This is a genomic window from Shewanella sp. 10N.261.52.F9 (assembly GCF_041471165.1).
Lineage (GTDB): Bacteria > Pseudomonadota > Gammaproteobacteria > Enterobacterales > Shewanellaceae > Shewanella > Shewanella marinintestina.
In genome coordinates this window covers 1-115,343 of record NZ_JBFRNX010000008.1, presented here as the reverse complement: position 1 = coordinate 115,343, position 115,343 = coordinate 1, and the positions used below count along the sequence as shown (strand labels likewise).

Annotated in this window: 103 protein-coding genes and 1 pseudogene (1 of these 104 running past the window's edge); 49 read left to right on the top strand and 55 right to left on the bottom strand. The window is 44.0% G+C overall.

The features are described 5' to 3' along the window. From AB4298_RS06320 to AB4298_RS06310, 3 genes are all read right to left on the bottom strand, one after another. Positions 1-1,201: the 5' portion of a 4Fe-4S binding protein gene (locus tag AB4298_RS06320; protein ID WP_371986080.1), read on the bottom strand. The gene continues 14 nt to the left of window position 1, outside the view; the window shows 1,201 of its 1,215 coding nt (coding positions 1-1,201); its start codon is at positions 1,199-1,201; its stop codon lies off the left edge, out of view. A gap of 182 nt (positions 1,202-1,383) precedes the next feature. Next, positions 1,384-2,031 (bottom strand): DUF2959 domain-containing protein, encoded by a 648-nt coding sequence (locus AB4298_RS06315; RefSeq protein WP_371986079.1) that lies wholly within the window; start codon positions 2,029-2,031, stop codon positions 1,384-1,386. Between the two features lie 28 nt (positions 2,032-2,059). Further along, positions 2,060-2,281: a hypothetical protein gene (locus AB4298_RS06310; protein WP_371986078.1), complete on the bottom strand. Its 222-nt coding sequence runs from the start codon at positions 2,279-2,281 to the stop codon at positions 2,060-2,062. A 133-nt stretch (positions 2,282-2,414) separates the two neighbouring features. Here AB4298_RS06310 and AB4298_RS06305 point away from each other — a divergent pair, with 133 nt between their 5' ends. The 5 genes from AB4298_RS06305 to AB4298_RS06285 all read left to right on the top strand — a co-directional run bounded on the left by AB4298_RS06305 (position 2,415) and on the right by AB4298_RS06285 (position 6,154). Continuing rightward, on the top strand, positions 2,415-3,428 hold the full coding sequence (locus tag AB4298_RS06305; protein ID WP_371986153.1) for a virulence factor BrkB family protein: 1,014 nt from the start codon (positions 2,415-2,417) through the stop codon (positions 3,426-3,428). After that, positions 3,428-4,363: an alpha/beta fold hydrolase gene (locus AB4298_RS06300; RefSeq protein WP_248999966.1), complete on the top strand. Its 936-nt coding sequence runs from the start codon at positions 3,428-3,430 to the stop codon at positions 4,361-4,363. The genes AB4298_RS06305 and AB4298_RS06300 overlap by 1 nt, the downstream gene beginning before the upstream one ends. Positions 4,364-4,381: 18 nt before the next feature. After that, positions 4,382-4,951, top strand: a complete 570-nt coding sequence (locus AB4298_RS06295) for a M14 family metallopeptidase (protein WP_371986076.1) — start codon at positions 4,382-4,384, stop codon at positions 4,949-4,951. A 261-nt stretch (positions 4,952-5,212) separates the two neighbouring features. Continuing rightward, positions 5,213-5,650 (top strand): D-aminoacyl-tRNA deacylase, encoded by a 438-nt coding sequence (dtd, locus tag AB4298_RS06290; RefSeq protein WP_248999964.1) that lies wholly within the window; start codon positions 5,213-5,215, stop codon positions 5,648-5,650. Between the two features lie 51 nt (positions 5,651-5,701). Further along, positions 5,702-6,154 carry a thioesterase domain-containing protein gene (locus tag AB4298_RS06285; RefSeq protein WP_371986075.1) on the top strand — a complete coding sequence of 151 codons (453 nt, stop codon included), beginning with the start codon at positions 5,702-5,704 and terminating at the stop codon, positions 6,152-6,154. 66 nt (positions 6,155-6,220) lie between these two features. On the opposite strand, the gene AB4298_RS06280 is transcribed toward AB4298_RS06285, so the two are convergent. The 32 genes from AB4298_RS06280 to gmk form a co-directional block, all read right to left on the bottom strand. Beyond that, a complete protein-coding gene (locus AB4298_RS06280; protein ID WP_371986074.1) occupies positions 6,221-7,468 on the bottom strand; it encodes a beta-ketoacyl-ACP synthase in 1,248 nt (415 codons plus the stop codon). Further along, positions 7,465-8,190: a 3-ketoacyl-ACP reductase FabG2 gene (locus AB4298_RS06275; RefSeq protein WP_371986073.1), complete on the bottom strand. Its 726-nt coding sequence runs from the start codon at positions 8,188-8,190 to the stop codon at positions 7,465-7,467. Before AB4298_RS06275 ends, AB4298_RS06280 begins: the two co-directional genes overlap by 4 nt. A 95-nt stretch (positions 8,191-8,285) precedes the next feature. After that, complete coding sequence (locus AB4298_RS06270; RefSeq protein ID WP_371986072.1) at positions 8,286-8,762, bottom strand: hotdog family protein; 477 nt, start codon at positions 8,760-8,762, stop codon at positions 8,286-8,288. Further along, a complete protein-coding gene (locus AB4298_RS06265; RefSeq protein WP_371986071.1) occupies positions 8,755-10,011 on the bottom strand; it encodes a beta-ketoacyl-[acyl-carrier-protein] synthase family protein in 1,257 nt (418 codons plus the stop codon). Before AB4298_RS06265 ends, AB4298_RS06270 begins: the two co-directional genes overlap by 8 nt. 22 nt (positions 10,012-10,033) lie before the next feature. After that, positions 10,034-10,681 carry an ApeN family LolB-like membrane protein gene (gene apeN, locus AB4298_RS06260; RefSeq protein WP_371986069.1) on the bottom strand — a complete coding sequence of 216 codons (648 nt, stop codon included), beginning with the start codon at positions 10,679-10,681 and terminating at the stop codon, positions 10,034-10,036. Then, positions 10,669-11,946, bottom strand: a complete 1,278-nt coding sequence (locus AB4298_RS06255; protein ID WP_371986068.1) for an NAD(P)/FAD-dependent oxidoreductase — start codon at positions 11,944-11,946, stop codon at positions 10,669-10,671. Before AB4298_RS06255 ends, apeN begins: the two co-directional genes overlap by 13 nt. Beyond that, positions 11,946-14,354 (bottom strand): ApeM family transporter, encoded by a 2,409-nt coding sequence (gene apeM, locus AB4298_RS06250; protein ID WP_371986067.1) that lies wholly within the window; start codon positions 14,352-14,354, stop codon positions 11,946-11,948. Before apeM ends, AB4298_RS06255 begins: the two co-directional genes overlap by 1 nt. After that, the gene (locus AB4298_RS06245) at positions 14,354-15,103 is read right to left on the bottom strand and encodes an outer membrane lipoprotein carrier protein LolA (RefSeq protein WP_371986065.1); all 750 of its coding nucleotides are present in this window, start codon (positions 15,101-15,103) and stop codon (positions 14,354-14,356) included. The genes apeM and AB4298_RS06245 overlap by 1 nt, the downstream gene beginning before the upstream one ends. Beyond that, a complete protein-coding gene (locus AB4298_RS06240; protein ID WP_248999954.1) occupies positions 15,103-15,549 on the bottom strand; it encodes an acyl-CoA thioesterase in 447 nt (148 codons plus the stop codon). The genes AB4298_RS06245 and AB4298_RS06240 overlap by 1 nt, the downstream gene beginning before the upstream one ends. Beyond that, complete coding sequence (locus tag AB4298_RS06235) at positions 15,549-15,683, bottom strand: hypothetical protein (protein ID WP_371986063.1); 135 nt, start codon at positions 15,681-15,683, stop codon at positions 15,549-15,551. Before AB4298_RS06235 ends, AB4298_RS06240 begins: the two co-directional genes overlap by 1 nt. A 133-nt stretch (positions 15,684-15,816) precedes the next feature. Beyond that, positions 15,817-15,951, bottom strand: a complete 135-nt coding sequence (locus AB4298_RS06230) for a hypothetical protein (RefSeq protein ID WP_371986062.1) — start codon at positions 15,949-15,951, stop codon at positions 15,817-15,819. Between the two features lie 43 nt (positions 15,952-15,994). Continuing rightward, positions 15,995-17,560: an HAL/PAL/TAL family ammonia-lyase gene (locus AB4298_RS06225; protein WP_248999953.1), complete on the bottom strand. Its 1,566-nt coding sequence runs from the start codon at positions 17,558-17,560 to the stop codon at positions 15,995-15,997. Continuing rightward, a complete protein-coding gene (locus AB4298_RS06220) occupies positions 17,557-19,314 on the bottom strand; it encodes a glycosyltransferase family 2 protein (protein ID WP_371986061.1) in 1,758 nt (585 codons plus the stop codon). The genes AB4298_RS06225 and AB4298_RS06220 overlap by 4 nt, the downstream gene beginning before the upstream one ends. Beyond that, on the bottom strand, positions 19,314-19,706 hold the full coding sequence (locus AB4298_RS06215; protein WP_371986060.1) for an ApeI family dehydratase: 393 nt from the start codon (positions 19,704-19,706) through the stop codon (positions 19,314-19,316). Before AB4298_RS06215 ends, AB4298_RS06220 begins: the two co-directional genes overlap by 1 nt. Then, positions 19,703-21,082 (bottom strand): AMP-binding protein, encoded by a 1,380-nt coding sequence (locus AB4298_RS06210; protein ID WP_371986059.1) that lies wholly within the window; start codon positions 21,080-21,082, stop codon positions 19,703-19,705. The genes AB4298_RS06215 and AB4298_RS06210 overlap by 4 nt, the downstream gene beginning before the upstream one ends. Beyond that, positions 21,079-21,627 (bottom strand): COG4648 family protein, encoded by a 549-nt coding sequence (locus AB4298_RS06205; RefSeq protein WP_248999949.1) that lies wholly within the window; start codon positions 21,625-21,627, stop codon positions 21,079-21,081. The genes AB4298_RS06210 and AB4298_RS06205 overlap by 4 nt, the downstream gene beginning before the upstream one ends. Beyond that, a complete protein-coding gene (locus tag AB4298_RS06200; RefSeq protein WP_371986057.1) occupies positions 21,627-21,875 on the bottom strand; it encodes an acyl carrier protein in 249 nt (82 codons plus the stop codon). Before AB4298_RS06200 ends, AB4298_RS06205 begins: the two co-directional genes overlap by 1 nt. An 8-nt stretch (positions 21,876-21,883) precedes the next feature. Further along, the gene (gene apeE / locus AB4298_RS06195) at positions 21,884-22,138 is read right to left on the bottom strand and encodes an ApeE family acyl carrier protein (protein ID WP_248999947.1); all 255 of its coding nucleotides are present in this window, start codon (positions 22,136-22,138) and stop codon (positions 21,884-21,886) included. Beyond that, positions 22,135-22,953 carry a lysophospholipid acyltransferase family protein gene (locus tag AB4298_RS06190; protein WP_248999946.1) on the bottom strand — a complete coding sequence of 273 codons (819 nt, stop codon included), beginning with the start codon at positions 22,951-22,953 and terminating at the stop codon, positions 22,135-22,137. Before AB4298_RS06190 ends, apeE begins: the two co-directional genes overlap by 4 nt. Continuing rightward, complete coding sequence (locus AB4298_RS06185) at positions 22,946-23,668, bottom strand: beta-ketoacyl synthase chain length factor (protein ID WP_248999945.1); 723 nt, start codon at positions 23,666-23,668, stop codon at positions 22,946-22,948. Before AB4298_RS06185 ends, AB4298_RS06190 begins: the two co-directional genes overlap by 8 nt. Before the next feature lie 331 nt (positions 23,669-23,999). Then, positions 24,000-24,863, bottom strand: coding sequence for a DUF3014 domain-containing protein (locus tag AB4298_RS06180; RefSeq protein ID WP_248999944.1), 864 nt, complete (start codon positions 24,861-24,863; stop codon positions 24,000-24,002). Positions 24,864-25,004: 141 nt separating this feature from the next. Beyond that, on the bottom strand, positions 25,005-27,080 hold the full coding sequence (gene recG / locus AB4298_RS06175) for an ATP-dependent DNA helicase RecG (RefSeq protein ID WP_371986056.1): 2,076 nt from the start codon (positions 27,078-27,080) through the stop codon (positions 25,005-25,007). Positions 27,081-27,161: 81 nt separating this feature from the next. Next, positions 27,162-27,758, bottom strand: coding sequence for a response regulator transcription factor (locus AB4298_RS06170; protein WP_371986055.1), 597 nt, complete (start codon positions 27,756-27,758; stop codon positions 27,162-27,164). A 2-nt stretch (positions 27,759-27,760) separates the two neighbouring features. Continuing rightward, positions 27,761-28,849 carry a sensor histidine kinase gene (locus tag AB4298_RS06165; protein ID WP_371986054.1) on the bottom strand — a complete coding sequence of 363 codons (1,089 nt, stop codon included), beginning with the start codon at positions 28,847-28,849 and terminating at the stop codon, positions 27,761-27,763. Between the two features lie 86 nt (positions 28,850-28,935). Next, on the bottom strand, positions 28,936-29,640 hold the full coding sequence (locus AB4298_RS06160; RefSeq protein ID WP_371986053.1) for a tetratricopeptide repeat protein: 705 nt from the start codon (positions 29,638-29,640) through the stop codon (positions 28,936-28,938). 239 nt (positions 29,641-29,879) lie between these two features. Further along, on the bottom strand, positions 29,880-30,803 hold the full coding sequence (locus AB4298_RS06155; protein WP_371986052.1) for a calcium/sodium antiporter: 924 nt from the start codon (positions 30,801-30,803) through the stop codon (positions 29,880-29,882). 182 nt (positions 30,804-30,985) lie between these two features. Further along, complete coding sequence (locus AB4298_RS06150; RefSeq protein ID WP_371986051.1) at positions 30,986-32,641, bottom strand: AMP-binding protein; 1,656 nt, start codon at positions 32,639-32,641, stop codon at positions 30,986-30,988. A gap of 288 nt (positions 32,642-32,929) precedes the next feature. After that, positions 32,930-33,616, bottom strand: coding sequence for a tRNA (guanosine(18)-2'-O)-methyltransferase TrmH (gene trmH / locus AB4298_RS06145; RefSeq protein WP_248999937.1), 687 nt, complete (start codon positions 33,614-33,616; stop codon positions 32,930-32,932). Between the two features lie 118 nt (positions 33,617-33,734). Beyond that, entirely contained in the window at positions 33,735-34,118 is a 384-nt protein-coding gene (gene ridA, locus AB4298_RS06140) for a deaminase RidA (RefSeq protein WP_248999936.1), read from the bottom strand. A 39-nt stretch (positions 34,119-34,157) separates the two neighbouring features. Continuing rightward, positions 34,158-36,263 carry a bifunctional GTP diphosphokinase/guanosine-3',5'-bis pyrophosphate 3'-pyrophosphohydrolase gene (gene spoT, locus AB4298_RS06135; protein ID WP_248999935.1) on the bottom strand — a complete coding sequence of 702 codons (2,106 nt, stop codon included), beginning with the start codon at positions 36,261-36,263 and terminating at the stop codon, positions 34,158-34,160. Positions 36,264-36,276: 13 nt separating this feature from the next. Further along, positions 36,277-36,558: a DNA-directed RNA polymerase subunit omega gene (rpoZ, locus tag AB4298_RS06130; RefSeq protein WP_012275521.1), complete on the bottom strand. Its 282-nt coding sequence runs from the start codon at positions 36,556-36,558 to the stop codon at positions 36,277-36,279. Between the two features lie 61 nt (positions 36,559-36,619). After that, positions 36,620-37,243, bottom strand: a complete 624-nt coding sequence (gene gmk, locus AB4298_RS06125; protein WP_248999934.1) for a guanylate kinase — start codon at positions 37,241-37,243, stop codon at positions 36,620-36,622. Between the two features lie 334 nt (positions 37,244-37,577). Between gmk and AB4298_RS06120 the strand changes: the two genes are divergently transcribed. The 3 genes from AB4298_RS06120 to AB4298_RS06110 all read left to right on the top strand — a co-directional run bounded on the left by AB4298_RS06120 (position 37,578) and on the right by AB4298_RS06110 (position 40,893). Further along, the gene (locus tag AB4298_RS06120; RefSeq protein WP_371986048.1) at positions 37,578-38,681 is read left to right on the top strand and encodes a DUF805 domain-containing protein; all 1,104 of its coding nucleotides are present in this window, start codon (positions 37,578-37,580) and stop codon (positions 38,679-38,681) included. A gap of 123 nt (positions 38,682-38,804) precedes the next feature. Next, a complete protein-coding gene (locus tag AB4298_RS06115) occupies positions 38,805-39,710 on the top strand; it encodes an NTP transferase domain-containing protein (RefSeq protein ID WP_371986047.1) in 906 nt (301 codons plus the stop codon). Positions 39,711-39,825: 115 nt separating this feature from the next. After that, positions 39,826-40,893, top strand: coding sequence for a phosphotransferase enzyme family protein (locus AB4298_RS06110; protein WP_248999931.1), 1,068 nt, complete (start codon positions 39,826-39,828; stop codon positions 40,891-40,893). A 134-nt stretch (positions 40,894-41,027) separates the two neighbouring features. Here AB4298_RS06110 and AB4298_RS06105 read toward each other — a convergent pair whose 3' ends face one another. Next, the gene (locus AB4298_RS06105) at positions 41,028-41,651 is read right to left on the bottom strand and encodes an SOS response-associated peptidase family protein (protein ID WP_371986046.1); all 624 of its coding nucleotides are present in this window, start codon (positions 41,649-41,651) and stop codon (positions 41,028-41,030) included. Between the two features lie 442 nt (positions 41,652-42,093). Between AB4298_RS06105 and AB4298_RS06100 the strand changes: the two genes are divergently transcribed. From AB4298_RS06100 to AB4298_RS06080, 5 genes are all read left to right on the top strand, one after another. Continuing rightward, positions 42,094-42,975 carry a sensor domain-containing protein gene (locus AB4298_RS06100; RefSeq protein WP_371986045.1) on the top strand — a complete coding sequence of 294 codons (882 nt, stop codon included), beginning with the start codon at positions 42,094-42,096 and terminating at the stop codon, positions 42,973-42,975. Between the two features lie 10 nt (positions 42,976-42,985). Then, positions 42,986-43,918, top strand: a complete 933-nt coding sequence (locus AB4298_RS06095; protein ID WP_371986044.1) for a helix-turn-helix domain-containing protein — start codon at positions 42,986-42,988, stop codon at positions 43,916-43,918. 148 nt (positions 43,919-44,066) lie between these two features. After that, positions 44,067-45,335: a metal-dependent hydrolase family protein gene (locus AB4298_RS06090; protein ID WP_371986042.1), complete on the top strand. Its 1,269-nt coding sequence runs from the start codon at positions 44,067-44,069 to the stop codon at positions 45,333-45,335. 192 nt (positions 45,336-45,527) lie between these two features. Continuing rightward, positions 45,528-46,970, top strand: a complete 1,443-nt coding sequence (locus AB4298_RS06085; protein WP_371986041.1) for a pyridoxal phosphate-dependent decarboxylase family protein — start codon at positions 45,528-45,530, stop codon at positions 46,968-46,970. A 37-nt stretch (positions 46,971-47,007) separates the two neighbouring features. After that, entirely contained in the window at positions 47,008-47,445 is a 438-nt protein-coding gene (locus tag AB4298_RS06080) for a hypothetical protein (RefSeq protein WP_371986040.1), read from the top strand. Positions 47,446-47,555: 110 nt separating this feature from the next. Here the strand turns inward: AB4298_RS06080 and AB4298_RS06075 are convergent, their stop codons facing one another. Both AB4298_RS06075 and AB4298_RS06070 read right to left on the bottom strand, forming a co-directional pair. Beyond that, positions 47,556-48,824, bottom strand: coding sequence for a NupC/NupG family nucleoside CNT transporter (locus AB4298_RS06075; RefSeq protein WP_371986039.1), 1,269 nt, complete (start codon positions 48,822-48,824; stop codon positions 47,556-47,558). Positions 48,825-49,018: 194 nt separating this feature from the next. Further along, the gene (locus AB4298_RS06070) at positions 49,019-49,858 is read right to left on the bottom strand and encodes a 5'-methylthioadenosine/S-adenosylhomocysteine nucleosidase (protein WP_371986037.1); all 840 of its coding nucleotides are present in this window, start codon (positions 49,856-49,858) and stop codon (positions 49,019-49,021) included. Positions 49,859-50,389: 531 nt separating this feature from the next. Here AB4298_RS06070 and AB4298_RS06065 point away from each other — a divergent pair. Together AB4298_RS06065 and dcm are read left to right on the top strand one after the other, a co-directional pair. Beyond that, positions 50,390-51,619 carry a type II restriction endonuclease gene (locus AB4298_RS06065; protein WP_371986036.1) on the top strand — a complete coding sequence of 410 codons (1,230 nt, stop codon included), beginning with the start codon at positions 50,390-50,392 and terminating at the stop codon, positions 51,617-51,619. A 346-nt stretch (positions 51,620-51,965) separates the two neighbouring features. Continuing rightward, the gene (gene dcm, locus AB4298_RS06060; protein WP_371986034.1) at positions 51,966-53,672 is read left to right on the top strand and encodes a DNA (cytosine-5-)-methyltransferase; all 1,707 of its coding nucleotides are present in this window, start codon (positions 51,966-51,968) and stop codon (positions 53,670-53,672) included. A 424-nt stretch (positions 53,673-54,096) separates the two neighbouring features. On the opposite strand, the gene AB4298_RS06055 is transcribed toward dcm, so the two are convergent. From AB4298_RS06055 to AB4298_RS06030, 6 genes and pseudogenes are all read right to left on the bottom strand, one after another. Then, positions 54,097-55,887: an AIPR family protein gene (locus AB4298_RS06055; protein WP_371986033.1), complete on the bottom strand. Its 1,791-nt coding sequence runs from the start codon at positions 55,885-55,887 to the stop codon at positions 54,097-54,099. Continuing rightward, positions 55,887-56,855, bottom strand: a complete 969-nt coding sequence (locus AB4298_RS06050; RefSeq protein WP_371986032.1) for a PD-(D/E)XK motif protein — start codon at positions 56,853-56,855, stop codon at positions 55,887-55,889. The genes AB4298_RS06055 and AB4298_RS06050 overlap by 1 nt, the downstream gene beginning before the upstream one ends. Continuing rightward, on the bottom strand, positions 56,848-59,592 hold the full coding sequence (locus AB4298_RS06045) for a Z1 domain-containing protein (protein WP_371986031.1): 2,745 nt from the start codon (positions 59,590-59,592) through the stop codon (positions 56,848-56,850). The genes AB4298_RS06050 and AB4298_RS06045 overlap by 8 nt, the downstream gene beginning before the upstream one ends. Then, positions 59,592-61,061, bottom strand: a complete 1,470-nt coding sequence (locus tag AB4298_RS06040; RefSeq protein ID WP_371986030.1) for an ATP-binding protein — start codon at positions 61,059-61,061, stop codon at positions 59,592-59,594. Before AB4298_RS06040 ends, AB4298_RS06045 begins: the two co-directional genes overlap by 1 nt. Beyond that, entirely contained in the window at positions 61,048-62,817 is a 1,770-nt protein-coding gene (locus tag AB4298_RS06035) for a sigma-70 family RNA polymerase sigma factor (protein WP_371986029.1), read from the bottom strand. Before AB4298_RS06035 ends, AB4298_RS06040 begins: the two co-directional genes overlap by 14 nt. 766 nt (positions 62,818-63,583) lie before the next feature. After that, positions 63,584-63,786, bottom strand: a pseudogene (locus AB4298_RS06030) (endoribonuclease YicC domain-containing protein); the annotation flags it as partial. Between the two features lie 204 nt (positions 63,787-63,990). On the opposite strand from AB4298_RS06030, the gene relB reads away from it, so the two are divergent. Together relB and AB4298_RS06020 are read left to right on the top strand one after the other, a co-directional pair. After that, positions 63,991-64,272, top strand: coding sequence for a type II toxin-antitoxin system RelB family anti-toxin (relB, locus tag AB4298_RS06025; RefSeq protein WP_371986028.1), 282 nt, complete (start codon positions 63,991-63,993; stop codon positions 64,270-64,272). Continuing rightward, positions 64,272-65,585, top strand: a complete 1,314-nt coding sequence (locus AB4298_RS06020) for a type II toxin-antitoxin system HipA family toxin (RefSeq protein WP_371986027.1) — start codon at positions 64,272-64,274, stop codon at positions 65,583-65,585. Before relB ends, AB4298_RS06020 begins: the two co-directional genes overlap by 1 nt. Positions 65,586-65,690: 105 nt before the next feature. On the opposite strand, the gene AB4298_RS06015 is transcribed toward AB4298_RS06020, so the two are convergent. After that, positions 65,691-66,554: a YicC/YloC family endoribonuclease gene (locus tag AB4298_RS06015; RefSeq protein WP_220780429.1), complete on the bottom strand. Its 864-nt coding sequence runs from the start codon at positions 66,552-66,554 to the stop codon at positions 65,691-65,693. A 272-nt stretch (positions 66,555-66,826) separates the two neighbouring features. Here AB4298_RS06015 and rph point away from each other — a divergent pair, with 272 nt between their 5' ends. Continuing rightward, entirely contained in the window at positions 66,827-67,540 is a 714-nt protein-coding gene (gene rph / locus AB4298_RS06010; RefSeq protein WP_012157036.1) for a ribonuclease PH, read from the top strand. Between the two features lie 100 nt (positions 67,541-67,640). Beyond that, the gene (gene pyrE / locus AB4298_RS06005; RefSeq protein ID WP_220760937.1) at positions 67,641-68,282 is read left to right on the top strand and encodes an orotate phosphoribosyltransferase; all 642 of its coding nucleotides are present in this window, start codon (positions 67,641-67,643) and stop codon (positions 68,280-68,282) included. Between the two features lie 377 nt (positions 68,283-68,659). Here pyrE and folE read toward each other — a convergent pair whose 3' ends face one another. The 5 genes from folE to coaBC form a co-directional block, all read right to left on the bottom strand. After that, positions 68,660-69,319 carry a GTP cyclohydrolase I FolE gene (gene folE, locus AB4298_RS06000; protein ID WP_248999918.1) on the bottom strand — a complete coding sequence of 220 codons (660 nt, stop codon included), beginning with the start codon at positions 69,317-69,319 and terminating at the stop codon, positions 68,660-68,662. Between the two features lie 290 nt (positions 69,320-69,609). Further along, entirely contained in the window at positions 69,610-71,577 is a 1,968-nt protein-coding gene (locus AB4298_RS05995; RefSeq protein ID WP_371986026.1) for an alpha/beta hydrolase family protein, read from the bottom strand. A gap of 123 nt (positions 71,578-71,700) precedes the next feature. Further along, complete coding sequence (slmA, locus tag AB4298_RS05990; RefSeq protein ID WP_248999916.1) at positions 71,701-72,294, bottom strand: nucleoid occlusion factor SlmA; 594 nt, start codon at positions 72,292-72,294, stop codon at positions 71,701-71,703. Between the two features lie 98 nt (positions 72,295-72,392). Continuing rightward, positions 72,393-72,851 carry a dUTP diphosphatase gene (gene dut, locus AB4298_RS05985; protein WP_248999915.1) on the bottom strand — a complete coding sequence of 153 codons (459 nt, stop codon included), beginning with the start codon at positions 72,849-72,851 and terminating at the stop codon, positions 72,393-72,395. Further along, positions 72,851-74,044 (bottom strand): bifunctional phosphopantothenoylcysteine decarboxylase/phosphopantothenate--cysteine ligase CoaBC, encoded by a 1,194-nt coding sequence (coaBC, locus tag AB4298_RS05980; RefSeq protein WP_371986024.1) that lies wholly within the window; start codon positions 74,042-74,044, stop codon positions 72,851-72,853. Before coaBC ends, dut begins: the two co-directional genes overlap by 1 nt. A gap of 150 nt (positions 74,045-74,194) precedes the next feature. Here coaBC and radC point away from each other — a divergent pair, with 150 nt between their 5' ends. The 5 genes from radC to AB4298_RS05955 all read left to right on the top strand — a co-directional run bounded on the left by radC (position 74,195) and on the right by AB4298_RS05955 (position 77,805). Further along, entirely contained in the window at positions 74,195-74,872 is a 678-nt protein-coding gene (gene radC, locus AB4298_RS05975) for a RadC family protein (protein ID WP_371986023.1), read from the top strand. A gap of 125 nt (positions 74,873-74,997) precedes the next feature. After that, a complete protein-coding gene (gene rpmB, locus AB4298_RS05970; RefSeq protein WP_220781282.1) occupies positions 74,998-75,234 on the top strand; it encodes a 50S ribosomal protein L28 in 237 nt (78 codons plus the stop codon). A gap of 6 nt (positions 75,235-75,240) precedes the next feature. Continuing rightward, on the top strand, positions 75,241-75,414 hold the full coding sequence (gene rpmG / locus AB4298_RS05965; protein ID WP_012275560.1) for a 50S ribosomal protein L33: 174 nt from the start codon (positions 75,241-75,243) through the stop codon (positions 75,412-75,414). Positions 75,415-75,891: 477 nt separating this feature from the next. Further along, on the top strand, positions 75,892-77,211 hold the full coding sequence (gene argA, locus AB4298_RS05960; protein ID WP_248999912.1) for an amino-acid N-acetyltransferase: 1,320 nt from the start codon (positions 75,892-75,894) through the stop codon (positions 77,209-77,211). A gap of 81 nt (positions 77,212-77,292) precedes the next feature. Beyond that, positions 77,293-77,805 carry a PH domain-containing protein gene (locus AB4298_RS05955; protein ID WP_371986022.1) on the top strand — a complete coding sequence of 171 codons (513 nt, stop codon included), beginning with the start codon at positions 77,293-77,295 and terminating at the stop codon, positions 77,803-77,805. Positions 77,806-77,858: 53 nt separating this feature from the next. On the opposite strand, the gene rarD is transcribed toward AB4298_RS05955, so the two are convergent. Together rarD and AB4298_RS05945 are read right to left on the bottom strand one after the other, a co-directional pair. After that, positions 77,859-78,746, bottom strand: coding sequence for an EamA family transporter RarD (gene rarD / locus AB4298_RS05950; protein WP_248999910.1), 888 nt, complete (start codon positions 78,744-78,746; stop codon positions 77,859-77,861). A 217-nt stretch (positions 78,747-78,963) separates the two neighbouring features. After that, on the bottom strand, positions 78,964-79,428 hold the full coding sequence (locus AB4298_RS05945) for a thioesterase family protein (protein WP_248999909.1): 465 nt from the start codon (positions 79,426-79,428) through the stop codon (positions 78,964-78,966). A 172-nt stretch (positions 79,429-79,600) separates the two neighbouring features. On the opposite strand from AB4298_RS05945, the gene recQ reads away from it, so the two are divergent. Next, positions 79,601-81,424: a DNA helicase RecQ gene (recQ, locus tag AB4298_RS05940; protein ID WP_371986021.1), complete on the top strand. Its 1,824-nt coding sequence runs from the start codon at positions 79,601-79,603 to the stop codon at positions 81,422-81,424. Positions 81,425-81,431: 7 nt separating this feature from the next. Here recQ and AB4298_RS05935 read toward each other — a convergent pair whose 3' ends face one another. Then, positions 81,432-83,192, bottom strand: a complete 1,761-nt coding sequence (locus tag AB4298_RS05935; RefSeq protein ID WP_371986020.1) for a tetratricopeptide repeat protein — start codon at positions 83,190-83,192, stop codon at positions 81,432-81,434. 529 nt (positions 83,193-83,721) lie between these two features. Here AB4298_RS05935 and leuA point away from each other — a divergent pair. The 7 genes from leuA to glpK all read left to right on the top strand — a co-directional run bounded on the left by leuA (position 83,722) and on the right by glpK (position 92,587). Continuing rightward, the gene (gene leuA, locus AB4298_RS05930; protein WP_248999906.1) at positions 83,722-85,293 is read left to right on the top strand and encodes a 2-isopropylmalate synthase; all 1,572 of its coding nucleotides are present in this window, start codon (positions 83,722-83,724) and stop codon (positions 85,291-85,293) included. Between the two features lie 74 nt (positions 85,294-85,367). Next, positions 85,368-86,462, top strand: coding sequence for a 3-isopropylmalate dehydrogenase (leuB, locus tag AB4298_RS05925; RefSeq protein ID WP_248999905.1), 1,095 nt, complete (start codon positions 85,368-85,370; stop codon positions 86,460-86,462). Positions 86,463-86,464: 2 nt separating this feature from the next. Next, positions 86,465-87,865 (top strand): 3-isopropylmalate dehydratase large subunit, encoded by a 1,401-nt coding sequence (leuC, locus tag AB4298_RS05920; protein WP_371986019.1) that lies wholly within the window; start codon positions 86,465-86,467, stop codon positions 87,863-87,865. 9 nt (positions 87,866-87,874) lie between these two features. Next, a complete protein-coding gene (gene leuD / locus AB4298_RS05915; protein WP_371986018.1) occupies positions 87,875-88,480 on the top strand; it encodes a 3-isopropylmalate dehydratase small subunit in 606 nt (201 codons plus the stop codon). A gap of 514 nt (positions 88,481-88,994) precedes the next feature. Next, positions 88,995-90,281, top strand: a complete 1,287-nt coding sequence (locus AB4298_RS05910; protein WP_248999902.1) for an outer membrane protein transport protein — start codon at positions 88,995-88,997, stop codon at positions 90,279-90,281. A 291-nt stretch (positions 90,282-90,572) separates the two neighbouring features. Beyond that, on the top strand, positions 90,573-91,094 hold the full coding sequence (locus AB4298_RS05905; RefSeq protein WP_371986017.1) for a nuclear transport factor 2 family protein: 522 nt from the start codon (positions 90,573-90,575) through the stop codon (positions 91,092-91,094). Between the two features lie 11 nt (positions 91,095-91,105). Beyond that, positions 91,106-92,587 carry a glycerol kinase GlpK gene (gene glpK / locus AB4298_RS05900; RefSeq protein WP_371986016.1) on the top strand — a complete coding sequence of 494 codons (1,482 nt, stop codon included), beginning with the start codon at positions 91,106-91,108 and terminating at the stop codon, positions 92,585-92,587. A gap of 123 nt (positions 92,588-92,710) precedes the next feature. On the opposite strand, the gene AB4298_RS05895 is transcribed toward glpK, so the two are convergent. After that, entirely contained in the window at positions 92,711-93,049 is a 339-nt protein-coding gene (locus AB4298_RS05895; RefSeq protein WP_371986015.1) for a hypothetical protein, read from the bottom strand. Positions 93,050-93,543: 494 nt separating this feature from the next. Here AB4298_RS05895 and mraZ point away from each other — a divergent pair, with 494 nt between their 5' ends. The 15 genes from mraZ (at position 93,544) to lpxC (ending at position 110,538) form a co-directional block, all read left to right on the top strand. After that, complete coding sequence (mraZ, locus tag AB4298_RS05890; RefSeq protein ID WP_248999898.1) at positions 93,544-94,002, top strand: division/cell wall cluster transcriptional repressor MraZ; 459 nt, start codon at positions 93,544-93,546, stop codon at positions 94,000-94,002. Positions 94,003-94,031: 29 nt separating this feature from the next. Next, entirely contained in the window at positions 94,032-94,988 is a 957-nt protein-coding gene (rsmH, locus tag AB4298_RS05885) for a 16S rRNA (cytosine(1402)-N(4))-methyltransferase RsmH (RefSeq protein ID WP_248999897.1), read from the top strand. 8 nt (positions 94,989-94,996) lie between these two features. Then, positions 94,997-95,311, top strand: a complete 315-nt coding sequence (gene ftsL / locus AB4298_RS05880) for a cell division protein FtsL (protein WP_248999896.1) — start codon at positions 94,997-94,999, stop codon at positions 95,309-95,311. Then, positions 95,308-97,044, top strand: a complete 1,737-nt coding sequence (locus tag AB4298_RS05875) for a peptidoglycan D,D-transpeptidase FtsI family protein (RefSeq protein WP_248999895.1) — start codon at positions 95,308-95,310, stop codon at positions 97,042-97,044. The genes ftsL and AB4298_RS05875 overlap by 4 nt, the downstream gene beginning before the upstream one ends. Next, positions 97,041-98,510, top strand: a complete 1,470-nt coding sequence (gene murE / locus AB4298_RS05870; protein WP_248999894.1) for a UDP-N-acetylmuramoyl-L-alanyl-D-glutamate--2,6-diaminopimelate ligase — start codon at positions 97,041-97,043, stop codon at positions 98,508-98,510. Before AB4298_RS05875 ends, murE begins: the two co-directional genes overlap by 4 nt. Then, positions 98,507-99,886 carry a UDP-N-acetylmuramoyl-tripeptide--D-alanyl-D-alanine ligase gene (locus tag AB4298_RS05865; RefSeq protein WP_371986014.1) on the top strand — a complete coding sequence of 460 codons (1,380 nt, stop codon included), beginning with the start codon at positions 98,507-98,509 and terminating at the stop codon, positions 99,884-99,886. Before murE ends, AB4298_RS05865 begins: the two co-directional genes overlap by 4 nt. Continuing rightward, complete coding sequence (mraY, locus tag AB4298_RS05860) at positions 99,886-100,968, top strand: phospho-N-acetylmuramoyl-pentapeptide-transferase (protein WP_371986013.1); 1,083 nt, start codon at positions 99,886-99,888, stop codon at positions 100,966-100,968. Before AB4298_RS05865 ends, mraY begins: the two co-directional genes overlap by 1 nt. Before the next feature lie 40 nt (positions 100,969-101,008). Beyond that, complete coding sequence (gene murD, locus AB4298_RS05855; RefSeq protein WP_371986012.1) at positions 101,009-102,328, top strand: UDP-N-acetylmuramoyl-L-alanine--D-glutamate ligase; 1,320 nt, start codon at positions 101,009-101,011, stop codon at positions 102,326-102,328. Continuing rightward, entirely contained in the window at positions 102,318-103,538 is a 1,221-nt protein-coding gene (gene ftsW, locus AB4298_RS05850; protein ID WP_371986011.1) for a cell division protein FtsW, read from the top strand. Before murD ends, ftsW begins: the two co-directional genes overlap by 11 nt. An 8-nt stretch (positions 103,539-103,546) precedes the next feature. Beyond that, positions 103,547-104,644 (top strand): undecaprenyldiphospho-muramoylpentapeptide beta-N-acetylglucosaminyltransferase, encoded by a 1,098-nt coding sequence (gene murG / locus AB4298_RS05845; RefSeq protein ID WP_371986152.1) that lies wholly within the window; start codon positions 103,547-103,549, stop codon positions 104,642-104,644. A 1-nt stretch (position 104,645) separates the two neighbouring features. Beyond that, entirely contained in the window at positions 104,646-106,112 is a 1,467-nt protein-coding gene (gene murC, locus AB4298_RS05840) for a UDP-N-acetylmuramate--L-alanine ligase (RefSeq protein WP_248999890.1), read from the top strand. Between the two features lie 105 nt (positions 106,113-106,217). Beyond that, positions 106,218-106,985, top strand: coding sequence for a cell division protein FtsQ/DivIB (locus tag AB4298_RS05835; protein WP_248999889.1), 768 nt, complete (start codon positions 106,218-106,220; stop codon positions 106,983-106,985). Next, positions 106,985-108,220 (top strand): cell division protein FtsA, encoded by a 1,236-nt coding sequence (ftsA, locus tag AB4298_RS05830; RefSeq protein ID WP_248999888.1) that lies wholly within the window; start codon positions 106,985-106,987, stop codon positions 108,218-108,220. Before AB4298_RS05835 ends, ftsA begins: the two co-directional genes overlap by 1 nt. Before the next feature lie 31 nt (positions 108,221-108,251). Beyond that, the gene (gene ftsZ, locus AB4298_RS05825; protein ID WP_248999887.1) at positions 108,252-109,439 is read left to right on the top strand and encodes a cell division protein FtsZ; all 1,188 of its coding nucleotides are present in this window, start codon (positions 108,252-108,254) and stop codon (positions 109,437-109,439) included. Positions 109,440-109,617: 178 nt separating this feature from the next. Then, entirely contained in the window at positions 109,618-110,538 is a 921-nt protein-coding gene (gene lpxC / locus AB4298_RS05820; protein WP_248999886.1) for a UDP-3-O-acyl-N-acetylglucosamine deacetylase, read from the top strand. Between the two features lie 7 nt (positions 110,539-110,545). On the opposite strand, the gene AB4298_RS05815 is transcribed toward lpxC, so the two are convergent. Continuing rightward, complete coding sequence (locus AB4298_RS05815) at positions 110,546-110,998, bottom strand: DUF721 domain-containing protein (protein ID WP_248999885.1); 453 nt, start codon at positions 110,996-110,998, stop codon at positions 110,546-110,548. Between the two features lie 27 nt (positions 110,999-111,025). Between AB4298_RS05815 and AB4298_RS05810 the strand changes: the two genes are divergently transcribed. Beyond that, a complete protein-coding gene (locus AB4298_RS05810; protein WP_248999884.1) occupies positions 111,026-111,925 on the top strand; it encodes a M23 family metallopeptidase in 900 nt (299 codons plus the stop codon). Positions 111,926-111,985: 60 nt separating this feature from the next. After that, on the top strand, positions 111,986-114,709 hold the full coding sequence (gene secA / locus AB4298_RS05805; protein WP_248999883.1) for a preprotein translocase subunit SecA: 2,724 nt from the start codon (positions 111,986-111,988) through the stop codon (positions 114,707-114,709). Positions 114,710-115,343 lie beyond the last annotated feature (634 nt).

Here is a 115,343-nt window from a genome sequence, read left to right as displayed (position 1 = left end):
TATCCAAATGCTGGATCAGATACATTCTTGCCTCTACAGGCGTTTCGCTGTGCCAGAAGCCACCTAAATAGGCGACTAGCGGTAATAAGAACATTATCGTTAGTAGCATAATGGTGAGTCCACGAGCAGACAGTTTCCAGCCATTTCGAGTGCTAAAATGTAGTGCTTCTTTCTTTGGACAAGCCGACACGCAGCGCATGCAAGCCTGACATTCATCTGAGCGGATGTTTATCTGTTTATGTACCGAGATATTAGCCGGACAGGCACGGCTGCATTTATCACAGCTCATACCTTTGGCGTCAATTAAGCAGTGCTCGGTATTACGGCGGATCTTAAACGGACTTAAAAAGCTTATTATCCCTAGTAGCGCGCCATAAGGGCAGATATAACGGCAGAAGCCTTGTCTACGCCAAGCTGCTAGCCCGAGAATAATGCTAAAGCAGATGATAGTGACTAGCCCTGGGGTTACGAAAAACAGCGCCATTTTAAGATCGGCAATCTTATGATAGTTACTGTTTAAATAACCCGGAATGCTCATGGTTGGCATACCAATAATAATATACAGCAGCGCCAGCAATAACAGATACTTGAGCATGCGCAGTGGCCAGTCAATCCAGGCTGGTGGCAATAGTTCTTGCTTGATAAAACGGGTTCTGAGTTTATAGAGGTATTCACCTGCAAGCCCAAGTGGACAAGCCCAGCCACAAAAGGCACGCTTACAAAGTAGGCCAGTTAGTAAAACGACTGTTAGCATAACCGCTGCAGCAGGATGGTTCTGATCCCAAATTCCTAAAGTGATAATAGCCTTTAATTCAATACCCCCAGCAATCGGTAAAAAGGCATCACCAACGTCTGGACGCATTAACCAAGGGGTAATTCCTGCTTTTAAGAGAGCCGAATTAACAGCAAATTGCACACCAACAACGAGCATTGATAGTGCCAGCAGGTGTTGTACGCCTTCTCGCAAGTTGTTGGCTCGCATATCGCCCTGTGCGATAGCTGGCTGTAACTTATTCACTAAACCTATTGTGATAGTGGCAATTGCCAATGCAGCAATAAGCGGCCAATAGAGGCTGGACACGATTGCGCCAACAACGAGTCCTCCACTCGCTAATGCACCCCACTTTTTACCGCTCCAATAAAGTAGGCTGACACTGTAGGTCAATGCTATAGCAAGGGTTAATGATTCAATAAAGCTCATAGATGTATCAGTTCAATGATGATTGATACTATTGTGAAAGCTTTTTAAATCAGAAGTTCTTAAAGGGTTTTCAGCTTGTGGGGAAGATCGACAATTTGAAACTGGGATATGAAAAATAATGGGGCAGTTCACAAAGTTGATCCCTGAGCGGTTGTGCTCAGGAACCCAACTTTAGCTAAGACTTATTTGCTTTCTAACGAGGCAATAAACTTGTTCGACTCATCAATAGACTTATTCATCTCTTTGATTAAGCCCGATATATCAGTCTGTAGACTAGCGAACTCACCTTTAATTGCACCAATAGCCTGTGCATTAAGGTTATGTTTTAAATACAGCATATTGTCTTTCATTGCTGTTAGTACGGGCTCCATCTTACTTTCGGCGCGGCGCATGCTTTTAACCAACTGAGTATATGAGCGGCGAGTTTCTTTTAGCTTAGACTCACTGTTGCGGCGTAGGCTAGCTTTGCTAATTTCACCAATCTCAGTTTGCCACTCGTCAAATAGCGCTTCAGCTACATCTTCAACTTTGTCGATACGATTAGTCACATCATCAGCTGAATCTTGCGCAGATTCGTATTCATCTTTAGCCTTGTTATAGGCGCTTTCTAAGTCTCCGCCATCGTGGTTTAGTAACGCCTGCATCTCTTCAAGGGCAGAGCTGAACTGCTCTTGTGCTTCCTCTTGAGATTCTTTCGCATCTTCAACTCGGTCAACCATGATGTCGCGTTTGTGATAACCCACTTTTTCCATTGCGCCGTAATAAGCACTTTGACAACCTGTCAGTAAAAGGCTCGTTGTTATCACAGCTGTTGTAATTAGTTTTTTCATTTTCTTATATCCCTGAAAATTCGTTGAGTTACTCTGAGCGGTATTTAGCTGCGTCGATAATGCTCCATAGGTGAGCAATACCGCCGATAATAGCTGGCACAATCAACCACCATAGGGCGTAGCCGACAACGGCAACAATACAAAAAACTAAGGCGGCTAGAATTCGCCCTTGAACGAGCTGTCCAAGACCTGGGAAGAAAAAGCTAGCAATAGCGGCAATTACATTGCCGGCAGATCCTTGTTGAGACATCAATTCAATCCTTATGCTTGTAAAGAGAAGGTTATAAGCTTTATTGTACCAAGATAGTGATTGGCAAATCATTTATTGTCTTAGAACGTAAGACTAACTTTAACAGAATCAAGAGTAACAAGTGAAAAATAAGATGGTGATAAATCAGGTTCGTTCTTTTTTGTTGAGTATTTGGGCATTTTTTTTACACTTGCTTAGCCGTTTTAAAGAGGACCAAGTCAATATAAAGGCTGGACACTTAGCATACGTGACTTTGTTGTCTCTGGTGCCGATTGTCGCGGTTATGTTTTCTATGTTGTCGGCATTCCCAGTATTTTCCGGTATTCGTGAAAAGTTAGAAGCCTTTGTATATGACAACTTTTTACCTGCAGCTGGTGATACTGTACAGATTTACATTAATGAATTTGTCGCTAATGCCTCTAAAGGCACAAGCGTGGGTATTGCAGCATTAATGATCGTTGCCTTGATGTTGATCTCAGCTATCGATAAGGCACTAAATAGTATTTGGCGTACCGAAGAAAAGCGTCAAGCTGCCGTCTCTTTTTCGATGTATTGGATGGTACTAACCTTAGGGCCAGTGCTTGTTGGTGCAAGCTTAGTGGCGACGTCTTATATCGTGTCATTAAAGTTATTTAGCGATACAGAACTTTCCGGTGTCGTTCCTTTATTGATAGAACGCCTGCCTATGTTGTTTTCGGTCGCTGCTTTCTTATTGCTGTACATGGTTGTGCCGATTAAAAAGGTTAAGTTTTTACATGCGCTGTTAGGTGCATTAGTCGCTGCGATGTTATTTGAGCTGGGCAAAAAAGGCTTTGCTTATTACGTGACTCAGTTTCCGAGTTACGAGGCGATCTACGGTGCGCTAGCGACTATACCTATTTTGTTCGTTTGGGTTTATGTATCGTGGGTTATCGTGTTAGTGGGCGCCGAGATCACTGCAGGTTTGCCTGAGTATTTGCACGAGTGTCAGCAATTGAGAGATAAGCAATCAGCACTTGATGCAGCCGCTGCTGTAGATGCCGACTCTGCAGTGGATGCAAGCGCTGCTAACGAAAGCTATGCAAGTGCTAGCCAAACGGATACGCAAGCTGAACAGGAAAATTTAGCTGCAACTTCTCAACCTGCAGCTGATAAGCAAACAGATTAATGCAGGCTCAACAACCTAAACCATTTAAAAGTGGATGGTTGGAGGTCGGCCAAGGGCATGAGTTATATGTGGCTCAGTATGGTAACCCGAAGGGGATATCACTGTTGTATTTACATGGTGGGCCTGGCGCCGGCTGTTGTATTGAAGATTTAAGTTTATTCGACTTGTCAGTTTATCGGGTCATTTTGCTCGACCAGCGTGGGGCGGGACGCTCTCGTCCACGAGGAGAGTTACAGGGTAATAGTTTAATGCTATTGCTAGGTGATATTGAGCGAGTCAGATGCTGGCTTGATATCCCACAATGGATGTTAGCTGGGGGCTCATTTGGTGCCACTTTGGCGCTATTGTATTCGGCGTGTTATCCAAATCGAGTGGTTTCGCAAGTGCTCTGGGGATTGTTTATCCCTAATAAAGAAGGCATTAAGTGGCTTTATGGGGATAGTGGTGCGGCGCGATTATTTGCAGATGATTATGCGCAATTTCAAATTACTGCAGTTAGAGCTAACTCACTTGCTGAATTATTTACGCATTATCGCAACGGGATAGATAACCCTTGCCATGAAGTAAGGCAACACTTTGCTCAAAAATGGAATCGTTGGGAAATGGCGTTAGCTTATCCTAGCTATGGACACGAGTTGTTAAATGCACATTCCAGTCAGTCTCTAGCAAGCATTGAGCTTTATTATGTTGCTAATGATTACTTTGGTGCATTTGAAAAGTTGTCTCAAAAGTTGCCGTTAATTCAGTCGCAAACATACGTCTTGCAGGGCGAGTTAGATTGGGTTTGTCCCTTTAATGTTGTGAATAGCTTCTTTAAAGGGCGGGCAAGTCAGCTAATTAAAGTGACTGAGATTAAAGGCGCGTATCACGCTTTAGCTGACGTAAAGATGGCGAAAGCAGTAATAAACGCCATACGGGAAATGGCCAAACAATAAAAAGGAAATATAGACGCTATGAAAAAATTGATTATTGCAGGCCTAATTATGAGCCTGAGCGCATGTGCGGCAACAGAAAACACTACTGCTGTGGAAGCTGCTACAAAGGCACCTGACAGTGTTAATTTAGGTGGCCTTTCTAATGAAGAGGCAACGACTAAATTGCTGGAAGCTCTACTAAATAAAAGTTATTTAGCATCTCGTGCCGGCCCTAATGGTGTGGCCGTTGATTTTGACCAAACCCAGTTTATTCTACAGCCGAGTATGAATCCTGACGGTATCGACCGTATTATGATGAACCGTTTTTATGCGATTCACCCTAAGTATGTCGGCAGCAAAGAGATGCTGTTTATGATTGGTACGCTTAACCAAAAGCTCAACTTTGCTAAGTTTGTTATTCGTGACAAAGGTGCGGTGATCCAAGTGCAAGGTGCGGCAACCTTTGTTGATACCATTACTATGGAAGAGTTACGCCGATTTATTTTATGGACTGACGAAGGTTTACGTCAGGTTGCGGAGTCTCTGCCAGAAGGCTCACAAGATGTGATTAAGCCTATTCCGGTAATGCAGAATATTCAGTCGATTTAAAGAAGGTTCTAGGAAAAGCTGAGAAAGGTTCTAGGTCCTAGGAAAAGCTAAGACGATAACAGCCTGCGGCCGCTACGCTTACGGAAAAGCAGGTCTTAGGTAAAGCCGGAAAAACTGAAAAGCGAAAATTCAACAAAGGCTGCGGGTGGTGCTTTTGGTTTTTGCTGCTCCTAGCAGGGCAAAGCCCGTCCTCAAAGCGAAGCGCCCTAGGATCTAGGTCCTTCTTGTAAATATTTAATTTTTTATCGGAGATAAGAGTAAGTGATTGGCTTAATTCAACGTGTAAGTGAAGCAAAAGTGGTCGTTGATGGTGAGACTATTGGCGAAATCGGCAAAGGTTTGCTAGTCCTGCTAGGGGTAGAGCAAGGCGATGACATTGAAAAAATGCAAAAGCTGGCCACAAAAGTGATGAGCTATCGTGTTTTTGCCGATGAAAACGGTAAGACCAACTTAAATCTTGAGCAGGTTGGTGGCAGTCTGCTTGTCGTGTCTCAGTTTACCCTAGCTGCTGACACTAGCCGCGGACTACGTCCGAGCTTTTCTGGTGCAGGCACTCCTGATATGGCTCGCGAGCTATATGATGCGTTTGTTGATTTCTGTCAATCAAAAGGGGTCAACACTCAAACAGGTCAATTTGCTGCAGACATGAAAGTGTCATTAGTTAACGATGGCCCAGTGACATTTAACTTACAAGTTTAGTGTTTATAACGCAGGCATAGGGTTTGTATTTGCCAGTATTAGGATCAATAAATGACAGAGTTAAATCACCAAGACTTGCTTATTGAGCTGCAGCAGACTTGGCATCAAACCATACCTGTTAGTAAATTTATGCAGATTGTGCCTAAGGTGTTTAATGGTGCTGCTTTCAAAGTCTCAGCGCCACTAGAGCCCAATATCAATCTACATCAGACCATGTTTGCTGGCAGCATCTATACGGTAATGACGCTCACTGGCTGGGGTATGTTATGGCTGCAGCAAAAGTTAGCTGATGTAGATGGTGACATTGTATTGGCGGATGCTAATGTGCGCTATATCGCCCCAATTGATAGCCAGCCTGTCGCTAAGGTTTGCTGGCCTGATGTTGATTTAACTTCGTTAGCACAAGGACGTCGAGTGAAAGTACGTTTAGTGGTAGAGCTTTATTGTAACGACAAGCTGTGTGCGTGTTTTTCTGGGCTTTATGTCAGTGTACCTAAAAGCTAATATCTAGCCACAAATACTAAAAAAGCCTCCTAGATGGGGGCTTTTTGTTTGGGGACGTAATATTGATTAGTCGTGCCATTTTTTAAAGATAAGTGAAGTATTAATACCGCCAAAGGCAAAGTTATTACTCATCACATAGTCAGTTTCAAGCAAGCGAATATCATCTTTGATGTAGTCTAGCTCAGCGCATTCAGGGTCAATTTCAGTTAAATTCAGTGTTGGCGCAAACCAACCTGCATTCATCATCTCAATGCTCACCCAAGCTTCTAGTGCGCCGCAGGCTCCGAGTGTATGGCCGGTGTAGCTCTTAAGCGATGAGATAGGTTGCTTTGCGCCAAATACCGCATGAGTCGCCTGTGTTTCAGCAATATCGCCGCGGTCTGTTGCCGTGCCGTGAGCATTCACATAACCGACTTTATTGGCATCAATAGCAGCATCTTTTAACGCTAAGCGAATCGCGGTTTCCATGGTTGCGCTGTTGGGTTGCGTCACGTGCAGACCATCGGCATTAGTACCAAAGCCAACGATTTCTGCATAGATTTTTGCACCGCGAGCTTTTGCATGTTCTAGTTCTTCTAGCACTAAGGTGCAAGCGCCTTCGCCAATGACTAGACCGTCGCGTTCTTTATCAAACGGGCGTGGGTTTGCTGTTGGGGCATCGTTTTGAGTGCTGGTGGCGAATAAGGTATCAAACACCACAGCTTCGGTTGGGCACAGCTCTTCGCCGCCACCTGCCAGCATCAGATCTTGCTGACCATATTTGATCGCTTCATAGGCGTAGCCTATGCCTTGACTGCCTGAGGTACAGGCGCTGCTGGTGGTGTGCACGCGGCCTTTAAGGCCAAAGAAGACGCCCACGTTAACAGCTGTGGTATGGGCCATCATACGGATATAGCTAGTGGCAGTTACGCCAGACATATCACCGTCTTTGAGCATGTCACCAAAGGCGACAATCGGATCGGTACTGCCTGTGGATGAACCGTAAGCGATGCCCATCGCGCCGGATGTAACAACAGGATCATCAAGCAAATTGGCATCGATAAGTGCAAGTTCACTGGCGCGAGTCGCCATAATCGATACTCGTCCCATTGAGCGGATCTTCTTACGCTTGTAATGGCTGGGCACTTCAAAGTCGGTCACTGGTGCGGCTAAACGGGTATGCAAATCGGCAAATCTATCCCACTCGTCCATGCGTACTACGCAGTTCTTTTGTGCTTTTAAACTTGCAGCTATTGTTGGCCAGTCATGACCAAGTGCTGAAATACCACCTACTCCAGTGATGACTACGCGGCGCGGAAAAGCGGCTTGGCTCATATCATGCCTCCGTTTACCGAGATCACCTGACGCGTGACATAGGCGGCATCTTCAGACATTAAATAGTTAGCTAAGCCGGCAATTTCTGATGGCTTACCCATGCGGCGCATCGGCACTAGGGTGTTGACCATATCTTTAGGGATATCGCTGACCATATCCGTTTCGATTAAACCCGGTGCAATACAGTTTACGGTGATTTTGCGCTTAGCGAGCTCTAAAGACAGTGCCTTGGTTGCACCGATAATTCCGGCTTTAGAAGCGCTGTAGTTTACTTGACCGCGGTTACCAGCAATGCCAGATACTGACGCAAGCGTAATAATGCGTCCGCCTTGGCGACCTTGCACCATAGGCATTACGGTTGGATGAATCACGTTATAAAAGCCATCAAGGTTAGTGTGGACTACGCTGTCCCACTCACTTTCAGTCATCGCAGGGAATGCTGTGTCGGCATTAATACCCGCATTGAGAACGACGCCATAATAAGCACCGTGTTGCTCAATATCTTGTTCGATAGCCTGTTTGACGAGTGCGCGGTTGGCAATATCAAATTGTAGACATGTTACTTTAATACCATGCTGCTCTAATTCTGTCTTAGTCGTATCAGCTGCTTGCTGATTGCTATGAAAATGCATAGCAATATCAAAACCAGAAGCCGCTAATCTGAGGGCGATGGCTTTACCAATACCACGGCTCGAACCGGTTACTAATACTCTTTTTGACATCTTGTTGCTCCCTACGCAGCCTGATTATTATTCGTCATCCGTTAAGATGTATTAGCGGGCTACGTTTGTATATTCTATTGATATGTCGTTGCTAGCTATTGCGCTGCATCGGCGATATAGGCTTGGGTATCTTGTGGCTGAAACACATTGACGTTGGCTTCAGCAACCACCTCTTGATTGTGGAGGATTTGGCAATCAAACACAGCTAAACCAGACTCTTCTTGATATAAACGAGTCACTTTTGTTTGGTAACTCTGGCCCAGTTCAAATTGGCTGATATGCATCTTAAGTTTACGGCTACCAAGCAAAAATCCGACTCGAATTATATCATTGCGTAAATGTGCTTCAACGCCAGCTAGCGCGGCAATACTCTGTGCCATATATTCAATACCTACGTAGTTGGGGACACCATTTAAACGAGGATCAAAGTATGGGCTGGCTGTCGATACATCAGTTTGCGTGAGTAAGCTATCTTGGCTGTACTCAAGCAATTGGCTAATCAAAATCATTGGGTCGCGATGAGGGATAAACTCAGCAACATCACACTCAGAAAGTTTGGTTGGATCAAACATCTTGGTTTATCCCTTGTGGGTCATTAGCTAATTGAGATTCTGCGGCACAGAGCTTGCGACTTAAGATCAGGCTGGCATTGCTGCCACCAAAGGCAAACGAGTTACTCATTACATGCCGTATCTTGGTCTGCGTAGCTGAGCCGACTAAAGGTAAGTTAGGATCGTTAGTATCGCGTTGATTATCCCATACTTGGGGCGGTAAATATTGCTGGCGGTTGTAGTCGCTAAGTAGCAAATAGCAAAATGCCGCTTCTATTGCCCCTGCTGCGCCCAGTGTATGCCCGGTAAGCGGCTTGGTCGAGCTACAAGCTGGCAGATTTTTACCAAATACTTGCTGTACCGCGCGGCTCTCCATAGCGTCGTTTTTAGGCGTCGCAGTGCCATGCAGGTTGAGGTAATCAATCTGCGAAGGTGATAAGCCTGCCATCGTTAGTGCGGCTTGCATGGCTGCAATCGCGCCGCGCCCTTCAGGGTGTGGCGCCGAAATATGGTGCGCATCGCTCGACTCACCAAAGCCGCTGAGTACGATAGCTTCAGGAGCTGCAGCTACCTTTTCTAAAATAAACAGGGCACCGCCTTCACCTATGTTAATGCCGTCGCGGTTTTGGCTGAAAGGTTGGCAATGGCCGCTAGATATTGATTCCAGTGAGTGAAAGCCGTTCAGAGTGAGCTGACAAAGAGTATCAACGCCACCAACGATCACCATATCGCATACGTCCGCGTTAATTAAGCGAGTCGCACTGGCAAACACTTTTGCACTCGATGAGCACGCAGTTGATACGGTATAGCAAGGGCCAGTTAGATCTAAATAGGCCTGCAAGAATTGACTGGTATCGCCGAGCTCTTGTTTGGCATAGTCATAATCTTGGGGAAATTCACCTTGGCTCTGGTGCACACTAAGTGCCTGTTCTCCGGTGGAAATACCCGAGGTACTAGTACCAATAACAATACCTACTCGCTGGCTACCATAATCTTGCTTGGCTTGTTTAACGCTAGACTCAATCTGCTGCGCAATAAGCAAGGCTAACTGATTATTACGGGTGTCGAACTGCGCGAGTTGTTTAGGTATTTGAGGTAATTCAAAAGGAATTTGGCCGACTAATACAGAGCGTTCAAATAGCAAGTCATCACGCCATTGCATGCCATCGATATTACCGGCAACTAAGTTGTCGAGTACAGCTTGCGGAGTTTGCCCTATCGGCGTGCATAAGCCTAAATGGGTTATCGCAATTGGCGTTGTTGAGTTCACTTAAATGTCCACCACGTAAGAGTTATATCGGGCTGATATTGAGTTTAAAGTCGGCTGCATCAATCGTTAGCTCAACATTGGTTTGCCACTTATCTTGTTTACTATTGTCGCTAGCGTGATAGCGAATGGCAATAATCGGTAGGTTGTTATTGCTGTTCTTATCGGCATCTGGGCTATTTTTGCTATCACTTTGCTCTGTAAAAAGGCCACGGCATAAGTTTGCATCGCACTGATACGGACGTATAACCGCACCTTGTAAATGGCGATTGACGCTATCATCGGGCCAGTAAATTAATTGCATTATCGCGAGCAGATACTCAGCTTTAAATTGCTCGCCCATAAAAGTACTCTGCTCGCTTACCAGCGTATAATCATCATAGGTCAGCGTAAATAGCGCTTGCCCTAACGGAGCTAGACCCACCAATGTTAGGTTTTGCTGAGTTAACTCTAGCTGAGTGAGCAGTTCATGTTGCTGGTCCTGAGTGCGAATGGTCGCTTTTTGGGTTGCGCTGACTGTTTGCTGTTGAGGTAGTGAGTCTGCAACAGGCGCTAAGCAATATCTGACATCGCTTGCCAGCTCAACGCAGGTTTTACGCTCCAACGTGTGGCTGCAAGCACTGAGTAATAGTGCAAAAACTATGATGCCAAAATGGCGATTTAGCTGCGACATAGTTCAACAACCATATCTAAACGACGCTTAGACTCACTGACAAAAGGGTTTTGCTCATCCCAAGCATAACCCGCCAGAATAGAGCAGATCATCTGTTTGATCTTTGGATCTGGATCGTCAAAAAAGATCGTATCTTGAAAGCGGCAATCGTACCAAGCTTCAACGTAGGTTCTAAATGTGTCGACGCCCTTCATTAATGGTGTAGCGTAATCCTGTTGCCAATCCACTGTCTCGCCATTTAACTGCTTAAGCAGTGTTTTAGCCGCCATTGATGCTGACTGCATAGCGATGGTGACACCAGATGAAAACACCGGGTCAAGAAATTCGCCGGCATTACCCAGTAGGGCGAATTTGTCAGTCGCTAGGGTTTTGACGTTGGCTGAGTAGCCTTTTAATAAGCCAGATTGATTAATTAACTCTGCATTCGCTAGCAGTTTCTTTAAGCCTGGCTCCTGGTCAATCATGATTTTAAGTAGCTGATCTAAGTCGCCATCGAGGCCGTTTTCTACCACGGCTAATTGATGAGGCTCACCGACTACGCCAACCGAGCAACGACCATCGCTAAATGGGATCAGCCAGTACCAAATATCTTGGTTATCTGGGTGGACACTAATTAATATCTTATTACGATCAAAGTTTGGGTCGCTAATGTTGTCGCGAACATGATTAAACACAGCGCTACGGGTCGGCAGTGTCGATGGTTTTTCTAGGTCGAGTAGGCGTGGCAGTACTCGGCCAAAACCACTGGCATCGAGGATAAACTTAGCCTTAATAGTCTGTGTTTGGCCTTGTTCATTTCTGATTTCAAGACTCGATTCTCCGCTTAATGCGACCGAGTGAACTGTGTGGCCATAACGAATATCTACGCCTTGCTTACAGGCTTCATCGGCGAGCAATTTATCAAATGTGGCGCGCTCAACTTGAAACGTAGTGCCTGGGCCTGGGGTAAATTTATCGGTAAAGTCAAAGGTGGTGTATTTGTCTTGGTATCTAAATGCGGCGCCATTTTTAAATTGGAACCCTGCTTGATTGACCGCTTCAAGCATATTGGCCTCGGTAATGACCTGCATACAACAAGGCAGCAAGCTTTCACCAATCGAAAAGCGCGGGAAGTGCTGCTTCTCTAATACCAGAACCTTCTTGCCTTGGGCGTGTAGCAGACTAGCGACAATACTACCCGATGGTCCAGCCCCTATAATCGCAACATCTACCGTTTCGGTAGTGCATTGTTCGACGTCATTCTGAACTGAGGTTGCACTCGACATTAAAGGGGATTCCTTGTGAAATTTTGAATAAATGGCGCCAGTAAAAAGGTAAAGCTAATACCGAATAACAGTGTCAGCCCGAAGGCATTTATCGCCGGTGTTTGGCTAAAAGCCAGTAAGCCAAAGGCAAGTATTGTTGATATAGCCGACATAAAGACCGCCATCATTACGCCTTTAGATTGTTGGGTCGATTCGGCAAAAAATAAGCTGTAATCGACGCCAATACCAAACACCAAAATAAGTGCTAAAGCATGAAAAAGCGTGAGTGGGTTATTGAGTAAGCCTAAGCTTGCCAGCGTCAGTAATGCGGCTAATGCGGGCACAGCAACCACTACTGCTGCGAGCTTCAAGCCAAATCTAAAGCTAAATATAACACCTGCAACCACTAAGGCGATGGCGAGTAAGGCTAAAGTGAGTTGGCGGTAATGGCCCATCACTCTTGATATGTCACCAACTTTATCGACTAGCTGAACATTGGCATTATCTGTAAATAGTGCGGCGACACGATTAAGTTGTTTGATACCGCCAAGCAGCACGATTGCACCATAGCCTGAATCATCTTTTATATCAGCGGCAAGCCAAAGTGGTTTAAAGCTTACTCCTGCTTGATGGTTTAAGAAGCTGGCGGCGCTAATAAACTCTGAACCAGCCGCCTGATAGGCGTATATCAATTCTGGTTTTATGTTGTCATCTAAGCCTAACGTGGCAATGATTTCATCTAAATGTTGCAGATAAATCTGCCCTTGCAACTGATAGTTTAGCTGCTGCTGTTTCTGACTAGGCAAGAATCGACTTAAGCTTAAATGGTTACCAATAAGGTTATCTTGCTTAGCTTGTTCTAGTATCGGCTCAAGCTCTGCTAAATGCTGTTTTACTTGCTCTTCTGTTGCTGCCGTAACCAGTAGAAACTGATTATCAGTGCCACCACTGAGTAAGGTGCGAAGCTGATTTTCTTCTGCTTGAATATCAGTGGGCGTGTGTTGCAGCTGGCGAATATCATCATTGGCAGTGAGCCTTAGCAAGCCCGTTAAAATGAAGATAGTGACGCTAAGAGAGAGACCCATTTTTGCGATTAAGCTTCTAGGTGTAAAGCGGTTAAGCATAAAGCCTTGATAGCGACTCGCTAGATTTAATGCTTGATTAGCATTGTTTAACGGCTGACTAGCAAGTGTTGGGTAGGCCAATACTAAGGTTAAGTATGCGCCGAGTAGCCCAGCTGCGCAGAAGACGGCAACTTGTTGCATCCCAGGGAAAGGTGCGAACCCCATGGCACTATAGGCGATAGCGCTGGTAATTAGAGCCAGAGTTATTGCGGCAAAGATACGCTTAATCACCTGCTCACTAGTATCACTTGGGTGAGTTAAGCGTTCACAGTAATAGTGAAAACAGTAGTCGATAGAGATCCCGATAAGGCTAGTACCAAAGACCAAGGTCAGTAGGTGCAGCTCACCAAATATCAGGGCTGTGCTAACAACGGCAAATAGTAAGCTGGTACTGACGGTGACAACGGCTATCGTCAGTGGCATTAAAGAGCGAAATGCTAGCCACACTAAGCTAATGACCCCAACGAGTGATAATAGCCCTATGCTGGACACTTCTTTTTTCGCGTTATCGGTTGCGGCTATGGCATGAAACAGTGCGCCTGCTTTGATGATTTCAATTTCTTTAAATTGCGATTTAGTGGTATTGAAGGCCAACGTTAGTGCGCTTAACTGTTGTTGCTGAGCATTAGGATTAAACGCGCTGTCACTGCCCTTAGCCATAACAATTGCCGCATAACGTAGTGGTTGATTGTTGCTTGGCGCTATTGTTGCGATGAGCACGCCTTGCTTGACTGTCAGTTGTTGCGATGGGGCAAGGGCTAACAAAGAATCAGGGTATAATAGTAATGGATCGCGGCTCAGTAGTTCACTGTTGGCGTAACTAAAAGCGTTATAGAGCTTTTCTAGTGCGGCTTGAGTCAGTTGTTGCCATTGCCCCTGTTGCAATAGCTGTTGCTGAGAGAGAGTTAATAGCTGAAACCTGTGGTTAAAGTAATACTGGTTTAGCGCGTCAGCTTGCGCCATATCGGCGCTGCTGATATTGATAAATGCGGGATCTTTGCTATCAAGCTGTTTGAGGGTTTGAATTGTTAGCTTGGCTGCGTTAATGGCAGATTGTTCATTGTTACTGATGAGGCCTAAATAAACGCGGTTAGCTAATTGCTGCTCGACCTGATCCATTGCGCGCTGAGTGATGGGGCTTTCGCTAACCTTAGGCAGCATAGCTAAAATATCACTTTGTACCCGAGCACCGCTTTGCCATAGGCTAAAGCCAGTTGCGATCGAGGCGAGGATTAATGCAAGCCACAGTATAAATCTTAACTTGGCGGTCTTTTGGCTTAATAAGGCACTCAGGCTTAGATTCATTATGGCGCAGTGCCCACAGAATTAGGCTCATAACGCGCTTTGTCTTGAGAGCTTAATGGGCTTTCGTCCAGCGCTGAAAACTCGATCTGACTGCGATCACCGTTGGCACTATATAACACCAGAGTTTGAATTTGTTGTTTACCAGCTAGCACCATTTTAGGTAGAGCTTTTGCGAGCATTGGGTCGATAGGCTTTAGTCCAAGTTGCCATTGCGCAGTTGGCTCAACGGTCGTATTTAAGTCTATACCCGCTTCGGTTGCTAGAGGTTTGCCATCAAGATTAAGACTTAATTCAAAGTGTTGTTGCAGTTGATTAATGTCACCACTGAGTAATGCACTTAATAGCTTGGGCATGATATCACTCATCATATTCGCGCTACCGGCTTGTTCTGCATGGTTAACGTTAATGTTACCTTGGCTATCAATTTGAATAAGCTGCTTATCTTTCAAGATCAATGTGCTAGCAAAAGGACTGTTTTGCTGCCAAATAATTCCAAGATCTTTAGAGAAGATAAACTCGCCTTGGCTAACTAACGGCTTTTTGAGCACCTTTAAATAGCGGTATTGGCTAAAGCTACCTTTGGTTTGCGCGCTTGGCGATAATTGCTGACTCAAGTTAAGTAAATCAGCGTTATTAGCAGGCTTATTAAAAAGTTCGCTATAGCTAGCTTCTGCGCTATCTGCCGCAAAGCCGCTGCCACTTATTAATAGAGGCAGCAGGGCTAATATTAGGCTGAATATATACTTCATTAAGGCTGCTCTGATTGCTGACTTTTAGCGGCAATTAAATGGGCTATTTTTTGCTGGAATATATCAGGGGTAACAAAGCATAACTCTTGAGTTTGCATATCGACGGCGGCCTGTATGGTGTACCCCTTAGTAATACGTTTACCTGTTTTAACATCAAGTACTTGGTAGTTGATCTTAATGCGGTTCTCCCACTCAACTAAGGATGCCTTAACGGTGACAAGCTGCTCGAAGGTACTCGACTGCACGTACTTTATCTGCACGTCGACAATCGGCCAGCTATAACCCGAGTCTTGCATGGCGCGGTAACCATAGTCGATTTTATCCAGCAGTTTACAGCGTACTAATTCAAAATAGCGCAAGTAGTTACCATGCCAAGTGATCCCCATCGAATCGACATCGTGAAATGGTATTTCAACTTCCATCTCTGCATGTAAAATGCCTTTCATTAGCAGAGTCCTCGACTGATATCCTGATGATGTTCTATAAACAAAGCGTTACCATGCCAACCGTTATAGCCCATCAAATCGACATCGTGAAATGGTATTTCAACTTCCATCTCTGCATGTAAAATGCCTTTCATTAGCAGAGTCCTCGACTGATACCCTGATGATGTTCTATAAACAAAGCGTTACCATGCCAACCGATATAGCCCATCGAATCGACATCGTGAAATGGAATTTCGACTTCCATTTCTGCATGTAAGATACCTTTCATTAGCAGAGTCCTCGACTGATATCCTGATGATGTTCTACAAAAAAAGCGTTACCGTGCCAACCGTTATAGCCCATCGAATCGACATCGTGAAATGGTATTTCAACTTCCATCTCTGCATGTAAAATGCCTTTCATTTCTTTGCTCCCTGGTCATAGCTATGTAAGGGAAAGTTCTTAATTACTTTCCGCATACTTCCCAATAACCGCTTTGGATCTTGTCCACGGTTGAGCGCAGTGTTTGCTCTAGGGGTCTGTCTTCGGTCAGTAGTTCAAAATCGGCTTCAACTTGAGCCAACGTATTGGCCAAAGAAGGGGTGATAGAGCTCTCGACTAACTCCTGCTGGGCGATGCGTAAGCGAATACCTTGAGACATGGCCAGTAACGCTGCAGCAGCAACTTGCTCAGTAAGTTGTAATACGCGCATACAGTCGCGAGCAGAGATAGTCCCCATGCTGACCTTATCCTGGTTATGGCACTCGGTAGAACGTGAAAAAACACTGGCTGGCATAGTGTTTTTAAGCGCTTCAGCTGTCCATGCCGATACACCGATTTGTACCGCTTTAAAGCCATGGTTAATCGCTTTACGGCTGCCCGTTGCACCAGACAAGTTAGCGGGTAAGCCATTATTGAACTTTTGATCCATTACCAACGCCATTTGGCGGTCAATAAGATCGGCAATATTGGCAACGGCATTTTTCATCGCATCCATCGCGAAAGCAATATGACCACCGTAGAAGTGACCACCATGCAGAATATGTTCGCCTTCACCATCAACAATCGGATTGTCGTTGGCGCTGTTTAGCTCAGTTTCAATAAACTGGCGCATAAACGGCAGGGCATCTTGCAGTACACCAATGACGTGCGGGGCGCAGCGGATAGAGTATCTGTCTTGCAGTCTGTCAGAGTTACGCGGATGGATATGGTGATTTAAGTCTTCACGGATCCAAGCTGCTATCTGGTTTTGCCCTGGGTGAGGCTTCGCGGCAAACAAGATATCGTCAAAATGATTTGAGTTACCTTTTAGGGTAAGTGATGCCATGGCGGTAATACGGCTAGCAAGGCGTGTCATATATTGGGCACGATCATAAGCTAAGCAGGCAAGGGCCGTCATAACGGCTGTGCCGTTCATCAGTGCTAGACCTTCTTTAGGACGTAGCTTAAGCGGCACGATATTAAGTTGTTTATAAACGTCGCTAGTGGCACGTCGCTCACCTTGATAAATCACATCGCGCTCGCCGATTAATACTGCGGCTAGGTAGGACAGCGGCGTTAAATCACCGCTTGCGCCAACAGAACCCTCTTCAGGGATCACCGGAGTGATATTCAGGTTTAGTAAGGTTTCTATACGCTTAAGTAATTCATAAGTGACACCAGATTTACCGACTGCCAGTGAGCTCAGTCGGCAAGCCATTACCGCGCGCGCTTGCATTGGCGATAGGATTTCACCCATGCCGCAGCCATGAAAACGAGTCAAATGCAGCGGGAGCTCATGGACTAAATCTAAACCTACAGTAACGGTACAAGAGTCGCCATAACCTGTGGTAACGCCGTACACTACGCCTTCTTCTTTTAACAGGCTGTCGATAAACAGCGCACCCTTTTGAATGTAGGTTTGGTATTCGGCAGTTTGATTCAACTTGGCGGTAGCGCCTTTAGCAATTGCGACCACATCTTCAAGAGAGAGACTGTTGTAGCCAAATTCAACCGTTTTAAGATTAGCGTTATGGGTCGTTTGTTGGGTCATTTTCTTGCTTGTCCTTTGGGATCACCTGTATTACTACTGCAATCACTATTTTGTGCATTAGCGCGCTGGAACTCTTCGTCTTTGCGCCAAAAATCGTAAAAATTAAACCATTGCAGTGGCTCATTAAGCGCAAAACGCTCCAAGCGGCTGCTAAATTCTTTAACTGCGAGTTCGAGTCGTTCGCTTCGACCTGATCTTGGGCCTTTTAAGGTACTGGCAAAGTGTTCTAAATGTACGTGATAACGGCCATTTTGGCGCAAACAAAACATGGTATAAACCGGGCAATCTAATAGACCTGCAAGAATAAATGGCCCTTGCGGGAAAGGCGCTTGCTCACCTAAAAAGTCTTGATAAATCACTCTGCCAGCGGTTTGTGATGAGGTTCTGTCACCCGCAATCACCACTAACTCACCATTTTCAATTTTTTGCTGCAGTAGCATAGAAGTGCTTGGTCCAAGCTCTGTTACTTGAATCAAATTAAGCGAGCTATCTGGGTTGAGTTGCTTGAGGACTCTATTGAAATTCTCGGCATTTTGAGTCAGCACCATGACGTTAACTTTGACTTGGCGCTGGTGGATCGAAATCGCTCTGCACAGCTCTAAATTACCTAAGTGCGAGACCAGTAACACCGCGCCATGACCTGCTAACAATTGGTTAGCGAGCATCTCTCGATTAGGAAAGTCGACCTGTTCGAGTTTGATGCGATCGCACCATGCGTCGATTCTATCGAGGGCTGCATTACCGAAGGCAAAAAAGTGCTTAAGGCTATCGCGCCAGCTAAGTGATTCACCTAGCTGTGGATGATTAGGCTGCTTGGCTTTGACATGAGTTAAAAATTGCTTCGAAGCACTGCGAGCCGTTGTGCCGGTTAAATAGAAATACACGATCACTGGATACATAATGGCACGACATAACCAATGTCCGCCTAAGCGATAGCTTTCAGCGATTAGCTTTATGCCCCAATAACTGCCGCGCTCAGTCATGCTAGACCAATGTTTATTTTGGTTAGAGCCTGCGAACGATTGCTTTAATTTCTGAAACAAGTTTTTAGGTTGACGCAGTAACATGCCAAAGAACAGTTTGCTGTGCATGACAGAAATACGCACGTTATCCTTCAAACCTTGAAAGTGACTAACGCCATCTTCAGGGTAAATAACTCTAGTTGGGAGGTGGATAACTTTTACGCCTTGCCAGTAAAGGCGCACGAGCACTTCGATATCAAAGTCCATACGTTCGCCTAAGGCATGGCTTAGAAACAGCTTTTCAGTGGCGGCTAAGGGGTAAATGCGAAAGCCGCACATGGAGTCTTGAATGTCAAAACTTAGGGTTTCTATCCACACCCAAAAGTGGGTGATATAGCGGCCATATAAACGGCCTTTGGGTACAGACTCATCGTATTGTGGTAAACCTGAAATCAAGGCTTCTGGCGCCGATTCAGCTTGCTTAATCATTGCCGGAATATCATCTAAGTCGTGCTGGCCATCAGCGTCAACTTGCAAAGCATGAGTAAAGCCATCGGCATAAGCAGTGCGCAGACCAGTCATAACCGCCGCGCCTTTGCCACGATTGAACGGATGGTGCAGTAGAGTTACCCAATCGTACTTTTCAGCGAGTTCAATCAGTAAGAATCGAGTTTCATCATCGCTGCCATCGTTAACTAAATAGCAAGGCAGCTCAAAAATCGCTAAGCGCTCAAGGGTTTTCTCGATAGCGCCGCGATGATTATAGTTGGGGACCACTAGAGCAATACGCATTAGCTAATGCCTGTCATGGCTAGGTCTGCTCTAACTGCTTGCGCAGTATTTAACGCGATTCGGCCTGAGGCAAAGCGTTTGTCTCCATCGCTGTAGGCAAATACCAGTTTAGCTTTTGCGGCATTATGGCTAATGCTTAAATCAACTTGAGTGCCAGGCAGCATTAACTGCTGAAATTTAAGTACTTCTAACGTGGCGACATCTACGCTATAGCCAAAATGTGCACAGCCGAGCTTTATTGCCCAGTCGAGTTGGGTTACACCGGGCAATACTGGTTGCTCGGGAAAGTGGCCATTGAAGTAATTCAAGTCCGCAGCAATATCTAGGCGCCAAGTTGCGCTATCTGTATCGCTGCTCTGGCTAATAATGGTCGGCAGAGTTGATGTAATCATTTGCTTTTAAACTTATCAATGTCGAACAGGGCTAGCATGGTGGTGTGTACCCGTTTGCCTTGTTGATCTAACGGTAAGGCTTCTGTGTAACGCCAACGTCTTGGTAAAGTCACGCGTTCAAATTGGCTGAGTAAGTGATTTTTCAGTTGGTTATTAAGTGCTAGCTTGCCGTGTTGCTCTAATTGCAGAATACCCTCTTGAGACAGCTCAATGGCTGCGCCAAGCTGGACTCGTGGTTGCTCTAGCATTAGCAAAGCCGCTTTAGCCACAAAAGGATGGCTCTCAAGTAATGACTCCATCTGCACCAGTGACAAACGCTTTTCTTCGACTTTAATAATGCGATCTAAGCGACCTTGCAATGAGAAAGTGCCATCTGAATTCAAGCTAATTTTGTCATCACATTTTAACCAATCATTATCTGGCAGATACGGCGACTTGAGTAGCAGTGCGCCATCTACTAGGTCTTGCTCGATAGCGATAGATGCAAAAGTCTGCCAACTGGCATTTTTCTGATGTTGGCTACGGTAGGCTATGCCACCGGTTTCAGTACTGCCAAAGACTTCAATCGGTGGCTCACCATAACAGTTTGCTACCGCTTTAGACGCTTCAAAGCTCAATGGACCACCAGAGCTAAAGACTAGGCTTGGCGCGCGTAATTGGGGTTCATTGTCTAGTGCGTCGGGTAGACGAGAAAGTTGTGCAGGACTACTGATCAAACATAAGTTTGGAAACAGGTTTGCGTAGTAGCTTAGGGTTTCAGGGTACTCGACTAAATCGCTTAAAAATGGGCGGCTAGCCGCCAATGGCCAAAGTACTTTAAACAGTAAACCGTAGATATGCTGATGCGATACAGTCGATATTACGCTGCAATGGGGCAGGTGTTGAGCAAAAGTATGCTCAAGTACACTGACTTCGGCATCAAGCTGCTCTATTGATTTCGGGACACGTTTAGGTTTTCCGCTGCTACCAGAAGTAAATAAAACTAATTCGCCCCAAGTCTCGGTTTGCGGCCAAGTGCTAGCTGGTGGGTAGAGATCTTTATCTAGGCGTAAAAAAGCTTTGCCTTCACAGATGGGCATATTGGCAATGATGCCATCGAACTCATGGGTCAATTCACTTAAGGTGCCCGCTTGGGTATTGGCAGGTAGAATAATCTGTTTTCCAGCCAATAAGCCGGCGCAAAGGCCGACAGCAAATAGATCGCTGCTTTCGCTGTTGAGTAACCAGCGCTTGGCATCTGAATCTTTGAGTTGTTGATAGAGCTGAGCGACTTGCGCGGTAAAGACTCCACCCGTGACAATATCGTGATGATTAAAGCTGATTAACTGCTGCACCGCCGGGCCTTGGCGTAGCCAAGATTTAAGTAGATTCGTCATGACTTTTTTAACCAAATTGTTCGATATAACCATTCACCACCCAGTAACGATCCGATAAGCAGATACGCAATGAGCCCGTTATAAAGCGTCCATGTTTCGATACTGGTATAAAGCGCGGTATACAGCGCCATCAGGCCATTAAAAATAAATAGCCCACACCAAATTAGAGTGACCTTGTTGAGGTAACTAATTGCCTCATCTGGTAGATCTGGCTCTTTTAATCTGGCGAGCCTTTCAATCATACTGGGACCATGCTTTAACGAATAAGCAAATAAAGCCAGCATAGTGAGGTTTATCACTACGGGGTAAAACAATAGCCAATCGTTCTGTTTAGCAATAAAACTGCCAGCAGTAAGCCCAATCCCTACGATAATTGGTAGCATCAAAGCTTTTACTTTTTGCTGCTGCAGTAACAGCCTGATAATTAAAATGGCACACAACGCGAGAGCTATGCTGCCAGCTGGCAAATAGTGCAAACCAAAGTAAACTGCCAGTGGATAGGCGATAACCACCAAGCTTGTCACTATTTGCAGAAAAAGCCGCATTAGTCTTTAACTAAGCCTTCAATTGCTGAAACCACATCATCAACGGTTCTAACCGCTTTAAATTCTTCTGGCTTAATCTTTTTGCCAGTCATTTGCTGCAGTTTAATCACCAGATCAACAGCATCGATGCTGTCGAGATCGAGGTCTTCATACAGTGAAGCTTCTAAAGTGATATCATCTGCATCGATTTCAAACTCATCGACCAAGATTTGGGTCAGCATTTCTAGGATCTGTTCACGACTTTGCATAATGCCCCCTAGGCGCGCTGTGACTCAATAAAGCTTACAAGGCTGGCAACGCTGTAAAAGTGCTGCTTTGTCGCTTCAGAATTAGCTTCTATTTTTACATCAAACTGCTTTTTAATCGCCAAGCCCAACTCTAGTGCGTCAATTGAGTCAAGACCTAAGCCTTCGCCAAATAGCGCAGCTTCAGAATCGATATCATCAATACTAACGTCTTCAAGGTCGAGACAGTCGATGATCAGTTGTTTTATTTCGTTATCTAAGCTCATAAGTATCTATCTAATTGTTGTTTATAATAGTTTTCTAAATCACGAGTGAGTTTTCGTGCCATTTTAGCATCACCGCCGGCTTCAGCATCATAGCGCAAGTAGGCTTGTATTTCGCCTACTTCCACATGCATCCCAATTGTTCTTCTCGGCAATTGATACCACTTTTGTTGCTTGCTAAATCCGACAGTATTGGTTTTTAAAAATATGGGCAATAGATCGCTCTGAGTACGCAGAGTAATATTGGCTGCTCCGCGGGCAAAGTCATTAATTTTTTCGCCTATAACGGTGCGGGTACCTTCAGGGAAGATAATTAAATTGGTGCCGCGATCGAGAACATCTTTGCAGTCTTTTAGCAGCAACTCAGCGCCGCGATTAGGGATATAGCCTGCACACGAAACCACACCGCGCAAAAAAGGATTACGCCAAAGCCCTTGTTTTACAATGCAGCCGGCATTCGGCATTAAGCTGATTAATACCACCACGTCGATAAGGGTAGGGTGGTTGGCGGTGACTATCATACCTTTAGCATTGCTGAGACGACTCAAATCACTATGGGTGACATTGATAAGTCCTACCCAGGTCATCATGCGCACAAAGCCTTTAAACATAATATGCACGGCGCGCTGGACCCGCTGTATACGTTGTTGAGGCGTGCCTGGCCAAAACCTCAGAATAGGCAAAATCGTTAATGAACTTAGTAGACCACCTAAACCAAAGGCCATGTAACAAGCGGTACCGCCAATCCAGCGAGGAATATAGGCAAGACCAGTAAGTTTAGGCGCTACAGGCTGAGGGTGTGCTGGCGGATTAATCACAAGTTAGCTCCCAGTGCCAACCTGATAAGGTCCCGCTGATATTGCGCTTATTGGCAATACATGCCAGTAGTTCGCCATAATTTAGCTTGTACTGATTTTGTGAAGTAATTGGGGTTAGGGTCAAACTGGCAATCGACTGTGCTGAATCACTTGCTGGTGCAAGCATAAAAGCAATAGCAATAGGCCATTCTGGCTCAGAACTGAATTGACTATAGATTTGTGGCACGGGTTCGTCGGCATACACCAATAGTAAAGGTTCTGCATCAGCATGTAGCTGACCATAAGCTTCAATAAAGGCTTGGGAAAAGGTGTTTTTACCAGCAGCAATGGAAGTCGAAGAAGCCCGGTTATTACTGAAAATACTGAAGATGCCGCTAGCAGTGTTGTGGACCGATTGGCTAAAGCCCGTCGGAGATAGCGGAGACTCGTCAACAATATCGTTTAATAAGCCAATCGTGCGATTTATCTCGCCGTGTTGAGAGGCAAAAATGCTGCGACACTGCTCAGTAGGGTCACATTGGTGTACCGCTTCAAGCACAATTTTGGTCAGCTTACTTAGTCGGCGTCGCTGCATAGCAGGGACATGGGCCAGTTTAGGCGCAGTGCTCATTTGCTCTGGCGCAGTAGTATTTACAGGCCAATGGCGCCAATTATCGGCTTGTTGGTACTGCGGCGACCATGCGCCCCACGAAAGAATGCTGAACTTCAAATGCATTGCCTCTGATACGAATTTCCCTTCGTATTACCCGACTAGTGGAAAGCTAATACCGACGGTATGACTATTAAGCGTAGTCTCTGGTTAAATAAAAGCTTATTGATGGCATTATTCTACATCAAAAATCCCAGCCGCCATAAGCCCTTTTGGGATACAGGTGTTACTAATAGGGAACAAAATAGTGATGCGTTCTGTTTATGAGAGCTTGGTTGCTCAATATGAGGTTATTAATCGAGCGTAATTGTTATCAGAGGCTTACTGTGTAGAAGATATTAGATTGAAAAAGAGCCCTTGAAGGGCTCCTTTAAAAGAATAAGCATCGCTTTAGTGATCAGTTAAGCTGTTTTTGTAGCTTACGTAGTGCTGATTTCACCTTGCGAGAGTTCTCTGGACCCATACGAATCATTAGTTTCTGCGCATTTGGTAGGGCTTCAAGTTTTGGATCAACAAACTGATAGTTAACACTAACGCCATCTAACTCTATAGGCTGCTCAATGATTGGCGCATCTAGCATCACTTCAATGGCTTGTTGTAAACGCTCATCAAAAGATGTTTTGCTGTAGCCTAATTCGGTAAATGCTTCGCTCAGTAGCGGAGTCATTTCTTTATAGGTTTTTGCTAGTTCTTCATCGTTAAGGCTAGCTAAAAAGTCAGCGTATAAATCATATCTATGGTAACTATCAGGGTTGATATAAGTCTTGTTGGCAATATCTGACACCGTAAAGCTGTTGCTTGGTGCTTGTAGCGGACTAACTTTACGAGCTAGCTCACCTTGTGCAAGGTTATCAACAAAAACAACAAATTGGCGCACAACGTTATCTTCAATCAATAACGGTTCAATCGCCATACCGTCAGCTACAGCGGTGACTTTCTGATGAACATATTCATCGCTATCTGCGAGTGCAGGCAATGGTTCAACTTCTGGCACTGGGTCGACTTCAGGTAACTGTACCGGCTCAACTTCAACAACTTCAGGCTCAGGCACAGCTTCCGTTTCAAGCGGCTCTGCTGGCAGTGGATCGGGGATCACTACTGGTGCAATTATTTGAGGCTCTTCGGTTTTTTCATTACCGCTGAGGTAGTAGTAGCCGCCCGCTGATAGCGCAACAACGGCAATAATTGCCAAAATTGCTAGCCCATTGGTACCTGAACTCTTTTCCTGTGGGGAAATTCTATCTTCTTGACTGAGTTGCATTTTAACTCCTCTGCTACCGTGCAGTGATACGACTAATGATAAATTATAGCTCTAACCCATTCTGCAAAATTCCAACAGATTGTCTATAGGCTAAGGCTCTATTAAGGATATTTAATTTCAGCAGTAGGCTAAAGCAGTGGTTTACGCTTGTACAAACTGCTCACGATCGCCTAGCCAACGCTCAATAATAGCGTCGGCACATTCAGGCGCTTGCTGCATAACATGGGCTGCAAGTTTTTGTACATGAGGAATAAGTGCTTGATCGCGCATCAAGTCGGCTATCTTCATATCGGCAATACCAGTTTGTTTGGTGCCAAGCACTTCACCTGGTCCGCGGATCTCTAGATCTTGTTGGGCAATCACGAAGCCATCATTGCTTTGTCTTAATACGCCAAGACGCTTGGTTGCCGTTGCTGATAGTGGCGCCTTGTAGAGCAATACACAGTGGCTTGCTACCGCGCCACGGCCAACACGTCCGCGTAACTGATGCAGTTGCGCTAAGCCTAAACGTTCAGGGTTTTCGATAATCATTAAGCTGGCGTTAGGTACATCCACACCGACTTCAATTACAGTAGTGGCAACCAATAGGTTGAGTTCGCCTGCTTTAAAGTCAGCCATGATCTGTTGTTTTTCAGCAGGTTTCATTCGCCCATGAACTAAGCCAATTTTTAGCTCAGGTAGCGCACGCTTTAGCTCTTCTGCAGTATCTTCCGCTGCTTGGCATTCGAGTACTTCAGACTCTTCAATTAAGGTACATACCCAGTAGGTCTGGCGTTTATCGTTAATTGCTGATTGTCTAACGCGCTCAATTACATCGTTACGACGTTGATCGGCAATAGCGACGGTTGTAACAGGCGTTCTTCCCGGCGGCAGCTCATCGATAATTGAGGTATCTAAATCAGCATAGGCAGTCATCGCCAGCGTTCTTGGGATTGGCGTAGCTGTCATAATCAATTGATGTGGATGAAAGCCTTGGCTGATGCCTTTTTCGCGAAGCCCTAAGCGCTGATGTACGCCAAATCTGTGCTGCTCATCGATAATAATCAAAGCCAGCTTATTGAATACCACCTGCTCTTGAAATATAGCATGGGTACCAATCACAATATGTGCATCACCGGACTCAATATCAGCCAGTGATTGCGCTCTGGCTTTACCTTTTAGTTTACCCGCCAGCCAGCCCACTTTTAGCCCGAGTGGTTCAAACCACGCGGCAAAGTTAATAGCGTGCTGCTCGGCTAATAGTTCAGTCGGCGCCATCATGGCTACCTGATAGCCGCTTTCTATCGCTTGCAGTGCAGCTAATGCGGCGACTAAGGTTTTGCCTGAACCGACATCACCTTGGACTAGGCGCATCATAGGTTCGGCTTTTTCTAGGTCGCGGCCAATATCGGCAACCACTCTTTGCTGCGCGCCAGTAGGCTTAAATGGCAGCGATGCGAGAAACGGATTGAGCAATTGACCTGTGGCATTCATGCTCACAGCATGGTCGCGATTGCTGCGCTGACGTAGGCGCAGCATACTTAGGTTATGTGCTAACAGTTCTTCTTGAATTAATCGCTGCTGAGCAGGATGGGTGCCTTGCTCTAAATCAAATAGTGATACTTGATTATTTGGGCGATGCAAAATGTGCAGCGCCTGCTTCAAATCTAAATTGTTCGGTTGCAGATTGGGCGGTAATAGTTCTGGTAAGCCACCATCGTCTAGCATCGCCAATGCTTGCTCTGTGAGCTTTATCCAGCTGGCTTGCTTCAAGCCTTCAGTGGTAGGATAGACTGGCGTCAGTGTGTCGCTTAACTGCAGATCTTCATCCGCAGCAATCAATTTATATTCAGGGTGAATGATTTCAACGCCATGATTACTGCGACGGATCTCACCATAGGCACGAATAGTCATGCCTATTTCTAAGCCGTTACGCTGGGCAACAGAGAAATTAAAAAAACGTAAGGTAAGGCTGCCGGTATCATCGCGCACGGTGCAAGTGAGCATGCGCTTGCGGCCTTGAATTATTTGGCTCGATTGAATAACGGCTTCAATGGTGCCGTAACTGCCAGGGTAAAGCGAGGCAATAGGGTAGACTTGAGTGCGGTCCTCATAGCGCAGCGGAAGATGGAACAACAGATCTTGCACTGTTGTTATACTCAGCTTTGCTAATCTCTCGGCCATCTTTTTAGCGACGCCTTTGAGAGCTGTAATAGGGACAAGATCGAGTCTTTGCAAAAGGTTAGCACTCAAACACTGTAAATTTATACATATATTATCAGAGTTATTGGTTTACGCAAATTAGATGGCTAACGCTGATCATAACCAGCCTTTCTGTTTGGCGATTCTAGCGGCATCAATACGGTTAGTTGCATGTAACTTGCTCATCGCCTCACTAAGATAATTTCTTACTGTGCCGTCGGCAATAAAAAGTGTTGTAGCTATCTCTACTGTACTTTTGCCTTCTGCGGCCATTCTTAGAGCACGGCGCTCTTTATCATTCAGTGGATCTTGCTCGCCAATGGCCATCATCGCAAGCTCTGGGTCGATAATCCGCTTGCCAGCCATGACCTGATTAATGGCTTCAATTAAGGTATCTGATGGAGCATCTTTTAATAAAAAACCACCCACACCAGACTCTATCGCGCGCTTAATGTAACCTGCACGGCCAAAGGTGGTGACTATGACTATCTTTAATTCAGGTTTATGGTTTTGGCACCAAGTTGCGAGTTCTAATCCACTTAAGCCAGGCATTTCTATATCGCTAAGGAGTAAGTCAAACTCTTGCTGTTGCAGTAACTTTAAAGCTGCATCACCATCGGCAGCTTGCACCACATCAAACTCACCACTTAAACTCAGTAATGCGCTAAGCGCGCCTCGCACCATGGCTTGATCTTCGGCTAAGAGTATTTTCATTGTTACGACATTCCTTGTTGTGGCAGCGTAATGGTAAATTGGCATTGCTGGCTTAAGTCCCATGAAAGCGTCCCCTGAAACTGCTGTAAACGCTCACGGATCCCTTTGAGGCCATTGCCTTGCTCTACGCTATCAAGTTGGCCATTATCAGTGATTTGAATAATGATGTGCTGCTCATTTTGGCTAAAGCTTAAACTGCATTCTTGTGCGTTGCTATGGCGAATAACGTTATTACACAGCTCAGTTAAACTGAGAATTAAATGGGTTTCTAGATCGGCGTTGAGATTAGGGATATCTCCTTCTAGTTGCACACTTAAGCCTTTATCACGCAAGGTTTGACATAAGTTGGTCACGCTAGCGGTGAGGCCCTTATGCTTATAACCCGATACTGTTTGACGGATCTGGCTTAGACTGTCGCGGGCAATCGTGTTTAGCTCGCGAAGTTGTAGCTTTGCTTGCTCAATATCCTCTTTAGCCAATAGTTTTTCAGCTAGCTCAGCTTTGAGTGAGATAGACGATAGGCTATGGCCCATAATATCGTGCAGATCGCGGGCAATCCGCTCCCGCTCCAGCATAGTGGCTAGCTGATGGATCTCATCTTGGCTTTTTTGCTGCTTACATAGATTTTCAATACGTCTGCGCTCAATCACACCAAATAGGCCAACGCCGGCAATTAACCCTGCACCATAAATGACCCAATAATAGTGATCAAAGTTAAGGCTTAGATTGAGTAATGCCAGCATGCCTATGAGGCTAATTAAAGCCAGCGCTGCTTTTTGAAGTGGGTAGAAAAAACCGATAAAAAAGGCGGCAAAGGTAAAGAGGGACAACGAGCCAGTATTGATTGGCGTGACGGCGATTGCAATCGCTATCATTGCTAATATCGGCAGGTGTGCACGGCTGCTGTGACTGCGATAAGCCCAGAAGTAGCAATAAATAAATGGCACTAAGGCTGCCAAACTAAGCAGAATTTGCCACGGTGGCATATCGATAAAGAAATAGGGAATAAAATAGAAAACCAAATTGATCAGATAGACCCATGCATACTTGTCTTCTGTCTTGCTTGCTGGGTTTGATATGTCTTGTGTCATGGTTAATTCCTTTTAGCGGGAGAGCGCATCGAACATAGATAATAGCGCTCTCCATTTTTGGGCTGTTATTTGACTCAATTACACGGCTACCTTTTGGCGGTTTGTTGAGTGTTTTGTTGTAAAAGAAACTGTGCCCAAGCGTAGTCTGACTCTACCGTTAATGCTTGCTGCCAATCAGCAACAGCCCCCTCTAAATCCCCTAAGCTTTGCTTGGCTAGTCCTCGCCAAGTATAGGCTTCAGCGTATCCCCAACAGATGTTATCGCAAGGATTGGTGTAAAGTTCAATGGCTTGGCTGGCTAACTTTGCTGCGCGCTGCATGCTACCACCGTACATTGTGGGTGTATTAAAAGCGGTAATCGCCTGTACTAGCACAACTCTTGGATTGCCAGCATCAAGCTGCTTGGCTTGTTCCATCGCTTGCCCAGCTTTCGGGCCATAAGTAACGGCTTTGCTGTTATCAAACGCGATAAGCATGCCGTAGACAGCTGATAGCAGTGCAAGATTGTCTGCATTACTACTGGCACTGGTTAGGCTTTCAAGGGTGGTTTTGGCATCTTCTAGTGCGCTAACGGCAAGTTTTGGTTGGCCTAAGATGTTGGCACTGATTGCTAGACGATAATTAGCATAAGCTTGGCTATAGTCATTGCCTTGTTGGGCGTAATTTGTCAGTGCTTTTACGTCCATATGGTTAGCTGCGGCATCAATATTTTCAATACTTTCTGCATTAGCAATTTGGCTACCTAAAGCAGATGAGATACCAAGTGATGTAACGAATAATAGTGTTTTCATATCAATCTCCATTTGAGTGTTTTACCGACCTTGGTCATGGGCGGTATTCTTGGGTACGGTTCTAGTATTGAAGATTGCGACAGATAAATGCAGACACAAACGTCACCAGTGTAGGGTGACATTTGTCACTTTTTATAAAGAGGCAGTTTGTGCTGATGGGAATTAGGGACAAAAAAATGGCCTAAAGTGAAGTGCACTTTAGGCCATTTCTATTTAACTTGAAGCCGAAGGCTTATCGCTTAAACTTGAGCGACCAAGTAGCCGATGTAGCCTAGATAGCTTAATACCAGTATTGCAGCTTCACGACGACCAATACGCAGACCTGTGTAAGCAAACGGTAGTAAGATAACTGCAAAGGCAATCATCGCACTCCAGTCTAAAGTGGTAATTTCACAGCCGCTGATTGGGTGGATAAGTGCAGTCACACCTAAAATACCTAAAATATTGAATAGGTTTGAGCCAACAACGTTACCAATTGCGATGTCGCTTTGACCTTTAAGTGCTGCCACGATAGAAGTCACAAGCTCAGGCATACTGGTGCCGATAGCAACAATTGTTAAACCGATAATCACTTCGCTAATGCCAAACGACTGCGCCAGAGCAACAGCGCCATCAACGAATAAAATGCCGCCACCCACTAACATGCTGATACCGATAACGATAAATAGCACTGATAGCATTGGGTTTTGCTTAGTGTCTTCAACATCATCGTCAGTTTGCTTTTCAGCAGCGAAATAGCTGAAAGTTAAGTAAACCACTAGTAATGCGAATAAAATTGCGCCGTCCCAGAAGCTTAAACCACCATCAAGTAGTAAGCTCCAGAATAGTAGTGACGCAGCAATCATGATTGGAATGTCACGACGTACCATTTGCGATTCAATTTTGATCGGACGGATAAGCGCGGTAATACCTAAAATTAGGCCAATATTGGCAATGTTAGAGCCAATGACGTTACCTAAAGCGATGCCACTATTACCGGCAATCGCAGATTTTACGCTTACAGCAAGTTCTGGCGCACTGGTACCAAAGGCAACAATGGTTAAACCAATAATAAGTGGTGTAAGCCCTAATCTTAGGGCTATTTGGCTTGCTCCTCTTACTAAGGCTTCAGCACCAACAGTAAGAATTAAAAAGCCGCCGAGTATCGACAAAAAAATAAACATGGTTGACTCTATAATTTGGGTTTCTTTGAAAGGATGGCAAGAATAGTTTCTTTCAAAAATTGCGCAATAAAAAACTGCTTGTTACTCATTAAATTTAGTTAATTGCTGATTATTTGTCACAAAAACAAAACGGCACACTTTGAAGTGTGCCGCTATAAGGGTTCGGAAGCGCTAACTAATGCTTAAATTTCGTCTTCCCAGCAAACTTTGCCGCCGCGAGTACCATCAACCTTTTCGCTAAACTTCTTCTCAAGCACATGACGTTTAATTTTCAGTGTTGGGGTTAATACGTCGTTTTCAACGTCCCAAGGCTCACTGACAATGACAATAGCATCGACCGTTTCATGTGACTCAAGATGTGGGTTTACCGCATCGACAGTCCCTTTTAAAGAAGCTCGCACTTCTTCTCTAGGTTGCAGCGCAGCACCTTCTGACAGTTGTACTAATGCGATAGGATGCGGCAGACCTGAGCCAATCACACAGATCATCTCTACATGGGGATCTTGTGCAAGCTTACGCTCGATTGGCACTGGAGCCACATATTTACCCTTAGCCGTTTTAAAGTTGTCTTTAACGCGGCCAGTAATGCTGACGTTGCCTTCATCATCAATAGAGCAAAGATCGCCTGTATGGAAGAAGCCTTCTGCATCAAAGCACTTAGCGCTTTCTTCTTCCTGTTTGTAATAGCCTTGCATTAAGCCAGGGCTCTTAACCAGTAATTCACCTACGTCAGACTGCTTAGCCTCACAACCTTCAACGGCGCGACCAACTGAGCCAATTTTACGAGGATCAAACGGATGGTTAATAATCGAGTAAGCGCAGTTTTCTGTCATGCCCCAGGCTTCTGAGATGTTTAAACCAATCTTGTGATACCACTCAACCAATGATGGCGGGATTGGTGCAGAGCCAGAACCCAGTAGATGACAATGCTCTAAACCTAGCCCCTGATGGATTTTACGCTTAACGATACCACTAACAATGGGTACTTTAAGCAGGAAGTTAAGCTTGCTGTAGCCAATTTTGTCGATAATATTTTTCTGGAATAGGCTCCACAGGCGCGGTACAGAGAAGAATACTGTTGGTCTGGCGCGCTGCACGTCAGCAACAAAGCTATCTAAGCTTTCAACAAAAGCAACGCTACTGCCTGAATAGAATGATGAGCCTTGAATCGCCACACGTTCGGTAATATGTGCCAGTGGCAAGTAAGACAGTAGTCTGTCTTCAACATCCGTTTTTAGATCGCGCACTACCGCAGTACAGGTCCATGCGTAGCTAGCGAAATTTTGAATTGCACCTTTTGGCTTACCAGTCGATCCAGAGGTGTAGATAATGGTCATGATCTGCTCTGGTGTTGGCAGCGGTGCATCAATTAAAGGCTGGCCCATATTGAGCATTTTATCCCAGTGATACTGTGACGGCATGGTGTCGTATGGCATGGCAAGGCGCAAAATATCGCCGCCGACACCGGCTTCTTGGTCGGCCCAGTAATCGAGTTTACCGATAAAAATGGCTTTGGCTTCACTGTGCTCTAGGGTGTAGCGAATGGTGTCAGCGTTAGCCGTTGGGTAGATAGGGACGCTAATATAGCCGCCATGCATTAGCGCTAAGTCGGTAATAAACCATTCGGCACAGTTTTTAGAAAGAACAGCAACTTTGTCGCCAGGGTTGAGGCCAAGGTGTCTTAATGCGCCAGCAATCTGCTGCATTTTTGTTTGCACATCGCGCCAAGTAAAAGTCTTATACTGACCATCAATTGGCTGCTTTAGATAAACTTGATCGCCTTGTTTTTCAACCCAATGTTCAAGCATCTCAATTGGGGTTTTCATAGAATATTCCATCGCATTTCCATATTGATTATTGTTGATTCCAATTCAGCTTATTGCTTTATATTTGTTTTAATCGTTCGTTTAATAAGCTGATGCTGCAATATTGAGTATGGCGAAAAATGTGATCTAAGACAAACTTTTTCAAACGGGTGTTACAATTTTGTTGGATTCGACTTACGCAGGCCGAAAAATTAGCTTGAGGGGTCTGTAGAGGTATCAATATAAAAATACCAGCAGAAGCTGGTATTGATGTACCTTTGCGATTATTCAAAGGTTGGCACTTAGAAGAAAGCTAAAAAGCTACTCTGAAGGGGCGCGCATTTTCTGCCACCAGTCTTCATCGGCAACAATTTGTCCGCTTTCATCAACGGCTGGGTAAGGTAGCTTTTTACGGCGACAAGCTTTGGCATAAATCGGGTGGCCTTGCTCGAATAGCTTTATTTGGCAATAAGCTTCATCGAGCTTGCGGGTGCCATACATGCCTGCTTCAGTGCGTTGACGCTGAGCTTCATACATGATCAGTGCGGACGCTACTGATACGTTTAGCGACTGCACCATGCCTATCATAGGGATAATGATGTGCTGGTCTGCAGCGGCTATTCCTTCTGGGCTCACGCCATCGCGCTCGTTACCCATAATAATCACAGTGGGCTTGGTGTAATCGATCTCTCTGAAATCGACGGCCGTATCTGAAAACGTGGTCGCTAAAATTTGCATGTCTTTAGCGCGAAACTCTTCAACTGCTTGCGCCATACTCTGATGTACGCGAGTCTTTACCCATTGCTGGCTGCCTGAAGCGGTATTGCCTGATACGCGCATTTCTAGATCAGACCAAACAGCATGCACTTCATGAATGCCTGCAGCATCTGCGGTGCGTAGTACGGCGGCAATATTATTACCCTTGTGTACGGTATCTAAGCAGACGGTGAGATCGGGTTGGCGATTATCTAACATCTCATTGATGCGGGCGAAACGTTCAGGACTCATGATAGGCTTCTATTCTGTACTGTTAATTGGGAGCTGTATTTTGCCGCAAAGCCTTAGCCTGCGAACGCTAAAAAATAAAATGGGCGCCGTAGCGCCCAATCGATAAAGTGATGGGAGATTAAATCTCCATCACTCCGTCCATCTCAACTAGTGAGTCTTTTGGCAGTTGCTTAACGCCAATAGCAGCACGAGCTGGATAAGGTTGCTCAAAGTAGCGACCCATAATTTCATTTACCGTAGCGAAGTTGCTTAGATCAGTCATAAAGATATTTAGCTTTACAATATCGCCTAATGAGCCGCCAGCAGCTTCACAAACCGCTGTAAGGTTGTCAAATACCTGCACTACTTGTGCTTCAAACTCATCGCTAACAATCTGCATTGTTTCTGGAACGAGTGGGATCTGGCCTGATAAATAAACCGTGCTACCTACTTTTACTGCTTGAGAGTATGTGCCAATTGCTTGTGGCGCTTTAGCGGTCGCGATGATAATTTTCTCTGCCATGATCTTTCCTTGTTTTTACTGAGTGCAATATTGAGTTTGTTAACGATTCCTAGATGTACGTAATACTTCAGGTAATACCCTAATACGACGCATTACGTTAGCTAAATGAATACGGTCACGCACAGAAATACGCAGATTAATGAGGAATACTCGTCCATCGCGTTCTTCTGTGGTTAAGTTATGAATATTCGAACCTTCAGCCGCGACAATTGAAGTAATCTTCGCTAACGCACCTTGGTGGTTAACGATTTCAACTCGCAAGTTAGCTTGGTATTCAACACCGTCAGCGCTATCCCATTGAACAGGAATATACTTGTCTGGCTCACCTTGATAACCACGAATATTTGCGCAGCTTTCCATGTGAACCACAAGGCCTTTACCTGGGCTAACGTGGGCAATTACTGCGTCACCAGGAATTGGGCGACAGCAATTAGCAAAGGTGACCAACATGCCGTCGGCACCACGAATAGGCATGGTGTGATCTTCTTTATGCTCTTCGGCATCAACTTGATCGCCACGCAGACGCTGAGCAATAACAATACTCATCGCGTTGCCTAAGCCAATATCAGCAAGCAGTGCATCCAAGGTGTCGTGCTTGGTATCTTTAACGACTTTTTCAATCTGTTCTGGTGACATGCTATCGAGCTTAGTCTCACCTAGAGCGTGATTAAGTAGGCGCTTACCTAATAAAATGGCATCGTCTTCTTTCAAGCTCTTAAGCAACTGGCGGATTTTAGCGCGCGCTTTACCAGTAACCACAAAGTTAAGCCATGCTGCATTCGGGCGTGCGCCGTTAGCGGTAATAATCTCAACGGTTTGACCGGAGATAAGTGGCTGACTTAATGGATATGCTTGACGGTTAACTTTAGCGCCGACGCAGGTGTTACCCACGTCAGTGTGGACTTCGTAAGCAAAGTCGACAGGTGTTGCGCCCACTGGTAGCTCTAAAATTCGGCCTTCAGGGGTAAACACATAGATCTCTTCAGGGAAGAGTTCAGTCTTAAAGTTTTCAACAAATTCAAAAGAGGTGCTGGCGCTTTGCTGCAGTTCCAGCAAGCTTTGCATCCACTTACGGGCACGGACTTGGGTTGTCGTGCCTTGCTCTGCTGAGCTGCCTTTCTTGTACAGCCAGTGAGCCGCGACCCCTTTATCAGCCATTTGGTCCATATCTTCAGTACGAATTTGGATCTCCACCGGTACACCGTGAGGGCCAAAAAGTGAAGTATGCAGTGACTGATAGCCGTTAGCTTTAGGGATAGCAATATAATCTTTAAAGCGACCTGGATGCGGCTTATAAAGGCCATGCATGGCACCCATAACGCGGTAACAGGTATCGATAGAGTCAACGATGACTCGGAAGGCATAGATATCCATGACTTCTTGGAATTGCAGCTCTTTATTACACATCTTGTTATAGATGGAATAAAGGTTCTTCTCACGTCCTTTAACCGTGCCTTCTAGGCCAGTATCTTCAAGGCGTGTGGTAATAGCGGCTTCGATACTTTGGATAATTTCTTTACGATTGCCACGAGCGGATTTAACCACCTCTTTAAGTACGCGATGTCGCATCGGATAGTAGGCTTGGAAGCCTAGTTCTTCTAACTCGCTCTTAATATTGTGAATACCAAGACGGTTGGCGATTGGTGCGTAAATTTCGAGGGTTTCACGGGCAATACGGCGACGCTTATCAGGGCGCAGAGCACCTAAAGTGCGCATATTGTGGGTTCTATCGGCAAGCTTGATTAGGATGACACGAATATCTTGGGTCATCGCCATCATCATTTTGCGGAAGTTTTCAGCTTGGGCTTCTTTCTTGTCGCGGAATTTTAGCTTATCTAGCTTAGAAACGCCTTCAACCAATTCAGCAATTGACTCGCTGAATAGTTCAGCCAGTTCTTCTTTGGTTACAGGGGTGTCTTCGATAGTGTCGTGCAAGAGAGCGGCCATAAGCGTCTCATGATCGAGACGCATATCGGCCAGGATGCGGGCGACCGCAACCGGATGGGTAATATAAGGTTCGCCACTCGTGCGCATCTGACCTTCATGGGCATCGCGCGCCACCTGATAGGCCTGCTTGAGTAATTCTACCTGCTCAGGTTCTAAATAACCTGAAGCAGACTCCTTGAGACCTTCAAACAGATACAAGTGACTCTACTCCTTATATAGCGTTGCGGCCTTCAGCGATGGCAGCAACAGCAGCAATTTCAGCTGCTTCACGTTCACGAACTGTTTGGCGCTCATCAGCATCCAAAGTATCAGCTGTGACTAAACCTAGCTCGATTTCGCGCAGGGCGATAACCGTTGGCTTGTCGTTCTCTTCTTCAACCATAGGGTCTTTACCCTGAACAGCGATTTGGCGAGCACGACGCGCTGCAACCAGAATCATATCAAAACGGTTGCCGATTTGGTTTACGGCATCTTCTACAGTTACGCGAGCCATGTTTGGAAACTCCAGTGTTTTATCGATTGAAAAAATGACGCAAAATTGTACATGAAGACAGTTAGCCTGCCAACAGATCTTTAATCATACCATTCTGCGTATGAATTTGGCTAGCAGAGGTTAATCTTTGACTGCGAATGATCGCTAAAAGATCAGCCAATGCTTTATCGAAATCATCATTCACTATTACGAAGTCATATTCATTGTAGTGTGACATTTCTGAAACTGCTTGAGCCATGCGGCCTGCAATCACTTCTTCGCTGTCTTGTCCACGGCCTGTTAGGCGGCGTTCTAGTTCAGCTTTTGATGGCGGTAAGATAAAAACACCAATAGATTCAGGCATTAGTTCTTTAACTTGCTGCGCGCCTTGCCAGTCGATATCTAAAAATACATCGATACCTTTCTCTAGCGTTTGCTCAATCGTGACACGAGAAGTCCCATAATAGTTACCGAATACTTCAGCCCATTCAAAAAATGCGTTATCAGCGATTAAGCTTTTGAACTCATCTTGAGAAACGAAATGATAATGTTGACCATTCTCTTCACCTGGACGCGGTTGTCTGGTGGTGTGCGAAACTGAAACTTGCATATCTACAGGTTGATCCCTTAATAGGGCTGAAATAAGCGATGATTTACCTGCGCCACTTGGCGCCGAGACGATAAATAGGTTTCCGCGAGCGGTCATTAGCTGCTATATCCGATGTGTGCACTCAATTGGAGCGATAGCCCAAATTGTGCGGGTAAAAGATTAAGCGAGCCATTATACAGCCTAGGGTGATATTTGTGCTAGTCACAGATGCATTAATTAGTAGGCTAATTGCGTTGTTGTATTCGTTAAAGCAAGCGTTACCGCTAATATCAACTGCGATAAATAGCCCGAAAACACTGACAGATGCAGCTAAATTCGGTAGGCTACTTGTTTCGTTTTGTGCTTTCGCCTGAGCATGAAATTCGGGTGTGCAGTCACTCTAAAATTGAGGCTGCCGAGTTATCGGATGTTAATTAAGGTTGATAAATATATGCAGTTGAAATCGTTTTTATGCCTCGTAGGGTTAGACAATAGTAAGCGTTTCGCTTCAACTAGTGGTCTGACTTATTTAGCTTTATTGTTATCTGTAGCCTTGGTCGGCCCGACTGCTGCTTTGTATTTTGTCGCCCTTTTATTGGCGCCAGTATTAGCATTAACCACATTGCGTAGATTGCGAGATAGCGGCAAAGGGCCGCAACTATTGGCGCTAACATTACTGCCGTTTTTATTGGTGTTGGTTACTTTAGTGCATATCCATAGCGTGATGTTGTTATTAACATTTGTGCTAGCTGCGGCTCTCGCTGTTGGTTATTTGGCCATACTGCCCGCAGTAACCAGCGTTAACTACGTACAAGGTTACTCAGGCCCAGTGGATATGCGTAGTGTTCAGCCAGCAACGGCAAAAGCTAATCATCGAGTGCGTGTTGAGCCTACATTGGGCGGTGAAGATGTTGCTGCAAACCTTAGTGACAATCCAGAGCCAATTCATCGCAGCGAACAAAGCGAACAGACGAGAGATACCAGTATTGATCAGCGCCGAGTGCGAGATCGCAATGCATTTGATGCAAGCCAATTGCAAAAGGTTTTGCTGACCAATAAAAAGCCATTATTGATCACCGCAGCCAGTCTTGTGGTTGTTATGCTAGTTACAAGCATTTGGTCGCTCATCCCTGAAAGTACGCCTGACGATGAAAGCGCAGAACAAATACAAACTGAACCCGCAACCAAGCCGCAAGCGACTCGAGTGCTTACTGCTATGCCAGACGGCTTTAGCTTAGTATTAGAAGATGAAGTGCTAATTATGCGCTGGTTAGGAGAAACGGGGGCGGCAGAACAACTTTGGTCCCTCGCCACGGCCAAAGGTGATAAAACCTGTTCAGGCTTAAGGTTTAACAATGGCACTGAGTATCGTCCAATGGTGGTTGATTTATTGGCTGATAGTGCTACAGAAGCACGATTCTCACCATTAGATACCGAAGCGATTATTATTGATATGGCAAGACGCGGTAACGTTAGTGTCTGTGGCTACAACTTCAGCTTGAAAGGGAGTCAGGCTGCGCTTGGTAAAGTGGCAGAGTTTAGGCGTTATTTATAAGCAAATGCGCCCAAGCATTATTGTTATATGGCTATTATCGCTGGATATTGCTTTGTAGTATCTTTAAACTGCGTCGCCTTATTGTGATGCTAAATTGCATCTGTTTGAGAGATGAAAGACTTCATGAGTAACAACGCACAACAATTGACCTTAGTGATCCTTGCGGCAGGTTTAGGTAGCCGATTTGGCGGTGATAAACAGCTGGCAGAACTTGGACCTAATGGCGAAACGATGTTGGAACTCTCATTAAAGAGTGCGTACAAAGCTGGGTTTACCAAAGCGGTTTTGGTGATTAGGCCAGAATTAGCGCATATGCTAGACCAAGCGCTAGCAGGTAAGTTAAGCGATGATTTTAGCTGCGTATATTGCTTGCAGTCGATTGATGATCTGCCTTCAGAAGCACAAGCTTTTGCAGATATCGCACAACGCCAAAAGCCTTGGGGGACAGCGCATGCACTTTGGAGCGCTAGAGCCCATGTAGATGGGCCTATGGCAGTGATTAATGCCGATGATTTTTATGGCGACAGTGCGTTTAGCTTATTAGCCGAAGGATTATCAACAGCTGATGACAACTGGATGATGGTCGGATACCCAATTGGGTTGACCTTATCAGATAATGGCGGCGTTAACCGTGGTCTATGCCAGGTTGAAAACGGTAAGCTTATCGATGTCGCTGAATGGTTAGATATCCGCAAAGATGGCGCAGAGCTCACCGGTACGCTTAACGAGCAACAGTTTGCTCTGACCGATGATGCTGTGGTTTCTATGACTTGTTGGGGGTTTAAACCTGACATTTTTGCTGTGATAGAACAGCAGTTTAGTGAATTTTTAAAGCAGCATGGCAAGCAGCCAAAAACTGAATGCTATTTGCCTAACGTGGTGCAAGCACGGATCGATGCAGAGCTCCAAAGTACATCTGATTGGGGCGTTAACGTCAGTGTGGCGCAAGAGTCTTGGTATGGGGTGACTTATCCTGAAGATGTGCAGTGGGTGAGATCAAAGCTACAGGAAACTCTAACGGCAATTTAGCCCTAGAGGTAGCTTACACAATTAAAATAAAACCATTTTTAATAAAGCCTTTGCAGGGAAAGTCTGGAAAAAGCCCAGATAGCAGAAGTGATACAGAAAATAACTGGAGTGTTGGGTGATAGATTTTATAAGACAAAATGTTTTGTCGCATTTTGGTGTTGCAGCAGATGACGCCAAAATATCCCCTTTGGGAAATGGCCATATTAACTATACGTTTTTAGTGCGCGGCCCTGATAGCGATTTTGTGCTGCAGAAAATAAATACTGAGGTATTTAAAACACCAACAGCTTTAGTGTATAACGCTGACAAAATCAGCCAACATTTGCATGCTAAAGTGGCGTCAGGCCAATACGGTTTGCAAGTCGTGTCACCTGAAGTCACAACAAACAAAGATCTATTCGTTGATTTAGGCGAACACGGTTTTTGGCGCGGTATCAATTATTTACCACATAGCCACAGTATTGATGTTGTCGGCTGTGAAGCGGATGCCGAAATGGCAGCAAAAGCTTTTGGTCATTTCTCTGCCGCGTTAACAGAGCTTGATGCAGACACGATAGAAGATGTGATCCCTAACTTTCATCACCTTCCAGGGCGTATTGAGCTGCTTGAGCAAGCGGTTCAGACAGACAGTCATGGTCGAGTCAATCAGTGCCGTGACTGGGTTGATTTTGTATTATCGCAGCAAGATTTACTGCAAGAGTTAGCTGCGGTAGAAACTAAACTTCCGCATAGAATTTGTCATAACGACACCAAAATCAACAACATGCTTTTTGATAAGCGTGACATGTCGAGCTTAGCTATTATCGACTTAGATACCTGCATGAAAGGCTATTTAATGTATGACTTTGGTGACATGGTTCGTACTTTTTGCAGCCCAGAAGAAGAGGACTCTACAGCGCTTGATAAAGTGCAGGTACGCGAGTCTATATTTGGCGCTATCTGTAAAGGGTACTTAAGTGAGCTGGGTGATGTGCTTAATGATGATGAGCGCAAGAGCTTGTGGTTAGGTGCCAGAGTGATGTGTTTAATGATTGGCGTACGGTTCCTAACCGATCATCTAAATGGCGATGTGTATTTCCAAATTCACCATCAAGGCCATAACCTAGAGCGGGCTGCAAACCAGTTTACTATGTATCAAAGTTTACTAAATCAGCAAGACACATTAAGCGCTTACCTAAACTAAGTCTTTCAGCTAACGATTAGCTAGAGTAGTCGTTAGGAATAAGCCGAGCAGTTTGACCAATAGGTTGATACTGGCTCGGCTTGTTTATTTGCTGCACCGTAAAATCATGCCTAAGAGCAGGTTTAAGTAAGTCATCAAACATCTCTACTTGCTGGTTTGCTGGGTTTAAGTAAGTCATCAAACATCTCTACTTGCTGGTTTGCTGGGTTTAACCAGGCATCGAACACGTCATCATTTTGTGGCAAAATCATCGGACTCGCTTTACTGTGGTATGGCATTAAATCGGGATGCGGTGGGTTAGTGATAATGGAGCAAGATGTGGTGATTTCCCCCGTTTTAGGATGCAGCCAGTCTCGATATAACCCGCCAAATACCATTGCTGAATTTTCGGCAATAAAGTCATGATAGTAAGTGTCTTTTCCCTGCTTTTCTGTTTCACCAAAACCACTGGCTAGCACTAAGCAACGATTCTCTCTAAAGGCCGTAAAACCAGCGCTATTGGGTGTGTTTAGTTTATCGAACCGGGTGTTAAATGAGGTATAACGGCTAGGCTTAAAGCCTTCGTAAGCTGTTTCAAGTAGTAACCACCAGGTCGCCGTTTGTAACCTACGCTCGCCATCAATTTCGCGCACAATACTGATGTCATTAGTTGGCATTTTAAAGCGCCCAAACAGCATCTCTTGCTGGTTTTTAATCCGCAAATCTTCCATCAATGCTTGTACAAACATGTCATCAATGATGTTTAGCCGACCGCACATAAATTATCCCAAAATTAAACCACATTATTCAGTATATGAATGATTTTAAATTGAGTATAGCGACTAAAGAAATTCGCAAAGAGCGCTAAACGAATAAGACTTCATGATTGTGTTACGAATATAACAAGCTTTAGCAAGTTAGTTTGTTTTGTGAGCGCTTTATACGCTTTACGCAAATATTCGGCGGTTGGGTTTCAAAAGTTAACAGATATGGGTAACTTTGTTTTTATACACGTAGCTGCGTAAGGAACATTATTAAAAAGAGGATGTTAAATCTTAGGTTAGAATTTTAGATTAATTATTTTTGAGCAATGAAGCTTCAAATTGAGAGTGAGATATAGATATTACTTAAAAGTCTGGCAGCTTTTAAGTTCAAGGATTTCAATATTATCCATTGCTAGTCTTATGTTGTTGATTTTACAGGCTATGAAGGTAGTTTGATATGTTGGATACCTTAGTGAAACATTCCAATGACGCGATTTACATTATAGAGCCGGATAGCGGAACTATTTTAAGCTGTAATTATTCAGCGTACCGCCGATTGCAATATTCTTCAGGTGATTTTAATGGGATTAAAATCTTTGATATCGATATTAACATCCATGATTTAAATGAATGGAAAGACGTCGCATTAAGAATTAAAAATGAACACAACAGCGTGTATGAAACCTACCATAAAAAGCTAGATGGCAGTATTTTCCCTGTCGAGAACAGTGTCTCAATTTCGACTTACCAAGGTGTGGAATATTTTATCGCTATTGCGAGAGATATTACGGCACGTAAGGAGTATGAAAAGAGTGCTTGGAGGCGTGCCAATCTAGATCCTTTGACTGGTTTACCTAATCGACGGATTTTTTATAGTGACTTAAAAAATGCAGCCAAAAAAACCAAAGAGAAAGATGAGCACTTGGCCATGCTGTATATCGACCTTGATTGGTTTAAACGCATTAATGACAAGTATGGTCACGCCGTCGGCGATGAGGTGCTCTATATTGTCGGAAAGCGGCTGCAGGGCTGTTGCCGCAATCAAGATTGCTTATCTCGCCTTGGTGGTGATGAATTCTCGATAGTGTTTTCCAATATCGCCACAGAAGAGCTCGGCCGAAAAATGGTACACAAGGTTGAGCAAGTGCTCAGACAGCCATTTTGTGTAGGTGATCTTTTATTGGAGGTTGGCGCAAGCATAGGTGCAATCATTTTTAGGGTTAAGCAATTTGATTGCACCCAAGAGTTGAGCTTGGCCGATAAAGCCATGTATCGAGCAAAAGAGCATTTTGGTGTTTCGACGAGTTATCATTTTTCGAGTTACGCAACTGAGCCGTGAGAGCAAAGCTATGCTAGAGAGAGTAGTTATTGTTCATAACGAAATAGAAGAACTGGTTAAATCATTTACTCATCTAGATCAATTTGCACGTCAGCTTTCATCAGGGAAAATGCACTTCTCAAGTGAGATAGTTCATTTTCCTAACCTTTATATTTCCCGTCTAGGCTTCGAGCAGTCCATCATGTTCCACGGTCAGTGTGATGCCGATTTTATTAGTTTTACCGTGCCGAAGAACAAACAGCGGCTAAAAGTGAACGGCATCGAGCTACTCAACCAGAGTTTGTATGTGATCCCTCCATCAAAGGAGATTATCGCAGTATATCCTCCCTCTTTTGATGGCTATCACTTAGCCGTTGAGATCAGTTACTTGAAACGAGTGTTAGGCCATGAATTACTCGATGCCGTGATTGCGCAATCAGAGGGGATAAGAAGCGGTAACGTTAAGCTTTATTCTTTCGATAAATTCCAATCAGAACTGAGTTATATTATCGACTTGACCCTTGCCAATCATCACAGCATTTCGCCAATCTTGGCTTTTGATATTCAGGAATACATCGCCAATAACCTAAGAATATTGTTTGAACTTTCTAGTGGGATAAAAAACCATTCAATGCCCTTTAACAAACGCTTTGCAGTCGCTGCGAGAGCGTCTGATTACATCAATAATAGCGGTAGATTACGCATCTCAATATCCGAGCTAGCTCAACACTGTTTTTGTAGCGTAAGAACCTTGGAATATGCCTTTAATAAAGTCTATTCAATCACGCCAAAACAGTATTTAACCATTCGGCGTATGCATCTGATCCGTGAAGAATTGAAATCTGCATGTTATGCCAGTGTCGCTGAAGTTATGCGTAAATATGGCGTGATAAATGCGGGCCGTTTTAGTCAACATTATGCCCATCTTTTTGGCGAATATCCTAGCGCGACATTAAGGCGTTAAGTTCGAGCTACCCTCATATTATTACGTTAAATTCTCTGTTTAATTTGGTGTCATCAAATGGCCATTATGCTGGCGGTGACGTTGGTAATATTTGCTTATCAGTTAGACGAAACCATTTTAGTAAAGCAATGCTACCGAGGGATCAACGATGAAAAAACTTATTATCAACGCCAATGTTTTTAACGGCACCGACAACCAATTATTAGAGAATGTTGCAGTGCTGATTGAAGATAACTTGATTCGTAAAATTAGCCATCAAGATGACATCGATTTGTCGATTGCTGATGAGGTGATTGACGCTAAAGGTGGCACCGTGATGCCAGGTTTAATGGACGCACATGTGCATATTACCTTGTCAGCACCATTTAATGTTATCGACACTATGACCCGTGAAGAGGTGGCGATTCGTTCAGCGCATATTTCAAAAGAGATGTTGATGCGTGGATTTACCACCATTCGCGATGTTGCAGGTAACACCCTCGGCCTTAAAAACAGTATCGACAAAGGTTACGCCAAGGGGCCACGCATTTTGCCATCGATGGCCGCAGTTTCTCAAACCAGTGGTCATTCTGATTACCGCCAAAATCAAGCGCAGGAGCGGATCGGCCAACACGAAGACTCACCGATGATGAAGCTTGGCGCAATGAAAGTAGCAGATGGCAGATCAGAAGTATTAAAAGCGGTGCGTGAGCAATTGTTTATGGGCGCATCGCAAATTAAGATCATGGCTGGCGGCGGCGCATCATCCACGTTTGACCCGCTCGATACGTTGCAATTTACTCTTGATGAGATGAAAGCGGCTGTTGAGGCGGCAACTGATTACGGCACTTATGTTGCAGCGCATATCCATACGGCAGACGCGATGCGCCGAGCCGCAGAAGCGGGAGTGATGTCGTTTGAACATGCCACCATTATGGATGATGACATTGCCCAAACCATTAAAGACAAAGGTATTTGGGTGATCCCGTCTTACTTTACCGCGTCTTTGATTGCAGAGCGTAAGATCCCGCTACCAAACGAAGAGACCTACCGTAAAACTGAACGGGTAGGTAAGGCGATGCTCAAATCCGCCGAACTGATTAAGCAATATCAGATCGACAATATTGCATTTGGTACCGACTGCGTAGGTGAAGCCAGCGTACACGCCACTCAACTCAATGAGCTCGCAGCGATTGAGCAGACCTTCGACACAATAACCGCTTTGCGAATGGCGACCTCAAACTGCGGACGCTTATTTGAAATGTCGACTTATCAACATCCGTACCAACAAGGGTGTTTAGGTAAAGTGGTTGAAGGTGCTTACGCTGACCTATTGATCATTGAGGGCAATCCACTTGCAGGTATTGCCTGTGTTGCTGATACCAATAAGCAAAAGATGATTATGAAAGATGGCATCGTCTACAAAAACACGTTGTAATCGCTGCCATAATCGAGACTGCTACTGCAGTAAAACGGCGCTTAGTTGATATAACTAGGCGCCGTTTTGCTATCAAAGATATGACTGTTCAGCGTCACTGTAGAGCTTTTGTTTTGACTGTCACCAAATGGCCATTTTATAAAAATATCGCTGGTATATTAGACTCAAATTCCTACTTGAAGAGTACTAAATATGTCACACCATTTTAATGAATATCGCGGTTCACTAGAGCGTTCTTTAGATCACGCAGTCTCTTACCTTGAGTCGCTAGATGAACGTCCAGTTGCCGAAGAGATCACCTCTGCGCAGCTACGCGAATTGATTGCTGGTGAGTTACCGCAACAACCGACGGCGCCAGAATTAGTAATTGATCAAATGGCAAAGTCACTTGATGCAGGTTTGGTCGCGTCGGGTGGGCCACGATTCTTCGGCTACGCCATAGGCGGCACTTTTCCTGCGGCATTAGCGGCAGACTGGTTAGTGAGCGCATGGGATCAAAATGTGCCGTATTACGTGTCTAGCCCGGCAATGGCAGTTGCCGAAGAAACAGCCGCTGAATGGATGGTAGAACTACTTGGCTTAACCAAAGGCTCTGCGGTTGGTTTTACCTCAGGCGCTCAAGAAGCGATTTATACCTCGCTAATCACCGCGCGTAATTCGCTGCTAGAAAATGCAGGTTGGGATGTGGCCACTAAAGGTCTATATGGCGCGCCGCAGGTGAATGTGGTCGTGAGTGACCAAATTCACTCAACCATTAAGCGCGCACTTTCAATGATAGGTTTGGGGATTGAAACCATAGTAAAAGTGCCGACAGACGATAATCTTCGTCTTATTCCTGAGGAGCTTGCGCGGGTGTTAGCCGATATAAGCGGACCAACACTGGTTTGTGCCCAAGCGGGTTGCATTGACTCGGGGGCTTTCGATCCTTTCGACGAGATTGCCGATGCTGTGGCTAACCATGGTAACGCTTGGTTGCATGTGGACGGCGCGATAGGACTTTGGGCGGCAGCGAGTGATAAGCAAAAGCATCTGTTAAAAGGTATTGAGCGAGCCGATTCGATTGATACTGACGGTCATAAGTGGTTCAACATGCCTTATGACTGCGGCATGGTGATAGTGAAAGACCCTGCCAAAATCACTTCGGCAATGGGCGGAGGCAATATGGGCGACTACCTAAATGATGCGATGGATAAGCCGGATCGTAATGCAATTAACTTTGGAATAGCCGCATCAAGACGTGCCCGTGGTCTGCCTGTCTACGCCGCGTTTAAGTCGCTGGGTAAGCAAGGCATAGTCAACCATTTAGATAACTGCTGCGCCTTGGCCAAACGCATGGCTGATATTTTGCGAGAGGTGGACGGCATTACCATTCTTAATGATGTGGTGTCGAATCGATTCTCAGCGCAATTTGGCATAGGTGATGTGGAATATCGCAATGAGCTTACCGCACGCGTGGTACATAGACTGCAGCAGGATGGATATCTTTATCCATCAACATCAGGCTACAAAGGCTTAAAGACCATGCTGTTTTCAGTGTTGAATTATCACACATCGATAGCGGATATTGATATTTCAGCAAACAAGATCATCGAAGCATTTAATATCGAAAAAGCGCTACTACCTAAGTCGGTTTAACGTAATTAATTCAACGAGCAAAGAGAGTGGAGGAAGTATGACTCAGCAACGATTTGTAGGTTATAGCCTAGCTGTATTGGTTTATTTAACTGTGCTCAATTTCTTTAATGAGTATTGGCACTGGGTTTCCATTGAGTCCTTTAGCATTTCACTAGTTGCAGCATTACTTTTGCTGACGCTACTTAAGTTGTCGATTAAAACCGAGCATAAAGTCGCTGCCTTTTTTAAGGCTAAACCCGGCAGGGCTGCAAAAGTCTATCGAGGAATTAGCACCTACATTATCTTGGTAGGTAGCAAGTTTATGATCCTTGAGGCGATAAATGTGATGTTTGGCGAAAAGGTCTCATTTAGCGGGCCGTTCAACGGTGTCGTCGCTTTCTTTGCCGTTGTGTTTACTATTCTTATTGCCGAGTTTGCAGTAGGTAAAATATATGCTGGCTTGAATGACACCAATAAGCTGCAAGTGGCATGCTGAACGGATAATTTATCAAGTGTAATCGCGGTGTATACTGCAGACAAAACAGGCCCATATGACGTTTATGTCATATGGGCCTGTTGGCTAACTAGCCGCTAAAAATGGGCTATTTAAACAAAGCTCATAAACAAACCGGCAATGGTTGCTGCCATTAGGTTCGACAAGATACCGGCAAATAATGCCTTCAAGCCAAGTGAGGCAATTTCAGAGCGGCGCTCTGGCACTAAGCCACCAATACCGGCAATCGCAATCGCTACCGTACCTAAGTTAGCAAAGCCACACAGTGCGAATGATAAAATCACCTGAGTGCGATCAGACATTGGCAAGCCAGTTGATTCAACAATCATGTCACCAGTTAGGTAAGGTGCAAGGTTGATATAAGCAAAGAACTCGTTAATCACAATCTTCTGGCCGATGAACGAGCCTGCTAATAGCGCTTCATCCCACGCGACACCCATCAACCATGCAACAGGGGCAAACAGATAGCCAAGGATCAGCTGTAAGCTTAGGCCGTCAAAACCAAACCAGTTACCAATGCCGCCTAGCATGCCGTTCATTAATGCCACTAAGCTGACAAAGGCAAACAACATTGCGCCCACAGCCATTGCTAACGATAGACCGTTCATGGTGCCGGTTGTCGCTGCGTCAATAATGTTAGCTGGTGGATTTTCTTCAACAACCGTTAGATCTTGGTCGTTTACTTTCTCGGTTTGCGGGATTAATAACTTAGCAAACAGTAAACCACCCGGCGCCGCCATAAACGAAGCCGCTAACAGGTATTCCATCTTAATGCCTAACTGGGCATAACCGGCTAGCATGGTGCCGGCAATCGAGGCTAAACCACCACACATTACCGCAAACAGCTCAGCGCGGCTCATCTTAGGAATATAAGGCTTAATGAGCAGTGGCGCTTCAGTCACACCTAAGAAGATGTTGGCACTGGCAGACATAGATTCTGCTTTGCTGGTATTAAGGATTTTCTGCAGTGCGCCACCTACAATGCGAACCACCCACTGCATGATGCCTAGGTAATATAGCACTGCTGAAATTGCCGAGAAAAACACGATAATCGGTAGCACTTTAAAGGCGATAACGAAGCCGCCTGGGCCAAACAGTTCATACATCTTATCGCTAACAAGGCCGCCAAACATAAACGACATGCCTTCATTGCTGTAGCCTATTACGGTTGAAACCGCTTCTGCCATATTAAAGATAACAGCTTGGCCAAACGATGAATAGATGACAAACGCACCCATAATTAACTGCAGTAAAAACGCCAAACCAACCGTGCGGTAATTAATGGCTTTACGGTTTTCAGAGGCTAAAAACGCTACTGCAAGTAGGGTGATGATGCCAACAATACTGATTAAAATTTGCATTTATTTTGTCTATTACTATCTAAGTTGATGTAAAGGGGAGGCTAATGTTCTCCCCGATGTTTAGAGCATTCTTTAAAGCATTTTTTATAACAATGAAGCGTTAAATTAGCGCTTTTAAAGCGAGCGAAAGCGGGCGGGAATACGCTTGTTATTCCCGTCACTCATCTTGTTGATTAGATGCTTTTTTACTGGCTTTAAAAGGTCTTAATTAATGCCTTGATGACATCAAGCACATAAACCTGACAATCAATCGCCGTTTGCGGCTCAAAGTCTTGCTTATGTTGGTCGGTATTAGACAGCACGCGAATACTCACAAAAGGCAGTTTGTAAGCTTCGGCAACTTGCGCAGCCGCAGAGGTTTCCATCTCTTCAACTGAGGTGCCCATGGTTTCGTGGAACCAGTTAATGCGGTCAACTTCGCGGTTCCATTCGTCACAGCTACCAATTCTACCCACAACCACTTTACCGTGGCTGTAGCTGCTTGCTTGCGATAGGGCGACTTCAACTAGCTTAGGGTCGGCTTTAAAGTGGTTATGCTCAACCACAACACCGTTTTCACGCAGGTACATTGGCATATCGAAATTCTGCCAAGTAGTTGGGTGTATGCCTTGGCCTTTTTCAACGAACTCAATCTTGTAAGCGCCCATGTTAAAGCTGGTTGCACCAATTACGATGTCAGAGCGGAATAGCTTAGGATCGTGACCACCAGAGGTGCCCTGATTGATGATCACTTTTGGCTGGTAATGCGCAATGCCCAAAGTGGTAGATGCGGCGGCGTTAGCCAAACCAATCTCGGTACGCGACACTACAACTGGGTAGCCATCTAATAGGCCTTGCCAGAACGTCCACGCACCAAATGTTTGTTGTTTTACATCACTAAGGGCGGCAACAAGCGTTTCGACTTCAACGTCCATCGCGCCTTGAACTAAGATAGGATTTAGCATTTTTGAGGGTAACTTTTCATTGTGTGACTGTTCAGAGTTTACGTGTTCAGGGTCTAACTTTTCAGCTGTTGGCTGCTCGCAAGTTGGCATGACAAATAACTTCAAATGGAAAGTGCGCGGATGGTAGCAACGAGATTTAGGCTAAACAACGAAATGAAAAGTAAAATACTTGTTGCGGTTTCGGTGGTCTAAAAAGTGCTTACTTTTTGGTCGAGCGATGTAATTATGAAGTTTTGTTAATACTTGTTTTGTAAGGAAATTTCAAAATATGTTTATTTATCAAACTCGCGACGTCGGGCAATGATTTTAAATTAGAAAACAGTGTTTAAAAAAACAGGCTAGTTGGCTGGGGGCGATTGGTGGAGTAAGTTGTAATTGTTAGGGTAAGTTCGCGGAAAGTGAGCCCAGCTCATGTGTAACTGAGTTATTTGAATAGAATGGTTAGGTTTCTTAATAGGATATTTTTAACCATGTATTTATAGCTGAAAAATTTTCTAATCTATGACTTATGAACCTTACTAATATATACAATACAACAATCAAAAAATGTAACTTACTGATGAGTTTGAGGTCAATCTAGGTTAATCTAATTCTATAGTATTTAGATAATAAGAGATAAGAATGTTTGAGCAGCTCGCTGATGTATTCACGTCCGCCGCGTTCAAGTACCTTACAGCCGTCGATGCAAGTCCGGTGTCAAACCAGCATGAGATTGGTGGGTTGATCAAGGCTGGCATTGGCCGAGACTTGGGGACTCCGAATGACGGCAGCCAGATAAAGATTGCCGCGACGCTCGTCTACCTAACTGAGGAAGAAGGTGAGCCGGTCATTAGCGAAGATACTGTTACTTGGTACGATACTCGCTATCAAGACCCTAACCGCTCGTCTGAGTGGAGGCTCTATTACAAATCTAACGATGTTAGTAATATGTTCAAGCCCGGCGATTTCTTCTTGATAGCAGTTACGCGAGAAGGAACATTGTTGATGTTTTTTTGCCCGCCAAATAGCGATTACGAAGATCAAATCAGAACACTTTTCGGTGTGCGGGACACTAACACCAATAAGAAAGGACTAACTGGCGTGGAGGTCGGCACGCCAGGTTTTACTCTCCCAATAAGGCTAATGTTCGCGCGGTACGGTTTAGAAATCGGCTCCAACGGTACCGACTACCTCGAGCTTATCCTCGATAGGTTCGGTGCCACATTTCCCAAAACTAAGGATTTCTCCAAGTTTGCACGTGATCTAACTAGGGAGTTATCTCCGGTCGAAGCTCCTGATACTGCACTCATAGAGTGGATGGAGACTGAAGAGTCGGCATTCAGGCAACTTGAGAGGCATATTGTGCAGCAGAGACTGCGTGAAGGGTTCGGAGAGAATGGCGATGATGTTGACGAATTTGTACGTTTCTCGCTTAGTGTCCAAAACCGCAGGAAGTCACGTAGTGGGCATGCTTTCGAGAACCATATCGAAATTATACTGTTTGCTAACGGTATTCGGTTTGACCGTGGAGCTAAAACAGAAGGAAGGCAGAAACCTGACTTCCTCTTCCCGGGGAGTGATAGTTATGCGGATACTTTTTTCCCTAACGAAAGACTCCGTGTCTTGGGTGCCAAGACTACCTGTAAGGACAGGTGGAGGCAGGTTTTAGCTGAGGCTAAACGCGTTCAACGTAAGCATCTTATAACAATGGAGCCTGCTATCAGCGAAGCTCAGACCCTGCAGATGGAGGAATTGCAATTGCAGCTTGTAGTACCTGAGGCAATTCAGGCAAGTTATCAACCGGCGCAGGTCGAATGGCTGATGTCATTCAAGGACTTTATAGACGAAATTAATTGTTTACAACGATTGTAGGGACAACAAAGCATTTAAGTCTAGCTTCTGAATTACGACAAGCATCAAACTCTAGAAGGGTTAAAGGTTGAATTGGTTAGCATGGCTTCAATAACGGTCGAGATAGTTGAAGTAAATACGCCATTCCCTAAAGGTGTGTAGTTTTAGCTGACTACATTAACCTAACTGGAAAAACACTCAGGTCTCGGCTAGCTCTATATCTAGTGCGCTCAATCCAATAATTAAAGTAGACATCGATTCTTTCCCCTTTTATTTCAAGAATACTGTATAAATTCACATGTAACTCGAAAATAGGGAAAAACGTGTGATAAACTCGCACACAATTAACCCAGAAGTGATGCGTACAATGAAAGAAATTAGGCTTGGTGATTTTGAAGCGGAACAAAGAACTAGAAATGATCTTCGGGAAACGAACAAGCTGCTTCGATTACTAATCGAAGTCTATGATCAGAAGAACCTAGCAATCCAGCTAGCAAAGCTGGCAGAGCTTAAAGATGGTGCAGAGCTAAAGAAGCTTAGAATAGATCGTACTGAGCTCAATCGTTGGACTAAAGATCCCGAAAAAAATGCCATCATCATCGACGAAAATGCTAGAGATTTTATTAAACAACAATTACTGCCGAAGAAACCTGCGCATTGGGACAACGAGGAGTTCACTTTCATCGACTTGTTCGCTGGTATCGGTGGTCTGCGTAAAGGCTTCGAGGATATTGGCGGGAAATGTGTTTTCACTTGTGAATGGGAGCAAAAGGCACGCCGCACCTATCTTGCCAACCATTACTTGGACGAACACGAACTGGATTATTTTCTTAACAACGAGAAAGATAATCCGGAAAGGAATACTTCCTTCATGGATATCACTAAGGTTACGCAGAGCGGTAACAGCCTTATGAGCCGTAAAGAGAAGCACGAGCATATCAAGAAGCATATTCCTGTGCATGACGTACTGCTCGCTGGTTTTCCGTGTCAGCCGTTTTCGCTTGCTGGTGTATCAAAGAAAAACTCGTTGGGTCGAGCCCATGGCTTTGATTGTGACACTCAGGGCACGTTATTCTTCGATGTCGAGCTGATTCTTGATGCTTGCCAGCCTAAGTTCTTCGTGCTGGAGAACGTTAAGAACCTTAAGAGCCATGATAAGGGCAATACTTTTGCCACAATTGTTCTCTCACTTGAGAATGCAGGCTATTGGGTGGCTAACATCACTGACGAGGGGAGCAGTATACAAGAGGCCATCGCCAATGTTCGTAAGCGTAAGCAAGATCCCGTAGTTATCGATGGCTCACATTTTACGCCGCAGCACCGCGAACGTGTCTGCCTTGTCGGAGTGCGTAAGGACCTGATCGTAAAAGATCCAACGCTGAAAGAGATAGACCTGAAAAATATTCCCAAACCAGAAAAGCGTTACACTGTAGCTGAAGTCCTTTGTAATCTGAGTAAGGAGGAGAAAGATAAGTACACGTTGACTGAGAATTTGTGGAATTACCTTTATCACTATGCACTGAAACACCAGAGCAAGGGGAATGGGTTCGGATTTGGGATTGTCGATCCGAATAACCCTGACGCAGTGACTCGTACATTGTCAGCGAGATATCACAAGGACGGCTCCGAGATCCTAATCAATCAAAGTGGGCTGGAAGACAGCTATCTTCGGGAAAGCAGGGAGCATGCGATCCGTAAGAATCAAGAGCGAGAGGCTTTTTCAACAAGGCATGCAGACAAGGTTAAGTTTGAAAATTCTGAGATGACAGAACTAGAATATAAGGCTGTCGTTAAGGAATGGGAAAAGGAATACGATTTCGAAAATGGTCGATATGCCCCCGAATTTGATGCTACCTACAAGACTCCGCGTAGACTGAGCCCTCAGGAGTGTGCCCGCCTGATGGGCTTTGAGAAGCCCGAATTTGACAGAGATGAGAACGATACAAATTTTCGTATAGTCTGTGCTGATGCCAGTGCCTACAAGCAGTTTGGTAATTCAGTTGTGGTACCGGTATTTCGTGCTGTAGCTCAACTAATGGGCCCTTTTATCGCTAAGGCAAAGGCACTAGAGTAAAAGCTAGAAGTTAATGCGTTAGCAAGCGTGAGTCTCTCAGAGTTAACTTTACAGTTGAATGTGGGTGATGGTTCAATCTTAACAAAAAGCCCAGCATTTAGCTGGGCTTCCTTATATTTTACTGCTTGTCTTTTACAGCGACTAATCTAAACGCGAAAAGCTTATTCTACGTTTTGGATCTGTTCACGCATCCGCTCGATTAGTACTTTTAGCTCCACCGCTGTAAAATGAACACCATCGGAAAGATGATACCATGGGAACAATTTTACTCTTTAGCTGCATAATTGTATCTGAGAGATCCTGTGCCATTAAAATATAACTGCAAGATCTCAGTTTACGACAGAGCTAGGGAGATTGGTATCGCTCAAACATTTTTAACACCGTCATTATTCAGCCTGAATAATGACGGTGTTTTATGGGTACGTTAGAATTCTCTAGTGTTTGGGGGGAGCTCTACTTTAGAGGCATGTTTCTTTATATACTCCCAACATGCAGGCTTTTTAGCCCATTCTGAAATCATTTTTCCGCCTGCTGATGCCTTTAATAAGACATCTATATTTATAGCATACTCTTTCAGCATTTTTTCTAAACCGCTAGATATCGATTGATTATTCCATATCTCATTTAAGTTTATTTCATCCGCATAGTGATATGCTAAGCATGCCACTGTGTAAGTATTAACATTCGCCTTAAATGCTTCAAACATGGGGCGTGTTAATCTAACGGTTTCTTTGAATATTATAGCCTGAGCAATGATTGCCTTATAGTCACTAGGTTGTGGATCAAACGGATTTGTCCCGTCTGAAGGTGCGACTATATCCATAAATGCAGCAAAACTTTTTTGGCCTCCCAAGCTTGCTACATCGGGTTTTTTCAGCCATGAACACATAAATTTAGCCAAGTCTGTTTTAGTGATTTTCCGTTTAGTGGGAATAGCTTTTTTGAGAGCATCAATTCCGGCTTTTGTTTTTCCTTCTCTTTCTAACATAACTCTATAACTACCCGCTGCTCGTTCGTAGAACCAGCGACTAGTACCATCCGGGCAAAAAGTCGATAGAGCTAGTTTTTCTATACTTATATGGAAAGGGGTGTTTGCGGCTAAATCAGATTGCCTAATTGCATTTTGACTATTTGCATATCTAGCGATGTCCGAGATTAAGTTCTCTTCTTGTACAGGGTTACTTTTTTTGAGTACAATTATTTTGGCTGGAACTCTTACCATAGAGAGATTTGTGTCAGGGTACTTCTTTTTAGTGAAAAACATTGAAGCTGTAGTTTGACCACCATTGACAATCTGCATTCCTTTCAGCCAAGAAATACCAGGTGTTCCTTCACTATCTCTTTCTAATGATACTTCATCAGCGACAATTACGATCCCATTATTAAAGGCCATAAACTTATCAGGTTCATTTCGTAGAGTATCTCTTATGCCTTTATTTACTTTGCCTGTTTGGCTCAAAAAGGAGCGAACGTTAGCCTCCAAAATTCGTTGGCCATATTTATCGTAAAGATAACGAAGAGCTTCACCTGGAATTACCGTCATTGCATAGTCATATTCTTCAAATTGTCCTGGAACCCAAACGCAAGGAAGTGACTCTCCCCATGCTTGAGTAAAGTTAACAACAAGTTCATCACGAGGCTTACCAGATTGTATATGGTTGTATAGACGCTCTATGTCGATGACTTCTAACTTGATAGTTTTCCCGGCATGTTCTCGAGATTGGAACTGTTTAGATTTTACTTTACAGTCAGTAAGAACATATATGCGAATTTGATCCAAATCTGAAAATACAGCCTCAATTGTTTTGACAAAAGTGTAAATTTCAGTATTTTCCGCGACTTTACCGGCAAGCTTTCCATCTGCAGTCATTGTCAGAAATCGGTAGCAATGTTCGACTGCTTTCTTAGTCTCAGAGTCTGGCAGGTGTGTAATATCATCAACATCATTGTATAAACTGATGTATAGGTCTAATTGATCAAGTTCTTCTGAAATCGCATACCCACTAATTTTTACATTAGCATTTCCTACCTTTGCTTGATAATGACACATTACTGTACTATCAAAAGTCATACCAATCTCTACCATATGACTAGTGACAACTTCTGTAAATAATTCATCTTCAAAGGGTAGGGCTTGAGAGCTATCGGCTTGTCTGCCGATTAATTCTTCTTTTATCTCAGTTTGAGTCTGCTTAAGAAAATCGATTAATTCCATTAGAGGCCTTCTACTAATTTTTCTATAACCGCGCTAGTGACTTCTGGTTGATATGTCAGATCTAGTTGGTATGAAATATTTTTTACTTGATGAGGTACATTACTTGCCCTCAAGCATGGAAAAGCTTGGTCAACATGATAGTAATAACATTCATCACTTCTATATTGAATTTTGTAAGGACGAGATACCTGATAGCTTGGTAAATATCCGCAAAATATAAGTTTGTTATAAAAGTCAGGTTTTAAAGATGGATCTAGTCTCGCTGCTGTATTCTCAATCAAATCATCTAATGTTTGACCAGAGTTAGAACATTTTTTTAGTTTGACCAGTGCTAAATAAAGGGATGACTCAGGCGTTACATCTAATTGATCTAGGGACGTAATTTGAGCGCAATTTGAGCTTTTTACTGTGCTTTTTACTTCTATTGAGCCGCTAGGAAGCTCAAAGTCGTGTAAGCCTCTTATAGGCCCAAGCCATGAGTCGAGTAACTTAGAATGAGACTCACACAAATCCACTAGTTTATTCAAAACTATGAGTTCTCCAAATAACCCTCTTTCGCTAGATTGTGATAAGTAATTAGTAGGGCTTTTCATGAAATTTTTCCATGCAAATAGCCTCGAAATTATTGCAGAGCTATGCTCTGATTGATATACACAATCAATAAGATCGATACACATAGTATAGAAAATATCTAAGCTCGCATCTTTGCTTTTGGTGACAACAATAACGTATTTTTTGTTCGGCAAAAGCTTACATGTAATGCTGAAACCCAATGAATCAATCGAAGAAGGTATTTTGGTATCTTTACACACTTCAATCATTATTGACTCTGCGTTATCCGGATAAGACATTGCAGCATAATAACTTCGTTTATTAGCGCTCAATAAAGGAATGGATCTTACTCCTGACTTATTCTCATCAGAGTAAAATGCAGCCCACGATTCCTTCAACTTATACAGATCAAGCATTCTCATAGTCCTGGAAAACATTATTTACGTAGTATTCTGTTCCCTGGGTATTGCTGCTACTAGATGGAAAACTAACACCAATTGCGATAATTGGTTGATCAATAGAAGGTAGATAAGCAGAATCAGGAGACAATGGGTACAATAACAGCAAGCCCTTGGCTTGTTTTGTTGCTCCTTTGACTTTTCTAACTTGTATACCAGCGGGTTCGGTTGGTTGTTTACGATTATGTTTGCTTTTGGTCTTTTCCCAGTGGGCTAAAGTATCTTCCATAGCTGTTTGATAGTCAGTTTCAGACAAACCTATAAACTCGTCTCGATTACTCAACAGCCTTCCAATAGAAACACGGTTCTCATAAGGTTTTAAAGTACGCTCAACTAATCTAATATCATCGTCAAAATCCAATTTTTCCTCAGATTTGCCACCGATAACTGCCACATCCCATAACTTTAGTTCATCATGAACATTCACCATTTCACGGATGAAATTGGACATAAGAGTACTATTTACTTTCACGGATTCTTCGTGAGTAACATATGCCGCCAAAAAGTCGATTACTTTTTGGGCTGGTATATCACTCCACATTACGCGGTTTTTTGATTCTTGAAACGTCTCACCATTGAATACAACCACTGGACTACTTGGTCCTAACAAACTTGTTAGGTTCTTGAATAAAATAAAGTTTTTTTCAATGTGTTCTCTTGTGCTATGAAATGTTACTGTTTCAGAAATGGTCCCACTGAATGAAAGTCGGAGTTGTTCAGAGTTTCTCATTTTTAATCGAGATGTAACTAATAGAGTAGGGTGGGAGCGAACCTTTAACCCATAGTGTATTGGTTTTTGCCCTGACGCCGCCATTTGTTCGAATTCTTCACGTAATTCTGTCGCGGCTTTAGATATATGCGCAAACCACTCAGCCAAATCTGCTGTCGTATAAAGACGGCAAAGGTCAGCGTAGCCCTCTCTATAGCCAAACCATCGTCCCATTTGCATCAGTGTGTCATACATGCGAGAACAGCGAAGGAAATAACTAGTACAAAGCCCCTCGAGGGTAAGTCCGCGAGCCAATTTGTCGCCACCAATTGCTATTACTCTTTGAGGAAGAGAAGAGTCGTTATAGTCCAAGACGTCTTTAGCGGTACCATTTATTTGTTTTACTTTAATTTCAGGAATTAAAGTAATTAGTGTGGTTTCTATTTCTTTCCACTCTAAAGAATGAAAGTCATTGGTATTGCAAAAATCACGAGTCCAGAGAGAATGTAATTCTGTCAATACTTGCTTATGCCCCCCAGTTCGCCAAGAAAGTAACTGGCTGATTTTTTTTATATAACGTTCAATAGATGAATGAACAATATCCTGAATATAAGTGAAGCGGGCTACATGTATTAACATAGAGGAATGTTCATCCTTGTGGCCTCTTAAATAGCGAATAGTAGTCGCCAACAAATAACTGTGGATTGCTTCTTTGAGAGAATCAGGGAAGCCTTCCTCTGATGGATGAATTGGTACATGGCTCGACTTGGGAGAAGTTGGCATCCATTCATAATGATCACTTATTTCTCGAATGGCATCGAATTCGCTGTCTTCAGAGAACATCTTTGAAGGGCCAACGTAGTTGGATGGAGCACTTAGATTCACGATAAAGGATTCAGGGAACAGATCACGACCTTCTAATGGAGTTTCGGCTTTATCATGAATGAATATGTTGGCGAAAGGCGTGGCTGTGTAAGCTACATATGCTTTTTTAGAAAATGAGTTAAGAATTTGTCGAATACAGCTATTGATAGCTGTTGGTGAGTGCTCATCATTAACGGGACCATGTTGAAGTTCGTTAGTGTCGATTGATGCATTATCTGCTTCGTCATCTATTAAAAGTAACGGTAGTTGTTGTACTTTTTTCAACGATTTATTCTGGCGGTCGTAGGAACTATTGTGAGCTACATTGATTTGGATCCACTCCAATAGGCCTTCTAAAACAGACTTATTTTTCTTAACGACAAAAAGCCACGGTCGCTGTTCTGGAGTGATCCCCATTTTACTTTGGCTTTTATTAAAATCGCCTTTTTCTTGACGATTTGTTGCGTAGTTTGGACGTATAGAAGGATCTTTATCTATTTTACCAACACCTATGACCCTGTGTTGTACACTTTTATCTGGATTTGTTTCGAAGCCGAGAAAGCCCTCATCTAAGCGCATTTGCGTTTGCGCACGAAGGTTGTTGTGTAGACCTGCTAAGACAATAATTATCTTATAACCAGCGTCGGCGGCCTTATTTATTAAGCTAGTATAGTTACCAGTCTTTCCTGATTGAACGTGACCGACAACCATCCCTCTGCGATCCCAAGCCCCCTCTCTAGTTGGGTCTTCTAACATGCCTAATATGTTATCTGTTGATTCATCAAGAGCGTCGATGGCAGACCAAGGTAGTTTGGGTTCTATGTATTCACGGTATCTTTGCCAATAGCGTCTGTTCTGCTTTCTCTCGATACTAAGCCATTCAATATGATCATTACCATCTTGAATAAAAGAATCCTTATCTACCCAGTAACTTAATCTACGAGTGAGTTCAGTGGTGATAAACATAAACTCGTCATCAGCAATTTCTAAAGTGAAAATAGTCAAAACTTGCTTTACTTTTTCTTCGATAGTTTTTGGCGTTACTTCAAAGTCACAGTTGCTATCTTTTTCTCTTTCTAATAACTCTTGGGCAAATTTTATAACCGTTGATTTGTTATTCATTAGGTTTCCTCTAACTTAGAAATAAGCTCTGGGTATTGCTGGAATGGTGATGTTTCATTCAACTTACGAATGGCTTCTGAATGAGACATTCCTTTTCTACTTATCATATTTTTATACATAACTTTTAAAAGTTCGTGCATTTCTCGTGAAGGTTCGGAAATTGGCTTTGCTTTGAGCTCTTCACTAGGCTCATTAACCCACATTCTTTGGATTGGTCTTTGTTTCTCGATTAGGCTTAATAGTAAACTCAACGGAGCTATATTCGATAACTGTTCGTTTAGAGCAACAACAGCGACATGTTGACGATCTATAACGTAATGATTGTCTGAGGTACAGTTCCAAATTGAAGCTTGAGTCAGCTCCGAAATATTTAGGTTTCGGGTTATATTTCTTTTGTTTGTTTGTTGGGCTCTTTTTCTAGCTTCTGATGCATAGCGAACCAAGGATTCTCTTATTGAATGAGGAGGGGTTACTTTGGATTTTATTATGTCTACCTTCCATTCTTCATCACATAAATTGCCGATATCAAGCTGAATTCTGACTAAAGAATTTATGTCGTCTTGTTTCCACTGATGACTATCCCCCAATCGAAGCCAGCTTCCGGGCACTAGAAGCCTTTTATTTCTATATACATAAAAACCTTGGTGTTCTTTCCAGCCGTTAACGCCCTCTAGCTCCTTTGCTTCTTTAGTTGTTAGCATTTCTAATTTAGGTAAAACATGACATTCAATTCTAGCGCCATTCCCATTTACTAATTTTGTTGAGCTTGTCGCCCACGTTTTGGCTAAATGACCCTTAGCAAATGGATCCCAACTAGAAATTTTGTGGTTGTTTATTGAAATTGAAATGTCTGCATCTTCGATGAATCTATGAAAAATCATCGATAGATGTTTTTGAACTGAGTCAATGGCATCAAGGAAATATTGCTCTGTAATATTTGAAGGAAAAGCTCTATCCAGTCGATCCCACAGAACAAGAGTGCCTCTGTTTTGTTTTATTAGAGGCTCCTGTTTAAATTTATCTTGTTCTATAGGACCTTCAATTAGTAACCAACTTCCATCTGTTTGGGAAGCTAATAAATCAAGGTCCCATCGGAAACATTGGAAACCACTTTCTTTAGTTATTGAAGATACAGTTAGGCTCCGACACTGAGAAAATGACGCCGTCTTTAAACCGAGTCCAAAACGCCCGAGATCATCTTCTTTTCTTTTGGAGATAGCACTAATCTCACCAAGCTTCATTGCTTTTTCTAAATTAGCCTCATTCATGCCGTTCCCATCGTCCAAAATAGCGATATAAGACTGGTTATGAGCCCAATGAAAAGTTATAGATATATTTTCAGCTTGAGCAGAAATGCTGTTATCTATTACATCTGCGATTGCAGTTTCAATGCTATAACCCATGCCTCGAAGAGATTCTAGAAGCGCGGAAGCTCTAGGGGGAACATTTCTGTATTTATGAAGACTCATATGCTGTCTCTAGTAATAGTTCTGACAGTCTATAAGTCAGTTTTTTAAGCGTCTTGGCTTCAATTTGGCGAATTCTTTCTCTTGTTACACCATACTCCAGCCCGACCTCTTCCAAAGTCTGTTCTGGGTAATCATCTAAACCAAAACGTCTTTTTATTATGTCTGACTCTTTATTTGTAAGAGCTGAAGTTACGCTCTGTATTTTTTGTGTTTGGGAGTAGTTGAGTGCTAACACTTCAGGATTATATGACTCCGGTGCCAATAAATAATCTTCTGTTTCATGGAAGTTCTTGCTGTGTTGATGAAGAGTTTTTATCTTATTTAGTTTAGGGATGCTTAATTCTAAAGCTGAGGAGAGCTCATTTTGTGAAGGCTTATATCCTTTTTGTTCTGAATTTGTGATGTAAGAACGGTATTTATTTATAACTTCGTTTAAGTGAACAGGAAGTCGGACAGTATTTGAAGTGTCAGACACGTAACGAGTTATAGCCTGCTTAATCCACCAAGTAGCATATGTAGAGAATTTAAACCCCTTTCTATAATCATACTTTTCTACCGCTTTCATGAGCCCAACATTACCCTCTTGGATTAAATCATCAAAATCGACACCGATCGTGGAGTACTTTTTAGCAATTGAGATGACAAGTCTTAAGTTACTTTCCACAAAGCGGTTAAAGTTTTTAAAATATCTCTGAATTTGAATGATTAGCTCTTGAGAATGTGGCGATTCAAGAAGAATTGGCATCAGTTGATTTAAGTAAGAGCGAGAAGGCCTTTGGATAAATGATGAACTTATATCAATGTTGCAGCCATCAAAGTTCATAGGGTCAAAGTGAATATTACCAGTTTCATCATCTTCATTACCTAAAGACGCTTGATGTTTTGAAAGTAGAGGTTGCCAAGTGCTCTGTTTTACATATTGATGTAAGCGTAGTATTTCAATTACTGCAGAATCTAGCTCTTGTGCGATGCGCTGTTCTGCTCGTTTATCAAGCAGGTTAAGCGCTTTAATTGAATTAGTATATAGATCAGTCCCAAAACGGAGATTTGAAAAGCTCTCTAGATGTTCTAAAAGGTCATGAGTGTTCTCATGAATCGAATCAGTGAGGTTTATTTCTATTGATTGACTAGACTTTACTATACCTAAGCTATCTAATTGTTTGACGAGATAGGAGTTAGCCTTCGAGTCATACCCGTGATCTTGTAAAAATTGTGAAAGTTGGCTTAGGTTATATACATTTTGCTTTAACGTAGCACTTAGCAGCCCAATAAGAAGGGTTATTTCAGTATTAACCGATGTAACACTGAGATTAATGTCACTCCAATCAGGAAGATCCTCACGAAATCTAAATGTAGAGATATTTGTATGAGACTGCTTAAGCTGACTCTCCAGTTCAAGATTGGTTTTCGGCTTCTCCAGCTCTTCCTCTACCTCCCAAAAGTCGAAAAAAAACTCTTCTAGATCATTTTCTAATTCGATTGGTGATAATAGATTTTGAATTGTAAAATTATTTAACTTTATAGCTATATCTAGGGCTGTTTCGTCATCATTGTTACGTAAATCAGGATTTGCTCCTTGTTCTAGCAAAAAAGTGCAAGCTTCAATATGGCCATATATCGCGCAAAGCATTAAGGGAGTGTTTCTATCCTTATCAGTTGCATTTAACTGTATTTTGTTGTGAATGTTTAATGATATAAGCTCAGTTGAGCCGTTTTTTAGAGCAAGTAATAATAGAGAGGAGGCGTTTATAGTCATAACTATTTATGAGTTCACATCACATTAACACGTTATTCACATGATTTTTGTGAAAATATCATGGAAGTGATATGAACACAATAATGACCTTCAAATCCTGTGGTGAGCATCCATTTTTTAACTGCAATTAAAAGTAAAAGTTAGGCTACCATTAGTGATGACCTAGGGTTATTAGCTTTATGTGGTCTTTCATGATTGTAAAACCATAACCACATTAGTTGCATAATCTTGTGCCTCTTCGATGGTTTTAAATAGGTATTTGTTCACCTAGTAATATCGAATAGTTTTATTATGGCGCTCGATATAGGCATTTTGCAGTGGGTTACTAACCGCCAGAATGTGCATCGTAATGTTATTCGTGAAATTCGGTATTTGATTGTAACTGTGCGAGATAATGACTCAGATACTAATCAAGTGGGCAAATATTTATATAGAGTCAATAAGATTAAATTATTATCTAGGAAGGCAATTAATAAATCTTTGACTGGAAAAGATAGTGATGATGACCGGTTATTTGAGTTTTAGTTAACTAAAGCTGAAAATCTTCCCCAATTGAAGCATTGGAATGATGTTGTTGGCCCGCTTCAGTTATATACGGATATAGGTTCTACTTGGTGATAACATCATTGCAGAGAAGCCTCATTACAAAGCTTTAATAAAAGACAATTCAATAAAGACTTTGGAACAAAAAGCCCAGTCATTTAACTGGGCTCTACTAATATATTACTACTTGTTTTTCAAAGCGACTTCTATAAACGCAGAAAACTTATTCTACGTTCTGAATTTGCTCACGCATCTGTTCGATAAGTACTTTTAGCTCGACCGCTGCGGCGGTTACTTCGGCGCTGATTGATTTAGACGCTAGGGTGTTTGACTCACGGTTAAACTCTTGCATCATAAAGTCATGACGATTCATCTCTTCGGCAACATCATCATTTGCGCCAGCAATACCATCTCTTGCTCTATACGAAAAGCCTAGTAATAAACCTAAACTCAATTACATTATGAATACACGCTATAGCGTGTAGTTAGTGGTTTAACGCTTATAGCGTGTAAAAACACATTTAACGCTAATAGCGCGTAAAACATTTTTAACGGCTATAGCGTGTGAAACTTGATTTACCTGCTTTAGCGTGTAAAGTAGAGTTAAGGTTAACTCTATAGGTAGTGTTCATGAAGGTGACAAACTCAAAGCAGCTTAGCGTATATCTTAAAGATGCACGGCTGAATATGAAGCTCTCGCAAAGCAAGGTAGCTAGTAAAGTTGGCATTCGTCAGGATACCGTTTCAAGCTTTGAGCAGAACCCTGACTCGACCAAGCTAGAGACGCTATTTAAAATTCTGTCAGCACTTAATCTAGAGTTGGATATAAAGGTTAGAAATTCAGAACTCGCGGAACGCCTGAATGATGATAAAAGCACTGCCCCCGAGCAAGAGTGGAAGGAGGAGTGGTAATGGCTGTTCTTGATGTTTATATGAATGGCTATTTGGTTGGGCAATTGACTAAGTCGACTACTGGTTCTCATTTGTTCAATTACACCCGCCAGTGGCTTGATACTTCAGGAAGTCGACCAATTTCACTGTCTATGCCATTGCGTTCGCAAGTGTATAAAGGTGACGAAGTTTATAACTTCTTTGATAATTTATTGCCAGATAACATGGAGGTGAGAAACAGGATTGTGGCTCGCCATAATGCGCAATCGACTCAAGCGTTCGATCTACTTGCTAAAGTCGGTCAAGACAGTGTTGGAGCATTGCAGTTAGTACCCCATGAACAACAACCCTTTGAGGTTAAAAAGATTGACGCTAAACCTTTATCTGATGAGGCATTGGAAAAGGTGCTTAAGGGCTATCAGTCAGATATCCCGCTTGGCATGTTAGCCGGTGAGGATGATTTTCGGATCTCAATTGCGGGGGCTCAAGAGAAGACGGCTTTACTTAATTTAGATGGCCGATGGCAGCTTCCAATCAAAGCGACACCGACTACACATATCATTAAGTTGCCTATTGGTGAGATACAGAGCCATTCATTTACTATTGATATGGCTGATAGCGTTGAAAACGAATACCTGTGCATGATGATTGTGAGGGAGTTTGGCTTAGATGTGCCGCATTGCTCAATAATTAAGGTGGGTGATATTAAGGCGCTGGCAGTCGCACGTTTTGATCGTAAATTATCTAGTGATAGCCAATGGATTATGCGATTGCCACAAGAGGACTTTTGCCAAACATTAAATATTCCATCGGCTAAAAAGTATGAAAGTCATGGTGGGCCGGGTATTGAGCACATCATGCCTTATTTATTGGGCTCTATGAACTCAGAAGCAGACAGGTATAACTTTATGAAATCGCAAGTGCTGTTCTGGCTTTTAGCGGCGACAGACGGGCATGCTAAGAACTTCTCACTCTTCATTGAGGCCGGTGGCGGGTATCGACTTACTCCCTTTTACGACATTATATCCATGTATCCAGTTATTGGTGGTAAGGGCCTAAATATTCGTGATGCTAAGCTTGCGATGGGACTTAAAGCGACTAAAGGCAAGAAGTATCAAATAGCCCAAATTTTCCCAAGACACTTTATGCAAACTGCAAAGGCTATTGGGTTTGATACCCAGACTATGACTGCCATTTTTCGAGAGGTTGCTGATTCAGTCGATGATGTGATTATGAGGGTAAAGGCTCAGCTGCCGGGTGACTTTCCTGTACATATAAGAGATTCGATTCTCGATGGTTTAAAGGATAGAGCAAAACGACTGACGGCTGAATAATTAGAGGTCAACGTTCCAGTCAAAGAGCCTAATTCTCTCGAAAAAGGCAAACAAAAGCCCAGCGATAAACTGGGCTTAAAAGCACTAATTTGAATCGATAGAGACTTACTCTACGTTCTGAATTTGCTCACGCATTTGCTCAATCAATACTTTAAGTTCTACCGCTGCTGCAGTGACGTCGTTGCTGATTGACTTAGACGCTAGGGTGTTTGACTCACGGTTAAACTCTTGCATCATAAAGTCTAGACGGCGGCCTTGTGCGCCACCTTTCTTAAGAATACGGCGCGTTTCTGCGACGTGGGCGTCAAGACGGTCCATCTCTTCGGCAACGTCCATCTTCTGCGCTAGCAGAACCATCTCTTGCTCCATACGAGCAGGGTCAAGTTCACCGGTGATTTCAGCTAAACGGTTAGTTAGCTTGTCACGCTGCCATTGCATAACTGTTGGCATGTGGCCACGCACTACGGCTACTTGCTCAACGATTTGGTCTAAGCGAGTTTGTAGCATGGTGTTGATTGCGTCACCTTCACGGCCACGGGCTTCGATAAACTGATCGATTGCCGCGTCAAAAGCCACTAACAACTCTTTACCTAGTGCGTCCATGTCTTGCTCTGAGCCTGACATCACACCTGGCCAGCGTAGTACGTCAACCACGTTTAGCTCGCCTTGGCCCGCTTCGTTCTTCACCCAGTTAGCGGCATTGATAATTTGCTTAGCTAGATCTTGGTTTAGCTGTAACTCGCTATCGCTCTTTTCGTTTAGGTCATAGCGAAGGTTTACTTCGATTTTACCGCGGTTTAAGCGTTTACGTAGACGATCTCTAAGAACAGGCTCCAAGCTGCGGAAATGTTCTGGTAGGCGCAGGTAAGTTTCTAGGTAGCGCTGGTTAACTGAACGGATTTCCCATGAGGCGGTGCCCCAATCTGCTTTGTGCTCAATGCGAGCGTAGGCTGTCATGCTTTGGATCATTGATGATTTCCAGTGTGATTCGTCTAAGTGAATTGTGATTATATACCCAAACAAATTTAAGGTGCAGGCTTTAGTGGTAAATTTGCTCATGCAGGCGTGATAACAAGGCGCTGTTGTCGGCTTTTATTCATAGATTGCGGTTATTGCGAGCTTATGCGCAAAATCAGAAGGCTGTTTTCTGCTGAGTTTACGGATTCAGATAGCATAGTGGCGCACATGTCCCTATAATATGCAGCCAAATTACCCCATGCCCTTAAATACAGGAATTCATCATGCGCCCAAGCAACAGAACTCCAGCACAGTCTCGCCCTGTGACTATTACTCGCCAGTTTACTGCTCATGCCGAAGGTTCGGTTTTAGTAGAATTTGGTGACACCAAAGTACTGTGTACCGCTAGTTTTGAAGAAGGCGTACCGCGTTTCCTTAAAGGCCAAGGCCAAGGTTGGGTAACTGCTGAATATGGCATGCTGCCACGTTCTACTCATAGCCGTATGCAGCGTGAAGCCGCTCGCGGTAAGCAGTCTGGTCGTACTCAAGAAATCCAGCGTTTAATCGGCCGTTCACTACGTGCTGCTGTAGACATGAAGCTGCTAGGCGAAAACACCATTGTTATCGACTGTGACGTGATCCAAGCTGACGGTGGTACCCGTACTGCTGCGATTACTGGCGCCTGTGTTGCGTTAGTTGACGCGCTAAACTGGGCTCGTGGTAAAGGGATCTTGAAGACTAACCCGCTTAAGTTCCTGATTGCTGCGGTAAGTGTTGGTATTTATAAAGGAGAGCCAATCTGCGATTTAGAATATATCGAAGATAGCGCTGCTGAAACTGACATGAACGTGGTAATGACTGAGACCGGTAAGATCATCGAGATCCAAGGTACTGCAGAAGGTGAACCATTTAGCCACGAAGAGCTATTGAGCCTACTTGATTTGGCTAAGCACGGTATTCGCGAAATTGTTGATATCCAGAAAGCTTCATTGAGCTAATCATCGTTTTTGTTATTAGGGCCCTACGGGGTCCTTTTTGTAAGTGAAATAAAATTAAATAATACGCAAAGTATTACCCCTACATTTTTAAGGAGAGATTGTGAAAGCCTATCAACGTGAGTTTATTGAATTTGCCCTAGAACGTCAGGTACTTCGATTTGGCGAATTTACGTTAAAGTCAGGCCGCACTAGCCCTTATTTCTTTAACGCTGGCCTGTTTAATACGGGTCGTGACTTAGCGCGTCTAGGTCGTTTTTATGCTGCGGCGCTAGTTGACTCAGGTATTGAGTATGACTTGCTATTTGGCCCTGCATACAAAGGTATTCCAATCGCAACAACTACAGCTGTAGCACTGTGCGATCACCACGATATCGACATGCCTTACTGCTTTAACCGTAAAGAGAAGAAAGATCACGGTGAAGGTGGCAGCTTGGTGGGTAGCGAGCTGCAAGGCCGCGTCATGTTGGTTGATGATGTGATCACAGCCGGTACCGCGATTCGTGAATCTATGGAAATCATTGAAGCGCATAAAGCTGCATTGGCTGGTGTGTTGATTGCACTAGACCGCCAAGAGAAGGGCAAGGGTGAGCTTTCTGCGATTCAAGAAGTTGAGCGCGACTTTGGCTGTGACATTGTATCTATCATCAAGCTTGAAGACTTGATTAACTACTTGTCTGAAAAGTCAGGTATGGAAGCAGAGCTTGCAACTGTAAGCGCTTACCGCGATCAGTACGGGATTTAAGGTTTTAGGATGACGGAACGCTGCGCTCACGGATAACCGAACGCTACGCTTACGGAAAAGATAAATGCCGCGATTATAGTTAACTAAAATCGCGGCTTTTTTTTCTGACTTTTTATCGTTAGCGATAAGGGGGGGAAGTGGGCCTGCGAACGTTCTGTATACAGTAGCGACGCGTTTGAATCTGCTTTTAATTTCCGTAAGGCCGAAGGCCGTTCTGTTATCTGTTAACGAGCCTGCGAGTGTTCCGTTTTCGGTCTTTAGCTTCGCCGAAAACGAAAAAACGCTGCGTTTATGACGCAGCGTTTTTGTTTTTGGGGCTTTAATCTTTTAGGACCTAGGACCTAGGACCTAGAAGCGCCCTAGAACCTTCTTTTACTTTAATTACTTAAGAATTCAGCTCTAGTCGCTGGGTTCGACTTAAAGATGCCGCCTAGTGCTGTGGTTGTGGTTGAACTGGTTGAGTCCATCACACCGCGTGATTTTACGCAGTAATGTACCGCGTCCATCTTAACTGCCACATCTTTAGTGCCTAATAACGCCTGTAGTGCCACTAGAACCTGCTGGGTCAAACGCTCTTGGACTTGCGGTCGCTGCGCAAAGAAACGCACGATACGGTTAATCTTAGATAAGCCGATAATGTTCTTACGTGGCAAGTAAGCCACGGTTGCTACACCATCGATAGTGACTAAGTGATGCTCACAGGTACTGGTTAAGCTAATGTCGTTAACCTTAACCATTTCATCAAAGCCCATTTTGTTTTCGATAACAGTGATCTTTGGGAAATTGGCGTAGTCTAGGCCTGAGAATATTTCATCGACGTACATTTTGGCGATACGGCGCGGAGTATCCGCTAAGCTATCGTCGCTCAAGTCCAGTGACATTAAGGTCAAGATCTCACGCATGTGGTGTTCAATCTTGTCTTTACGTACTTCAGCGCTTAGCTCATTTGGTAGCATTGGCGTTTCAAGACCGCGCTCGATCAGTGCAGACTTTACGATTTGAGCAGATTCACTGAGGATTGCTTCTTTTGATGTCATAAGTTCCTCCTTCACCATAAAAAATGAGTGGTGATATTCGTATCCTGTGTACTAGGGCCGTCGGTCTCGGGAAGAGACTCAGTAATCTCTTACAAAATGAAAATTATAGCGCTAGCTATTGGCATTGTATTGAGAGAGGACGGGAGGATACCGCTATTTGCTGTAAATATACACCGAAAAACGCATTGAAGATAAGAAAAACCGACTAAATTAGTCGGTTTTTCAATTCGCAGTATTACAATCTTAGATTGTTTTTAAACAACTCAGCATTTTGCTGTTGTTTTAAAACATTAAAGCTCTAAGTTTTTCTTAATAAAGCTAACCATAGTGTCGTAATAGAGCTCTCGGCTTTCAGGGGTATAGAAGCCGTGACCTGATTTATCCCAGATTTTCTTTTCATAAGGATAATTGGCTTTTTTCAATGCTTTTTCCATCGCATCAAACTGCTCCATTGGCGCACGCTCATCTTCTTCACCGTGAAGCAGTAATACGCTTGCCTTAAGCTTATGAACGTTGTGTGTTGGTGACATGGCGCGTAAAGAGGCTGTGTCATTGCCAAGTACTTCGTTTAGGAATGCTCCACCTGAATAGGATTTTGGAATATCGCCGCTATCGTGCAGTTCTTCAAGATCGTACACACCAACGGTACCTACGGCACATTTATACATATCTGGGGCAATGGTTGGAGCCATTAGTGCTGAATAGCCGCCAAAACTGGCTCCTGAGATACAAATTTTATCTTTATTTGCCCAACCTTGATCAATTGCAAATTGAGTCGCGTCAATAATATCGTACTGAATTTCAGCTCCCCACTTGCGATAACCATCTTGTTCAAATGAAGGCCCGTAACCACCAGAGCCTCTGAAGTTCACCTGCAGAACGGCAATACCATGTTGAGCGAGAAGTTGGTTTTCTGTATTAAATACCCAGTTGTCTCTTGGGCCATGTGGGCCGCCGTGCGGATTAACGACTAGCGGCATGTTTTTGTGCTCTATGCCGTTAGGAAGCGTTATGTAGCCGTGTAACTGCTTACCGTCTCTGCTGGTAAATTCAATTGGTTTAACTTCAGCCATTTTGTCTGGATTAAGCCAACTTTTTTCTGCGAACAGATATTTAAGCTTCATCTTTTTGCTATCAAAAAGGTAGTAATCTCCAGGGTTTTTATCATTCATGGCAAGAACGATCATCGTGTTGCCGTCGTTCGTTTCGCTAATGATGCGGATACGATGATCTGGAATGGCTACCATTAGCTGATTGAGTGCCTTGGCTTTGCTATTTTTGTCATCGATAAATTGGTATTCAGGAAAACCATTTTCAAACTCAACGGCATAGAGCACTTTAGTTTGATCATCTATCCATAGCTGGCTTGGGTCAACAACAGGGTGCTGAATCACCTTTTCTTGTACTTTAGTTTTTAAATTAATTTTATAGATAGCGTGAGTTTCAACGCCTTTAGCACCAATGGCGTAGATTGATTTATCATCTTTGGTAAACGAAAGCGGTCTAAATTCTGTGAGATCACCGCGAAGGCTATCAGCATCAATCCACTTATTTTTATCTTCATCAAAATAATAAAGTAGATCGTTTTGTTTTTCGTCTTGGCTAAAACTGAGACGAACATTTTGGTCATGATCGACTAAGAAATTAGCATTTTGAACTGGAGACGAGGTTAGTTTTTTACGCTTACCTGAGTAAACGTCAACTTTATAAACTTGGGTTATGGCATGGTTTGTTCCTGTCCAAGGATAGGCCATGACGAGGATGTCATCTTCCTCTTCTGGGAGCGTATCGAGCATGTAACTTGTTGCTTGAATGGAAGAAGACTTTTGAATATTACCGCTGCTGGTTCCTCCACCACTGCCTTTGTAGCCAAAAATATATTTCGGCTTACTGCCATCAGCATTGACCGCCAGCATCTCTCCGTAATAAGCCGAAGTTTCTATGCGCGCTTGCTTATAGCTCTTTTGTAAAACAACACGTTCATCATTGACCCAATAGTAGCTGCCCACTTCGCCTTTACCCTTAAAATTAACGATATAAGAGGGCTTCATGGTTTCCAAATCTAAAATGATAAGTGCGCGTTTATCGCTTTCTTTATCGATGCTAATACCGCTTAGATAATCGCCTTTAGGGGATATTTTTACTGCGGTGAACTCTGCTGAACGGCTAAAAAGTTCAGCCTGTTCGATACTGCTGGCTTGGACTAAGAAGCTACTGCTGAGTATTGCAGCGCTTACAATTGCAGAAATAATTCTCATACAACTTCCTTGTATAGATCAACGTTGTAGTTATTTTTTGAGAATTGGATTGTAAGTGAAAGGTTGCAGCTTTGTAAATAGATGGCGTAGCCCTTGTTTAGGGCTACTTTATATTGTGTAGCGTTAGCTTTGCAGTAGTTGCTGCTGAATGAAGTCCCACTGCTCATTAAAGTGCTTAGTCGGCTTAAGTTTAAATTCGCTGCGCACAAACTGGGCGATACGGCCTTCAGCTACAGCAAGCAATAAGTTTGCTAGCACGGCTTCGTCTAGATTAAAGGCTTTGCCTTCACGTAGACTTTTTTCACGCAGAATTTGTTTTAGATGGGTTTCAATTTTGGCAAATAGCTGGCTAATACGGCTGCGTAAACGTTCGTTTTCACCCAAAAGAGCGTCACCATTTAATACGCGTGAAATGCCTGGGTTACGTTCAGCAAATACTAGCAATAGCTGCAGCAGTAATTGGCAGCGCTTCATGGTGTCTTTTTCTTCATCCATGATTAAGTTTATGCGCGACAATAGCGACTCTTCGATAAACTCAATAAGCCCTTCAAACATGCGAGCTTTACTTGGAAAGTGACGGTAAAGTGCCGCTTCAGATACGCCTACTTCAGCGGCTAATTTGGCTGTAGTTATGCGTTGTCCTGGGCTTGTTTCTAGCATGGTCGCTAAGCACTGTAGGATATGCTCACGACGGTTTATTTTTGGGCTTGCAGCCATTTATCTGTCCTTCACTCGATTACTACTGAGCGAGACGGCAAGGAAACGAAGCTCCATGCTATCCATTAAAATTGATTATACGGTTATCGCATTAATCGTTATTTGGTTCCTGAGTGGCCAAATCCACCTGTGCCGCGATCTGACTGGTTAAACTCGTCGACAAGTTTAAATTCAGCCTGAACAACCGGCACAAAAACCAGCTGCGCGAGTCTGTCGCCAATCTCAATGGTGAATGGCTCGCTACCGCGGTTCCAGCAAGACACCATTAGCGGACCTTGATAGTCCGAATCGATAAGCCCCACTAGGTTACCTAACACAATGCCATGCTTATGCCCTAACCCTGAACGTGGTAAAATAATCGCCGCTAAACTTGGGTCGGCAACGTGAATCGCTATCCCTGTTGGGATTAAAACGGTTTCACCTGGCGCAATGGTCAATTGGGTATCGGTAATGGCACGAAGATCCATACCCGCACTGCCTGATGTGGCGTAAGCTGGTAGCGGAAACTCTGTGCCAATCCGTGAATCGAGGATTTTTAATTCGATTGGTGTCTTCATTAGTTTTTTATTTTATTCGCTATTAGGGTGAGCAATTGCTTTGCTAACGTGTCTTTATCAACTGCCGGTAGCTCTTGACTACCGTCGCTCCAAAACACGCTCAATGCATTCGCGTCGCTATTAAAACCAATGTCGGTATTCGATACATCGTTAGCGGCAATCATATCGAGCTTTTTACGGCTCAACTTTCCGCGAGCATATTGCTCTACATCATTGGTTTCAGCTGCAAATCCAACGGTAAAAGGTCGGTTAGCATGGCTGGCAACGCTGGCTAAGATATCAGGATTTCGAACTAGCGCAAGTTGCATCTGCTCTGCTGATTTTTTAATTTTGCTTTCTGCGACTTTAGCGATTCGATAATCGGCTACTGCGGCGCAGCCAATGAAAATTTGATGTTGTTCAACCTGTGGCATAACTGCATCTAACATTTGCTGCGCAGACTCAACGTTTACGCGTGTCACGCCATTTGGCGTTGCTAGATTAACAGGACCGGCGACAAGTGTGACTTCTGCGCCCATTTCTGCTGCGGCTCTGGCAAGGGCAAAGCCCATTTTGCCTGAGCTGTGGTTAGAGATATAGCGTACCGGGTCGATGGCTTCACGCGTTGGACCCGCGGTGAGCAGTACCGACATGCCTTGCAGAAGTTTAGGACCAAAGAATTCAACGGCTTTTTCTGCAATCGCTACAGGTTCAAGCATTCTGCCAGGGCCTACTTCACCGCAAGCTTGTGAGCCGGAATCTGGGCCCCAAATATGGATGCCGCGCTTGCCGACTTGTTTTAAGTTAGCTTGAGTGGCGGCGTTGCGATACATCTGCTGGTTCATTGCTGGGCAAAGTACTACAGGTGCCTCGGTAGCCAAACATGTGGTAGTGATTAACTCGTCTGCCATGCCGGCATTAACGCGAGCAATTAGATTAGCTGTCGCTGGTGCGATAATGACTAAGTCTGCCCATCTTGCTAGCTCGATGTGACCCATTGATGCTTCAGCAGTTGGGTCGAGTAAGTCGGTAGCAACTGGGTAGCCAGATAGCGCCTGCAGAGTGAGCGGGGTAATAAATTCCTGCGCACTTTGACTCATAACAACACGCACGTCAGCGCCGCGTTCTTTTAATTTACGTACTAGATCAGCTGATTTGTATGCGGCAATACCGCCACCAATTCCAAGTAGTACTTTTTTGTTAGTGAGACCCATAGTTAACTCTTTTTGATAATCACTTTGTGGACCAAGCTTGCGGTCGCACAGCAGAAGTTGGCCTAAGATATCACAAACCTCTAAATGGTGATGAACAACTTCAGAAAATCTAGACCATACTCAAAGAACAGAAACAACAGGGAGGTTGTTATGGCGATAAAGGATTGGCCGGATGGTGAGGCACCGCGAGAAAAATTATTATCTTGTGGTGTAAAACAATTATCAGATGCTGAATTATTGGCAGTGTTGCTTAGGGTGGGTTTAAAAGGCTTAAGTGCAGTTGAGTTGGCCAAGTTGATGATTAATGAGTTTGGTGGCCTTAGAAGCTTGCTTAGCGCTTCTCAAGCACAAGTTTGTCGATTAGATGGAATTGGCCCGGTAAAATTTGCTCAAATGCAGGCTGCAGTGGAATTAGGCGCACGAATTTCGCAAGAAAATCTAAAAAGAGGTAAAATTTTGTCTGATCCTGATTTAACTCGGGACTATTTAATGAGACAATTGTCTGATCGTGCCTATGAAGTGTTCGCTATTTTGTTATTAGATAGCCAACATCGAGTAATTCAATTCGTTGAGTTATTTAGAGGTACAATCAATTCAGCGTCAGTTTATCCACGAGAAGTGGTGAGCTTGGTGCTTGAAAAAAAGGCTGCGGCTGTGATCGTGTGTCACAATCATCCTTCAGGGATTGCAGAGCCAAGTACAGCCGATAGACGAATTACTGAGCGATTGAAACAAGCCCTTCAAACTATTGATGTTTCCTTACTGGATCACATGGTTGTGGGCGATCGAGAGATAGTTTCTTTCGCTGAAAGGGGATGGATGGATTAATCTATTCCTTGATCTTTGATTTTAGATCCTGTATAAAATGCGCCCTCTGTTGTGTGCCTCAGGCGACGGCCGTGTTCGAGGTGCATTAATGCTCGAGCGTTAAATATTGTTTTGGAGAGATTGACATGTCAAGAGTATGCCAAGTAACTGGCAAGCGACCAATGGTTGGTAACAACCGTTCGCACGCGAAGAATGCTACGCGTCGTCGTTTTTTACCTAACCTACAGAACCACCGTTTCTGGTTAGAAGACGAGAAGCGTTTCGTACAGCTACGTATATCTACTAAAGGTATGCGTATCATCGATAAGAAAGGTATTGAAGTTGTTATTGCTGAACTTCGTGCCCGCGGCGAGAAGGTGTAATAAACCATGGCTAAAGCTAAAGGTAATCGTGAGAAGATCAAGCTAGTTTCTAGCGCTAACACTGGTCACTTCTACACGACTGAAAAAAACAAACGTAACATGCCTGAAAAAATGGAAATCAAGAAATTTGATCCAGTTGTTCGTCAGCACGTTATGTACAAAGAAGCTAAAATCAAGTAATTACTTGTTTAAGCATCTTGGAAAAAGCCTCTATTTATAGAGGCTTTTTTTTGCCTGAAATTTGCCCACAAGCGTCATTTTACCCAGTGTCCAATCTACATTTTTTACCTTGCTTTTGTATCGTTATACTTCATCTTTGCCGTTAATACTCTCTTTTGCTTAACCATTCACTGCTTTCACTTGGCTAATTATGATTACTACTTACTAGCTAGACCCACTGTTATCAATAGTGAATAGCTTTTGTATTCTGCTATATCTACTGGTTTAAATGCATATTTAGTGGCGTTGTAGGGGGAGTAGTAAGGTCTGTTATTAGGCTTTTTTAACAATAACTTTGTATGTTAATTAATAATTCGAGTTGAAAATTAATGCTTTTTTATTGAATATAAATGCACTATCATCTTTAGGTGTAACTGAGCTCATCATCAAGTATGGCGCTTCGGGTATCTTTCTCTCTATTTTAAAGGTGATGTTAACGTGCGAACCACTGAACTTGTTGATGGATTTCGTCATTCTGCTTCCTATGTTAATGCCCATAGAGGCAAGACTTTTGTTGTTATGCTTGGCGGAGAAGCCTTGGCGCAGCAACAGTTTCGCTCGATCATTAACGACATCGCTTTGCTGCATAGCCTAGGGATCAAAATTGTATTGGTTCATGGCGCGAGACCGCAAATAGACCAAGCGTTAGCTGAGCACAGTCTGCCAGCCGAATATTACAATGGCGTGAGGATCACCGAAGAAGAGTCTCTGCGAGTGATTAAGCAAGTTGTTGGTGGGTTGCACCTTGATATTACTGCGCGTTTATCAATGAGCTTAAGTAATACCCCTATGCAGGGCGCGCAAATCAATGTTGTCAGTGGTAATTTCGTTATTGCCCAACCCTTAGGGGTGGAAGATGGCGTTGATTACTGCCTGACTGGCAAGGTACGTCGAATTGACAGTCAAGGCTTGAAGCGTCAGTTAGACAATAGCGGTATTGTATTATTAGGCCCTGTGGCCGCGTCAGTGACTGGTGAGAGCTTCAACCTTACGGCAGAGGAAGTGGCTACCCAAATTGCGATAAAGCTTAAAGCTGACAAGATGATAGGGTTTAGCTCGCAGAAAGGTATTTTAGATAGCACAGGGCAGGTTCTTGCTGAGTTGATGCCAACGGATGCACAAAAAATTCTTAATGATTTACCTGAAGTGACGCCGTTTTGTGTGGGCACTAAAGCATTTTTGCAGGCGAGTATTGATGCTTGCCGCAATGGGGTAAGTCGTTGTCACTTTGTCAGTTATCTTGATGACGGTGCACTGCTACAGGAACTCTTCTCTCGTGATGGTATTGGTACCCAGATTGTTACCGAAAGTGCTGAGCGTTTGCGTAGAGCATCAATCCGCGATATTGGTGGCATATTGGATTTGATCCGTCCATTAGAGCAAAAAGGCATTTTAGTTAGACGTTCTCGTGAACAACTAGAGATGGAAATCGAACAGTTTATGCTGATTGAACGCGACAGTTTAGTTATTGGCTGCGCCGCTTTTTACCCGTTTGAAGAAGATAACGCCGGCGAGTTTGCTTGTTTGGTGGTACACCCAGACTATCGCGATGCCGACAGAGGTAGTTTACTGCTGCAAAACATTATTGGGCAAGCTCGGGTACGCGGTTATTCACGTTTATTTGCATTGACGACCCGCAGTATTCATTGGTTCTTAGAGCATGGCTTTAATATGGTTGAGGTCGATGAATTACCTGAAAAGAAAAAGCAGCTGTATAACTACCAACGTAAATCTAAGATTTTGGCGCTGGACTTGTAAAGCAAACTTGAATCAAGCCAAAGTTTGACAGTTTATGTCGGTGTGTAACAATGCTGACAACAGTCGTTATTAGGTTCGCTTATGTCTCAGGTTTACCCGCTAGCACCACTTAACTCTACTGGCCATTGGAGCTTTGTGGCACTGTTGGCAATTTTGATTGGATTGGGTGTATTTATCTACTGCAAGAATATGCCCAAAGTGAGCAAGGCCGTTAGCATTGGTGTATTGCTGCCTATGGTTCTGGCCTTTAGTTGGATGTTCTATAAAGTGAATGATTCCAAGTTGGTGATTAGTGCTGATAGCTTAACCTTGGACGTGCCTTTTTATGGTTTTAGCATACCCTTAACTGAAATCGGTTTGGATGAGATTACCCGTGTCGATTGGGGTAAAAGCCCAGAATTAAAACCTAATTTAAGAGCTAACGGTATTGGCATGCCGGGGTTTCAATTAGGTTGGTTTAGGTTAGCCAATGAGCAAAAGGCTTTTGTGGCGACAACCAGTACCGACAACATTGTTTCTATTCCGACAAAGCGTAATTACCCGTTGATTTTGAGTCTACAGAACCCTGAAAAGCTGACACGAAACGATCCTTAATCGTAAACAAAAAAGCGAACCATAAGGTTCGCTTTTTTAGTTATATCGTTCTGTTACTTTTTCGCTTTACGCTTATAAAGCATATCCAAAGTAAATAGGAATAATGCCGCCCAGATAAACGCAAAGGTAATGCCTTTCTCTGCATCAAAAGGTTCATTGAATAGTGCGATAGCCAGAATAAACATAATACTTGGGCCGATGTATTGGAAAAAGCCCAGCATGGAAAATGGAATTCTCACCGCGGCAGAAGCAAAGCACAGTAATGGCACTGTAGTGACAACACCTGCAGCAACTAATAACAAGTTATGGTGCAGATCATTAGCCAATAAGTGAGTTAATGAGTCGCCAGTGTTGGTAAACAGGTAAACCAATGCTACTGGCAGCAAAATAGCGGTTTCTACTAATAGTCCGGTTTTCGCGTCGACATTGACCTTTTTACGCAGTAAACCGTAAAAAGCGAATGAACAAGCAAGACCGAGCGACACTAATGGGATTGAGCCAAAAGAGATCAGCTGGATCATTACGCCTGTTGCCGCTAATGCCACTGCTGCCCACTGTAATTTACGTAGGCGTTCACCTAGAAAGATCATCGCCAAACTGACGTTCACTAGCGGGTTAATAAAGTAACCTAAGCTGGCATCCAGCATATGGTCGTTATTGACCGCCCAGATAAACAGTAACCAGTTACCTGCGATTAGCACCGATGTTACGCATAGCACGGCAAGCTGCTTTGGCTGTTTAAGTAGATGGCGTAAACGTGCAAAGCCACCAAATAGTGCGATTAAAATCGTCACAAAGAAAAATGACCAGATGACTCGGTGCAGCAAAATTTCTGCGGCAGGAACGTTATCAAGTAACTTAAAATAAATCGGGGCAAATCCCCAAAGGGTATAAGCGCAAACGGCGTATAGTATGCCTTTGCGGTATTCAATTTCTTGCATTGGAATGTGCTAAATAGAAAGGTAATTGCGAATTGTAGTCTTGCTCTTATTCAGACTCAAGTCGGCAGGCTATTTTAGTAAAACAGTCTGCTGTTATCTAAAAGTGACGCCGAGGAAACTTTTGCTGCCACTTTTACTCTCTATATTATTGACTGCGGGATGCTAAATGTGGCGATAAATCGCCTGTAGAGCTTGTTGAATGTTTTATCGATAGCGATTATCCAACCATGTATGTACCAGTGCCAAAGGCAATATGGTCGCCTTTTTCATTATGCAGCTCCATCCTTGATACTGATACGCGGTTGCCTGCTCTTATCACTGTGCCTGTGCCTGTAAAAATTTCACCGCGGCCAGGGCGTAAATAGTCGACTCGCATGTCGATTGTACCTAGGGTCTTAATGCGTTGCTCTAACTCTTCTAGTGTCCAATCGTCGCGGCTGGCAACTAGCCCTGAGAAAGCGGTAAGGCCACCTACTACGTCGAGCACTGTGGCTGTGACGCCGCCATGGAGTATTTGTTGATGGATGTTGCCAATGAGCTCAGGTTTCATTTTCACTTCAATCTCGACGCCGTGCATATCATAACGCTTGATATCCATACCGAGCAGGTTATGAAACGGTACATGTTGATCAAAAATTTCGGCGACTCTGCGTAGAGTTTCTTGTTGAATAACATGACTCATCTTGCTTCCTTTTTGCTGATTAGACATCGGATTATTCGCTTTAGAGTATTTAATCTATCGCTAATGGTTGCCGCGACGCAAGCTTAAATTTTATCCACTAGTGACAATCGAGAGAGACAATGACCTCCGCCTACATTAGAATAGTCAGCCCTATTTTTAACACAGGTTCACTATGGATCAGGCGGCGCTCGAGAATCCGATCGATCAGTTATCTTCCACCCTACAGTCGGTATTTGGTTACCGTACTTTTAGAGAGGGGCAGCAGGAGGTGATTGAGCAGATCTGCGCAGGACAAGATTGCTTAGTGATCATGCCTACGGGTGGCGGTAAAAGCCTGTGTTATCAATTACCCGCTTTATTAATGCCTGGATTGACTGTGGTGGTGTCACCGCTGATCTCGTTAATGAAAGATCAGGTCGATAGCCTTATTCAAACCGGCGTGGCTGCAGCTTACTTAAACTCATCTCAACCTAGAGAAGAGAGCCTTCAGATCTTACAAAAGATGCGTTATGGCGAGCTAAAGCTGTTGTATGTATCGCCAGAGCGATTACTGCAAGGTAGCTTTATCGATAGACTGCATGAGCTTAATGTTTCTTTATTTGCGATTGACGAAGCGCACTGTATCTCGCAGTGGGGCCATGACTTTAGACCTGAATATGCAGCTCTAGGTCAATTACGTCAACAGTTTCCACAAGTGCCGATTATGGCGTTAACCGCCACGGCTGATAAAGCCACTCGTGCGGATATTTGTGAGCGGCTTACGATTACGCCACACTCGCTGTTAACTAGCTTTGATAGGCCCAATATCCGCTATACCGTGGCTGAAAAACTCAATGCGGCTAATCAGTTGCGTCAGTTTGTTGAGGCGCAAAATGGCACGAGTGGTATTGTATATTGCAGTAGTCGTCGCCGAGTTGATGAAGTTGCTGAACGTCTGCGTCTGCAGGGCCATCAAGCTGAAGCTTACCATGCTGGGAAAACCCAAGAAGAGCGCGCTGACGTTCAAGATAGATTTTTAAAAGATCAGCTCGATATCGTAGTCGCCACCGTCGCATTTGGTATGGGCATTAACAAGTCTAACGTACGCTATGTGGTGCACTACGACATCCCTAAAAGTGTTGAAGCTTACTATCAAGAAACCGGGCGTGCTGGCCGTGATGGTTTAGACTCTGAGGCGTTAATGTTATTTGACCCTGCCGATATCGGTAGAGTGCGTCATCTTATTGAGCAATCGGAACCCGGACCACAACAGCAAGTTGAGTTTCATAAGCTTAATACCATGGCGGCGTTTGCTGAAGCGCAAACCTGTCGTCGCCAAGTGCTATTACATTACTTTGATGAACCAGCGCTGCAGGCTTGTGGTAACTGTGATATCTGCCTAGACCCACCTAAAAAGTACAACGGTATTCAGGATGCACAAAAGGTGCTGTCTTGTGTATACCGTATAGGTCAGCGCTTTGGCATTAATCATTTGATTGAAGTGTTGCGTGGTTCAAAGTCTGCCAGTGTGATTGAGCGTGGCCACGATAAGCTTTCTACTTGGGGCATTGGTAAAGAGAAGAGTCATGAGCACTGGTTAAGTGTGATCCGCCAATTGATCCATTTAGGCTTAGCAACTCAAGATATTACCCGTGGTTCCTCAGTTACCCTTAACCCGTCTGCGCGCGCAGTATTAAAGGGTGAAGTGGAGCTGTTATTGGCAGAGCCAAGAATCGTTATTCAAACCACCAAGCGTCGCAGTAATAATCCTCGCGCGCCGCTTAATTATGATCGTAAGTTGTTTGCGAGACTGAAACTACTACGTCGTACATTGGCGGAAGAGTTAGATGTGCCACCTTACTTAGTATTTAACGATGCAACGCTAGCGGAAATGGCGGCGATTTTGCCGACCAGCCCAGGTGAAATGTTGGCAGTTAACGGGGTTGGTGAACGTAAACTTGAGCGTTTCGGTGGCGAGTTCTTAGATGAAATTGCCGATTACCTAGCAGAAGGTTAAGTGGCAACTATTGATTCTGGTTAATTGGTTTAAGCCTTCTTAACTGACTAACGTTGGCGCGTTTAATCATTGATTGTAAATTATCAAACTGCTGCATACAGGCAAGGCCAATATTGACCTTGCTGTCATTTTGCCACATAGCGATGGTTCCTGATAACTGCTCAATAACGTTAATCGCACCTGCCTCTGAGGTATGCGGTAGCATGATCAATAGCTGCTGCTCAGATTGCAAAAATACTAAGTCCTGCTCTCTTAACTTCGTTTTAAGCTGTTCAATCATTATCGGAATATCATCGCTTAATACTACGCTAGGATCCAATACTAAAAGTGACAGTGGGTAGTTGGCGTGACGGCTAACGCTCAGCATATCTTCCAGCCTCTGTTTACCCGTTGCATTTGGTTTAACCGGTGTAGGCTCTTTTGGTACTGAAATACGAGTCGCTCCCTGCCTATGGTACCAAGCAATAAAGATAATTAAGCTAAATAAAATGAATAGTATTGGTAATATGGAGGTCGGGATAAGCTGTCCCGGCATAAGCGTGGCTTTAGTACTTTGCTTCTCTTTGGATACTTGCTTTTGTCGGCTTAAGTCTGACTTTAAGTGTGATAACCATATGTTTTGGATAAATAAGGTATCGTTTTCAGCCGCTTTAAAGCGCAGTAGTTGATAGTCATAGGCTAAGGCATAGTCTTGCTTATTGGCAAAGTAGTTTGCTAAAACTGCGTAAGCGAGCTTTTGGTCTGTATAACGTTGTTTCTGTTTAGCTAAATCAATGGCTTGATTCAGCTGCCCTAAGCCTAAACTTTCCTCACCTTGAGCAAGGTTAATCTGCCCAAGTAGATATAACGCACTAATTGTTTCGCTAGAATTAGACTGTTTCTTAAACGTGTTGAGACTCAAATGTAATAGTTGATTGGCGCTGCTGTATTTGCCGCTTAGAAAGTCGATATAGCCAATTTTTTTATAGGCAACCGCGAGCTCAAATGGGCTACCTAACTCTGCTAGCTGGCTTCTTGCTCCTTGAATATATCTATCTCTTAATTCTGGCTGATTACTCTGTTGCGACAAATTAGCTGCTTCAATTAATAAGTTTAGCGCAATCTTACCTTCAGCTAGCTCATCATCTAATGCTTCATTAATAAAAGCTTTTGCTTCTTTGGGCTCATTCTCGTCCAATAATAGTTTGGCCATTGCGACTTTTAAATAAGCACTTGGTGTGAGCAGCCACTGTTGTTCTTGTTGGGCTACTTGCGGGTAAAGGTCGAGAGCAAGACGAAGATCTTCAATTGCAGTATTGTTATGGAGCACTTTTGCATCTAGTTGGCTTCTTAACCATAAGCCGTTAATAAGTGCTTGGGGTTGTTCAAGTTGGCGCGATAAGCCAATAGATGAATGAATTAAAGGTAGGGCTTCTTGGTAGTTACCATAGTTTACATAAGCTTGAGCCATACAGTTATAGAAGTATGGACGTGCTTCGTGCAATTTTAATTGCTTGGCTTTAGCCTCGTTGAGTCTAGCAAGGTTGATAGCTGCGGCATTTTCGCCAAGCTGCAAATAAGCCTGACATTTAAGTGCACTTAAGCGTAATTGCAATACTTGAGGATCTAAGAAGGTATAAACATCTTTTTCGATATCATGGATGTCATTTAGCGTTTTGCTGGGATATTGGAAAACAGCAGTATTGAGTTGCTCAAATTGCTCCAGCGTTAATGAATGCGCAGGCGAAAGCCACAGCAAAAAGCTGAGGATTATGATACGAAAATCCATTTTAAAGCGCTCCAGGGTGGATCCTTATCCGCTATGTATCTGACTAAGATCGGCATTATAGCGAATATAAATAAAATATGCATAAAAAAGCTGGTGGCGAGAGAATATTGCGATGGCTTATACAAATGTAGAGGTTGATGCGATTAAAAATCAATAATGCTTACATATACGCCGTTATCTATCTTTTTTTGGTTTTATTTGAGCGATTATCAGCCTGAAAATAACTGAAGTAAGCTAATTCATGGTTGACACTGAACTTAATGCAAGTTAAAAATTAACCGTCCCAGCGATAAGCTGTGGGAATATTTATGTGAACAGGCTGAATAAAAAGTGAAGAAATGTAACCGTGCGCAACTAGGACTCCTTATTCTCATTCTCGCAGACTCTGCGCGGAGGACTTAGTGTTATACGCTTGAAAGTAAGCTTGCATTAATTAACCCCGCTGATAACGCGGGGTTTTTTGTATTCGAACCGACCAAATAGCAACGTCAACGCATAACTGAACAATGATGTTCGATGGAGAAGATAGATGTCTAACCGAGTAATTATATTTGACACCACACTACGAGATGGTGAACAAGCACTAGCAGCTAGCTTAACGGTTAAGGAAAAACTTCAAATTGCACTCGCGTTAGAACGTTTAGGCGTTGATGTGATGGAAGTCGGCTTCCCTGTATCTTCCCCTGGAGACTTTGAGTCGGTACAGACGATTGCTAGAACTGTTAAAAACAGTCGAGTGTGTGCGTTATCAAGAGCATTAGAAAAAGATATCGATGCCGCGGCGCAGGCGATGTCAGTTGCTGAGCAGTTTCGCATCCATACCTTTATTTCGACTTCAACGATCCATGTTGAAAGCAAACTTAAGCGCTCATTTGATCAAGTGTTAGAGATGGCTGTTGGCGCAGTTAAGTATGCCCGTCGCTTTACTGACGATGTTGAGTTCTCATGTGAAGATGCGGGTCGTACACCGATTGATAACCTTTGTCGCATGGTAGAGGAGGCTATTAAGGCCGGGGCTCGTACCATTAACATCCCTGATACTGTGGGTTACACCGTACCAAGCGAGTTTGGCGGCATTATTCAAACACTATTCAATCGTGTTCCGAATATCGACCAAGCAGTAATCTCTGTGCATTGCCACGATGATTTAGGCTTGTCTGTCGCTAACTCTATTACAGCAGTGCAGCATGGCGCTCGCCAAATCGAATGTACAGTAAATGGTATTGGTGAGCGTGCGGGTAACTGTTCGCTAGAAGAGATCGCAATGATCTTGTCGACTCGTAAAGCGGAGTTAGGGCTTGAAACAGGGATTAACGCTAAAGAGATCCATCGTACATCAAGTTTAGTGAGTCAGCTTTGTAATATGCCAGTGCAAGCAAATAAAGCGATTGTTGGCGCCAACGCATTTACTCACTCTTCTGGCATTCACCAAGATGGCATGCTTAAAGCGCAGAATACTTACGAGATCATGACCCCAGAAAGTATTGGTCTGAACCGCAACAACTTGAACATGACATCACGCTCAGGCCGCCACGTGATTAAGCACCGTATGACTGAGCTTGGCTATGGTGAGCAAGATTACGATATGGATGTGCTTTACGAAGAGTTTTTGGCGCTAGCGGATAAGAAAGGCCAAGTCTTTGATTATGACTTAGAAGCATTAGCCTTTATGGAGGCTCAAGCCGAATCGGACGATCATTATAAGTTGCAGCAATTAGTTGTGCACTCTGATTCAACAGAAGGCAGCGCTACTGCCACTGTAAAGGTTGCGGTAAATGGTGAGATGATTACCGAGGCCGCAACAGGTAACGGTCCTGTTGATGCTGCTTATAAAGCTGTTGCAAGAGCAAGTGGTTGTGAAACCAATATTACTAGCTACCAGTTAAGCGCTAAAGGTGAAGGTCAAAACGCATTAGGCCAGGTTGACATTACCGCCAAATATCGTGAGCAGAATTTCCATGGTGTGGGCTTAGCCACCGACGTGGTTGAAGCATCGGCAAAAGCATTAATTCACGTAATGAACCTAACATGGCGCGCAGATAAAGTCGCTGATTGTAAGCAGCGTATCCAGCAAACAAAACAAGCGCTAGGCGGGGTGTAACCCCCCTCTTTGTGTGTCGGCAAGTTTAAAGATAAATACAAATTGTAGAATCAATTACAGGAGTTAGCTGAAGTATGAGTTATCAGATTGCAGTACTGGCAGGAGATGGTATTGGGCCAGAAGTGATGGCTGAAGCGCGCAAAGTGCTAAAGGCAACCGAAGAACGCTTTGCACTTTCTATCGAATATAGTGAATACGATGTTGGTGGTGCGGCAATTGATAATCATGGTTGCCCACTCCCTGAAGCAACTCTAAAAGGTTGTGAAGCATCAGACGCGATTTTATTTGGTTCTGTGGGTGGCCCCAAATGGGAGCACCTAGCGCCAAATGATCAGCCAGAGCGTGGTGCCTTATTGCCGCTTCGTGGTCACTTTGAGCTGTTCTGTAATATGCGCCCGGCTAAGTTGCATGCCGGCCTTGAGCATATGTCACCACTGCGCAGTGATATCTCATCTCGTGGTTTTGATGTGCTTTGTGTGCGTGAGCTAACCAGTGGCATTTACTTTGGTAAGCCAAAAGGTCGTCAAGGTGAAGGCGAAAACGAAGAAGCCTTCGATACCATGCGTTATAGCCGCAAAGAGATCCGTCGTATTGCAAAAATTGCTTTTGAAACGGCTCAAGGTCGTCGCAAGAAGGTGACTTCAGTTGATAAAGCTAACGTGCTGGCTTGTTCAGTACTTTGGCGTGAAGTAGTTGAGGAGGTCGCTAAAGACTTCCCCGATGTTGAGCTCGAACATATTTATATCGACAATGCGACTATGCAGCTATTGCGTCGTCCAGATGAGTTCGACGTTATGCTGTGTTCTAATTTGTTTGGTGACATCATTTCAGATGAAATCGCCATGCTAACAGGCTCTATGGGCTTATTGTCTTCAATCAGCATGAATAGTTCTGGCTTTGGTTTGTATGAGCCTGCTGGTGGTAGTGCGCCAGATATCGCGGGCCAAGGCATTGCAAACCCTGTGGCGCAAATCCTTTCAGCTGCTTTATTGCTGCGCCATAGTCTTAAACAAGACGCTGCCGCAGCTGCGATTGAAAAAGCTGTTGGCCAAGCTTTAAGTGATGGTTACTTAACTGGGGAGTTGCTTTCTAGTGACGAGCGCCACAAAGCTAAGTCGACCAGTGAAATGGGTGATTACATTGCCAAATTGATTAGAGAAGGGGCGTAGTCATGGCTAAAACACTATATGAAAAAGTCTGGGATAGTCACGTAGTTGTGGCTGCTGAGGGTGAAGCGCCGATTATCTATGTTGATAGGCATCTAGTTCACGAAGTGACTTCACCACAAGCTTTTAGTGGTTTAAAGGCTGCGGGCCGTAAACTACGTGCGCCCGAAAAAACCTTTGCGACGATGGATCACAACACCTCAACGATTAGTGCTAGTTTAGATGCACTTAGTCCTATGGCGAGAATTCAAGTTGAGACGCTAGAACAAAACTGTAAGGAGTTTGGCGTCCGTCTTTATGATATTCATCATAAAAACCAGGGTATCGTGCATGTGATGGGACCTGAATTAGGTATCACTCTGCCGGGTACAGTGATTGTATGTGGTGACTCACACACTGCGACTCATGGTGCATTTGGTGCGCTAGCGTTTGGTATTGGTACGTCTGAGGTTGAGCATGTCATGGCAACCCAGACTTTGCGTCAGCTAAAAGCTAAGACAATGAAAATTGAAGTGCGTGGCAATGTAGCAAGCGGCATTACAGCTAAAGATATTGTGCTAGCCATTATCGGTAAGATTGGCATGGATGGCGGTACAGGTTATGTGGTCGAGTTTTGCGGTGAGGCGATTGAAGCCTTGACCATGGAAGGCCGAATGACTGTTTGTAATATGGCAATTGAAATGGGCGCGAAAGCGGGCATGATTGCACCAGACGCTACTACGGCAGAATATCTTAAAGGCCGAGAATTTGCGCCAAAGGGTGCAGATTGGCAGCAAGCGCTTGCTGCATGGGAGTTATTAAAAACTGATGCCGATGCCGTATTTGACACAGAGGTTGTACTTGAAGCAAAAGATATTGCGCCGCAATTAACTTGGGGGACAAATCCAGGACAAGTTGTTGCAATTGACCAGGTAGTGCCAAACCCAGCAGAAGAAACTAACTCGACAGTTAAAACCAGTATTGAGAAAGCCCTAGAGTATGTTGATTTACGTGCTGGCACACTGATGACAAATGTCAGTATTAATAAAGTGTTTATTGGTTCATGCACAAATTCTCGTATTGAAGATTTACGTGCAGCAGCGGAGCACGCTAAAGGTCGTAAGGTCGCGGATGGTGTCAAAGCGATTGTGGTTCCAGGTTCTGGTTTAGTTAAAGAACAAGCTGAAGCCGAAGGCTTAGATAAGGTGTTTTTGGAAGCGGGCTTTGAGTGGCGCTTACCTGGTTGCTCTATGTGTTTAGCTATGAATGATGACAAGCTGGAAGCGGGCGATCGCTGCGCATCGACGAGTAATCGTAATTTTGAAGGACGACAGGGACGCGGTAGCCGAACTCACTTGGTGAGTCCTGCAATGGCAGCTGCTGCAGCCGTTGCTGGTCATTTTGTTGATATTCGTAAGCCATACTAGGAGCACAGCATGCAACCATTTATCTTACACACAGGGCTTGCCGTTATCTTAGATAGTGCCAATGTCGATACCGACCAAATTATTCCTAAGCAATTTTTGTCAAAAGTTACCCGTGATGGCTTTGGCGTGCACCTTTTTCATGATTGGCGCTATTTAGATGATGCGGGCGATCAGCCTAACCCAAGCTTTAATCTGAACAAGCCGCGCTATAAAGGTGCTTCTATTTTAGTGTCACAAGAAAACTTTGGTTGTGGATCAAGTCGTGAGCATGCGCCATGGGCTTTAGCGGATTTTGGTTTTAAGGTCATTATAGCGCCGACTTTTGCAGACATCTTTTATGGTAACTCGATTAATAACGGTTTATTGCCAGTTAAGTTGACTGACGCTGAAGTCAAACAACTGATGGCAGAGGTCGACGCGAATGAGGGGGCGGAGATCTGTGTTGATCTAAAGGCGCTTACGGTGACATCGCCTTCAGGCTCGGAGTTCAAATTTGATATTGCCCCATCCGCTAGGCATAACCTATTAAATGGGCTGGATGCGATAGGTTTGACGCTGTCACATGGCGATACAATTGCTAACTATGAAGCCCATATACCGAGTTGGAGAGGTTGAAATCGCTTAATTTAGGTGATTAATATTGGCGTACAGTCGTACCAACAATTAGTTTTCGCTAAGCCATTTAGATATTTATCTAAATGGCTTTGTTTTATTTAGCTTCTTCTAATTTATTTTAGTTGTTGTTTTTAATGGTGTTTAACTTCTTTGCTGATATGAGATTTTATTATTGCAATCTTTGGTAGTGATTTATGCTGTAATTGCTTTATTTTTTGAGTGAACAGGTGTTTTTGGTGTTTTTATGGTTTTTACTGTTATTTTTTAATTGTTTAACTTGTATTTACGCTTTTATTTTTAATCTATTCGGCGACGTTTTTACTTGGTTTGTGCATGCTTTCGCTGTTTTGAAGTGTGATCTTAACCGTTTTTTGTCTAAGATTTGATTGTGTTGGTAGTGTTTTGTGCTGTTTTTTATAAAGTACTTGTAAAGATATTCTGCAGTTGTAGAATCGCCGCCATTAGAAAGTGGAGTTAATACTCTACTTTTTGTTAACATAATTAGAGATGACACATGAATAAGCGTTTAATTACACTTGCTGTGAGTACAGCACTTTTGGGGACGGTTACACAGGTTCAAGCTGCAGGCTTTCAATTAGCTGAATATTCAGCAACAGGTCTGGGCCGTGCTTACGCGGGTGAAGCTGCAATGGCTGATAACGCCGCTGCGCAGTTCCGTAACCCAGCAATGCTGACTTACCTAGAAGGTACTCAAGTTACAACTGGTGCTATTTTAGTTATGCCAAACATTGATGTTGACGGTGTTGTGACATCAGGTGGTACAGCTACACCTTCATCGGCTAAAGATATTGCTGGCGATGCAGTAGTGCCGAATTTTTATGTGTCACATCAGCTAAACGACCAATGGTTCCTTGGTGTTGCTCTTGGTAGTAATTTTGGTATGGCTACAGAGCTGGACGATGACTTCCTTGGTACCCAGTTTGGTAACGAAGCATCTATTACTGCAATCGAAATTAATCCAAACGTGGCTTACCGTATTAATGAACAGTTCAGTGTTGGTGCTGGTGTTCGCTTAGTGCTAGGTGAAGGTAGCTTTGGTGCTCAAGCACCGACTTCAACGGGTCCTTTACAAGGGAAAACGCTTAAGTACATGGAAGGCGATGATATCTCTTGGGGTTGGCAACTAGGCGGTGCTTGGCAGATTAACGCCAACAACCGCATCGGTTTTAATTATCGCTCTGAAGTTGAGCAAAACCTAGAAGGTGAAGCCAGAGGTTTAGGCTTTGACGTTGCAATGATCATGCAAGGAAAAGCTCCTTCAAGTCATTATGATGGCTCTATGGAATTAGCGTTACCAGCGACAGCTGAAATCGCGAGTTTCCATCAATTGACAGATAAGCTTGCTATTCACGCGAGTGTTAACTGGACTGATTGGAGTTCATTTGAAAAGCTAGAAGCGATGATCCCAGAGATTTCTGCTGATCCAATCCTAGTTAAGCAAGAGAACTGGGAAGACAACTACCGCTTTGCAGTGGGTGCAACTTATCAGCTATCAGAAAAGTCGACGCTAAGAACTGGTGTTGCTTACGACCAAGCTGCAGTGTCTGATGCTAATCGCACAACCACAATTCCTGAAGTTGATCGTCTATGGTTGAGCGTGGGCTACGGCTACCAGTATAGCGATAACCTAGACTTTGACTTTGGCGCGACTTACATTTTTGCTGATGAGTCTCCAATCCATGAACATGATGAAGATTCTGCTATGTTTGGTGGTACTTTCGAAGGTCAAGTCAGTGGCAACATCATCCTAGTGGGTGTTCAGGCGACTTATCGCTTCTAATAACTTAATGCTTTAGTTAGCGACTAGAATATTGCCGTCAGCTAATCAATTAAGTTTGTTAGAAAAAGCCTCGCATTAGCGAGGCTTTTTTGTATCCCACTCTAGGTCATAACTTCAGATTAAGGACAACTTATAAAGAAATTTGAGACCTACTTTAGGGGGTTGGCTTGTCATGTTGGTTTCATGGTAAAAAAGATAAACAATGCTAAGTTAGTGGCAGTTACTGACTCCGCTAGCGTATAAAATTAAGATTATCCACTCTAAAATATCGAAATAAACAAGAGGTTTATCATGAAACCCTATATTTGGTTATTAGCGCTTAGCGCGAGTTTTAGTAGTTTTTTAGTGCAGGCAAATACGAGTCAATTTCAGACAATCACGGATCAAGACCCTGAGGCTGTGAAGGTCGTAAAACAGTTTATTGAAGGTTTTAATGCTCAGAGTGTTGAACAGTTGATTCAGCATACAACTGAAAATGTCCATTGGTTTAATTTATCGGGATTAAAGATGGATATTGAAACCTCGACTCAACATGAGCTCGCTGCTGCAATGAGCGACTACTTTGCTAGCCTTAATGATGCTAAAGCAAGATTGCGCCAAATTGTAGTGTCTGCCAATTATGTTAGTACAGTAGAGGAGGTGACTTGGAGCCATGACGGTGAACAAAGTAGCCAATGTAGCCTTGGTGTCTATCAGTTAAAAGGCAATAAAATTAGCGCGGTTTGGTATTACCCTGCTCATACTTGCGATCAGGTGACTTCGCCACAGTATGTTGAGCCTGAAATTGGTTTGCTAAGAGAAACGCGACAATAAGGAAAGAATCAGTGTCAAAGAAATACATCATTGCGTTGGATCAGGGAACAACGAGTTCTAGGGCTATTGTGTTTGACCATAATACCAATATGGTTGCCAGCTCTCAGCGTGAATTTAGCCAAATGTATCCCAAGCCAGGTTGGGTTGAGCATGACGCAATGGAAATCTGGGCGTCGCAGAGCTCAACGTTAATTGAAGTACTCGCTCGCGCTGACATCCACAGTGAAGATGTAGCTGCTATCGGGATCGCCAACCAACGTGAGACCACTGTTATTTGGGATAAAGCCACAGGTAAGCCTGTATATAACGCTATTGTTTGGCAATGCCGACGTAGTAAGGATATTTGTGAGCAGTTAAAGGCATCTGGATTTGAAGATTACATTAAGCAAACCACAGGTTTAGTGCTAGACCCTTATTTTTCAGGTACAAAAATTAAATGGATTTTAGATAACGTCGAAGGCGTGCGAGAGCGTGCCCAAAAAGGTGAGTTGCTATTTGGCACCATTGATACTTGGTTAGTGTGGAAGCTAACGGAAGGAAAGGCTCATGTCACTGATCCAACTAACGCATCTCGTACCATGCTGTTTAATATTCATACCCAAGAGTGGGATGACAAATTACTGCAAGCGTTAGATATTCCACGCTCTATCTTGCCCGAGGTTAAACCCTCATCAGCGGTGTATGGCCATACACGTATTGCCGGTGAAGGCAGTCATATTGCAATTGCAGGAATGGCTGGTGATCAGCAAGCGGCGTTGTTTGGCCAATTGTGTATCGAAGAAGGTATGGCGAAAAATACCTATGGTACAGGCTGTTTCTTATTAATGAACACAGGGCTTGAAGCCGTAAAGTCTAAGCATGGCTTATTAACGACTATCGCGATTGGTGCTAATGGTGAAGTGAACTATGCGCTAGAAGGCTCAGTCTTTATGGGCGGCGCGACGGTTCAATGGTTGAGAGATGAACTGGGCCTAATTCGAGACGCACAAGATACTGAGTACTTTGCATCTAAAGTAGAAGATACCAATGGTGTTTATCTTATTCCTGCATTTGTTGGCCTTGGCGCACCCTATTGGGATCCCGATGCAAGGGGCGCGTTGGTGGGGTTAACGCGAGGGGCTAACCGTAATCATATTATTCGCGCAGCTCTAGAGGCGATAGCTTATCAAAGTCGCGATCTACTCGATGCCATGGCTAAAGACAGTTCTGTAGATCTTAAACAAATTAAAGTTGATGGTGGCGCAGTGGCTAACGATTTCCTTATGCAGTTTCAAGCGGATATTACCAATGTTGAAGTGCAACGCCCTGAGCTAACTGAAACCACGGCAATGGGGGCTGCTTTCTTGGCAGGTCTAGCGGTTGGTTTTTGGCAATCTACTGACGAGTTGAAGTTAAAAGCTGGAGTTGAGCGCAGTTTTACACCGCAAATAACGGCAGCCAAGCGCGATGGCTTGTACCTGGGTTGGCAGCAGGCTGTTGCACGCACTCGTTAATTGTGGCGATTGACTCTAGCGGTAATAGTTGGCGCTAATTTTGTTTACTATTGCTTTAATGGCTAACCATAAAGTTTACACCTTTTTCTGCTCATTAATTATCAAGCAGTTCATTGGCAGAAGCTAAATGTTGATATCAATCTTACTGTGCGTATCTTCAGTGTAGTTGTCTTGAGCAGCCTCAATAGTTTGAGGCTCTAGAGGTTGGCGCCTATCTCTTCTTGAGCCTTTTCGTCTTTCAAGTCTTGGCTCTAGAGGGAGTTCTGGTAGTGCTGCTTGGCGTCTATCATTGGTCGCCGAACGTCGTTCAAGGTGGTCGGGCAGTTGTGCTTGCGGTTGTTCTTGGCTATCTGCGTTGATAGCGCTGCTGGCATCCATAGGTTTAATTTTCTTTTTGGCTTTCACTTTGGCTGTTACCGGCTTAGCAAGCATGGCATATACGCTATCTAGGCTTATCATCACAATCCTCCGTATTTTATGTCCTTTAACTTATATATCGGCCGAAAGTGATCAAAATTTAGACTTTAAATTACTTTGGTTATTTCATGCCGATATTGCGAATTGTTTAAGCTACAGGTTAATTATGATTAATTTTTAAAGCGTTTTATTGAGCATAACAGCTTGAATCGCAGCTTAATTGAGGTTGTTAAAGTCATTTTGAAAAAGCCGTTTCTGGGAAAATTATCCACAACAATGTATTTAAGATAATGATTCCCCCATGTTTTCTGTGTGTTTTTCCTACTTTGATGGGCTGCAACCGTATAAAAACTCCACATGAATCCCTATCTAAGCTTTCATTAAAAATGTGAGCTAACTAGCTGCTAACCCGCTTGGTTACTGGATTTTAAATCAGCGCCTTTCCTTGACAACCCTTGCGTTCTATCCCTAAACTTAGCTGTTGTGGGGAAATGTGGATATTTGTGGGTAATTTATAGAACAACAGGGATGACAATAAGGTGTTTTCTGGGGCAAGCGCTATAAATCTTGATACCAAAGGACGGATCGCCATACCAAAGCGATACCGTGAGCCTCTGAGTGCCCGCCATAATAGCCAACTAGTCGTTACTGTGGATATCCAATCAACTTGTTTATTGCTGTACCCCATTCAAGAGTGGGAGCTGGTTGCAGCTAAACTCGCATCACTTTCCGATACACAACCTACCGAAAGAGCAATCAAGCGATTGCTGCTCGGATACGCCCATGAGTGTGAACTCGATGGTAACGGCCGTATGCTGCTACCTCCTCCTTTACGCCAATATGCCAATTTAGACAAGCGGGCAATGTTGGTTGGCCAGCTTAATAAATTTGAGCTGTGGGATGAAGCTACATGGCAACAACAGATTGAGCAGAGTCGCTTAGCGATTCTTAATGAAGATTTGGCTGCTAACGAACGTTTAGCGGATTTTTCACTTTAGCGAGTGATACTTAAAAGTAGAAGACAACCATGACACAAGAATTTGAACACCTATCAGTGCTGTTAACGGAAACGGTTGCAGGCTTAAATATTAAACCAGATGGCATCTATATCGATGGCACATTTGGTCGTGGTGGTCATTCTCGAAAAGTGCTTGAGCAGCTTGGGCCTAATGGTCGATTAATTGCCATTGATCGAGACCCACAAGCGATCGCTGCAGCAGAGCAATTTAAAGACGATAGCCGTTTTCAAATTGTTCACGGTGGTTTTGGTCAACTGGCTGACTACGTTGAAGACTTAGGTTTAAAAGGCCAAATAGATGGCGTGCTATTAGATTTTGGTGTGTCTTCGCCGCAGCTTGATGATGCTGAGCGTGGTTTTAGCTTTTTAAGAGATGGTCCATTGGATATGCGTATGGATAACTCTCAAGGTCAAACGGCGGCGCAGTGGATTGCCCGTGCTGAAATTGAAGATATGGCATGGGTGTTTAAAACCTACGGCGAAGAGAAAAATGCCCGTCATATTGCCCGTTGTATTGCTGCTGACCGCGAAAAAGCGCCTTTCTTACGCACTACTGAGCTTGCAGAGCTCATTGCGCGCATTACCAAGAATAAAGAACGCAATAAGCACCCAGCAACACGCGTATTCCAAGCTATTCGTATTTATATCAATAGTGAGCTAGAGCAAATTGACCAAGCATTAGAAGGTGCATTAACCGTATTAGCGCCTGAAGGACGTTTGTCGGTTATCAGCTTCCATTCACTTGAAGATCGTATGGTTAAGCGTTTTATTCGTCGTAATAGCCAAGGTGAAAGTGTGCCACATGGTTTACCTATTACTGAGGAAGAAATTAATAAGTCACGCAAGTTAAAAGGTATTGGTAAAGCGATTAAACCTTCAGTTGAAGAGATTGAGCGTAACGCTAGGGCGCGTAGTTCAGTATTGCGAATTGCCCAGCGTCTGCCGTATGACGTTGAAGCGATTTAGAGGTTTAAGTGAATAAATCGCAATTGAATTTAACTCGCATCGTGTTGCTAGATCTTTGGCATCACAAGTGGGTAATGATTTTAGCGTTGCTAGTGATGTTGAATGCAATTGCGGTGGTGTACACCAGCCATGAAGGGCGTAAGTATACCAGTCAGTGGGACCAGTTATTACAAGAACGAGACCGGCTTGATATTGAGTGGCGTAACCTGTTGTTAGAGGAGCAGTCACGTTCAGAGCATAGCCGTATAACCCGGATAGCGACTAAAGAGCTGAATATGAATCGACCGCTACCCAAAGACGAAGTTGTGGTGAGAGTGCCATGAGTAAACAGGCAAAACGCAAACAAAAACCGCAGTTAATCCAATGGCGTCTTTACGTTGTTGTGGCGTTTGTTTGCCTGATGTTTACCAGTCTTATTGGTCGTGCGGCTTATATTCAAATCATCGAGCCTGAAAAGCTTCGTCACGAAAGTGATATGCGTACATTACGTACTACCAGTCGTGAAGTGCAGCGCGGCCTGATCACCGATCGTAATGGAGAGATGCTCGCGGTGAGCGTACCGGTAAAAGCTGTGTATGCAGACCCTAAAGTCGTACACGATAAAAACGGTTTTGCGGATATGCGTCGCTGGCAAGCGCTAGCTGATGTGTTGCATGAACCTAAAGAAGATATTCTAAAGCGTGTTCAATCTAACCCTCGTAAACGATTTACTTACCTTAAGCGTCAGGTTACTCCGGCCGTTGCCGATTATATCCGTCAGTTAAAACTGCCAGGTGTTTATCTTAAACCTGAGTCGCGCCGTTATTACCCTACGGGTGAGATTTCTGCGCAGTTAGTGGGGATTACTAATATCGATGATAAAGGTATTGAGGGCATTGAGAATACCTATAACGACTGGTTAACCGGTACACCGAGTAAGCAAAAAGTGCGTAAATCTCGAGACGGGCACGTGGTTGAGCGTCTCGATATGGTGCAAGAGGGTGAAAGCCCAAATGATTTAGTACTTAGTATCGACCAACGTATTCAACAGCTCGCTTATCGTGAGCTGAAAAAGGCGACAGAAGTTAACCAAGCGACATCAGGTTCTATTGTGGTGCTTGATGTACACACTGGCGAAGTCTTAGCGATGGCAAATACGCCATCTTACAATCCCAACTCCCGTGAGAATCTGCAAAGTTATCGTATGCGTAATCGTGCATTGACAGACTCTTACGAGCCCGGTTCTACGATTAAACCATTCGTGGTTGCTGCAGCACTAGAAGCTGGCACCATCAAAGCTGACGAGATTATTAAAACTCACCCTGGCCGTATGCGTATTGGTGGCAAGATTGTCCGTGATGGTCGTAACTATGGCGACTTATCGCTTAGCGGTATTTTGGTGCACTCAAGTAACGTAGGTATGACTAAGATAGCTTTGTCTATGCCAGTTCAAGAGCTACTTGGCGCATACCAAACCATGGGGTTGGGTAACTATTCCGGTATCAATTTAGAAGGCGAAAGTGCAGGTCTAATTCACGACCGTCGCCGCTGGTCTGAGTTTGAGCGGGCCACACTTTCCTTTGGTTATGGCTTAATGGCAACGCCATTACAGTTAGCCAGAATGTATTCAATTTTAGGTAACAAAGGCGTTCTTTATCCGGTTTCGATTTTAAAGCTCAAGCAAGAGCCTGAAGGGACGCAAGTACTTTCACCTGAAGTGGCGCAGAACGTCATGGAAATGCTGGTGGGAGTAACTGAAAAAGGCGGCACTGCATTAAAGGCACATATTGAAGGTTATCCCGTAGCGGGTAAGACAGGTACAGCACGTAAAGCTGTTGCTGGTGGCTATGGTGAAGACTACGTTGCGCTATTTGCCGGCGTAGCACCAGTGCATAATCCAAAGCTAGCAATTGCTGTGGTCGTTAACGAGCCAAAGGGTGATCGTTACTATGGTGGTGATATTGCCGCACCTGTTTTTGCTGCCGTTATGTCTGGTGCCTTGCAGATGCTAAATGTTGAGCCTATTTCAAACCGTGAAAAAGTCCGCTTAGCTGCAAATTCTAGGAGTGTAGAATGATGCTAATACGTGATTTATTGGCGCCATGGTTTCATTATTCGGGAGCTGAAAGCTTCCAAGAACTTACGCTGGACAGCCGAGCTGTGCAAGTGGGGGATCTGTTTGTTGCTATCCCTGGTTATCAGGCTGATGGCCGTAAATTTATAGCCGCCGCATTTGAGCGCGGCGCTGTAGCAGCTTTAGTCCATACGGACTTGCCAGATGAACACGGTAAAGTCACTAATGAAGCTGGCTTACAGGTTTTGTTTTTCCAATTAAATCGTCAGATCTCAGCTTTGGCCGCGCAAGCTTATCCGTTAACTGCATCACGACCCCAAATCATAGGCGTAACCGGTACTAACGGTAAAACTTCTGTCACTCAACTGGTAGCACAATTACAGTTGTTGCAGGGTAAACAAACTGCAGTAATGGGCACATTAGGCAATGGTCTATGGGGCGAGCTTGTCGACAGTGGCAATACTACTGCTGATCCAGTGACTCTTGTTAAACAACTACAAGAATTTGAACGAGCAGGTGCACAAACCTGCGCGATGGAAGTCTCTAGTCATGGTTTAGTACAAGGCCGTGTAGAGGCAGTGCCGTTTGATGTTGGCGTGTTTACCAACTTAAGCCGTGACCACCTCGATTACCATCATACGATGGAGGCTTACGGCGCTGCTAAAAAGCGTTTATTTCAATTTACTAGCTTACGTGCAGGTCTTATTAATTGTGATGATGCCGTTGGGCGTGAATGGTTGAATGAGCTGGCGTCAAACAAGTTATTAGCTTACAGCGTTAAAGGTGATTTAAGCGCGGATATTTATACTAAAGAGTGTCATTTCCATGATGCCGGCGTGTCTTGCACTCTAGTGTGGCCGCAAGGTGAAGCGCAGCTGGAGTCGCCGTTATTGGGAGACTTTAACCTAGCTAATTTAGTTGCGGCACTTGGGGCGCTTTATTTACTCGGTGAAGATATGCCAGCATTGGTGGCTTTAGCGAAGCAATTAGAGCCTGTTGCTGGACGGATGGAACGCTTTACTACTGCTAATGACGTTACCTTAGTTGTGGACTATGCACATACGCCAGATGCAATTGAGCAAGCGTTAAAAGCGCTACGCGTGCATTGCAATGGCACGCTTTGGTGTCTGTTTGGCTGTGGTGGCGATAGAGATAAAGGTAAGCGACCTATGATGGCGGCAAGTGCTGAACAATTTGCCGATAAAGTCATGGTGACTAGCGACAATTGCCGCACTGAAGATCCACAAGCCATTATAAATGACATTCTAGCGGGATTAACTTACCCACAGCAGGCATTAACTCAAATAGACCGTCAGCTCGCAATTAAAGAGATAGTTGCACAGGCCAGAGCGGGAGACATGGTGCTGTTGGCCGGTAAGGGCCACGAGACTTATCAAGAAGTTAATGGTGAAAAATTGAATTATGACGAAAGAGCCTTTACTAAGGCTATTGCTGAAGGTGCCCTATGATTAGCGTATCTTTGGCTGAGCTAGCAAAGCGAATAAATGGTCAGTTGATTGGCAATGACCTACAAATCGATAGCGTTTCGAGCGATAGCCGAGCCGTTAATAGTCAGACCCTGTTTGTGGCGATAAAAGGCGAAAAATTTGATGGCCATTGTTTCGCTCAAGCTGCGGTTGATGCTGGCGCTAATGCATTACTGGTTGAACGTGAATTACCAATAATTGCGACGCAATTGGTTGTTGAAAACAGCCAAAAGGCGATGGGTGAAATAGGTGCTTATGTGCGTGAGCAAATAGCTCCTACTTGTATAGCCTTAACAGGTTCAAACGGTAAAACCAGCGTTAAAGAGATGATTGCAACCATCTTGTCTCAGCATCATCAGGTGCTTTACACCGCGGGTAATTTTAATAATGAAATTGGCGTGCCGTTAACCTTGTTAAGACTGCAAGCGGGCGATGAATTTGGTGTCTTTGAATTAGGTGCCAATCACGCGGGTGAGATCGATTACACCTCAAGCTTAGTTAAGCCAAGCGTTGCCATGGTGAATAACGTAGCGTCAGCCCACCTTGAGGGTTTTGGTTCTTTAGAGGGCGTAGCCAAAGCTAAATCGGAGATTTTTAACCATATTAGCATCGGTGGCACAGCCGTAATTAATGCTGATGATGCATTTGCTGATGTAATGCTTCAGGCCTCTAGTCACGTTAAGCAGTTATGTTTTGGTATTAAAAATGAAGCATCGAGAGATCTCGATATTTTTGCTACAGATTTAATTGCTGATGCCTATGGGCGATATGCCTTTAGCCTTTGCTATGGTGCAGAAGTGCATCGAGTGGAGTTGCCGTTGGCTGGGCGTCATCAGGTGTCAAATGCGTTAGCAGCAACAAGCATGTGCTTAGCATTGAATTTATCTTTAGCTGAAATATGCCAAGGACTTAGTCAGCTTAAACCTGTAAAAGGGCGTATGTTGCCGAGCCAGCTTGGTCGAGTCACTGTGGTTGACGATAGTTATAACGCGAACCCTGCTTCTGTTGGCGCAGCAATTGACTGGCTTCAAGAAATTAAAGGAAATCGCTGTTTAGTACTGGGCGATTTAGGGGAATTAGGCGACAATGCCGCCCTTTTGCATCGTGAGCTTGGTGAATTAGCTAAGGCAAAGGGCGTTAATTCGTTATTTTGTGTTGGCACGCTAAGCGCGGGTGCTAGTCATGCTTTTGGTTCCAAACATTACCAAGATATAGAGAATTTGGTTGCAGGCCTAATTCAATATATCAATGAATTGCCTGCTGAAGTCACTGTGTTAGTGAAAGGTTCTCGCAGTGCAAGAATGGAACGTGTAGTTGAAGCTTTAACAATGGCCTTTGGTCGCGGGGAGTTTGTTTAATGCTGGTTTACCTGGCTGAGTATTTAACCCAATTTTACAGTGGGTTTAACGTATTTTCGTATGTCACATTTCGAGCTATTTTAGGCTTGATGACCGCTATGGTGTTAAGTCTTTGGTTAGGACCAAAGATGATTGAGCGTTTGCAGTTAATGCAAATTGGCCAGGTGGTACGTAATGATGGTCCTGAGTCACACTTTAGTAAGCGTGGTACGCCGACTATGGGCGGTTTGCTGATCCTTGCAGGTGTATTTATCAGTGTATTGCTGTGGGGTGACCTAGGCAGTCGTTATGTATGGGTCGTGCTATTTGTTTTAGGTAGTTTTGGCTTGATCGGCTTTATTGATGATTACCGTAAAGTAGTTCGCAAAGACACTAAAGGTTTGATTGCTCGCTGGAAATACTTTTGGCAATCAGCGGCCGCATTGACCATAGCTGTATACCTGTATGCATCTGCGGCAAGCCCAGGTGAAACCCAACTTGTAGTACCTTTCTTTAAAGATATTATGCCGCAACTTGGTGGTTTCTTTATCGTATTGGTTTACTTCACTATTGTAGGTTCAAGCAACGCGGTTAACTTAACTGACGGCTTAGATGGTTTGGCGATTATGCCAACCGTGATGGTCGCAGCAGCCTTTGCACTCATCGCTTATCTTTCTGGTCACGTGCAGTTTGCTAATTATTTACACCTACCTTATTTGCCTGGTGCAGGTGAGTTAGTGATTGTTTGTACCGCAATTGTTGGTGCGGGTCTTGGCTTCTTATGGTTTAACACCTATCCAGCACAAGTTTTTATGGGCGATGTCGGCTCATTAGCTCTTGGCGCCGCATTAGGTGCAATTGCTGTATTGGTTCGCCAAGAGATTTTACTGGTGATTATGGGCGGCGTATTTGTAATGGAAACGGTTTCTGTAATCCTGCAAGTCGGCTCATACAAGTTACGTGGTCAGCGGATTTTCCGCATGGCACCTATTCATCACCATTATGAGTTGAAGGGCTGGCCTGAGCCACGAGTGATTGTACGTTTTTGGATTATTTCATTGTTCCTAGTGCTGTTAGGCCTAGCGACACTGAAACTTAGATAATTGATATAAGTAAAATAACTTAGATTGAGATAGGTCTGATATGGCGCAGCAATATACACACATAGTTTTAGGTTTAGGTGCAACAGGTCTGTCTGTTGTGCGTTACCTGTGTGCGCAAGGCATTACCCCTCTTGTGATGGACAGCCGTGTTCAACCTCCTGGAGCTGATACGTTAGCGAGCGAATTTCCGCAGGTTGAATTAATTGCTGGTGGTTTTGATTGCCGCTATTTAGTGCAAGCGCAGCAGATTGTGATTAGCCCTGGTATCGCATGTGAAACTCCCGAGGTGAGAGTTGCATTTGATATGGGGATTGAGGTGATTGGCGATGTTGAGCTGTTTGCTAGAGAAGTGAGTAAAACTGATGCCAAAGTCATTGGTATTACAGGCTCAAATGGCAAGACAACAGTGACAACTTTGGTTGGTGAAATTGCTCAAGCTAGTGGTTGCTCTTATGCTGTTGGCGGTAATATTGGTGTACCAGCACTGGACTTACTTTTAGCGCCAAAAGACCTATACATTCTTGAGCTATCAAGCTTTCAATTAGAGACAACTCACAGCTTGCGCTGCACCGTAGCGACTTGTTTGAATATCAGTGAAGATCACATGGATCGCTATAGCGATTTGGAGTCTTACCGCCAAGCAAAGTTAAAGCTATATGATCAGACCAAGATGGTGCTGTTTAACCGCGAAGACTTACTTACAGTTCCTAATAACCCTGCGAACCAGAATAGTTTTGGTCTAGATATGCCTGAAGTTGATGCATGGGGTATTTCATCAGGGATGCTAGTACAGGGTGACAGTCCTATCATGGCTGTTAGTGATGTAGCGCTTGTCGGCAGTCACAATCATGCCAATGTTTTAGCTGCTATGGCATTAACCACTGCAGTGGGTATCAAGCGTGAATTTCAAGTACAGATCGCCAAAACGTTTAACGGTTTAGCTCACCGTTGTGAGACCGTTGCAGATATCGCTGGAGTTACTTATATCAACGACTCTAAAGCGACTAACGTTGGTGCAACCGTTGCCGCTATTGATGGATTAACTGACCACTTAGGTGAGTTAATTCTTATTGCTGGTGGCGATAGCAAAGGGGCTGATTTAACCAGTCTCGAACCTGTACTAGCTAAAGTCAGCCAATTAATTACTTTGGGTCGTGACGGTGACAAAATTGCAGCGCTAAAACCGGATGCTATTAGGGTTGCAACTATGGCGGAAGCCGTAGCTGCAGCGCATGAAGTCGCTACTGCTGGTGATATCGTTATCTTGTCGCCAGCTTGTGCAAGTTTAGATATGTACCCTAACTATATGGCGCGCGGAGATGAATTTCGTGGCTTGGTTGAAGCGTTAGATGATAACTAAAGCGAAGTTATCGAGTTTTTTTGGCGAGCATTTTAAATGGTCAATGCCGAATCTATTTAGCGATAGCTTAACGCCGAGCCAGTTGCTGTACGACAGATCATTGCTCTTTGCAGTATTAGCTCTGATTAGTTTTGGCTTTGTTATGGTGATGTCTGCTTCGATGCCAGAAGCACAGACATTAACAGGCAACCCGTTTCACTTTGTATGGCGCCATGGTGCATACCTGGTTGGATGCGTGATTATTGCGGTGGTGGTATTGCAGATAGAGATGCAATATTGGCAGCGCTTTAGCCCCTTATTATTGCTTGTTGTCGGCTTGATGTTATTTGCCGTGCTTCTTGTTGGTACAACGGTAAATGGTGCTACGCGTTGGTTGTCTATAGGGCCTATTCGTATTCAGGTTGCTGAGATTGCAAAGTTTGCTTTTGCGATTTATATGGCAGGGTATTTAGTTCGCCGACATCAAGAGATTAGAGAAAATGCTAAAGGGTTTTATAAGCCGATTGCAGTATTTGCAGCTTACGCAATTTTAATTTTGATGCAGCCTGACTTAGGTACCGTTGTGGTGCTGTTTGTTGGCACAGTTGGTTTGTTATTTTTAGCAGGGGCGCGCTTATTTGATTTCTTTGCACTGATACTGGCAGGCATTTTAGCGTTTGTCGCCTTGGTGTTATTGGAGCCTTATCGAATGCGCCGAGTGACGTCATTTCTTGACCCTTGGCAAGACCCATTTGGTAGTGGTTATCAGCTTACCCAATCGTTAATGGCTTATGGTCGTGGTGATTGGTTTGGCCAAGGCTTAGGCAACAGTATCCAGAAGTTAGAATATTTGCCCGAGGCACATACCGACTTTATCTTTGCTGTGATTGGTGAAGAGCTTGGTTTTATCGGAATTATCGCAGTATTAGCGGTACTGTTATTTGTTGCACTGAGGGCAATAAAGCTTGGCAACATGTGTTTAGCACTCGATCGTGCCTTTGAAGGTTACCTTGCCTACGGCATTGGTATTTGGATCTGTTTTCAGACCGTGGTTAACGTCGGTGCAAGTATCGGTATGTTGCCGACTAAAGGTTTAACACTGCCTTTTATTAGTTATGGCGGCAGTAGTTTATGGGTAATGACGGCAGCAGTGATGCTACTTATCCGTATCGATTATGAAAGAAGATTAAGTGTTGTTCAGGCCGTAGAAGGCAGGGCAAACAAACAATGAGTAAATTAATGACTGACCAAGCTGAAGAAAAGCGCATTTTAATCATGGCCGGTGGAACTGGTGGTCATGTATTTCCTGCGTTAGCCGTAGCTAAATATTTAAGCCAGCAAGGATGGAAAGTACGCTGGTTAGGTACCGCTGAGCGAATGGAAGCGAGATTAGTCCCACAACATGGCTTTGATATCGACTTTATTGATATCAAAGGTGTACGTGGTAATGGCTTGATGCGCAAATTGGCCGCGCCATTTAAGATTTTACGTTCGGTCATGCAGGCGCGGGCAGTGATTAAAAGCTTTAAGCCTGATGTGGTGATGGGAATGGGCGGATTTGCTAGTGGGCCTGGTGGCGTAGCAGCCAAGTTGTGCGGTATTCCATTAATATTGCACGAACAAAATGCCATTCCTGGAATGACGAATAAACTGTTGTCACGCATTGCATCAGAAGTCTTGTGTGCCTTTGAAGGTACCTTTACTGATGTTAAAGCGCAAACAGTTGGCAATCCTATCCGCAAAGAGCTGATTGCTCTAGGTGATAAGCGGGAGGCTTGTTGTGATGATGACTCACTTAAAGTGCTCGTTGTTGGCGGAAGTTTAGGCGCCAAGATTTTTAATGATGTTATGCCAAGTGTATTAGAAGGTGTGAGTAAGACTCACTCTATGACTGTATGGCATCAAGTTGGTCGCGATAATCTAAGTTCAGTTAAAGCTGAATACCAGCGTTTAGGTCAAGATGGCAGCGTCAGTGTTGCTGAGTTTATTGATGATATGGAAGCTGCTTATCGTTGGGCTGATGTGGTGGTTTGTCGTTCAGGTGCATTGACGGTTTCAGAGCTTGCAGCTGTTGGCTTACCAAGCCTATTGGTGCCTTACCCACATGCTGTTGACGATCATCAAACTAAGAACGCTAAAGTACTGGTTAATGCTGGGGCAGCTTTCTTATTGCCACAGCCAATTGTCGATACCAGCAAGTTAATGACTAAGTTGTCTATGTTGGCATCGGACAAACAAGAATTATGCAATATGGGGCAACGTGCCCGAGACGTAGCGATATTAGACGCCACACAAAGAGTGGCTAACGTCTGTATTCGATTAGCTGAGAAGGGTTGAAATGAGTAACAAAGCAGAAAAGCATTCACAGCTAAGATCGATGATCCCTGAAATGCGTAGGGTTAAACATATTTATTTTGTTGGCATCGGTGGCGCTGGTATGGGCGGCATCGCAGAAGTCCTTGTGAACGAAGGTTACAAGTTAAGTGGTTCAGACATTGCGGCAAGCCCAGTAACTGAACGACTAGAACAGTTAGGCGCAACAATTTACCTTGGCCATGATGCAAGCCAGGTCAAAGATGTTGATGTGGTTGTTGTCTCTACAGCAATTAGTGCAGATAACCCAGAATTGGTTGCCGCTAAAGAATTACGTATTCCTGTAGTGCGCCGCGCCGAGATGCTGGCAGAGTTAATGCGTTATCGTCATGGCGTTGCTGTAGCGGGCACACACGGCAAGACCACTACAACCAGCTTAATCGCTAGTGTTTATGGTGAAGCTGAGCGCGATCCAACATTTGTTATTGGTGGCTTGCTTAACAGTGCAGGTACCAATGCTCGTTTAGGCCATAGCCGTTACCTTATCGCCGAGGCGGATGAGAGTGATGCGAGCTTCTTGCATTTGCAGCCTATGGTTAGTGTGGTGACCAATATTGAAGCCGATCATATGGATACTTATGAAGGCGACTTAGAGAAGCTAAAAACGACGTTTGTCGACTTCTTACATAATCTGCCTTTCTATGGTGTAGCAGTTGTTTGTATCGATGATCCAATTGTACGTGAGCTTATTCCACGTATAAGTCGCAAAGTAGTGACTTACGGATTTAGTGAAGATGCAGATGTACGAGCAGTAAGCTTTAAGCAAACAGGTTACAGCTGTGAATTTACGGTTCGCCGTGCGGGTATGGATGACTTGCAGTTGTCGGTTAATTTACCGGGCGAACATAACGTACTTAATTCATTGGCTGCTATTGCAGTGGCGACTGAAGATGAAATCGCAGATGAAGCGATTATTAAGGCGTTAGCGGAGTTCCAAGGCATTGGTCGCCGTTTCCAACAGATTGGTGAGTTCAACACATCTAAAGGCGAAATTAAGCTAGTTGATGACTATGGTCATCACCCGAGCGAAGTTGCTGCCACGATTAAAGCTGCGAGACTAGGCTGGCCTGAACGTCGCTTAGTCATGATATACCAGCCACATCGCTATAGCCGAACTCGTGACTTGTATGAAGATTTTGTTGAAGTTCTATCACAAGTTGACTGCCTACTAATGCTAGATGTTTATTCGGCAGGCGAAGCACCAATTCCTGGCGCTGATAGCCGAGCATTATGCCGCTCGATTCGAGTTCGTGGTCAAGTTGAGCCGGTGTTTGTTGCTAGCAGCGAGCAACTTGAAACACTTTTACCTGAGATTTTACAAGGCGGCGATTTGTTGCTGACTCAAGGCGCAGGAAATATCGGTGTTGTTTCGCGTACCTTGGCGGAGTCAAATCTAGGGTTCAATACCGTGATTGACGAAAAAAATGTGTAATTTAGAGCGATATAGCTTAATTTATCCATCAAATTTTGACGCTTGGAATAAGGGCTATATAATGGCCGATTTTCTGAGTTTACGGTTGCAAAAGGAAGCCTAAAGGTGTCTTGGCGCAAGAAAGGTCAGCGTGTTCGAGTTTTGCTATTAGAAGCCGATTGGTATTTGTGCTTCGGCTTGGTGTTTTTGCTATGTGTACTGATAGGTTTCGGTATGGCTGCAATGAAGCTAGACACCTTGCTAAATGACGCAGATGCGCTGCCTATTGAAGCTGTTGCGGTAAAGGGTGAAAGGATTTACACCGAAGATGAAGAGATCCAACTTGCATTACAAGATTTGATGCAACGAAGCTTTTTTTCTGCGGATGTAAACCAAGTGCAAGATGCCCTAGAAGCACTACCTTGGGTTTATCAAGCTTCAGTACGTCGTGAGTGGCCAGCCAAATTAAAAATCTATTTGGTTGAACAAAAGCCAGTTGCACATTGGAATGGTGATGCTTGGCTCAATATTTATGGCGAAGTGTTTGATGCCCCAATGAAAGAAGGTATACCTAACTTACCTTTCTTGACGGGACCTGAAGAGCAAGGTAAGTCGGTGCTAACTACTTACCAACAGTTAGGCGAACTTTTAAGAATTAATGGCTTTAACTTACAAAGCTTAAGTTTAAGCCCTAGACATGCTTGGCATGCTGAGCTCAATAATGGCATTAAGCTGGAGCTTGGCCGAGAAGACAAGATGGCAAGGATACAAAGATTTATTCACGTCTACCCGCAACTTGCAAAGCAAGATAAACAGGTAGCTATCGTGGATTTGCGCTACGACACAGGTTTGGCCGTAGGTTGGGATGATGCACAAAAGAGAGCCGTTAATTAATGACCAAGAATCTAGATAGAAATCTGATTGTGGGATTGGACATAGGGACGTCAAAAGTCGCTGTGATCATTGGTGAAGTATTGCCTGACGGTGAGATCAGTATTGTCGGCCTGGGTAACCACCCCTCAAGAGGGATGGACAAAGGGGGCGTTAACGACCTCGACTCTATCGTTCGTAGTGTGCAAAGAGCATTAGACCAAGCAGAACTAATGGCTGATTGCCAAGTCTCATCTGTATACCTGAGCATTTCGGGTAAACATATCGAATGCCAAAATGAAAATGGCATGGTATCGATTAATGATGAAGAAGTGACACAAGAAGACGTTGATAACGTTATTCATACCGCACGCTCGGTAAAAATACCGACAGAGCGCCGTATTCTGCATGTGTTACCGCAAGAGTACGCCATTGATGTACAAGACGGCATTAAGAGCCCTATTGGTATGTCAGGTATGCGTATGGAAGCGAAAGTCCATATCGTCACTTGTGCTAACGATATGGCGAAGAATATCACTAAGAGTGTTGAGCGCTGCGGTTTAAAAGTTGATGACTTAGTGTTTTCAGCAATCGCGTCAGCAGACTCAGTACTAACTGATGATGAAAAAGACTTAGGTGTTTGTTTAGTTGACATCGGTGGCGGCACCACAGATATCGCGGTTTATACCAATGGTGCACTGCGTCATTGTGCTGTTGTGCCAGTTGCGGGCAATCAGGTGACTAACGACATAGCTAAGATATTCCGCACGCCTTTGTCACATGCAGAACAAATTAAAGTTGAACATGCGAGTGCTCGCAGTTCAATGGTGAGTCGTGAAGACAGTATTGAGGTGCCATCTGTAGGCGGTCGTCCGTCACGTAGTATGTCGCGTCATACATTGGCAGAAGTCGTTGAGCCAAGATACCAAGAATTATTTGAATTAATCCTAAAGCAGCTGCATGACAGCGGGCTAGAAGATCAAGTGGCAGCGGGTATTGTCATTACTGGTGGTACAGCATCAATTGAAGGTGCTGTGGACATCGCTGAGGCAACCTTTGGTATGCCAGTAAGAATGGCACAGCCGCTACCAGTTAAAGGTTTACATGAATATGTGGACCAACCTATTTACTCTACCGGAGTTGGGTTGCTTCACTATGGTGCGCGCAGAGTGATTGAACGTCAGTTCGAACGTCCTGAGCGACAAGGGGTCACCAGTCTTTGGAATCGGGTCCAAAGTTGGTTTAAAGGCGAGTTTTAGTTAATAACGCAGGCATAACGGAGAGAAGACCATGTTTGAGATCATGGATAGTCATACAGACGAAGCGGTGATTAAGGTCATCGGTGTCGGTGGCGGCGGTGGTAATGCTGTCGAGCATATGGTTAAACACAACATCGAAGGTGTTGAGTTTGTAGCAACAAATACTGACGCACAAGCACTGCGTAAGTCTGCTGCATCAACCACAATTCAATTAGGTCGCGATGTGACCAAAGGTTTGGGCGCTGGCGCAAACCCTGAAATTGGTCGTCTAGCGGCTGAAGAAGATAAAGAAAGCATTCGTAATGCGATTAAAGGTTCAGACATGATCTTTATCGCTGCAGGTATGGGCGGTGGTACAGGTACTGGTGCTGCACCTGTTGTTGCTGAGATTGCACGTGAAGAAGGTATTCTTACCGTTGCAGTAGTCACTAAGCCTTTCCCATTCGAAGGCAAAAAGCGTATGACTTACGCGGACCAAGGTATCGAGCAGCTTGCTAAACATGTTGACTCATTGATCACGATTCCGAACGAAAAACTGCTTAAAGTTCTTGGTCGTGGCACCTCTTTATTAGATGCCTTTGCAGCAGCAAACAACGTACTGCTTGGTGCTGTTCAAGGTATTGCAGAGCTAATTACTCGTCCTGGTCTAATCAACGTCGATTTCGCCGACGTGAAAACCGTTATGTCTGAAATGGGTAATGCCATGATGGGCACCGGTGTTGCCAGTGGTGAAGATCGTGCTGAAGAAGCGGCTGAGGCTGCTGTGGCAAGTCCACTACTTGAGGATATCGATCTTGCAGGCGCTCGTGGTGTTCTAGTGAACATTACAGCTGGCATGGATATGAGTATCGAAGAGTTCGAGACTGTGGGTAACCACGTTAAGGCTTATGCTTCTGACAACGCAACAGTGGTTGTTGGTGCGGTCATTGATCCTGAAATGTCTGATGAGCTACGTGTAACGGTTGTTGCTACCGGTATTGGTGCTGAGAAAAAGCCTGATATCCAGTTAGTGTCTAAGCCTGCTCCACGTCCTGAGCCAATCGTTCCAGCAGAACCTCGTGTTGAGAGTTTTGCAGCTGAAGATGCAATTGCGCCAACTATGTCGCACGGCAACACTGCTACCGCAGCTCAACCACAAGTGGCGACACCTGTAACCGAGAAGAAGAACGAACTAGACTACTTAGATATTCCAGCATTTTTGCGTAAGCAAGCTGATTAATATAAGTGTTAATAGATAGTTAACAGGTGTAAGGCAATACTTAAATGTTGTCTTAAAGCTGAGTGAATTTTGGTTAATTTGCAAAGATATGCTAAGATATCCGACCAGCATAGCCTACACACGGCCAAAAAGTGTGTGGTTAGTGCTCTTTATGTTGAGATGATAAACGGGTAAGTACATGATTTTTCAAAGAACTGTAAAAGAAATGGTTAAGACTACTGGTGTTGGATTGCATTCCGGCAACAAGGTGACTTTGATCATTAAACCCGCACCAGTTAATACCGGCATTAAACTTGTTCGTACTGACTTGTCGCCTGCAGTGGAAATTCCAGCTGTAGCCGACCAAGTACGTGAAACAACAATGTGTACTGCTTTGGTTAATGATGATGGTGTTCGTATCTCAACAATTGAGCATCTATTTGCAGCGCTAGCCGGACTAGGTATTGATAACGCAGTTATTGAAGTTGACGCGCCTGAAATTCCAATTATGGATGGTAGTGCGAGTCCTTTTGTATTCCTACTGCAATCAGTAGGTATTCAAGAGCAAAGCGCAGCTAAAAAATATATCAAAATCACAAAACCTATTCGCGTTGAAGACGGTGATAAGTGGGCTGAGTTAAAGCCATTTAAAGGCTTTCGAGTTGATTTCGCAATTGACTTTAACCACCCAGAGATCGCACGTAGTCAACAGCATATGGTTATGGATTTTTCATCATCTGCTTTTGTTAAAGATATCAGCCGCGCAAGAACTTTCGGTTTTATGCGAGATATCGAATACCTAAGAGCCAATAATCTAGCACTAGGCGGCAGCATGGAAAATGCTGTTGTACTTGACGAATACCGCGTCCTCAACCCCGATGGCCTGCGTTATGAGGACGAGTTCGTTAAGCACAAGATCCTTGATGCTTTTGGTGATTTATATGTCGCGGGACACGCCATAGTTGGTGAGTTCTGTGCATATAAAACAGGGCATGCACTTAACAACCAGTTAGTGCGCGCCATGCTTGCACAGCAAGATGCTTGGGAAATCGTGAGTTTTGAAAAAGAAGCCGATGCACCTGTCAGCTTCTCAGTACCAGCCGGTGCTGTATTCGCTTAATCGCGAATTAAGATTGCCTTGAACGGCTGGCCAATGCAGCCAGCCGTTTTAGTTTTACCGCTAATGTCCCCTCTGTATGTTCAGCTAAAGCTTCAATGTGAGCGGCGGCGTTTTCACTAATTAGGTTGTGAGCAGGCTTGGATTTTGTTTCATACATTAACAAGCTTGGGTTGACTTTAACCTCGATTGCGGTAAGCATGGGTAGCGTTTCGGCTTGTAGCAATTGTAGTATTTTGGGTTTTTGGAAGTTAATTCTTGCCGCCCAAGCAGCCGTGGTTGTTTCAATCACCAAGATCCCTTGGCGTAAATTGGCAACCTTTAGTTGCTCTGTCACTGGACCAGTTAGCACTTGTTTCACGTAGTGATCTAAGTGTAATAACAGTTCTGCTTTTTCAGCCAGATTAGGCATAGTGCCTTGCTGGTGCAGTAACTGACTGAGATCCTGAGGGGGCTTTTTCATATGATAATAAAATGGCTTAATTAGGCTATGAGTGTAACAGTTTTTATTCAAGGTCGAAATGGTGCCACACGCTGGCAACCAGGAAAGCGTTGGCTGCTATTACCAATACTGCTGATTGCAGCAGGTACAGGTCTATATCAGCACAATGCAAAGCAACTTACACAGCAACAAGCTAATGTCGATAGTGAGCGAATGGCTCGCGAAGAACAAAAGGATGAGTTAATTGCACTTAAAAGTGCGACTGAAACTCAGCTTTCGATGTTGGTTGCCCACGTTGCACGTATGCAAGCTAAACTCACGCGCATAGAAGCCTTGGGTCAGCAAGTTGCTCTCAATAATCAATTAGAAGATCAATTTGATTTCTCTTCTGAAGTCGGTGTTGGCGGTATCAGTGAATTAGGTACTAACATCGAACTCGACCAGCTTATCGCAGATATGGATGAGTTGGTGTCTCGAATAGATAATAATAATGTTCAGCTTTCACTACTTGAAACAGTAGCATCTAATCTCCATATAGATGAAGAACGTTATATATCTGGGCGACCAATTCAAAAAGGTTGGTTATCCTCGCCCTACGGTTTACGAAATGATCCTTTTAATGGCAAAAGAACGATGCATAAAGGTATCGACTTTGCAGGAAAAGAGGGCGTCGATGTAATCGCTACCGCAGGTGGTGTGGTTACATGGGCGGACAAGATGTTTGGCTATGGTAATTTAGTTGAAATTGATCATGGAAATGGTCTAAGTACACGCTATGGTCATAATAAAGCTTTGTCAGTAAATGTGGGCGACGTGGTCGCTAAAGGCGATAAAATCGCTGTGATGGGAAGTACTGGGCGCTCAACCGGGCCTCATGTACACTATGAAGTGTTGCGTGGTGGACAGCAGATCGATCCGCAAAAGTATGTCTACCGCAAGGCAGGTTAATCGTAAAATAGGCTTTCAGGCTCTCAAAGGGACTTGGCCAACAACATAGAAGTGGTTCAGATGTTTGGTAAATTACTGACAAAAGTATTTGGTAGTCGCAACGATCGTACACTTAAAGCATTCGGTAAAGTGGTTAATAAAATTAATGCACTAGAAGCTGAGTACGAAAAACTATCGGATGAAGAATTAAAAGCAAAAACCGCCCACTTCCGCGAGCGTTTAGACGGTGGTGAATCATTAGATGGCGTATTACCTGAAGCATTTGCTACGGTACGTGAAGCATCAAAACGTGTTTTCGAAATGCGTCACTTTGATGTGCAGATGATTGGTGGCATGATCCTCGACAGTAACCGTATTGCAGAAATGCGTACTGGTGAAGGTAAAACCTTAACGGCAACTCTGCCTGCTTATTTGAATGGTTTAACTGGTAAAGGTGTTCACGTAATTACCGTGAATGACTACTTAGCGGGTCGTGATGCTGAAAATAACCGTCCTCTTTTTGAATTCCTAGGCTTAACTGTTGGTATTAACGTTGCGGGTCTTGGGCAAGTAGAAAAGAAAGCGGCTTATGATGCCGATATTACTTACGGTACTAACAACGAATTCGGTTTCGACTACCTACGTGACAATATGGCGTTCTCTCCAGCTGAGCGCGTACAACGTCCATTGCATTACGCTCTAATCGACGAAGTTGACTCGATTCTAATCGATGAAGCACGTACGCCACTTATTATTTCCGGTGCGGCTGAAGATAGCTCAGAGCTATACATCAAGATCAACACTCTAATCCCTAACCTTATTGCTCAAGATAAAGAAGATACTGAAGAGTATGTAGGTGAAGGTGATTACTCAGTTGATGAGAAGTCAAAGCAAGTTCATATGACTGAGCGCGGTCAAGAAAAAGTTGAAGTCTTATTGACTGAGCGCGGCATGCTAGCCGAAGGTGATTCACTTTACTCAGCAGCTAACATATCTCTGTTGCACCATGTGAACGCGGCACTGCGCGCACATACATTATTCGAAAAAGACGTCGACTATATTGTGCAAGACAACGAAGTGGTTATTGTTGATGAGCACACTGGCCGTACTATGCCGGGTCGTCGTTGGTCTGAAGGTTTACATCAAGCGGTAGAAGCTAAAGAAGGGGTTCATATTCAAAATGAAAACCAAACATTAGCATCGATCACTTTCCAGAACTTCTTCCGCCAATACCAAAAGCTTGCCGGTATGACGGGTACAGCTGACACTGAAGCGTTCGAATTCCAACACATCTATGGTTTAGACACGGTTGTTGTTCCGACAAACCGTCCAATGGTTCGTAAAGACCATCCGGATCTTGTTTATCTTACAGCTGATGAAAAGTACGCCGCAATCGTTAAAGATATCGTCGGTTGTCGTGAGCGTGGCCAGCCAGTATTGGTTGGTACTGTTTCGATTGAACAATCAGAGCTACTGCACAGCTTATTAAAGAAAGAAAAGATCCCACATGAGATCTTGAATGCTAAATTCCACGAACGTGAAGCGGATATTGTTGCGCAAGCTGGTCGTACAGGTGCGGTAACTGTTGCTACTAACATGGCGGGTCGTGGTACAGATATCGTGTTAGGCGGTAACTGGAACATGGAAATCGAAGCATTAGCTGATGCAACTGATGAACAGAAAGCTAAGATTAAAGCTGACTGGAAAATTCGACACGATGAAGTGGTTGACGCTGGTGGCCTGCATATCTTAGGTACAGAACGTCATGAATCTCGTCGTATCGATAACCAGCTACGTGGTCGTTCTGGACGTCAAGGTGACTCAGGTTCATCTCGTTTCTACTTATCTATGGAAGATAGCTTAATGCGCATCTTCGCTTCAGACCGTGTTTCTTCAATGATGAAGAAATTAGGTATGGAAGAAGGTGAAGCAATTGAGCATCCATGGGTATCGCGTGCTATTGAAAACGCACAGCGTAAAGTAGAAGCACGTAACTTCGATATTCGTAAGCAATTGCTTGAGTTTGATGATGTTGCTAACGATCAGCGTCAGGTTGTCTATGCACAGCGTAATGAGCTAATGGATGCTGAAAGTATTCAAGACACCATTACTAACATTCAAGAAGACGTAGTAAATGGTTTAGTTGACCAATACATTCCTCGTCAGTCAGTAGAAGAGCTTTGGGATGTTGAAGGTCTAGAGAAGCGTCTACAACAAGAGTACGCAATGAACCTTCCTATCCAAGAGTGGTTAGATAAAGAAGATGACTTGCACGAAGAAACATTACGCGAGCGTATCGTTGAAACTTGGGTTAACGCCTACAAAGCTAAAGAAGAGATGGTAGGCGAGCAAGTACTACGTCAATTCGAAAAAGCAGTAATGCTACAAACGCTTGATGGTTTATGGAAAGAACACCTTTCTGCAATGGATCACTTACGCCAAGGTATTCACTTACGTGGTTACGCACAGAAGAATCCTAAGCAAGAGTATAAGCGCGAATCATTCGAGTTATTCCAGCAAATGCTTGAGTCATTAAAGCATGATGTGATCAGTATTTTGTCTAAAGTACAAGTACAGGCACAATCAGATGTTGAAGAGATGGAAGAACGTCGTCGTCAAGAAGATGCCAAGATCCGTCGCGATTACCAACATGCAGAAGCTGAAGCTATCGTTGGTGCTGAAGAGAGTGCAGCTCTAGCTGCTACTCAACCAACTGTACGTGATGGCGAGAAAGTTGGTCGCAACGATCCATGCCCTTGTGGTTCAGGTAAGAAGTATAAGCAATGCCACGGTAAACTAAGCTAGATTAAAGCTAGTAAGTAAAAGTACTGTTGTATACAGAAAGGGTGACTCATTGAGTCACCCTTTTTTGTTGCTTGTATAAGGTATCGAAATAATAGCGACTCGCAGTGAGTAATGAAAATAAGCAAGGGATAATTGGATAAGTAGCACAGAAGGAAAGAATAGAATGGCTATTAAGAAGGTGCCTAGTATGTGTTGCATAGTACGAAGTTCTTTTGCAGAACAGAGGTAAAGCCCTTATTGGTTATAAAATCCACGTCAAAAGTGAGTTTTGTGGATAAGTCTGAGGGTAACTAGTGATTAAGTTGTGCTTAAATAAAAACATTGAAAAAACCTTAATTTTCTTTAAAAAAGCGCTTGCGCTCTTTTAAAATCTCCCTATAATGCGACCCCACTGACACGGCGAAGCAGGCCACCTACCAAGCGTTAGGCTAGATAGAATGGGACTTGCAGCAGAGTTAGAGAGATTAACTTCTACGGAAATTGACCTCAGGTGACAATCGCTTTAAGAGCTTCGATTGATGTGACTTGTATAAAGAATCATCGCTTGAAAAACTTCTTAAAATAAGCGCTTGACGCCGACACTAGGAAGTGTAGAATACGCCTCCTCAGCCAAACGACCTAAGCGTCTAAGGCG

Coding starts and splice junctions, on each gene's coding strand:
- AB4298_RS06315 (WP_371986079.1), bottom strand. CDS start 2,031: ATGAAAAAACTAATTACAACAGCTGTGATAACAACGAGCCTTTTACTG.
- AB4298_RS06310 (WP_371986078.1), bottom strand. CDS start 2,281: ATGTCTCAACAAGGATCTGCCGGCAATGTAATTGCCGCTATTGCTAGC.
- AB4298_RS06305 (WP_371986153.1), top strand. CDS start 2,415: ATGGTGATAAATCAGGTTCGTTCTTTTTTGTTGAGTATTTGGGCATTT.
- AB4298_RS06300 (WP_248999966.1), top strand. CDS start 3,428: ATGCAGGCTCAACAACCTAAACCATTTAAAAGTGGATGGTTGGAGGTC.
- AB4298_RS06295 (WP_371986076.1), top strand. CDS start 4,382: ATGAAAAAATTGATTATTGCAGGCCTAATTATGAGCCTGAGCGCATGT.
- AB4298_RS06285 (WP_371986075.1), top strand. CDS start 5,702: ATGACAGAGTTAAATCACCAAGACTTGCTTATTGAGCTGCAGCAGACT.
- AB4298_RS06280 (WP_371986074.1), bottom strand. CDS start 7,468: ATGAGCCAAGCCGCTTTTCCGCGCCGCGTAGTCATCACTGGAGTAGGT.
- AB4298_RS06275 (WP_371986073.1), bottom strand. CDS start 8,190: ATGTCAAAAAGAGTATTAGTAACCGGTTCGAGCCGTGGTATTGGTAAA.
- AB4298_RS06270 (WP_371986072.1), bottom strand. CDS start 8,762: ATGTTTGATCCAACCAAACTTTCTGAGTGTGATGTTGCTGAGTTTATC.
- apeN (WP_371986069.1), bottom strand. CDS start 10,681: ATGTCGCAGCTAAATCGCCATTTTGGCATCATAGTTTTTGCACTATTA.
- AB4298_RS06255 (WP_371986068.1), bottom strand. CDS start 11,946: ATGTCGAGTGCAACCTCAGTTCAGAATGACGTCGAACAATGCACTACC.
- apeM (WP_371986067.1), bottom strand. CDS start 14,354: ATGAATCTAAGCCTGAGTGCCTTATTAAGCCAAAAGACCGCCAAGTTA.
- AB4298_RS06245 (WP_371986065.1), bottom strand. CDS start 15,103: ATGAAGTATATATTCAGCCTAATATTAGCCCTGCTGCCTCTATTAATA.
- AB4298_RS06240 (WP_248999954.1), bottom strand. CDS start 15,549: ATGAAAGGCATTTTACATGCAGAGATGGAAGTTGAAATACCATTTCAC.
- AB4298_RS06235 (WP_371986063.1), bottom strand. CDS start 15,683: ATGAAAGGCATTTTACATGCAGAGATGGAAGTTGAAATACCATTTCAC.
- AB4298_RS06230 (WP_371986062.1), bottom strand. CDS start 15,951: ATGAAAGGCATTTTACATGCAGAGATGGAAGTTGAAATACCATTTCAC.
- AB4298_RS06225 (WP_248999953.1), bottom strand. CDS start 17,560: ATGACCCAACAAACGACCCATAACGCTAATCTTAAAACGGTTGAATTT.
- AB4298_RS06220 (WP_371986061.1), bottom strand. CDS start 19,314: ATGCGTATTGCTCTAGTGGTCCCCAACTATAATCATCGCGGCGCTATC.
- AB4298_RS06215 (WP_371986060.1), bottom strand. CDS start 19,706: ATGATTACATCAACTCTGCCGACCATTATTAGCCAGAGCAGCGATACA.
- AB4298_RS06210 (WP_371986059.1), bottom strand. CDS start 21,082: ATGACGAATCTACTTAAATCTTGGCTACGCCAAGGCCCGGCGGTGCAG.
- AB4298_RS06205 (WP_248999949.1), bottom strand. CDS start 21,627: ATGCGGCTTTTTCTGCAAATAGTGACAAGCTTGGTGGTTATCGCCTAT.
- AB4298_RS06200 (WP_371986057.1), bottom strand. CDS start 21,875: ATGCAAAGTCGTGAACAGATCCTAGAAATGCTGACCCAAATCTTGGTC.
- apeE (WP_248999947.1), bottom strand. CDS start 22,138: ATGAGCTTAGATAACGAAATAAAACAACTGATCATCGACTGTCTCGAC.
- AB4298_RS06185 (WP_248999945.1), bottom strand. CDS start 23,668: ATGCATTTGAAGTTCAGCATTCTTTCGTGGGGCGCATGGTCGCCGCAG.
- AB4298_RS06180 (WP_248999944.1), bottom strand. CDS start 24,863: ATGCAACTCAGTCAAGAAGATAGAATTTCCCCACAGGAAAAGAGTTCA.
- AB4298_RS06170 (WP_371986055.1), bottom strand. CDS start 27,758: ATGAAAATACTCTTAGCCGAAGATCAAGCCATGGTGCGAGGCGCGCTT.
- AB4298_RS06165 (WP_371986054.1), bottom strand. CDS start 28,849: ATGACACAAGACATATCAAACCCAGCAAGCAAGACAGAAGACAAGTAT.
- AB4298_RS06160 (WP_371986053.1), bottom strand. CDS start 29,640: ATGAAAACACTATTATTCGTTACATCACTTGGTATCTCATCTGCTTTA.
- AB4298_RS06155 (WP_371986052.1), bottom strand. CDS start 30,803: ATGTTTATTTTTTTGTCGATACTCGGCGGCTTTTTAATTCTTACTGTT.
- AB4298_RS06150 (WP_371986051.1), bottom strand. CDS start 32,641: ATGGAATATTCTATGAAAACCCCAATTGAGATGCTTGAACATTGGGTT.
- trmH (WP_248999937.1), bottom strand. CDS start 33,616: ATGAGTCCTGAACGTTTCGCCCGCATCAATGAGATGTTAGATAATCGC.
- ridA (WP_248999936.1), bottom strand. CDS start 34,118: ATGGCAGAGAAAATTATCATCGCGACCGCTAAAGCGCCACAAGCAATT.
- rpoZ (WP_012275521.1), bottom strand. CDS start 36,558: ATGGCTCGCGTAACTGTAGAAGATGCCGTAAACCAAATCGGCAACCGT.
- gmk (WP_248999934.1), bottom strand. CDS start 37,243: ATGACCGCTCGCGGAAACCTATTTATCGTCTCGGCGCCAAGTGGCGCA.
- AB4298_RS06120 (WP_371986048.1), top strand. CDS start 37,578: ATGCAGTTGAAATCGTTTTTATGCCTCGTAGGGTTAGACAATAGTAAG.
- AB4298_RS06115 (WP_371986047.1), top strand. CDS start 38,805: ATGAGTAACAACGCACAACAATTGACCTTAGTGATCCTTGCGGCAGGT.
- AB4298_RS06105 (WP_371986046.1), bottom strand. CDS start 41,651: ATGTGCGGTCGGCTAAACATCATTGATGACATGTTTGTACAAGCATTG.
- AB4298_RS06100 (WP_371986045.1), top strand. CDS start 42,094: ATGTTGGATACCTTAGTGAAACATTCCAATGACGCGATTTACATTATA.
- AB4298_RS06095 (WP_371986044.1), top strand. CDS start 42,986: ATGCTAGAGAGAGTAGTTATTGTTCATAACGAAATAGAAGAACTGGTT.
- AB4298_RS06090 (WP_371986042.1), top strand. CDS start 44,067: ATGAAAAAACTTATTATCAACGCCAATGTTTTTAACGGCACCGACAAC.
- AB4298_RS06085 (WP_371986041.1), top strand. CDS start 45,528: ATGTCACACCATTTTAATGAATATCGCGGTTCACTAGAGCGTTCTTTA.
- AB4298_RS06080 (WP_371986040.1), top strand. CDS start 47,008: ATGACTCAGCAACGATTTGTAGGTTATAGCCTAGCTGTATTGGTTTAT.
- AB4298_RS06075 (WP_371986039.1), bottom strand. CDS start 48,824: ATGCAAATTTTAATCAGTATTGTTGGCATCATCACCCTACTTGCAGTA.
- AB4298_RS06070 (WP_371986037.1), bottom strand. CDS start 49,858: ATGCCAACTTGCGAGCAGCCAACAGCTGAAAAGTTAGACCCTGAACAC.
- AB4298_RS06065 (WP_371986036.1), top strand. CDS start 50,390: ATGTTTGAGCAGCTCGCTGATGTATTCACGTCCGCCGCGTTCAAGTAC.
- dcm (WP_371986034.1), top strand. CDS start 51,966: ATGAAAGAAATTAGGCTTGGTGATTTTGAAGCGGAACAAAGAACTAGA.
- AB4298_RS06055 (WP_371986033.1), bottom strand. CDS start 55,887: ATGGAATTAATCGATTTTCTTAAGCAGACTCAAACTGAGATAAAAGAA.
- AB4298_RS06050 (WP_371986032.1), bottom strand. CDS start 56,855: ATGCTTGATCTGTATAAGTTGAAGGAATCGTGGGCTGCATTTTACTCT.
- AB4298_RS06045 (WP_371986031.1), bottom strand. CDS start 59,592: ATGAATAACAAATCAACGGTTATAAAATTTGCCCAAGAGTTATTAGAA.
- AB4298_RS06040 (WP_371986030.1), bottom strand. CDS start 61,061: ATGAGTCTTCATAAATACAGAAATGTTCCCCCTAGAGCTTCCGCGCTT.
- AB4298_RS06035 (WP_371986029.1), bottom strand. CDS start 62,817: ATGACTATAAACGCCTCCTCTCTATTATTACTTGCTCTAAAAAACGGC.
- relB (WP_371986028.1), top strand. CDS start 63,991: ATGAAGGTGACAAACTCAAAGCAGCTTAGCGTATATCTTAAAGATGCA.
- AB4298_RS06020 (WP_371986027.1), top strand. CDS start 64,272: ATGGCTGTTCTTGATGTTTATATGAATGGCTATTTGGTTGGGCAATTG.
- AB4298_RS06015 (WP_220780429.1), bottom strand. CDS start 66,554: ATGATCCAAAGCATGACAGCCTACGCTCGCATTGAGCACAAAGCAGAT.
- rph (WP_012157036.1), top strand. CDS start 66,827: ATGCGCCCAAGCAACAGAACTCCAGCACAGTCTCGCCCTGTGACTATT.
- folE (WP_248999918.1), bottom strand. CDS start 69,319: ATGACATCAAAAGAAGCAATCCTCAGTGAATCTGCTCAAATCGTAAAG.
- AB4298_RS05995 (WP_371986026.1), bottom strand. CDS start 71,577: ATGAGAATTATTTCTGCAATTGTAAGCGCTGCAATACTCAGCAGTAGC.
- slmA (WP_248999916.1), bottom strand. CDS start 72,294: ATGGCTGCAAGCCCAAAAATAAACCGTCGTGAGCATATCCTACAGTGC.
- dut (WP_248999915.1), bottom strand. CDS start 72,851: ATGAAGACACCAATCGAATTAAAAATCCTCGATTCACGGATTGGCACA.
- coaBC (WP_371986024.1), bottom strand. CDS start 74,044: ATGGGTCTCACTAACAAAAAAGTACTACTTGGAATTGGTGGCGGTATT.
- radC (WP_371986023.1), top strand. CDS start 74,195: ATGGCGATAAAGGATTGGCCGGATGGTGAGGCACCGCGAGAAAAATTA.
- rpmB (WP_220781282.1), top strand. CDS start 74,998: ATGTCAAGAGTATGCCAAGTAACTGGCAAGCGACCAATGGTTGGTAAC.
- rpmG (WP_012275560.1), top strand. CDS start 75,241: ATGGCTAAAGCTAAAGGTAATCGTGAGAAGATCAAGCTAGTTTCTAGC.
- AB4298_RS05955 (WP_371986022.1), top strand. CDS start 77,293: ATGTCTCAGGTTTACCCGCTAGCACCACTTAACTCTACTGGCCATTGG.
- rarD (WP_248999910.1), bottom strand. CDS start 78,746: ATGCAAGAAATTGAATACCGCAAAGGCATACTATACGCCGTTTGCGCT.
- AB4298_RS05945 (WP_248999909.1), bottom strand. CDS start 79,428: ATGAGTCATGTTATTCAACAAGAAACTCTACGCAGAGTCGCCGAAATT.
- recQ (WP_371986021.1), top strand. CDS start 79,601: ATGGATCAGGCGGCGCTCGAGAATCCGATCGATCAGTTATCTTCCACC.
- AB4298_RS05935 (WP_371986020.1), bottom strand. CDS start 83,192: ATGGATTTTCGTATCATAATCCTCAGCTTTTTGCTGTGGCTTTCGCCT.
- leuA (WP_248999906.1), top strand. CDS start 83,722: ATGTCTAACCGAGTAATTATATTTGACACCACACTACGAGATGGTGAA.
- leuB (WP_248999905.1), top strand. CDS start 85,368: ATGAGTTATCAGATTGCAGTACTGGCAGGAGATGGTATTGGGCCAGAA.
- leuC (WP_371986019.1), top strand. CDS start 86,465: ATGGCTAAAACACTATATGAAAAAGTCTGGGATAGTCACGTAGTTGTG.
- leuD (WP_371986018.1), top strand. CDS start 87,875: ATGCAACCATTTATCTTACACACAGGGCTTGCCGTTATCTTAGATAGT.
- AB4298_RS05910 (WP_248999902.1), top strand. CDS start 88,995: ATGAATAAGCGTTTAATTACACTTGCTGTGAGTACAGCACTTTTGGGG.
- AB4298_RS05905 (WP_371986017.1), top strand. CDS start 90,573: ATGAAACCCTATATTTGGTTATTAGCGCTTAGCGCGAGTTTTAGTAGT.
- rsmH (WP_248999897.1), top strand. CDS start 94,032: ATGACACAAGAATTTGAACACCTATCAGTGCTGTTAACGGAAACGGTT.
- AB4298_RS05875 (WP_248999895.1), top strand. CDS start 95,308: ATGAGTAAACAGGCAAAACGCAAACAAAAACCGCAGTTAATCCAATGG.
- murE (WP_248999894.1), top strand. CDS start 97,041: ATGATGCTAATACGTGATTTATTGGCGCCATGGTTTCATTATTCGGGA.
- AB4298_RS05865 (WP_371986014.1), top strand. CDS start 98,507: ATGATTAGCGTATCTTTGGCTGAGCTAGCAAAGCGAATAAATGGTCAG.
- mraY (WP_371986013.1), top strand. CDS start 99,886: ATGCTGGTTTACCTGGCTGAGTATTTAACCCAATTTTACAGTGGGTTT.
- murD (WP_371986012.1), top strand. CDS start 101,009: ATGGCGCAGCAATATACACACATAGTTTTAGGTTTAGGTGCAACAGGT.
- ftsW (WP_371986011.1), top strand. CDS start 102,318: ATGATAACTAAAGCGAAGTTATCGAGTTTTTTTGGCGAGCATTTTAAA.
- murG (WP_371986152.1), top strand. CDS start 103,547: ATGACTGACCAAGCTGAAGAAAAGCGCATTTTAATCATGGCCGGTGGA.
- murC (WP_248999890.1), top strand. CDS start 104,646: ATGAGTAACAAAGCAGAAAAGCATTCACAGCTAAGATCGATGATCCCT.
- ftsA (WP_248999888.1), top strand. CDS start 106,985: ATGACCAAGAATCTAGATAGAAATCTGATTGTGGGATTGGACATAGGG.
- ftsZ (WP_248999887.1), top strand. CDS start 108,252: ATGTTTGAGATCATGGATAGTCATACAGACGAAGCGGTGATTAAGGTC.
- lpxC (WP_248999886.1), top strand. CDS start 109,618: ATGATTTTTCAAAGAACTGTAAAAGAAATGGTTAAGACTACTGGTGTT.
- AB4298_RS05815 (WP_248999885.1), bottom strand. CDS start 110,998: ATGAAAAAGCCCCCTCAGGATCTCAGTCAGTTACTGCACCAGCAAGGC.
- AB4298_RS05810 (WP_248999884.1), top strand. CDS start 111,026: ATGAGTGTAACAGTTTTTATTCAAGGTCGAAATGGTGCCACACGCTGG.
- secA (WP_248999883.1), top strand. CDS start 111,986: ATGTTTGGTAAATTACTGACAAAAGTATTTGGTAGTCGCAACGATCGT.